The organism is Rathayibacter sp. AY2B9 (genome assembly GCF_002931595.1).
Lineage (GTDB): Bacteria > Actinomycetota > Actinomycetes > Actinomycetales > Microbacteriaceae > Rathayibacter.
The window spans coordinates 56,619-166,821 of record NZ_PSUB01000005.1; the positions used below are offsets into that span (position 1 = coordinate 56,619).

A 110,203-nucleotide genomic window follows, 5' to 3' on the forward strand; every position below is an offset into this window, starting at 1 on the left:
CCGCGCCGTCGACCGCAGCGCTGAAGCGGCGGACCGACTCCGGGACCGCGACGCCCTCCTCCGCCGGCACCGGCGCGAGCGTGCGGGTGACCAGCGGCACGACGCCCGCCCAGACCCCGGCCTCCGGCTCGTCGCCGGCTCCGTGCGCGCGCACCTTCAGGCTCGCCTCGGCCAGGGGGAGGCGCAGCACCAGCGTGGCCGCGATCTCGCGGGCGGTGCTCGCTCGCACCTCCTCGTCGCGCCCCGGGAGGAGGCGTGCCACCAGCAGATCGAGGGCCCGCGCCTTCTCCTCGCCCTCCAGCGCCTCGGCCCGGCCGATCACCATCGCCGAGCGGTAGTTCATCGAGCTGTCGAAGGTGGAGCGGGCGACGACCAGTCCGTCGACCAGCGTGACCGAGGCGGTGAGGAGCGAGTGCCGCGCCGCCTCCCGCAGCAGTCCTCCGCCGCTCGACCCGTGCAGCAGGAGGGAGTCGCCGTCGCGGGCGAAGAGGATCGGCAGCACGATCGCGGCGCCGTCCCGCACGACGGCGACGTGGGCGACGAGCGCCTCGTCGAGCAGGGCGTGCAGCTCGGCGGGATCGGTGCGCTGGCGGTCGCGGAGACGGGAGACGCGGGTGCGGTCGGTGACGGGGAGGCTGTCCATGTCGGAATCGTCCCGCGCCGACTGGATCTGCCAGGATGCCACTGGGCCGCGATCGGAGTGGTCCAGAGCGGAGCGGTCGATGGCGTCGGGCGATCTGGAGATCCCGCTCCTCCTCGGGCCGTCGCCGCGCGGCTCGGTCCGCGCCGGGCTCGCCGAGGCGCTGCGCCAGGCGGTGCTGGACGGGCGCTACCGGGCGGGCGATCCGATCCCGTCGAGCCGCGTGCTCGCCGAGCGGCTCGGCGTCTCGCGGGGCTCCGTCGTCGCCGCGGTGGATCAGCTGGTGGGGGAGGGCTACCTCGTCGCCCACCCGCGCGCAGCGGTGACGGTCGCCTCCGACGGACTGCTGGCGCCGGCGCCGCAGGAGCCGCGGCCGGAGTCCCGGGAGACCGTCGTCCCGCCCGCCGCGGCGGACCTGAGGCCGGGCCGGCCGGACACCCGCGCCCTCGACACCCCGGAGTGGCGGGCCGCCTGGCGCCTGGCGCTCGCCTCGCCGCCCTCGGCGCCTCCTCGGGGTTCCGGGGACCCGGCCCTGCGGGAGCGGATCGCCGAGCAGCTGAGCCGGTCCCGCGGAGTCGACGTGCAGGCGTCGGACGTGGTGGTGACCAGCGGTACCGCGGGCGCCGTCGCGCTCCTGGTCCGCGCCGCCTCGGCCTCGCTCGGACGCGAGGTGCGCGTCGCCGTCGAGGACCCCGGCTACCCGGCCGTCCGGCGCCGCCTGCGCGCCGACGGGCACGAGGTCGTCGGCGTCCCGGTGCGCGGCGACGGCATCGACCTCGACGCTCTCGCGAGCTCCGGCGCGGACGTGGTCGTCGTGACTCCGTCGCACCAGTACCCGACCGGCGGCAGGCTCGCCCTCGCCGAGCGCCTGGAGCTGGTGCGCCGCGCGTCGGCCGGCCCCCTGCTCGTGGTGGAGGACGACTACGACAGCGAGTTCCGCTACGTCGGCGCCCCGCTGCCCGCGCTCGCCTCGCTCGACTCCGGCGGCGGAGTCGCCCATGTCGGGTCGTTCTCGAAGACCGTCTCGCCGTGGCTCCGCATCGCCTACCTGGCCGTTCCGCGGGCGTCCTGGCTGCGCGCGGCGCTGGCGGGCCTCGACGACGAGAAGGACGCCTCCGCCTCGGGTCCGACGCAGGCGGCGCTCGCGCAGTTCATGGCGAGCGGGGCGTTCCGGAGGCATCTCACGCGCTCGAGACGGCGCTACGCCCACCGCCGTGAGCTGGTCCACGCATTCGGGGAGTCGGTGCCGTGGGGGCGCGCGAGCGGACTCGACGGGGGTCTGCACGTCGTCCTCTCCCTGCCCGCGCCTCTGGACGCGCACGCCGTCGCGGCCGCGCTGCTTCGGGAGGGACTGCTCGTCGCCACTCTGCACGAGTACGCCCTGTCGGGACGGGCTGCGACCGAGGCGCTGGTCCTCGGCTACGGCCATGTCGGCGACCTCGAGCTCGCTGCGGCGCTGGACCTCGTCGACCGGACCGTCCGCGCGCTCGCCGCCGGGGCCGTCCGTGGTATCCCTGGAGGATGACCCGCGACTCCGCCCTGCACATCACCGACGATCCCGATGCCGACGCGCTGCTCAGCCGCGACCCGCTGGCGCTGCTGATCGGGATGCTCCTCGACCAGCAGGTCGCGATGGAGACGGCCTTCTCCGGGCCCCGCAAGATCGAGGAGCGCCTCGAGGCGGAGGGCGCCTCCTTCGACGCCGCGTCGATCGCGGGCTTCGACGAGGACGCGTTCTCGGAGCTCTGCCGGACTCCGCCCGCGATCCACCGCTACCCGGCGAGCATGGCGGGGCGCGTGCAGGTCCTCTGCCGCGCTCTGGTCGACGACTGGGACGGCGACGCCGCGGCGGTCTGGACGCGCGACGAGCCCGACGGCCGCACGGTCCTCGCGCGTCTGAAGGCGCTGCCCGGCTTCGGCGAGCAGAAGGCGCGGATCTTCCTCGCCCTGCTCGGCAAGCAGCGCGGATTCTCGGGGGAGGGCTGGCGCTCGGCCGCGGGCGCCTACGGAGAGGAGGGCGCCTTCCGCTCGGTCGCCGACATCGTCTCTCCGGAGTCGCTGACGAAGGTCCGCGCCACCAAGCAGGCCGCGAAGGCCGCCGCCAAGGCGGAGAAGTAGGGCCGGGGGCGGCGGCCGGATGGATCGAGCGCTCGACGACGGTCCCGGTCGCCGTCTCCGCAGTCGCAGGCCGAGCAGCCCGACCCGATGATCCCCGCCGCCACCGCCCGGCTGCGCTTCCGCGAGATGACCGCCGAGGACCTCCCCGACATGGCGGACCTGCTCGGCGACCCGGTCGTGATGCGGTACTACCCCGCGCCGAAGGACCGCGAGCAGGCAGCCGCCTGGATCGAGTGGAACCGGCGCAACTACCGCGAGCACGGCTTCGGGCTGTGGATCGTCGAGACCCTCGACGGCGAGTTCGTCGGCGACTGCGGGTTGACCTGGCAGCGCGTCGACGGCGGGATCGAGCTCGAGGTCGGCTACCACGTGCGGGCCGGGCTGCACGGCCGCGGCTACGCCACCGAGGCGGCTGCGGCCTGCCGCGACCTCGCGCTCGCCCACCGCCTCGCGGGACGACTCGTGGCGCTCGTGCACCCGGACAACGCCGCCTCGAGGCGCGTCGCCGAGAAGACCGGCCTCCGCGTGATCGCCGAGGACCGCGACGGCGGCGGACTCGTCCGCACCGTGCTCGGGATGCCGCTCGTCGGGCCCGGGCGCCGGCCTCGGGAACGCTGACCGAACGCCTCCGACGGCTCCGGACCACAGCGCGCGGCCCGCGCCGAGCAGGATGGTCTGAGCTAGATCCGGTCCTCCAGCGCCGCGATCAGCGCCGCGCGGTCCTCACGGAGGATCGAGGCCCCGCCCCCCGGCACGGTCCGCACCTCGACGCCGCGGCCGGCGAGGACGCCGCTCAGCGAGCCGTGGCCCAGCGGGTCCTCCGGCATCACGGCGAGCGTCGGCACGGGGAACGTCTCGGGGGCCTCGGCCGCACCCCGTGCCGTGAGCCCGCCGGCGGAGTCCTGCTCCCAGAGCGCGTGGGCCGACACGTCGAGCTCGATCTGCTCGTCCGTCCAGATCGGGTGGTGGTGGCGGAGGGAGCCGGCGTCGCCCTTCTCGACGTGCGCGACCGAGCCGCCGCGGTGGAGCGCGCTCGTCAGTCCGCGGGCGTCCGAGAACGCGGGGTCGAGCAGGACGAGCCGGTCGGCGCCGTACTCCGGGGCGAGCCGGGCGGCGACGACGGCGCCGAGGCCGTGGCCGATGACGAGATCGGGGGTCTGCAGCACCGAGGCGCGGACGTCCGACGCCCAGCGCTCCGGCGAGTACACGGGCGACGCCGGCGAGCCGCCGTGACCGGCGAGATCGGGGGCCACCACGCGGTAGCCGTGCTCGTGCAGCGTCGGGACCAGGGCGTACCAGATCCGGGAGTCGGAGCCGAGGCCGTGGAGGAGGAGCGCCGTCCGCTCGCCCGTCCCGCCGTAGTCGCGGACGAACAGCGCAAGCGGCTCGGCCGGCGCGGCGGCCAGCGCCTTCCGCTCGGCGCGGGTCGGCTCGAGCACGAGGGTGTTGCCGAACGCCTGCGGTGCCGGCCCGAACGCGTCGCGCGCGCTCTGGATCACCTTGCGGCCCAGCATCGCGTTGCCGACGCCGCCCAGTGCCGCTCCGATCCCGAACGGCATCGCCCGGCCGACCAGGCCCGCGCCCTGCTGGGCGAGGAAGTGCTTGGCGAAGGACTTCTTCGCGCGGTCCGCCAGCTCGCCCACGAGGAAGGACGGCAGGCCCTTCGTGACCACCGAGCCCCAGTACTGGTTGAGGCCGCTGCCCCCGCCGACGGCCTGCCCGGCCACCTGGCGCACCATCTCGCTGCCGGAGGAGCCCATCATCAGCGTGAGCACGAGGGCCCGCGCGCGGTCCGGGTCCTCGAGCGGGATCCCGTGCACCTCCGTCACCGACTGCGCGAAGAGCGCGCTCGCCTCCAGGAACCCTGCGGCTCCCGCGCCGGAGAGAGCCACCGAGGCGGCCGTGCCGATGCCGGGAACGACGGCGGTCGCCCCGATCGCCGCGCCTCCCGCGGCCACGCTCGAGAGGTACTGCCGCTCGAGCGACGTGATGATCTGCTCCGGAGTCGCCCCGGGACGGCGGCGCCGCAGCAGGCGGATGTTCGCCAGCACGGCCGGGCGCTGCACCGCGAGGAGCCGGTCGAGCAGCTTCGCCAGCTGCGCGTTCTCGGAGCCGTCGGCCTGCTCCACCTCGCCGGCCCTCTCCACGGCGCGCTCGCGCTTGCGGTCCTTCTGGGCCATGTCGTGCACTCCTGCGTCCTCGGGCGCCGCGTGCGGGAGGGGTCAGTCGTCGGAGACGGTGCCCTGGACGGGCGGGCCCTCGGCCGGCGCCGTGCTGCTCCGCGGTGTCGGCGCGTAGTCCTCAGCGTAACGCGCGAGCACCTCCTCGATCGGCGCGTCCAGCACCAGGCGGCCCTTGTCCAGGTAGAGGCCGCGCGTGCAGAAGCGGCGGAGGTCGCGCTCGTTGTGCGAGACGAAGAAGAGGGTGCGGCCGGAGGCGAGCAGCTCCTCGATCCGCGCGTAGCACTTCTCGCGGAACGCCCTGTCGCCGACCGCGAGCACCTCGTCCACCAGGATGATCGGCTCCTCGAGCCGCGACACGACGGAGAAGGCGATCCGCACCTTCATCCCGCTCGAGAGGTGTTTGTAGGGGGTGTCGAGGAAGTCGCCGATCTCGGCGAACTCGATGATCGAGTCGAAGCGCGCGTCGACCTCGCGCTTGGACATCCCGTGGAGACCCGCGGTCAGGTAGACGTTCTCGCGGACGCTCAGGTCGGCCACGAAGCCGCCGGTGATCTCGATGAGCGGAGCGACGCCACCGCGCACCTCCACCGCGCCCTCGTCCGGAAGCACCACGCCGGCGACGAGCTTGAGCAGCGTCGACTTGCCCTGACCGTTCCGGCCGACGACGCCGATGGCCTCGCCCGCCCGCACCTGCACGTCGAGCCCGCGCAGCGCCCAGAACTCGCCGGGCCGCGAGCGGCGGGAGCGGCCGGCGAAGAGGTCCTTGAAGGAGCGGCGGCCCCGCCGGTTGCGGCGGAAGCGGATACCGAGGCCGCGGCACTCGATGACCACGGGGGCGTCGGTCATCACAGCTCCTTCAGCACCGCGCGCTCGGAGCGGCGGAAGACGACGAGGCCCAGCACCAGCACGAGCACCGAGAGGCCCGCGGAGGCGAGGATGAGCGGGACGTCGAGCTCGCTCTCGAAGAACGCGGAGCGGTAGAGGGCGAAGATCCCGCTGAGCGGGTTGAGCGCCGCGAGCGGCCGGATCTGCTCCGGCAGGTTGGCCGTGGAGTAGATGATCGGCGACGCGTAGAAGAGGAACCGGAGCACGAGCTTCACGGCCCGCTCCAGATCGCGGAAGAACACCACGAGCGGGGCCACCAGCAGACCCACGCCGAGCGTGAGCACCGCCTGCAGCAGGATCGCCACGGGGAACAGCAGCGCCGCCCAGGTCAGGTGCGCGCCGGCGATCACGGCGAAGAGCACCAGCACCGGCAGGCTCGCCACGAACTCGATGCCCTTCGAGAGCACGATCCGCCCGACCCAGATGGTCCGCGGGATCGACGTCGACCGCACCAGCTTCGCCTCGCGGAGGAACGCGCGGGTCGCGTCGGAGGTCGCCTGGTTGAACCACATCCACGGCAGCAGGCCCGCGAGCAGGAAGACGATGTACGGGTCCTCGCCCACGGTCCGCCGGAAGACGACGGTGAAGACGAAGAAGTAGATGCCCGACATGACGAGCGGGTCGAGCACCGACCAGACGTAGCCGAGCGCGCTCGTGGCGTACCGGACGGTGAGGTCGCGCCTGGTGAGCAGCCAGAGGGAGTGGCGGTAGCGCCAGGCCCGGGAGCGCCGGTGGCGCAGGGCCGTCTCGGTCGCGAGGGTGTCGGCCGTGCTCACTGCGCGACTCCTCCCGTCGGCTCCGCTCGAGCCGGGGGAGGAGCCGGGAGCGTCAGACGAAGAGGTTCGCGCGCTCGAGGTCCTCGGCGAAGTCCACCTCGACGGCGTAGAGGTCGGAGATGTCCATCGGCTCGACGAGCAGGCGGTCCTGCTCGATCGCCAACTCTATGCCACGCTCGAAGTAGTCCTGGGCGTCGACCCGGGCGAGCTGGCGCACCAGCGCGGCCTTGTCGGAGGCGGACACGTAGTTGATCCCGACCGCCTCGCCGAGGCCGCCGCGCACCGTCTTGGAGAGCTCCTGGATGAAGCCCTCGGCGCTCGTCGTGTACTTGACCTCCTCGTCCGACACCTTCGAGGTGTTGACGGTGACGAAGGAGACGTCCTTCGCGATCAGCGCGGCCGCGCGGTCGAGGATGCGCGGGTCGAAGACGACGTCGCCGTTCATCCACAGCACGCCGCCCTGCCCGCTCGCCTGCAGCGCGCGGAGGAGGCTCTTGGAGGTGTTGGTCTGGTCGTACTGCTCGTTGTAGACGAACGTCGCCGAGGGGAAGGCCTCGATGATGTGCTCGAGCTTGTAGCCGACGACGATGCTCACCGGGACCTTCGTGCCGAAGGCGTGGTGGATGTTGTCGAACTGCTGCTGCATGATCGTGCGCCCGTCGCTGAGCGGCGTGAGCGGCTTGGGGAGGGAGCGGCCGAGCCGGCTGCCCATCCCTGCGGCGAGGATGACGACGGTGGCGGGGCTGCTGCTCGTCGAACCTGTGTGCATCATCGTGTGTTCTCCTCGAATTAACCGCTGCGTCTCGATCTGGTCGACTCCTCGGGTAGAGACCTAGTGTACAGTTCACGCCCCCCGGGGCCAGGGTGGTTGACCTCTCGCCGTGTCGCCGGGTGTCGGCGCGGGCGCCGGGGGCCCGCGGGCGAGTTGGTACCGTAGCCGGATGACGTCCGTGACGAACGCCGAGCCCGCTGAGGGTGCCGCGGATCCGGACGGCGCCTCGCCCGTCGTCTTCGAGCTGCACCAGCTGACCCGGACCTTCGGGAGGACGGTGGCGGTCGACCGCATCGACCTGGCCGTCCGCGCGGGGACCTTCTACGGGATCATCGGCCCGAACGGCGCGGGCAAGACCACCACGCTCTCGATGATGACGGGCCTCCTGCGACCCGACACCGGCCGCGTCCTCGTGCACGGCGTCGACGTCTGGAAGGACCCGTCGGCCGCGAAGCCGCTGATCGGGGTCCTGCCCGACCGCCTCCGGCTGTTCGACCGGCTCACCGGCGCCCAGTTCCTCGCCTACTCCGCCGCGCTGCGCGGCATCGACCTCGCCACGGCGAAGCAGCGCACGGTCGAGCTGGCCGAGGCGCTCGGCCTCTCCGACGCGCTGGAGCGCCTGATCTCGGACTACTCCGCGGGGATGGCGAAGAAGGTCGCCCTCGCGGCGGCGATGATCCACGCCCCGCGCGTGCTGGTCCTCGACGAGCCGTTCGAGTCGGTGGACCCGGTCTCCTCGGCCGCCGTGATCACCGTGCTGCGCCGCTTCGTCGAGGGCGGCGGCACCGTCGTCCTCTCCAGCCACGGGCTCGACTTCATCGAGCGCGTCTGCGACGACGTGGCCGTGATCGTCGGCGGGCGCGTGCTCGCCTCCGGGACGGTCGCGGAGGTCGCCGGCACCGCGACGCTGGAGGAGCGCTTCCTCGAGCTCGCGGGCGGCAAGCAGATCGCCGAGGGGCTGCAGTGGCTGCACGACTTCTCCGGCTGAGGATCGACGTCCTCCTGGGCGCGTTCCGCTCCGGGCCCGCGCGCTCGGCCGGCGCCGTCCTGGGCGTGCTCGTGGTCGTCGCGGTGACGGCACTGCTGATCGCGGCGATCGGTGCTCTGCGCTCCTCGGACGCGGCGGCGGGCGCTCTCGTGACCGCCGGCGGACTCGTCTCCGTCGGCTTCCTGGTACTGCCCTTCCTGCTCGGCCCGCTCGACCCGATGGATCCGCGCGCGTTCCGCCTCTTCGGCCTTCCGCCGCTCCGCCTCGCCGGGGCGCTCGCCCTGGCCGGCCTCGTCTCGGTCCCCACGCTCGCTCTGCTGGTGGTCGGGCTCGCGAGCGCGCCGCTCGTCCCGGGCGCAGGCGCCTTCGCCGTGGTCGGCCCGCTCCTCGCGGTGGCGACGGCCTCGCTGTTCGCGCGGATCGGCCTCGCCGCCTCCGCCGCACTCGTCCCCTCCCGGACCGCCCGCGAGCTGCTGGCCGTCCTCGGCCTGCTGCTGATGCTCGGCGGTCCCGCCGCCCTCGGTGCCGCCGCGCTGGTCGACACGGGGGACACCCGGGTGCTCGAGCGCTGGGGTGCGGCGATGGGGGCCACTCCGTTCGGTGCGGCGTGGATGATCGCCCCGGCCGCCCGGACCGGCGACGCGCTCGGCCCGCTCCTGCTGGCCCTGGCGACGCTCGTCGCGGCGGGCGCGCTCTGGTGGCTCGTCGTCCGCCTGCTGACGGAGCGGCCCGAGCGCATGCACCGGCCGCCGCGCGGCCTCCGGCTGGGCTGGTTCGACGTCCTCGGCTCGACCCGGACCGGCGCGATCGCGGCGCGCAGCATCACCTACTGGCTCCGGGATCCGCGCTACCAGGCGTCGCTCGTCGCCGTGCCGGTGCTGCCGGTCGCGGCCCTGCTGCTGCTCGCGGTCGTCGGCGTCCCCTTCCCGCTGCTCTCGCTGCTCCCGGTCCCGCTGATCGCGCTGTTCCTCGGCTGGTTCCTGCACAACGACGTCGCCTACGACGGATCGGCGTTCTGGCTCCACGTGGCCGCGGGCGTCCGCGGCTGGTCGGACCGGCTCGGCCGCGCCTTCCCGACACTCCTGCTCGGCGTGCCGGTCGTCGTGCTCGGCTCGCTGATCAGCAGCGCGACCTCGGGGCTCCCCGATGCGCTGCCCGTCGTGCTCGCGGTGAACACCTGCCTCCTGCTCGTCCCCGCCGGCGTCGCCAGCGCCGTCTCGGCACGGCTCGCCTATCCGGCTCCGCGCCCGGGCGACAGCGCGTTCACGCAGCCCCAGGCCCCCGGAGCCAGTGGCGCCGGTCCGCAGTCCCTCGCGTTCGGCCTGGGGCTGCTCCTCTCGGCTCCGGCCGTGGTGCTCGGCGTCCGGGCACTGTTCGTCGACCCGGAGGCGGCGGGCGACGCCGTGCTCGTCGGCTTCGGCAGCGCCGTGGTCGTCTTCGCCCTCGGCGTGCTCCTCGGCGGCCGGCTGTTCGAGCGCCGCGCGACCGAGCTGGTCGCGTTCACCAGCCGCTACTAGCGCCGCCCGATCCGGAGCGCACGGCCGCGGGCCCGGGCTCCGCGCGTAGGATCGTCGGCATGATTCCGCGCGTCCAGAACAGCAGCACCGACCCCCTCGAGGGAGGCGGAGGAACCGCCACGCTCGACCGCGAGCTCGAGGAGCTCCTCAACCAGGAGTCCATCGAGCCGGGCGACCACGAGCGCTTCTCCCACTACGTGCCGAAGGACAAGATCCTCGAGAGCGCCATCACCGGCAAGCCGGTCCGCGCGCTCTGCGGCAAGAAGTGGCTCCCGGGCCGCGACCCGGAGAAGTTCCCGGTGTGCCCGGCCTGCAAGGAGATCTACGCGAAGATGAAGTGATTCCCGCCCCGCTCACTCGTAGCGGGTCGGGATGACGGGCTCGCCGCGGCCGAGCCGGAGCGCGTCGATCGGCAGCTCGAGGACCGCGTTCGCGTGGTGCGCGCGGGCTGCCGCCACTCCCTCGATGCCGAGGTGCTCGGGACGGATCGTCCCGTCCTCGATCAGGGGGACGAGCAGCGCCCGCTCGCCCTCGCCGACGGCGCCCTCGGGGCCGGCGCCCACGTGCACGACCTCGGCCTCGGCGACCCCGTCGTCCGAGAGCAGACGGCCGGCGGCCTTCCGCCCGCCGATCGACGCCTTCGAGACCGACTTCTTCGCCACCGCGACCCACTCGCCCGCGTCGTCCTCGTGCGCGACCAGCTTGTAGACCATGCCCGCCGTCGGGTGGCCCGAGCCCGTCGCCACCGAGGTGCCGACGCCGTAGGAGTCGACCGGTGAGGCCGCGAGCGCGGCGATCCCGTACTCGTCGAGGTCGTTGGTGACGGTGATGCGCGTGCCGGTCGCGCCGAGCGCGTCCAGCTGCTGCCGGACGGCGGCCACCTGCTGGGGGAGGTCGCCGGAGTCGATGCGCACGGCGCCGAGGCCGGTGCCGGCGACGCGGACCGCCAGGTCGACGGCGGCTGTCACGTCGTAGGTGTCTACCAGGAGGGTCGTGCCGGGGCCGAGCGCGGCGACCTGCGCGCGGAACGCCTCCTCCTCCGAGTCGTGGAGGAGGGTGAAGGAGTGCGCGGAGGTGCCCATCGTGGGCACGCCGAAGCTGCGGCCCGCCTCCAGGTTCGAGGAGGCGCCGAATCCGGCGATGTACGCGGCGCGAGCCGCGGCGACGGCGGACCGCTCTCCGGCGCGGCGCGAGCCCATCTCGGCGAGCGGTCGCCCGTCGGCGGCCGAGACCATCCGCGCGGCAGCGCTCGCCACGGCGCTGTCGTGGTTGAGGACGCTGAGCACCAGGGTCTCCAGCAGCACGCCGTCGGCGAAGGGCGCCTCGACGATGAGCACGGGGGAGCCCGGGAGGTAGACCTCGCCCTCGCGGTAGCCCCAGACGTCGCCCCGGAAGCGGTAGTCGGCGAGCCAGTCCAGCGTGCGGGAGTCGACGATGCGGTTCTCGCGGAGCCAGGACAGCTCGTCGTCGCCGAAGCGGAAGCGCGAGATCAGCTCGAGGAGCCGGCCGGTGCCCGCGAGCACGCCGTAGCGGCGTCCGGGCGGGAGGCTCCGGGCGAACACCTCGAACATGCAGCGGCGGTCGGCGGTGCCGCTGCCGAGGGCGCCCTCGACCATCGTGAGCTCGTACCGGTCGGTGAGGAAGGCCGTGGAGTCCATCCGCTCAGTGTTCCACGGCCGCCCCCGCGCGGCCCAGGCGCGGGTGCCGGGGCTTGCGCACGCCGCCGGGCCCGGGAACGGCGTGCGGCCGGAACCGGGCCGCAGGGCGCGGGTAGGCTGTTCCTCCGTGACGGACGCACCGCTGGGCATCTTCGACTCCGGAGTCGGCGGGCTCACCGTCGCCCGCTCCGTGATCGACCAGCTGCAGAACGAGTCGATCGTCTACCTCGGCGACACCGCGCACTCGCCCTACGGGCCCAAGCCGCTCGCCGACGTCCGCGCCTACGCCCTCGACACCCTCGACACCCTGGTCGACCAGGGCGCCAAGCTGCTCGTCATCGCCTGCAACACCGCCTCGGCCGCGATGATGCGCGACGCCCGCGAGCGCTACACGCTCGGCCGCGGCATCCCGGTGATCGAGGTCATCCAGCCCGCCGTCCGCAGCGCTGTCCGCGACACCCGCAACCGCCGCGTCGGGGTGATCGGCACGGTCGGGACGATCCGCTCCCGCGCCTACGACGACGCCTTCGTCGCCGCGCCCGACCTGCAGCTGTTCACCGCCGCCTGCCCGCGCTTCGTCGAGTTCGTCGAGGCGGGCGTCACCTGGAGCGACGAGCTGCTCGCGGTGGCGGAGGAGTACCTCGCGCCGCTCAAGGCCGCGGGGGTCGACACGCTCGTCCTCGGCTGCACCCACTACCCGCTGCTGCGCGGTGCCATCGCGTACGTGATGGGGCCGGACGTCCGCCTCGTCTCGAGCGCCGAGGAGACCGCGCTCGACGTCTACCGGACCCTCGTGGCGCACGGCCTGCAGCGCACCTCCGCCGCGCCTCCGACCTACCGGTGGGAGGAGACGGGCTCGAGCGACTTCGTCCGCCTCGCCCGCCGCTTCCTCGGTCCGGAGGTCTCGAGCGTCGACCTCGTCGAGACCGGCACCATCAACCTGCGCGAGCTCGATCGGGCCGCGCTCCCGCACGATCGAGGGAGACCCGAGTGACCGACAGCACCGCATCGAAGGCCGCGCGCAAGGACGGGCGGGCGCCCGACGAGCTGCGCACCGTGACGATCGAGCGCGGCTGGAGCACCCAGGCGGAGGGCTCCGCGCTCGTCTCGTTCGGGAACACCAGGGTGCTCTGCACCGCCTCCTTCACGAACGGCGTGCCGCGCTGGCTGCAGGGCAAGGGCAAGGGCTGGGTCACCGCCGAGTACGCGATGCTGCCCCGCTCCACCAACTCCCGCATGGACCGCGAGTCGGTCAAGGGGAAGGTCGGCGGGCGCACGCACGAGATCTCGCGGCTGATCGGCCGGAGCCTCCGCGCGGTGGTCGACACGAAGGCGCTCGGCGAGAACACCCTCGTGATCGACTGCGACGTCCTCCAGGCCGACGGCGGCACCCGCACCGCGGCGATCACCGGCGCCTACGTGGCGATGGCCGACGCGATCGAGTGGGCGCGCGGCAAGAAGTACGTGGGGCAGAAGGCGCAGCCGCTGATCGACAGCCTCTCGGCCGTGTCCGTCGGCATCATCGACGGCGTGCCGATGCTCGACCTGGCCTACGTCGAGGACGTGCGCGCCGAGACCGACATGAACGTCGTCGTCACCGGACGCGGCCTGTTCGTCGAGGTGCAGGGCACCGCCGAGGGGGCCCCGTTCGACCGCCGCGAGCTCGACGCCCTGCTCGACCTCGCGGTCGCCGGTGCCTCCGACCTCGCCCGCATCCAGGCCGAAGCGCTCGCCGCGGAGCCCGGAGCGTGAGCCTGGACCTCGTCCTCGCCACGCACAACGCGGGCAAGGTGGAGGAGTTCCGCGCCATGCTGGCCGGCGCGCTCCCCGGAGTCGGCGTCCGCGCCTACGACGGACCCGAGCCCGTCGAGGACGGCGTGAGCTTCGCCGAGAACGCGCTGATCAAAGCGCGCGCGGCGGCGGCGCACACCGGCCTCGTGGCGCTCGCGGACGACTCCGGGATCTGCGTCGACGTCCTCGGCGGCGCGCCGGGCATCTTCTCGGCCCGCTGGTCGGGACGCGCGCACGACGCGACGGCCAACCTCGAGCTCCTCCTGGCGCAGCTGCACGACGTGAAGGCGGAGCACCGCGGTGCGCACTTCAGCTGCACCATCGCCCTCGTGGTGCCGGACTCCGTGCTCCCCGGCGGTCAGGAGACGGTGGTCGAGGGCCGCTGGGACGGCGCGATCGCGACCGCGCCGCGCGGTGCGAACGGCCACGGCTACGACCCGGTGTTCGTCCCCGAGGCCGGGGCGCTCACGGCGGCCGAGCTCGCTCCCGAGCAGAAGAACGCCCGGAGCCACCGCGCCCGCGCCTTCACCGCGCTGCGCGCCGAGCTCGCCGCCCTGTCCGCCCGGCTCTGACCCCGGCGGGATGCCACTCCGGTGCACGCCTGTCGGCGTGCCGCGTGCCGGAGTGGCGTCCCCCGGAGGCGGAGGTCAGGACTTCGGGTGCTTGTCGTCCAGGGTGTCGGCGTCGAGCACGTAGGCGGCCGACTCGGTCGAGTCGGTCTCGGGGTCGGCGGCGAGCTTCGCCTTGCGCTGCTGCTGGAAGAAGTGGAACAGCGTCGGCACCAGCGCGAGCACGACCGCGCCGATCAGGATCACGTCGATGTAGTGCGAGACGAAGTCGGCGACCGGCGGGATGAAGGCGAGCAGCCACCCGATCAGGGTGACCCCGCTGCCCCAGATCAGGGCGCCGATGAGGTTGTAGAGGCTGTACTTGCGGTAGTTCATGTGAGCCACGCCGGCCGCGATCGGCGCGAAGGTGCGGACGATCGGCACGAAGCGCGCGAGGATCACGGCGAGGCCGCCGAAGCGCTCGAAGAACGCGTTGGTCCGCTTCACGTTCTCGATGCTGAAGAAGCCGGACTCCTTGCGCTCGAAGATGCGCGGGCCGGCCTTGTGCCCGATCAGGTAGCCGACCTCGCCGCCGACGAAGGCCGAGAACCCGACGGCCAGGCAGATGAGCCAGATCGGGACGCCGAGGCCGCCGTTCGACGCGTTCTCGTGCGCCAGCAGGCCCGTGATGATCAGCAGCGTGTCGCCCGGGAAGAGGAAGCCGATCAGCAGTCCGGTCTCGGCGAACACGATGAGGCAGACCACGAGCACGCCCCAGGGGCCGAACGAGGTCAGGATCGTCTCCGGATCGAGCCAGGGGACGAGGGCGGCGTGGTTCAACGGATCTCCAGTCGACGGGGGCCGGTGGCCGGTCGGCGGTCACGCGAGCGCGCTCAGCGTACCGGCCGATCCCGTGCGGAAGGAGGGACTCGAACCCTCACGCCTCTCGGCACAGGAACCTAAATCCTGCGTGTCTGCCATTCCACCACTCCCGCGTGCGGGCTCCAGTGTAGGAGGAGGGCTCCGCGCCTCAGCCGCGGGGAGCCGCCCGGGGGAGGTACCGCGGGATCCAGCGGGCGAGCGCCCCCGCTCCGCCCAGACCGAGCACCCCCATCACGACGGCGGCGAAGGGGAGGGAGATCAGGGCGGTGAGCGCCGACACGACGATCGGGGCGGCGGCGTTGCCCGCGTCGCCGGTGAAGCGGAACGCGCCGAGGAACGGGGCCGGATCGGCCGGGGGCGCGAGATCGGCGCCGATGGTCATCAGGATCCCGGAGCCGATGCCGTTCGCGGCCGCGAGCACGCAGGCCACGGCGACGAACCAGGGCACCGGATCGAGGGCGAGCACCGAGGCGGCGAGGGCGAGGTGGCCGAGCCCGAGGCCGATCATCGAGGGGATCGCGGTGGCGCCCCGGCCGAAGCGGTCCATCAGCTGGCCGCCGGCGTAGAAGAGGGCGAAGTCGAGCGCGCCGGCGATGCCGATGATGATCGCGGTGTCGGTCTCGGCGAGCCCGATGCTCACCGCCCAGAGGGGGAGGATCAGCGTCCGGCTCGCCCGCAGCGCCCCGATCACGGCGGCGCCGGTCCCCATCCGAGCGAGGACCCCGCGGTGCTCGCGCAGCGTCCCGAGCAGCGACTGCGGCGACTCCGGGACGGTCGCCGACGCCTCCGCGGCGACCACGTCCTCCGGAGCGGCGCGGTCGGCCGCGGCCTGCGCCCGCCGCAGCACCGTCGCGGGGTCGGGCACGAGCAGCAGGACCACGACCGCCGCCACGCAGCAGACGATGTGCACCCAGAAGACGGACTCGACGGAGCCGGTGAGGTGCACCACCCCGGCCGCCAGGAACGGGCCGATCAGCCAGCCGGCGCGGAACGCCCCGGCGAGGGCGCTGAGCGCGCGGGCGCGGTGCGTGATCGGGACGAACGACGTCATGAACGCGTGCCGCGCCAGCGCGAAGACCGCGGTCGCGAGGCCGATCACGAAGACGCCGATCGTCAGCCCGACCCATGACGTCGAGAGCAGGCACACCACGAGCCCGAGGATCGACGCGGCCGAGGCTCCGAGCATCGCGCCGCGCTCGCCGATCCGGGAGACGATCCAGCCGCTGGGGATGTCGCCCGCCAGCTCGCCGATCATGATCATCCCCGCCACGAGGCCCGCCAGGGCCAGCGTCGCGCCGAGGTCGCCGGCCGCGGCCGGCAGGAGGGGGATGATCGCCCCCTCGCCGATGGAGAAGAGGAGGGTGGGGAGGAAGGTCGACAGCAGCAGCGGCCCGACGGGGAAGGGGCGCGGAGCGGTGCTGGTCACCGTCCCCAGGGTACGCCCGGGCCGGAGGGCGGCCCCCGGCCCCCGGTAGTCTGGACGCACCATGCTGGACAACGACTTCACCGAGCAGATCACTGCTCTCCGCTCCACCTTCGCCGACATCCGCGCCGTCATCGACGTGGACGGCCTTCGCTCGAAGATCGCCGAGCTCAGCGAGCAGGCCGGCGCCCCCGACCTGTGGGACGACACGGCCAACGCTCAGAAGGTGACCAGCGCCCTCAGCCACCGCCAGTCCGAGCTCGCGCGGATCACCGCGATCGACCGGCGGCTGGACGACCTCGAGGTGCTCGTCGAGATGGCGAACGAGGCCGAGGACGCCGAGTCCGAGCAGGAGGCGATCGCCGAGCTCTCCTCCCTCCAGAAGGTCATGGGCGAGCTCGAGGTGCAGACCCTGCTCGACGGCGAGTACGACGACCGCCCCGCGGTGGTCACCATCCGCGCGGGCGCGGGCGGCGTCGACGCCTCCGACTTCGCCGAGATGCTGATGCGGATGTACCTCCGCTGGGCCGAGAAGCACAAGTACGCGGCGACCGTCATGGACGCCAGCTACGCGGAGGAGGCGGGCATCAAGTCGGCCACCTTCCAGATCGACGCCCCCTACGCCTTCGGCACGCTCTCGGTCGAGGCCGGCACCCACCGCCTCGTGCGGATGAGCCCCTTCGGCGCCGCGGGCAAGCGCCAGACCTCCTTCGCCGCCGTCGAGGTCATCCCGCTGATGGAGGAGGCCGGGGCGATCGAGATCCCGGACAACGACATCCGCGTGGACGTCTTCCGCTCCTCCGGTCCCGGCGGCCAGTCGGTGAACACCACCGACTCCGCGGTGCGCCTCACCCACCTGCCCACCGGCACCGTCGTGTCGATGCAGAACGAGAAGAGCCAGATCCAGAACCGGGCCGCGGCGATGCGCGTGCTCCAGTCGCGGCTCCTGCTGCTGCAGAAGGAGCAGGAGGCGGCCACCAAGAAGGAGCTCGCCGGCACCATCACCGCGAGCTGGGGCGACCAGATGCGCAGCTACGTCCTCGCTCCGTACCAGATGGTGAAGGACCTGCGCACCGACCACGAGGTCGGCAACCCCTCGCACGTGTTCGACGGCGATCTGGACGGCTTCATCGCCGCCGGGATCCGCTGGCGGAAGTCCTCCTAGCGCGGCTCGGGCGCGTCCCCACCGACGCGCCGCGCGCCCCCTCGGCGGACTCTTCGGGATCGTCGCTTACCCTCGTACCGACATGATTCGCTTCGACAACGTCTCCAAGCAGTATCGGGGCGGCACGAGACCCGCCCTCAACGCCATCGATCTCGAGATCCTCCGGGGCGAGTTCGTCTTCCTCGTCGGCGCCTCCGGCTCCGGCAAGTCGAGCTGCCTCCGCCTGATCCTCAAGGAGGAGCGCCCCTCCTCCGGGTCGATCCACGTGCTCGGGCAGAACCTCGGCAAGATCTCGAGCCGCAAGGTCCCGTACTTCCGCCGCAACATGGGCGTCGTGTTCCAGGACTTCCGGCTGCTGCCGAACAAGTCGGTCTTCGACAACGTCGCGTTCAGCCTCCAGGTGATCGGCAAGTCGAAGGGCTACATCCAGGAGGCCGTCCCGGACACGCTCAAGATGGTGGGCCTCGCGGGCAAGGCGTCGCGCCTGCCCCACGAGCTCTCCGGCGGCGAGCAGCAGCGCGTGGCGATCGCCCGCGCCGTCGTCAACAAGCCGGCCGTCCTGCTGGCCGACGAGCCCACGGGCAACCTCGACCCGACCACGAGCGCCGGCATCATGGCGCTGCTCGAGCGGATCAACGCGGGCGGCACGACCGTGATCATGGCGACCCACGAGGCCGGCATCGTCGACCAGATGAAGCGCCGCGTCATCGAGCTCTCGGCAGGCAGCATCGTCCGCGACGAGAGCCAGGGCGGCTACGGCCAGACCGAGAGCATCACCGTCGTCCACGACGGCGTCGTGGTCGTGGCGGCCGACGACCACGCGGTCGCCGAGCAGCCCGCGCCCCCGGCGATCATCGACAGCGAGCTCGCGCCCGCCGAGGTCCCCGAGATCGACCTGCGCCAGGAGGCCCCGGCCCCGCCGCCCGAGCCGGCCCGCCTCTCGCAGACCGCCGCCCAGCCCCGCGTCCCCGAGGGCCGCCGCTCCGCCGCCGTCGAGCCGGAGCCGGCCGCCGAGCCCGCCGCCGCCCCGCGCGTCGTCGAGCTGCAGAGCCAGACCGGTCCGATCTTCCTCCCCGCCGACACCGGCGCCCTGCCCGAGGAGTCGCTCGCCGCGCGCCTCGGCCTCCGCGCCCACACGGGCGAGGGCGACGAGACCGGCGACGACCAGCAGAACGTAGGACCCGTCAAGTGAGATTCGCACTGATCTGGTCGGAGGTCGCCAGCGGCCTCCGGCGCAACGTCTCCATGGTCGTCTCGGTGATCCTGGTGACCTTCATCTCCCTCACCTTCGTCGGCACGGCGATCCTGCTCCAGATGCAGATCGGCCAGATGAAGAACTTCTGGTACGACAAGGCGCAGGTCGCGGTGTACATGTGCACCGCCACCTCCGGCGGCTCGAACTGCAGCGGCTCCGACGCCACCGCCGAGCAGATCGACGCGGTGCAGGGCCAGCTCGAGGGCGCCACGCTCGCGCCGTACATCGACCGCTCCTACTTCGAGGACCACGACCAGGCCTACGCGAACTTCCAGGAGCAGTTCGCGGGCAACCCGGTCGCCGAGTACGTCACTCCCGACCTGCTCAACCAGACCTTCTGGATCAACCTGAAGGACCCGACCCAGTCGGACGTCATCGTGGAGAGCCTGTCGAGCGTCTCGGGAGTCGAGAGCGTCACCGACCAGCGGCAGTACCTCGACCAGATCTTCTCGATCCTCAACGCGGCGAGCTACACGGCGATCGGCATCGCCGTCCTGATGCTCGTCGCGGCCGTGCTGCTCATCGCCACCACGATCCGCCTCTCGGCGTTCTCGCGGAGACGGGAGCTGGGCATCATGCGGCTCGTGGGGGCCTCGAACCGGTTCATCCAGACCCCGTTCATCCTCGAGGGGGTCTTCGCCGCGCTGGTCGGCTCGATCCTCGCGGGAGTCGCGGTGGTCGCCATCGTGCAGGTCTTCGTGCAGGGGTTCCTGGCGTACCGGATCCCGCTGACCTCCTTCGTGGGACTCGACGACGCTCTGATCGTCGTGCCGATCCTGATCGTGGTCGGCATCGTCCTGGCCGCCGTCTCGGCGAACGTCGCGATCGCGCGGTACCTGCGGGTCTGATCCCGGACCGGACGTATACTGGTGGGCTGTCCCGTTCGGGGCGGCCCACCGGTGCATCGCCCCGACGATGCCCGCCCCCTTCATCCGCTCGCGACCCGAGGAGCAGCCGTGCCCAGAGAACAGGGACAGAAGGTCGTCGCGACCAACCGCAAGGCGCGCCACGACTACCTCATCGAGGACACCTACGAGGCGGGCCTCGTGCTCACCGGCACCGAGGTGAAGTCCCTCCGGGCCGGCCGAGCCTCGCTGGTCGACGGCTACGCGTTCGTCGACGGGGGAGAGGCGTGGCTCGACGCCGTCCACATCAACGAGTGGGCCCAGGGCACCTGGACGAACCACCCGCCGCGCCGCAAGCGCAAGCTGCTGCTGCACAAGGCGCAGATCCTCAAGATCCACAACAAGGTGAAGGAGGGCGGGTACACGCTGATCCCGCTCTCGCTGTACTTCAGCGACGGCAAGGCCAAGGTCGAGCTTGCCGTGGCCAAGGGCAAGAAGGACTACGACAAGCGCCAGGTCCTCCGAGAGCGCCAGGACCGCCGCGAGGCGGACCGTGCGATGTCGACCCGCCGCCGCCTCGGCGAGTAGGCCCCGGCGGGCACTGTCCGACGGGTGCCGCGCAAGCCTCTTCTTCGCGCCCCGTGCTTTGGGAGACTGGGGCGCGTGACCTCCCCCGAGAACAGCGCCCCCGCCGCCCTGAGCGCCGCCGACGAGAAGACGCGGTGGCGCGCCTTCGCGGTGAGCGTCGGAGTCGCGGCCATCACGATCCTCGACCTCTCGAAGGTCAACGTCGGCCTGCCGTCGATCGAGCGCTCGCTCGGAGCGGACGCGAGCCAGCTGCAGCTGATCGTCGCGGGCTACGCGCTCGCCTTCGGACTGGCGCTCGTGCCGGCCGGTCGGCTGGGCGACATCCGCTCGCGCCGCCTGCTGTTCCTCATCGGGCTGACCGCGTTCACGGTGACGAGCCTGCTCTGCGCGCTCGCGCCGTCGATCGAGCTGCTCGTCGTCGCGCGCTTCCTGCAGGGCGTCGCCGCGGGAATCCAGATGCCCCAGGTCCTCGGGCTGGTGCAGCAGATGTTCACCGGCGCCGAGCGGGCCCGGGCCTTCGGGGTCTTCGGCGCGACCATCGGCCTGTCGACCGCCTTCGGCCCGACCCTCGGCGGCCTCCTGATCGCGATCGGCGGCGAGCAGGACGGCTGGCGCCTGCTGTTCTGGATGAACATCCCGCTGGGCGTCGCCGCGCTGGTCTTCGCCTGGAAGCTCATCCCGAAGAAGCGCTCGCGGCCCGAGGGAGACCGGTCCCTCGACCCGGTCGGCCTGCTCCTGCTGGCGGTCGCGATCTTCGCGTTCATGCTGCCGTTCCTGCTGACCACGGGCTCCTCCTCGGACTCGCCCTACCGCTGGTTCTGGCTGGTCCTCGCCGCGGCCGCCGCCGCCGTCTTCGTGCGCTGGGAGGCGCACTACGCCGCGTCGGGGCGGACGCCCGTCATCGACTTCCGCATCTTCCGGACGAGCTCCTACCGCAACGGCATCCTGGTCGCGACCTCCTACTTCGCCGCGATCCCGGCGACCTTCCTCCTCACCACGCTCTTCCTCCAGCAGGGGCTCGGCCTCGAGCCGGTGTTCGCCGGCATGGTGAGCATCCCGTTCGCGCTGACCTCGGCGGTGACCGCCTGGTACGGCGGCAAGCTCGTGCAGCGCTACGGCCGCGCACTGGTGGTGCTCGGCATCGTGCTCGTGGTCATCGGCTTCACGCTCGTGCTGCTCGCCGCCGAGCTCCTCCCGGCCGAGACCGCGGCCTACGGCATGGGTGCCGCGATGCTCGTCGCCGGGGCCGGCGGCGGCTTCGTCGTGTCGCCGAATCAGACGCTCACCCTCGCCGAGATCCCGCCGACGCAGGGCGGCGTGGCGGGCTCCGTGGGCCAGCTCGGCCAGCGCGTGGGCACCGCGGTCGGCACCGCCTGCGCCTCCGCCGTCTTCTTCGCGACGCTGGCGAGCGAGCAGGGGATGGCGGAGGGGCTGGACCGCTACCACGACGCCTTCCGCAACGGCTACTTCGTCACCCTCGGGCTGATCGCGCTCGCGCTCGTGCTGGGTCTGCTCGATCTGCGCCGCCGCCGGGTGACCGCCCGCGGAGCTGAGGTAGACTAGGTCGCGTAACTCCACAGTGTGCGACGAACGACCCACTCCAGCGGCCTCCGGGCCGTAGAGTGCTCGCGGGGATGATCGGTTTCGACATTGCCTGCGAAACTGCGAGAAGCGGGTCGAGGATCCAGGGTCATCTCGTCAACGATCCCTGGAAAACACAGGTGCCGAACAGAAGCGCACCGACTTCGCTCTCGCTGCCTAAGCCAGAGTAGATAGTCCGTCAGCCCGTGGGTGCGTCCTCGCCCCGGATCCTGGCGTCATCTAGAGGACTTGCTGCGTCGTTACGCCTGAGGGCGACGCGGGACTCGCACTCGGGCTGGGCCCGTCGACCGATGCGCCGATGGTAACGGTCGGGGCCGAGCAGAACGCTCTCATCGGCTACACCCGTAGAAGGCGCAGAATCACAGCGATGGACGGGGGTTCGATTCCCCCCATCTCCACCACCGGTCGTCGTCGCACACTGGGAGCTCCGCTCCGCCGCCCTCACGACGGTCGCACGTCGAGCTGTCTGATCCGGCCGTAGAGGGTGAGCATCGCCAGCCGGTCGTCGTCGTCGTGCGCCGGGCCGGCGAGAGCCTGCGGCGGAGCCCAGTCCCGGTAGAGCACGCCCGGCGCCAGCACGGCGACGGCGGTGCCGGCCGGGTAGTGGGCGCTGCGGTCCACCGGCAGCTCGGCGAACGCGTCGGGCAGGAGCCGGTGCAGCACCTCCAGCAGAGGACGGAGGCGTACTGCTCGCGCCTCGTGCACGGAGAGGGTCACGGCGTTCATCGCGGCGAGCGCGGCCACCAGGTGCTCGGCGGCGGCGTCGTCGTCGCACCGCTCGGTGACCAGCAGCGAGACCACACCGCGCGGCTTCAGCCAGCCGAGCGTGGCGGCCTCGGCGTCGCCGTCCACCGAGACGACGCGGTCGGAGGCGTGGGCGTAGTCGTGCAGGAGCCGCGACCAGACGTCGCCCGGGCCGGGCCCGTCGACCTGCGCGACCGCCTCCGCCGCGGCGAGCAGGGAGCTCTGCCGGTGGAGCCTCGGGAACAGGCTGTCCGCCGGTCCCCAGTGCTGCTCGGCCGTGCGCGAGCGCTCGGGGGGTTCCTGGTCGTGCCGGTCCTGCATGTCGACTCCTGAGCCGCCGGTCTCCGCGCCCCCTCGCGCCTGCCGGTCGTCCCTTCACCCTGCGCTCCGACGGAGCACGTGTCAATGAGCCGAACGGGGGTCGATCGGAGCCGTGGTCAGCGAGCGGAGCCGAAGAGGCTGCCGGTGGTGGAGTCGTCGGCCGGATCGAGGACCGCGCAGACGATCGTGCGGTCCCCGTGGCGCCAGCCGACCTCGGAGGGGACGAGCGAGCGGTACTCGAGGGCGGAGTCGCCGTAGGCGATCCCCATCACGGCGCCGAACTCCGGCTCGCAGCCCGCCTCGGCCTGGGCGAGCAGCGTGTTGCGGCTGGTGTAGCGGTCTCCGGGCTGCGCGAACGTGTGGAAGACCTCCAGTGCGTGCTCCTCGGCGCACGGGACGACGTCCACGTCGGCGATGCGGTCGTCGCCCGGGTCGGCCAGGCAGTCGCCGCGCCGCAGCGAGAACACGTCGGTGACGCCGGCGGTCGCCACCGTGCCGCCCTCGTCACGCACGGCCTCCGGGCCGTCCGGCCCGACGACGGAGGAGCAGCCCGAGAGGAGCAGGAGGAGCGCCGCCGAGGCGAGCGCGGCCGTCCGGCTCCTCATCGCGGCGCCACGATCGCGAGCACCTCGTCGTGCAGCAGGCCGTTGGTGGCGACGGCGCTGCCGTGCCACGGCCCGTCCTCCCCGTCGGCGGAGGTGAAGCGGCCGCCCGCCTCCTGCACGATCGGCACCAGGGCCGCCAGGTCGTAGGGCTTCACGTCGAACTCGCCCGCACCGTCGAGGAGACCCTCGGCGACGAGCATGTAGGGCCACGCGTCCCCGTACGCCCGGTCGCGCCAGACGGCGCCGGCGAGCTCGAGCAGCTGCGGGAGACGGCCCGCGCCCTCCCACTGCTGGATGCTGTTGTAGCTGAAGGTCGCCGAGGCGAGCGTGTCGATCCCCGAGACGCGCAGCGGTCGCGGCTCGGCCCCGGCCTCCAGCTCGACGGCCCAGGCGCCGGAGCCCTCGGCCGCCCACCAGCGCGTGCCGAGAGCGGGAGCGGAGACGACTCCGACGACGGGGACGCCGTCGACCGCGAGCGCGATCAGGGTCGCCCAGATCGGGACGCCGCGGAGGAAGTGGGCGGTGCCGTCGATCGGGTCGAGGATCCACTGCCGCGAGGCCTCGCCCGAGGTGCCGAACTCCTCGCCGAGGATCGCGTCGTCCGGACGCTCGGCGGCGAGCAGCGCGCGGATCGCCTCCTCGACGGCGCGGTCGGCGTCGGTGACCGGGGTGCGGTCGAGCTTCGTGTCCACGACGAGGTCGAGCGCGCCGAACCGCTCCCGCGAGATCGCATCGGCCGCGTCCGCCAGGCGGAGGGCGAGTCGGAGGTCGTCGTCGAAGCTCTGGTCACTGCTCTGCGGGGTCACGCGACCACGATACCGGTGGGTCCCGCGGAGCCTCCGATCGCTGCCGCGGGCGTTCCGTCGCACTCGATTTGACGAGACGGGGGGAGACGCTGGTAATGTGATCCCTCGGTTCGGCACGCACGATCAGCCGGCCGGAACGCACCTCTAGCTCAATCGGCAGAGCAACTGACTCTTAATCAGTGGGTTCTCGGTTCAAGTCCGAGGGGGTGCACCACCAACCCCGCACCTCCTCGTGAGGTGCGGGGTTTCGTCGTTCCCGGTCCGAGTCCGTTCCCGACCTCCTCGGAGCGCCCGCGGGGGGAGCGCCGGCCCGTGCTCACTCGCTGGAGGGTGCGGCGGTCGACGGGTCGAGCAGCGGCAGGACTCCGCGGAAGCCGGCGCTCGTGGAGCCGATCCCGACGTCGAGCGCGTCTAAGGCCCGGGCCTGGTCGTCTGCGGCGGCGGTCAGGCTCAGGGTGATGCCCGTCCGCATGAAGGTCCGGGCGACGGTGCTCCAGGCGAGGTCGACGTCTCCGTCCGCCGACGCTAACAGGCGCCTGAGCATCCGCACGGTGTCCGGCGCAGAATGCGGACCGACCCCCGTTCGCGTGGCAGGATCTCCGTTCGCTTCCGTTTCCCCTCCAGAAAGGACCGATGTGCCCGAAGACGTCCTCCCCGTGATCGGCTCGATCGCGCTCGCCGTGGTGATCGCGGTCGTGATCGCCGTGGTCGCGACCGCCGTCGTCGCCCTCGTGCTGCGCTCGGTCGGCAAGCGCAAGACCTGGGCGCGCCTGCTGATCCGGCGTCTGCGCATCCCGTTCCGCGTGCTGCTGATGACCATCGCGGTCTGGGCCGCGCTCGCCGCCACCGTGTCGGGCGACCCCTGGCCGGGTCTCGTGCAGCGGGTGTTCCAGATCGCCACGATCGGCGCGGCGGCGTGGGTGATCGGCTCCCTGTTCGTGTTCCTCGAGGACCTGGGCGCCGAGCGCTACCGGACCGACACGGCCGACAACCGCCGGGCACGCCGCCTCCGCACGCAGATGACGATCATCCGGAGGGTCGCCGTGGCGGCCGTCGTGGTCGTCGCGATCGGCGCCTCGCTGCTGACCTTCCCCGAGGCCCGCACGGCCGGTGCGAGCCTCCTGGCCTCGGCCGGCGTGCTCTCGATCGTGGCGGGCCTGGCCGCGCAGTCGAGCCTCACGAACATCTTCGCCGGGATGCAGCTCGCCTTCAGCGACGCCATCCGCCTGGACGACGTGGTGATCGTCGAGACCGAGTGGGGGCGGATCGAGGAGATCACGCTGACCTACGTCGTCGTCCACCTCTGGGACGACCGCCGCCTGGTGCTGCCCACGAACTACTTCACGACCCAGCCGTTCCAGAACTGGACCCGCACCGGGTCCGAGCTGCTCGGCGCCGTCGAGCTCGACCTGGACTGGCGGGTCAGCCCCGAGCAGATGCGCGAGGAGCTGCACCGCATGCTCGAGGAGACCGACCTCTGGGACCGGCGCACCAGCGTGCTGCAGGTGACGGACGCGACGGGCGGCTTCGTCCGGATCCGGGTGCTCGTCACCGCGAAGGACGCGCCGACGCTCTTCGACCTGCGCTGCTACGTGCGCGAGCGGCTCGTCTCGTGGCTGCACGAGAACGACCCCGTCGCCCTGCCGCGTCAGCGCGTCGAGATGGAGCGGGAGCCCGCTCCCGCCGCGACCCCGCGCCGGCACGGGTCCTCCGCCCCGGACAACCTGTTCTCGGGCGACGAGCGCTCGAACGAGCGGGGGGCGATGTTCACGGGTCTCATCGACCTGCGGGACACCCCGAAGCGGGACACCCCGAAGCGGGACACCCCGAAGCGGGACACCGCGAAGCGGGAGCTGCCGCCGAGGGACTGACTCCTGCGAGGACGCCGCTCCCACGGCCGCACCCGGGGTGCGCGCGGCGAGCGGCGTCCCGCAGGGCGGTCAGCGGTTCACGGAGCTCATGTCGGCGTAGCGGTCGCCGACGGGGGCCTCGAGCGCGCCGAGGACGTCGAGCTGCTCCGCGGTCAGCACGAGGGCGTCCGCGGCGGCGTTCTCCTCGATGCGCGAGACGCGCTTGGTGCCCGGGATCGGAGCGATGTCCTCGCCCTGGGCGAGCAGCCAGGCGAGCGCCACCTGCGCGGCGGTCGCGTCCGCCTCTGCCGCCACCCGGTCGACGGCCTCCACGATGCGGAGGTTCGCCTCCAGCGCTCCGTCGGCGAAGCGGGGGTTGTCGCGGCGGAAGTCGTCGCTGCCCAGCTCGGCGACCGAGCGGATGCTGCCCGTGAGGAAGCCGCGGCCCAGCGGCGAGTACGGGACGAAGCCGATGCCGAGCTCGCGGAGGACCGGCAGCACCTCCGCCTCGGGGTCGCGGGTCCAGAGCGAGTACTCGGACTGCACAGCGGTGACCGGGTGCACGGCGTGAGCGCGCCGGATCGTCGCTGGCGCCGCCTCCGAGAGGCCGTAGCCGCGGAGCTTGCCCTCCTGGATCAGCTCCGCGAAGGCCCCGGCGGTCTCCTCGACCGGGACGCCCGGGTCCATGCGGTGCTGGTAGTAGAGGTCGATGCGGTCGGTGCCGAGGCGCGCGAGCGAGCCCTCGACGGCGAGCCGCAGGTTCTCCGGGGAGCCGTCGAGTCCGCGGCCCCCGTCGCCGCGGTGGCGGATCATGCCGAACTTGCTCGCCAGCACCACCTCGTCGCGGCGGCCTGCCAGCGCGCGGCCGAGCAGCTCCTCGTTGGTGTACGGGCCGTAGATCTCGGCGGTGTCGAGGAACGTGACGCCGAGCTCGAGGGCGCGGTGCACGGTGCGGATCGACTCCGCGTCGTCGGTGCCGGCGCCGGTGTAGAACGCCGACATGCCCATCGCGCCGAGCCCGAGGCGCGAGACCTCGAGGGCGGCGACGTCGGATCCGAGGGTGATCGTCTTCATCAGTGGGTGGTCCTCTCCTGGTACGCCGCGATCTTGATGTCGATCGCGGCGAGGCTGGCGTGTGTCCGGGCGAGCTGCGCCTCGACCTCCTCGCGGTGCGTCCGGAGCAGCGCGAGGCGCTCCGGCTCCGTGGCGGGCCCGATCCGGAGGAGCCGGGCGTACTCGCGGATCCGCGCGATCGGCATCCCGGTCGCGCGGAGCTTGGTGAGGAAGTCGACCCAGCCGACGTCGGCCGGCCGGTAGCGGCGGTGCTGCGACGAGGCGCGCTCGACCGGGTCGAGCATGAGCCCGGCGCGCTCGTAGTAGCGCAGGGTGTGCACGGTGAGACCGGTGACGGCGGCGACCTGCGAGATCGACAGCACCTCCGGCTCGGCCGGGGCGGCGGTGGCGGTGGACATGGCGTCAACCTACGACTTCGAGTGCGCTCGAGGTCAAGCGGGAGCGGGCGACTCAGCCGACCTCGCGGCTGAAGCCCAGGAGGGCCTCGGCGATGCGGGCGTCCGCCTCCTCGTGGCTGATGGTCGCCTCGCCGTCGCCCGCCTGCGGCCCGTACCAGCCGAAGTCGGCGTGGTTGGCGCCGTCGATCTCGACGAGGTCGGCGGAGGAGGGCAGCCGGACGCTCGCGTCGGCGACCTTCTCCGGCGTGCTGAGCCCGTCCTCCGATCCGCTGACGCTGAGGACGGGGAGCCCGGAGCCCGAGAGGTCGTTCGCGCAGTAGCTGCCGAGCAGCACCAGACCCGCCACCGCCGGGTCCTCGGCCCACTGGCAGGCCTTCACGCCGCCGAGGGAGTGGCCGCCGACGAGCCAGCGGTCGACGCCCTCGGCCTGGCTGGTGAAGGTCTCGAGGGAGCGGAGGTCGAAGAAGGCCAGGTGCAGGATCGGCCGCGTGATCACGACGGTCGCCCCGGCGTCGACCAGCGGAGCCAGGGTCGCCTCGTAGGAGGAGGCGTCGACCTTCGCTCCGGGGATGAAGACCAGGCCCGTGCCGGCCAGCTCGCCGGTCGAGGTCGGCGTCATCACGAGCGCGTCGTCCGTGCGCTCGACCGCGATCGCCGGATCGGCGCGCACACGGGCGAGGGCGTTCTCGTCGGGGCCGCTGACGATCGAGCTCCAGGTGAGGAAGCCGAGGACCGCGACTCCGAGGACTCCGCCGATGCTCGCGAGAACGACGCGGCGGCGCCTCATCGGGCTGCCGCGATCGCGTCGGCCGCCTGCACCAGGGCGAGGTGGGAGAGGGCCTGGGGAGTGTTCCCCGCGTGCCGGCGGCCCTCGACGTCGTACTCCTCCGAGAGGAGGCCCACGTCGTTGCAGAGCCCGACGAGCCGGTCCATCAGGGTCCGCGCGTCGTCGATCCGGCCGGAGTCGGCGTACTGCCGGACGAGCCAGAAGGAGCAGGCGAGGAACGGGTGCTCACCGCCGGCGAGGCCGTCGACCGAGGACTCGGTCCGGTAGCGGTGCAGCAGGCCGTCCTGCAGGAGCACGCGCTCCAGCTCGGCGACGGTGCCCAGCATCCGCGGGTCGTCGGCGGGGACGAAGCCGACCATCGGCAGCACGAGGAGCGACGCGTCGACCTCGGGCGAGCCGTAGGACTGCACGAAGTGGCCGCGCTCGGCGTCGAAGCCCTGGGCCTCGATCTCGGCGCGCACCTCGTCGCGGAGGCGCTCCCAGGTTTCGACCGGACCGGGCAGGCCGTTCTCGCGCACGGCGCGGACGCCCCGATCGAGCGCGGCCCAGATCATGACCCGCGAGTGCGTGAAGTGCCGCGGCTCGCCCCGGATCTCCCAGATGCCGTTGTCCGGCCGCTGCCAGTTGGTCTCGACGAAGCCCAGGAGCGCGCGCTGGAGCGGCCAGGAGAACTCCGTCTCGTCCACTCCGGCCACGCGGGCCTCGTGCAGAGCGACCATCACCTCGCCGATCACGTCCGCCTGGTACTGGTCGACGGCGGCGTTCCCGATCCGCACGGGGGAGGCGCCGTCGTAGCCGGGCAGGCTCGGCATCTCCCGCTCCGGCAGGTCGCGCTCGCCGGCGAGGCCGTACATGATCTGCACGTCCTCCGGCGCGCCCGCGACCGCGCGGAGCAGCCAGGCCCGCCACTTCTGCGCCTCCTGCTCGAACCCGTGCGCGAGCAGGGCCTGCAGGGTGAGCGAGGCGTCGCGGAGCCAGACGTAGCGGTAGTCCCAGTTGCGGGCGCCGCCGAACTGCTCCGGGAGCGAGGTGGTCGCCGCCGCGACGATGCCGCCGGTCTCGTCGTCGGTGAGGGCGCGGAGGGTCAGCAGCGAGCGGACGACGGCGTCGCGGTGCGGCCCGTCGTAGTCGATCGCCGACGCCCACTCGGACCACCAGGAGAGCGTGCGCTCCAGCGCGCGGTCGACGTCGAGGCGCTTCGGCGCCCGCTGGTGCGAGGGGAACCACGCCATCGAGAGGTCGACGACCGCGTCCGCGTCGACGTCGAACTCCGCCGCGTGGGCGTGGTCGACGGCCTTCAACCGCACTCCGCGCACCACGACCGCGTCGGGCCCGGCGACGGCGACGAGCAGCGGATCCTCGTCCGTCCCCTCCTGCCGCACCCACGGCATGGTGCGGGCGTAGTCGAAGCGGATGCGCAGCTCCTGCCGCATCCGGACGGTCCCCGACACTCCGCGCACCCGGCGCACCAGCTCGGCGCGCTCGTCGCGCAGCGGCATCACGTCGACCACCTCGACGACGCCGGTGGGAGTCGTCCACCGGGTGACCAGCGCGAGCGTGTCGCCGAGGTAGTGGCGCTCGCTCGTCGCCTCCCCGTCGACCGGCCGGAGCGACCAGCGCCCCTGGTCGTCGCCGCCGAGGAGGGCGCCGAAGACGGAGGCGGAGTCGAAGCGCGGCAGGCACAGCCAGTCGATCCCCCCGTCGCGGGAGACGAGAGCGGCCGTGCGGCAGTCGGAGAGGACGGCGTAGTCCTCGATCGGGGAGACCATGCGGCGATCCTCTCAGGTGCGGCTGTGGCCTCCCAGTCAAGGCGGAGCGGGGCTCTTCAGCGCCGCCGTAGGGTGAGCCGCATGGCACAGACCGTCTCGACCCTGCTCATCCTCGGAGCGACGGGGGACCTGTCCTCGCGGCTCCTCCTCCCCGCCGTCGGCCAGCTGCTGACCCGCGAGACCGACCGGCGGGTCCACCTCGTCGGCGCGGGACGCGAGGACTGGACCCAGGAGCACTGGCACGAGGTGCTGACCGCCTCCTTCGCCACCGTCGAGGCGCAGGGCGAGGGCGTGGACGCGCTCACCTCCGGCACGCGCTACCAGCAGGTCGACGTCACCGATCCGGAGGCGCTCGCCGCACTGCTCGCGAGCTGCGCCGGTCCGGTGGCGGTCTACTTCGCCCTCCCGCCGGCGATCGCGGCGAAGGCCTGCGAGGCGCTCGCCGCCCACGACCTGCCGGAGGGCACCGTGCTGGCGCTGGAGAAGCCGTTCGGGACCGACGAGGCGAGCGCGCACGCCCTCAACCAGCGCCTCGCCGCGCTGGTCCCCGAGGACCGCATCCACCGCGTCGACCACTTCCTCGGCCGCGCGACCGTGATGAACGTGCTCGGCCTGCGCTTCGCCAACCGGATCCTCGAGCCGCTGTGGTCGGCCGAGCACATCGAGAGCGTCGAGATCGTCTACGACGAGCAGCTGGCCCTCGAGGGGCGGGCGAGCTACTACGACGGCGCGGGCGCGCTGACCGACATGATCCAGAGCCACCTGCTGCAGGTCCTCGCGGTGATCGCGATGGAGCCGCCGTCCTCGCTCGACGCGGCCGACCTCCGGGACGCGAAGTCGATCGTCCTGCGCGCCACCCGCCTGCACGGCGACGACCCCGCGGCGAGCTCGCGCCGCGCCCGCTACACAGCGGGGACGATCGACGGACGCGAGCTGCCCGCCTACGCGGACGAGAAGGGCGTGGACCCCGCTCGCCGGACCGAGACGCTGGCCGAGCTGGTCGTCGAGATCGACACCTGGCGCTGGGCCGGCGTGCCGTTCACCCTCCGCTCCGGCAAGGCGCTCGGGGAGCGGCGGCGCGAAGTGGTCATCCGCTTCAAGCCGGTCCCGCACCTGCCCCGCGGCTTCGTGGGCACCGAGGCGCCGTCCGTGCTGCGGCTGTTCCTCGCGCCCGACCAGATGTCGCTCGAGCTGAACATCAACGGCCCCGGCGACCCGTACACGCTCGAGCGCGCCTCGCTGGAGGCGACCTTCGGCGCGGGCGAGCTGCTGGCGTACGGCGAGGTCATCTCGGGGATCCTCGACGACGACCCGTCGCTCTCGGTCCGCGGGGACGCCGCCGAGGAGTGCTGGCGCATCGTGCAGCCCGCGATCGACGCGTGGCACGCGGATCGGGTGCCGCTCGACGAGTACCCGGCGGGCAGCGAGGGCCCCGGGAGCTGGCCGACGCTCTGACGGGCGGCCGGGGGAGGGCGGCCGCGGGGGATCTCGAGACGGCGGCTGCGCCGCCTCCTCGATCAGCGGGAAGGGCGACGTCGCTCGTCGGGTCGGCCGGAGGGCGAGCCCGCCGGCCGACCGCTCGGGTCAGGAGCGGGTCGCGACGGGGGTGTCGGCGGGGGCCGGCTCCGCCCAGACGGCGATCGGCTTCGGCTCCCAGGTGAGGGCGGCCGGCTCCACCGGGGGAGTCGAGGCGCGCATCACGGGGATCGCCTCGGTGACCGGGGACGACGTCCGCTCGGCGCCGGCGCGGAGCTGCTCCTCCTGGATGGCGGCGGAGAGCTCGTGGGCGAGGGAGCGCGCGAGCATCCCGTGGAAGATCGGGTCGCGGTCGTCGTGGCTGCGGCGCGTGACGACCCAGGCGCCCTCGGATCCGACGAAGGCCGCGAGGCGCTCGTGGACGACGGCGAAGAGCTCGTCCTGCGTGAGGACGGGGGCCGCCTCGACGACCTCGGGGGCCGCCTTGCGACGCCTCAGACGAAACCTCATGACGAACCCCGTTTCCCGTGCCGGCAGCGACTGGGAACAGTGTCGCCGCCACCGGGTCGGGAGACCGGCTGACACGCCGCCCCGCGGGGAGGCGGCGCGTCAGGAGGGCCTAGCGGTCGCGCTTCTTGCCGCGCTCCTCCTTGACGATCTCCTTCGAGTCGTAGGACACGGAGCCCAGGGCGACGGTGACCGAGATGGCCCAGCTGACCCACTGGAGGGCCAGGCGCCAGTCGCGCGGGCCCTTGCGCGTGGTCTGCAGGATCGACCAGCCGCCGACGATCGCGCTGATGACGCTGGAGTTGAGGATGAACTTGCGCATGCGTGTGCCTCCCGTGTTCACCCCGACGCTAGCGGGTGCGAAAGCTCTCAGAGGAACGCTTGACAGCACCGAGGGGTTGTCCCGCTACGGTGGACCGCCGCCGGGACCCGAATCCTCGAGCCGGGGCACGCCGAGGAGAACGGGAACGACATGCGCACGGCTGTGATCGGGGCGGTGCTGCTCGTCGTCGGGGCGGTGGCCGTCGTCACGGGGGTCCTCCCGATGGACGCGCTGGGCGAGCTGGTCGAGCGGACGGCGCCGATCCTCGGCTTCGTGGTCGCGGTGACCGTGGTCGCCGAGCTGGCCTCCGAGGCCGGCGTCTTCACCGTGGTCGCCGAGCGCTCCGCCGAGTGGGGCCGCGGGCGGACCGCGGTGCTCTGGCTGCTGGTGGTGGCGATGGCCGTCGTCAGCACGGTGTTCCTCTCGCTCGACACGACCGCCGTGCTCCTGACCCCGGTCGTGGTCCTGCTCGCGGCGCACGTGCGCGTCCCGCCCCTGCCGTTCGCGATGGCCACGGTCTGGCTGGCGAACTGCGCCTCCCTCCTCCTCCCCGTCTCGAACCTCACCAACCTGCTCGCGCAGCGGCGCCTGGGGGTCGAGGGCCCCTTCGCCTTCGCCGCGCTGACCGCGGTGCCCGCGCTCGTCGCGGCCGTCGTGCCCGTGCTGATCCTCGCGATCCGCTACCGGCGCGAGCTGGCCGGGCGCTACACCCCGGGGGAGCGGACGCCGGTGGAGGACCGGGTGCTGCTCGTCGGCGCGGGGATCGTCGTGGCGCTGCTCCTGCCGGCGCTCGTCTCGGGCCTCGAGGTGTGGATCCCGGCAACGGTCGCCGCGGTCGCGCTGATCGTCCTCTTCGCGGTGCGCCGTCCCGCGGCGCTCACGCCCGCCCTCCTGCCGTGGCAGCTCGTCGTGTTCGCGTCGGGCCTCTTCGTGGCGATGGAGGCGGCGCACCAGCTCGGGCTGGGCGCGGCGCTCGCCGTGGTCGCGGGGGAGGGGAGCGGGACGCTCGACCTGCTGCGCCTCGCCGGCTCCGGCGCGGTCGCCTCCAACCTGGTCGACAACCTGCCCGCCTACCTCGCCCTCGAGCCCGTCGCGGCGGATCCGCTCCGCCTGGTCGCCCTGCTGATCGGCGTGAACGCCGGACCGCTGATCACCCCGTGGGCCTCGCTCGCCACCCTGCTCTGGCACCAAAGGCTGACCGCGCTGGGCGTGCACGTCTCGTGGCGCCAGTACGCGCTCCTCGGGCTCGTCGCGATCGTCCCGACGGTGGGCGGAGCGACGCTCGCCCTCGCCCTCGTGCAGGGCTGACCCCCCCGTCCCCCGTGCGGGGCCGGCTGATAGCCTCGACGGGCACGACGACGGCTCGACCGACGAAAAGGGACCACCATTCCTCCGCACTCCGCCTCCGCCTCCTCCGCCGCTGACAGGACCGACGCCGGGACCTCGGGAGGGACAGAGCGCAACGCGTTCGTGGTCGTCTCGAACCGCCTCCCGGTGGATCGCGTCGTGGCCGAGGACGGCACCGCGTCCTGGAAGACCTCACCCGGCGGGCTGGTCACCGCGCTCGAGCCCGTGATGCGCGCGAACGAGGGCGCCTGGGTCGGCTGGCCCGGCGTGGCCGACGAGGAGGTCGCCCCGTTCGTCGACAACGGCGTGCAGATCGTCCCCGTCGCCCTCAGCGCGCAGGAGCTCGAGGACTACTACGAGGGCTTCTCGAACGACACGCTGTGGCCGCTCTACCACGACGTGATCGCGCCCCCGACCTACCACCGCGACTGGTGGGACGCCTACGTGCGGGTCAACCAGCGCTTCGCCGAGGCGGCCGCGGCCGTGACGGAGGAGGACGGCGTGGTCTGGGTGCAGGACTACCAGCTCCAGCTCGTGCCCAAGATGCTGCGGGAGCTCCGGCCCGACGTCACGATCGGCTTCTTCAACCACATCCCGTTCCCGCCCTACGGGATCTTCGCGCAGCTCCCGTGGCGCCGGCAGATCGTCGAGGGCCTGCTCGGCGCCGACGTGATCGGCTTCCAGCGCCAGGGAGACGCGGGCAGCTTCCTCCGCGCGGTCCGGCGCCTGCTCGGCTACGACACCCGCAGCACGGTCGTCGAGGTCCCGGTCGAGGAGGAGGCCGTCGGCGGCACCCGCCGCGTCAACCGCTCGCGGCGCGGGGCGAGCGTGCGCCCGGTCGTCGCCCGGCACTTCCCGATCTCGATCGACTCCGCGTCGTTCGAGGCGATGGCGCGCACCCCCGAGATCCAGGCCCGCGCCGCCGAGATCCGCGCCGAGCTGGGCAACCCCGCGACGATCATGCTCGGCGTCGACCGGCTCGACTACACCAAGGGGATCGGCCACCGCCTGAAGGCCTTCGGCGAGCTCCTGGCGGACGGCCGCCTCACCTCCGAGGACGCGGTGCTGGTCCAGGTCGCGAGCCCGAGCCGCGAGCGCGTGGACACCTACCGGCAGCTGCGCGACGACATCGAGCTGCAGGTCGGCCGGATCAACGGCGACTACAGCACGCTCGGGCACCCGGCGATCAGCTACCTCCACCACGGCTACCCGCGCGAGGAGATGGTGGCGCTCTACCTCGCCGCCGACGTCATGCTCGTCACGGCGCTGCGCGACGGGATGAACCTCGTCGCGAAGGAGTACGTCGCGTCCCGCTTCGACAACGACGGCGTGCTCGTGCTGAGCGAGTTCGCCGGAGCGGCCGACGAGCTCAAGCAGGCCGTGCAGGTGAACCCGCACGACATCTCGGGGCTGAAGGACGCGATGGAGGCCTCGGCGCGGATGCCGCGCGTCGAGCGCACCCGGCGCATGCGCGCGCTCCGTCGCCGCGTGCTCGAGAACGACGTGGCGCGCTGGTCCGAGTCGTTCCTCTCCGCTCTCGCGGAGCACGCGGCCGGCCAGCAGCTCGACGTGCGGCCCGCCGCCCGCGGGCAGGAGGCGCCGCACGGCCAGGAGGCCGAGCACCGCGACGACGCGGCCCACGGACAGGCGGCCGAGCTCGAGCGGGAGGCCGCCGACGACCGCGAGCTCGACGGCGGCGCGCGATGAGCGAGGGAGTGCCCGAGCGGCTCGCGGCGGCGCTGCGGGAGCTCGCCGCGACCGACCGGCTCCTGGTGGCCCTCGACTTCGACGGCACCCTCGCGCCCGAGGTCGACGACCCCGCCCGCGCGCGGGCGCTCCCCGAGGCGCGCGAGGCCGTGCTGCGGCTCCTCGCCCTCCCCGGCACCCGGGTCGCGCTGGTCTCCGGCCGGGCGCTCGGGAGCCTGGAGGAGGTCTCGCAGCTGCCGGACGAGGCGCTGCTGGTCGGCTCCCACGGCATCGAGATCCGCCTCGACCCCGAGGAGGACGCGGTCCGGCTCGACGACGACGAGCTCGAGAAGGTGGGAGTGCTCGAGGACGTCCTGAAGGGGATCGCCCGCGGGATCGACAACGTCTGGATCGAGGACAAGCCCGCCGGCTTCGCCCTGCACACCCGCCTCGCGACCGAGCGCCACAGCCGCGTCGCCCACGTCGTCGCCCTCTCCGAGGCGCGCGCCGAGGTGCAGGGGGTCACCGTCCGCGAGGGCAAGAACGTCCTGGAGTTCTCGGTCCGCTCGACCACCAAGGGCGAGGCCGTGCAGCACCTCCGCCGCTACACCGGCGCGACCGCCGTGCTCTACGCGGGCGACGACGTGACGGACGAGGACGCCTTCGCGGTCCTCGGCTCCGGCGACGTCGGCATCAAGAGCGGCGAGGGCACCACCGCGGCCTCCTACCGGGTCCGCGGCCCCGAGCAGGTCGCGCACGCGCTCCGGCTGCTGGCCGACCTGCGCGCGGAGTAGCAGCCCCCTTCCGGCGGTCAGCGCAGGCGGGTCCCGGATCGCCGACTCGCCGACTCGCCGAGGACGGCCGTCCGCCGACGCGGGGAGCGGCCGTTCGCGACGAGTCGGAGATCCGCGGGGACGTCCGCATCCGGTGGCGCTGCCGGAGGCCGGGGCAGGAACGGGTGCGCGGGCCGGTCCGGGTCCGCCCGGCGAGCAGGGGCACTGCGCGCGAGGCGGTAGCCTCATCGCATGCCGGAAATCGATTGGAAGCCCCGCTCGCGCACCGTCACGGACGGCATCGAGGCCACGACGTCGCGCGGGATGCTGCGGGCGGTCGGGATGGGCGATGACGACTGGGAGAAGCCCCAGATCGGCATCGCGTCCTCGTGGAACGAGATCACCCCCTGCAACCTCTCGCTCGAGCGCCTCGCGCGCTCCGCGAAGGAGGGCGTGCACTCCGGCGGCGGCTACCCGCTCCAGTTCGGCACCATCTCCGTCTCGGACGGCATCTCGATGGGCCACGAGGGCATGCACTTCTCGCTCGTCTCCCGCGAGGTCATCGCCGACTCCGTCGAGACCGTGATGATGGCCGAGCGCCTGGACGGCACCGTCATGCTGGCCGGCTGCGACAAGTCGCTGCCCGGCATGCTGATGGCCGCGGCCCGCCTCGACCTCGCCGCGGTGTTCGTCTACGCCGGCTCGATCGCCCCGGGCTGGGTCAAGCTCTCGGACGGCACGGAGAAGGACATCACGATCATCGACTCCTTCGAGGCCGTCGGCGGCGTCAAGGCCGGGATCATGTCCGAGGAGGACGCCAAGCGCATCGAGTGCGCCTTCGCCCCGGGCGAGGGCTCCTGCGGCGGCATGTACACCGCCAACACCATGGCCAGCGTCGCCGAGGCGCTCGGCATGAGCCTGCCCGGCTCCGCCTCGCCCGCCGCCGCCGACCGCCGCCGCGACTACTTCGCCCGCAAGTCCGGCGAGGCCGTCGTCGAGCTGCTGCGCAACGGCACCACGGCCCGCGACATCCTCACCAAGAAGGCGTTCGAGAACGCGATCGCGGTGGCGATGGCCTTCGGCGGGTCGACCAACGTCATCCTGCACCTGCTCGCGATCGCCAACGAGGCCGAGGTCGACCTCACGATCGACGACTTCAACCGCATCGGCGACACGATCCCGCACATCGGCGACCTCAAGCCCTTCGGCAAGTACGTCATGAACGACGTCGACCGCCACGGCGGCGTCCCGGCCGTGATGAAGGCGCTCCTGGACGCCGGGCTGCTCCACGGCGACTGCCTGACGGTCACCGGGAGGACGGTCGCCGAGAACCTCGCCGCGATGGACATCGCGCCGCTGGACGGCGAGGTCATCCGCACCCTCGACAACCCGATCCACGCGACCGGCGGGCTCACCATCCTCAAGGGCTCGCTCGCCCCCGAGGGCGCGGTCGTCAAGACCGCGGGCTTCGACGCCTCCGTCTTCGAGGGTCCGGCCCGCGTGTTCGAGCGCGAGCGCGCCGCGATGGACGCTCTGACCGAGGGCCGGATCGAGAAGGGCGACGTGGTGGTCATCCGCTACGAGGGCCCCAAGGGCGGTCCCGGCATGCGCGAGATGCTCGCCATCACCGCCGCCATCAAGGGGGCCGGGCTCGGAAAAGATGTACTACTGTTGACGGACGGACGATTCTCAGGCGGCACAACCGGCCTGTGCATCGGCCACATAGCTCCCGAATCGGTGGACGCAGGTCCCATCGCATTCGTTCGCGACGGAGACCCGATTCGGGTCGACATCGCCGCTCGCTCGATCGACCTACTCGTCGACGAGTCCGAGCTCGCCGCCCGCCGAGAAGGCTGGGCCCCTCTCCCTCCGCGCTACACCCGCGGTGTCCTCGCCAAGTACGCCAAGCTCGTCCGCTCGGCAGCCGAGGGTGCCGTCACCGGGTGACCCGGCCCGCTCCGGCCGGCCGCGCACTCGCGTTCCCGGGCACTCGCCTCCGGCTCTGCCCGCCGCCGCACCACCTCCTGAAGGAATCGACACCCGCATGACTCCGGATCCGTCCGCCGTGCAGCCCGCACCGACGCCCCAGCCACCCCGACCCGCCCACGCTCCCGGGGCCGCCCCCGCGGCCGAGGTCCTCACCGGAGCGCAGGCGGTCGTCCGCTCGCTCGAGATGCTCGGGATCGAGGACGTCTTCGGCCTGCCCGGCGGCGCGATCCTCCCGGTCTACGACCCGCTGATGGACTCCTCGAAGATCCGGCACATCCTGGTCCGCCACGAGCAGGGCGCCGGCCACGCCGCCGAGGGCTACGCCTCGGCGACCGGCAGGCTCGGCGTCTGCATCGCGACCTCGGGCCCCGGAGCGACCAACCTGGTCACCGCGATCGCGGACGCCTACATGGACTCCGTCCCGATGCTCGCGATCACCGGCCAGGTGTTCTCGACGCTCATGGGGACCGACGCGTTCCAGGAGGCGGACATCGTCGGCATCACGATGCCGATCACGAAGCACTCCATCCTCGTGACGCGCCCCGAGGACATCCCCTCGGCCCTCGCCTCCGCCGCGCTGATCGCCACCACCGGCCGCCCCGGCCCCGTGCTGGTCGACATCACGAAGGACGCGCAGCAGGACCAGGCGCCGTTCCTCTGGCCGCCGAAGATCGACCTGCCCGGCTACCGTCCGGTCACGAAGGCCCACGGCAAGCAGATCCAGGCCGCGGCCCAGCTGCTGGTCGAGTCGCGGAAGCCGGTGCTCTACGTGGGCGGCGGCATCATCCGCGCCCGCGCGGCCGCCGAGCTGAAGGCGTTCGCCGAGGCCTGCGGCGCCCCCGTGGTGACCACGCTGATGGCTCGCGGAGCGTTCCCGGACTCGCACGAGCAGCACCTGGGCATGCCCGGCATGCACGGCACCGTCCCCGCGGTGCTCGCGCTGCAGGAGGCGGACCTGATCCTCGCGCTGGGCTCGCGCTTCGACGACCGCGTGACCGGCAAGGCGGCGCTCTTCGCGCCTCACGCCAAGGTCGTGCACGTCGACATCGACCCGGCCGAGATCTCCAAGATCCGCACCGCCGACGTGCCGATCGTGGGCGACCTGAAGGACGTCCTCCCGGACCTCACCGACGCGTTCGCCAAGGCCTCCGCCGACGGCCGCGCCGACACCTCCGAGTGGTGGAGCTACCTCAAGGGCCTGCAGACGGAGTTCCCGCTCGGCTACACCGAGCCGAACGACGGCCTGCTCTCGCCGCAGTACGTCATCAAGCGCATCGGCGAGATCACCGGCCCCGAGGGCGTCTTCGCCTCCGGCGTCGGCCAGCACCAGATGTGGGCGGCGCAGTTCATCAAGTACGAGCGCCCCAACTCGTGGCTGAACTCCGGTGGCGCCGGCACCATGGGCTACTCCGTGCCCGCGGCGATGGGCGCCAAGGTCGGCGAGCCCGAGCGCACCGTGTGGGCGATCGACGGCGACGGCTGCTTCCAGATGACCAATCAGGAGCTCGCCACCTGCACGATCAACGACATCCCGATCAAGGTCGCGGTGATCAACAACTCCTCGCTCGGCATGGTGCGCCAGTGGCAGACACTGTTCTACGAGGGCCGCTACTCCAACACCGACCTCAACACGGGGCACGACACCGTCCGGGTGCCCGACTTCGTGAAGCTCGCCGACGCCTACGGCGCGCTCGGCATCCGCGTCACGAAGCCGGAGGAGATCGACGACGCCATCCGCCTCGCCATCGCCACCAACGACCGGCCCGTGGTGATCGACTTCGTCGTCAGCCGCGACTCCATGGTCTGGCCGATGGTCCCGCAGGGCGTCTCCAACAGCTACGTCCAGTACGCCCGAGACCACAGCCCGACCTGGGACGACGAGGAGTAGACCCGCATGACGCACCACGTTCTCTCCCTGCTCGTCGAGGACAAGCCGGGACTGCTCACCCGTGTCGCCGGGCTGTTCGCCCGCCGCGGCTTCAACATCGAGTCGCTGGCGGTCGGTCCGACCGAGCTGGCCGGGCTCTCGCGCATCACGGTCGCCGTGGACGTCGAGGACCTGCCGCTCGAGCAGGTCACGAAGCAGCTCAACAAGCTCGTCAACGTGATCAAGATCGTCGAGCTCGACACCGACCAGTCGGTCCAGCGCGAGCACCTGCTCGTCAAGGTCCGCGTCGACAACGTCACGCGATCGCAGGTGCTCGAGGCCGTCACGCTCTTCCGCGCCCGCGTGGTCGACGTCGCGACGGACGCCCTGGTGATCGAGGTCACCGGCGACACCGGCAAGACCAACGCGTTCCTGCGGGTGATCGAGCCCTACGGCATCAAGGAGATCGCGCAGTCGGGCCTGCTCGCCATCGGGCGCGGCTCCAAGTCGATCACCGAGCGCGTCTTCAAGAACTGACCGCGAACTCTCCACTACAGAAAAGGACTCACCACGTGACCGAGCTCATCTACGACGCCGACGCCGACCTCTCCATCATCCAGTCCAAGAAGGTCGCGATCGTCGGCTACGGCTCGCAGGGCCACGCGCACGCGCAGAACCTCCGCGACTCCGGCGTCCAGGTCGTCATCGCGCTGAAGGAGGGGTCGAAGTCGACCGCCAAGGCCGAGGACGACGGCTTCGAGGTCAAGAGCGTCGCCGACGCCGCGGCCTGGGCCGACCTGATCATGATCCTCGCGCCGGACCAGCACCAGCGCGCGATCTACAGCGAGCAGATCGCGTCCGCGCTGACCGAGGGCAAGACCCTCGCCTTCGCGCACGGCTTCAACATCCGCTTCGGCTACATCGAGGCGCCCGCGGGCGTCGACGTCATCCTCATCGCGCCGAAGGCCCCCGGCCACACCGTGCGCCGCGAGTTCGTCGCCGGCCGCGGCATCCCGGACATCATCGCTGTCGAGAACGACGCGACCGGCACCGCCTGGGAGACCGCGAAGTCCTACGCGAAGGCCATCGGCGGCACCCGCGCCGGCGTCATCAAGACCACCTTCACCGAGGAGACCGAGACCGACCTGTTCGGCGAGCAGGCCGTGCTCTGCGGCGGCACCTCGCAGCTCGTCCAGTACGGCTTCGAGACCCTCGTCGAGGCCGGCTACCAGCCCGAGATCGCCTACTTCGAGGTGCTGCACGAGCTCAAGCTCATCGTCGACCTCATGTGGGAGGGCGGCATCGCCAAGCAGCGCTGGAGCGTCTCCGACACCGCCGAGTACGGCGACTACGTCTCCGGCCCGCGCGTCATCGACCCGCGCGTGAAGGAGAACATGAAGGCCGTCCTCGGCGACATCCAGAGCGGCGCCTTCGCGAAGCGCTTCATCGGCGACCAGGACGCGGGCGGACCCGAGTTCCAGGAGCTGCGCGCCAAGGGCGAGAAGCACCCGATCGAGGAGACCGGCCGCGAGCTGCGCAAGCTCTTCGCCTGGAAGCAGACCGACGAGGACTACACCGACGGCAGCGTCGCGCGCTAGTCGCACCGCGTCGACCGGGGGAGCCCCGGTCCGACGAGGGACCCGTCCACCGGGATCCCCTCGCCGGGCCGGGGCTCCTCCGCGTCCGGGGCGCGACTACTGCTCGAGCTCGCGGACGAGACGGCGGAGACCGCCCTTCGGCGGGACGAGGACGGGGTCCGGCCACCGGGGCGAGAGGTGGTCGCCGAGCGTGACCCGGCGCAGCTTGCGGCCGACGAGGGGGAGTACCCAGTCGGCGGCCCAGCGGCGCTGCTCGCGCAGCCGCGCGCGGAGGCGGAGCGGCTCGGGGGTGTCCCAGGGCCCGGTCGAGATCGTGTGCGGCACGCCGAGCGTGTCGAGCACGCGACCGGCCAGGACGCGGTGGCCGCGCTTGGAGAGGTGCATCCGGTCGGGCGACCAGAGCACGGGGGAGTGGAACTCCCGCATCGCCCAGTAGTCGACGAGGATCGCGCCCCGCTCGCGGGCGATCCGGCGGACGGCGCTGTTGTAGAGGTGGTTGCGGCGCAGGAACATCCGCGGGGCGGGCAGTCCCGGGATGTCGACGCCGGTGAAGAGCACGAGGGAGGCGCCGGTGGTCGCGAGCGCGTCGACGAGCGCCTCGTAGCGGGTGATCAGATCGACGGTGTCGGTGCCGAGGTCGAGGATGTCGTTGCCGCCGGCGTACAGCGTGATCAGGGTGGGGCGGAGCGCGAGGGCGGGCGCGAGCTGGTCCTCGGTGATCTGGGCGAGGCGCTTCGAGCGGACGGCGAGATTCGCGTACTCCCAGCCCGGCTCGGCCTTCGCCAGGCGGTCGGCGACGCGGTCGGCCCAGCCGCGCACCCCGTTCGGCAGGCGCGGGTGCGGGTCGCCGACCCCCTCCGTGAAGGAGTCGCCGAGGGCGACGAAGCGGCGGCGGCGGTCGTCCATCCGCTCAGCCTCGCCCCCGGGGGAGGACGCAGGGTGTCCGCCGGGTGTCGGGGAGGCGGCGGCGGGCTCCGAGCCTCCTGCGAGGTGCGCGCGGCTAGGGTGTTGCGGTGATCGATGGTGGACCGGGCCGCTCCCCGGAGGACGACGACGCGGCGACCCCGCCGGCGGACCGCGGGCCGGACGCCGGCCCGGAGGACGACGCCGACGACGAGGCCCTGGAGTGGGCGGGCGAGGGCGCGGACCCGACGCTCGCCGCGGGGACGGCGCGCGTGCGCCGGACGCCCCGCGCGGTCGCGGGGGCGGGCCCGGCGGACGACGGCTCGGACGACGACGACTCCGGGGACGAGGATCCCGACGACGAGGCCGCGTCCTCGTCCGCTCTGCTGATCGCCGCGGGCATCGCGGCCGGCCTCTACCTCCTGTACGCCATCGCCTGGGCGATCACGGCGACGCGGCAGTCGCCGGTCGCCGCGGCCGGCTTCGCGGGCGATGCGCTCGGCGGCGCCCTCTACTCGCTCGGGCTCTGGCTGGCGGTCCTGGCGCCGCCGGTGTGGTTCGCTGTGGCGCTCCTCGCCACCCGCGACGCCCGGGTGCGCATCCGCGTGCTCTGGCTGGTCGCCGGACTCGTCCTCCTCGCTCCGCTGCCGTTCCTGAAGGGGGCCTGATGACCGACTCGACCCGGGCCACCCTCGGCGGGACCGGCCGGCGCGACCGGCCCGGCCGGCGCCTGGCCGCCTCCGTCCTCGTCGCCGTGGTGTTCGCGCTCTTCTTCGCCTGGGACGTCTGGGAGGCGGTCGGCAACCTGATCGGCCTGCGCAGCTACGCGGCCTCCCTCGGCACCGACCTGAATCCGACGGGCTGGGCGGTGCTCCTGCTCGGCCTGGTTCTGCCGGTCGCCTGCTTCGTCGCCGCCGTCCTGCTCGGGCGCCGCCGGGGACTCCCGGCGCGCGTCGGACTGCTCGCGGCGGCCCTCTGCCTCTCGGCGGCGCTCTCGCTCGACGTGCAGCTCGTCCTCGGCGTCGAGAGCCTGGTCTCGCTGAGCTGACCGGCGGCGTCACACGGCGCGGGGCGCGCGCACCCCTCCGCTACAGTGACGGGGGGCTGCCGACGCCCCCGCCTCGGTGCCCGCTCCGTCCCCTCTCCGAAGGAAGCGCCTCTCGTGACAAAGCCGGTCGTCCTGATCGCCGAAGAACTCTCGCCCGCCACCGTGGACGCGCTCGGTCCCGACTTCGAGATCCGCTCCGTGGACGGCACCGACCGCCCGGCGCTGCTCGAGGCCCTCGCCACGGCGCACGCGATCCTCGTGCGCTCCGCGACGCAGGTCGACGCGGAGGCGATCGCCGCGGCCCCCTCGCTCCAGGTGATCGCCCGCGCCGGTGTGGGCCTGGACAACGTCGACATCACCGCCGCGACCGCCGCGGGCGTCATGGTCGTGAACGCGCCGACCTCGAACATCATCTCGGCCGCCGAGCTCACCGTCGGCCACATCCTGAGCCTCGCCCGCCACATCCCCGCCGCGCACAGCGCGCTCGCGCAGGGCCTCTGGAAGCGCTCGAAGTACACGGGCGTCGAGCTCTACGAGAAGACCGTCGGCATCATCGGCCTCGGCCGCATCGGCGCGCTGATCACCGCGCGCCTGCAGGCCTTCGGTGTGAACGTCGTCGCCTACGACCCCTACGTGACCAGCGCCCGCGCGCAGCAGCTCGGCGTCACGCTCCTCTCCCTGGAGGAGCTGCTGGCCGAGAGCGACTTCATCACGATCCACATGCCGAGGACCCCCGAGACGACGGGCATGATCTCGGACGATCAGCTGGCGCTGATGAAGCCGTCGGCGTTCATCGTGAACGTGGCCCGCGGCGGCCTCATCGACGAGGACGCGCTGCACCGCGCGCTCGTCGCGAAGACCATCGCCGGCGCCGGACTCGACGTGTTCGTGAAGGAGCCGCCGACCGGATCGCCGCTGCTCGCCCTCGAGAACGTGGTCGTCACTCCGCACCTCGGGGCCTCGACCGACGAGGCGCAGGAGAAGGCCGGCGTCTCGGTCGCCCGCTCGGTGCGCCTCGCGCTCTCGGGCGAGCTCGTGCCGGACGCCGTGAACGTCGCCGGCGGCGTGATCGACGAGTACGTGCGCCCCGGCATCCCGCTGGTCGAGAAGCTCGGCCAGGTCTTCTCGGGCCTCGCGGACTCGCCGGTCACCTCCATCGACGTCGAGGTGCGCGGCGAGCTCGCCGGCTACGACGTGAAGGTCCTCAAGCTGGCAGCTCTCAAGGGCGTGTTCACCAACGTGGTCTCGGAGACGGTGTCCTACGTCAACGCGCCGGTGCTCGCGGAGCAGCGCGGCATCGAGGTGCGCCTGATCACGGAGCCGGTCTCGGACGAGTACCGCAACGTGATCACGCTGCGCGGCGCGCTCTCGGACGGCTCGCAGATCTCGGTCTCGGGCACGCTGACCGGCACCAAGCAGGTCGAGAAGATCGTGGCGATCAACGGCTACGACGTCGAGGTCCCCCTCGCGAAGCACCTCGTCGTCATGAGCTACGTCGACCGCCCCGGGATCGTCGCGGTCTACGGCCGCGAGTTCGGCGACGCCGCGGTCAACATCGCGGGCATGCAGATCGCGCGCACCGAGGCGGGCGGCAAGGCGCTCTCGGTGATCACCATCGACTCTCCCGCCCCCGACGGCCTGCTCGAGAAGGTCCGCGTCGCGATCGACGCCGACCTCATGCAGGAGATCGACATCACCGAGCAGTGAGCACGCGGCGGTTCGCTCAGGTCGACGTCTTCGGCGCCGCGCCGTTCCGGGGCAACCCGGTGGCGGTCGTCGTCGACGGCGACGGCGTGGGCGACGCCGCGATGGCGGAGTTCGCGCGCTGGACGAACCTCTCCGAGACGACCTTCCTCCTCCGCCCGAGCGACCCCGCGGCCGACTACCGGCTGCGGATCTTCACGCCGGGCGGGGAGCTGCCCTTCGCCGGGCACCCGACCCTCGGGAGCGCGCACGCCTGGCTCGCGGCCGGGGGGACGGCCCGCGCGGCGGGGGAGCTCGTGCAGGAGTGCGCCGCGGGTCTCGTCCGGCTGAGGGTGACGGAGGAGGGCATCGCCTTCGCCGCCCCGCCCCGCCGGCGGACCGGGCCGGTCGACGAGGCGACGCTCGAGCGGGTGGCTGCGGCTCTGCGGATCCCGCGCGCGGAGATCCTCGACCACGAGTGGGTCGACAACGGTCCCGGCTGGCTGGCCGTGCGGCTCGCGTCGGCGGAGCAGGTCCTCGCGCTGCGGCCGGACCAGGCTCTCCTCGCCGGGCTCCCCGTCGGCGTCGTAGGCGAGCATCCGGCGGGAGGCGAGTGCGCGGTCGAGGTGCGGGCGTTCATCCCCGACGCCGGTGTGTCCGAGGACCCGGTGACGGGGAGCCTCAATGCGGGGATCGCCCAGTGGCTGATCGGCAGCGGCGTGCTGCCCGAGCGCTACACCGCGGCCCAGGGTGCGGAGCTGGGCCGAGCCGGGCGCGTGCGCGTCGAGAGCACGGACGGCGCGATCTGGATCGGCGGCGCGACGGTGACCCTGATCGACGGGGTCGTCGAGCTGTAGCGGGTCCGCCGGGGCGGCGCGGCTCAGCTCCCGAGGAGGCGCTGGACGACCGCGAGGACGTCCTCGGCCTCGCCGCGCGACGGCGAGCCCGTGGGGAGCAGGGCGGAGTTGTAGTAGAGCCCGTCGCTCATCAGGACGATCGCCCGGGCGACGAGCGGGTCGCCCACGGCGTCGGCGACCACCTCGTTCCAGCTGTCGTGGATCCGCGCGAGGCCCCCGCTGGCGCGCTCGTCGTGCCCCTGCGCGATGCGCGACACGGCGAGGATCGTGCGGTCGAAGGCCGAGTCGGCGGCGAAGGAGGTGCGCAGCAGGTAGGCGACCACGCCCTCGGGAGCGGCGAGGCTCTGCGCGACGTCCGCCTCCCGCCGCGCGTCGAGGCGCTGCAGGAGCCCGTCGACGAGAGCGTCCTTCGAGGGGAAGTGGTAGAGCAGCCCGCCCTTGGAGACTCCGGCCTCGCGGGCGACGGCGTCGAGGGTCGCGGCGCGCTCGCCCTGCTCGATGAGGAGCTGCTCGAACGCGTCGAGGACGCGGTCGCGGGCGGGGGCAGGAGGCACGGCGACCATCCTACGGCGGATCAGTGGCGACTGTACCGGCTGGACGGTATACTCTCTCCGTTCTCCTCTGAAAGGTCGTCCCCGTGTCCGCGCGCACCGCTCCCGTCTCCACCCACGACACCGCCGGCGCCGCCGACCGGGTCGGGCGACGCGCCTGGGTGGCGCTCGCGGTGCTGATGCTCCCGGTGCTGCTGGTCTCGGTCGACAACACGGTGCTGAACTTCGCGCTCCCCTCGATCGCCGAGGATCTGGGCCCCTCCGGCACCGAGCTCCTGTGGATCGTCGACGCCTACCCGCTGGTGCTCGCGGGCCTGCTGGTGGCGATGGGGAGTCTCGGCGACCGCGTCGGGCGGCGGCGCCTCCTGCTGGTCGGCGCGGTCGGCTTCGCCGCCGTCTCGGTCGTGGCCGCGTTCGCTCCCACCGCCGCGGCGCTCATCGGCGCCCGCGCGGCACTGGGCTTCTTCGGCGCGATGCTGATGCCCTCGACGCTCTCGCTCCTGCGCAGCGTCTTCCCCGACCGCGACCAGCGCCGCCTCGCGATCGCGATCTGGGCGACCGGCTTCGCCGTGGGCTCGGGCATCGGCCCGCTGGTCGGCGGCGTGCTGCTCGAGCACTTCCCCTGGGGGTCGGTGTTCCTGCTCGCGGTGCCCGTGCTGCTCCCGCTGGTCGTCCTGGTGCCGATCCTGGTGCCGGAGTCGCGCGACCCGCAGCCCGGCCCGGTCGACGTGGTCAGCATCCTGCTGTCGCTGGCGACCATGGCGCCGGTCGTCTACGCGGTGAAGTCCTTCGCCGAGCACGGGATCGACGCGGTCGGCGTCGCGGCGCTCGTCGTGGGCGTCGTCTCGGGAGCTCTGTTCGTCCGCCGCCAGCAGCGCCGGGCCTCGCCGATGCTCGATCTCTCGCTCTTCCGCCGCGGCTCGTTCAGTGCGGCGATCGTGGTCAACCTCCTCAGTGTCACCGCGCTGGTCGGCGGGCTCTTCTTCCTCTCGCAGCACCTGCAGCTCGTGGTCGGGCTCTCGCCCCTGGAGGCGGGCCTCGTGCTCGTGCCGGGCCTCGCCGTGATGATCCTGGCCGGGCTCGGCGTGGTGCCGATCGCGCGCCGCGTCGCTCCGCGCCTCGTCGTCCCGGCCGGACTGCTGGTCTCGGCCGTCGGGTACATCCTGCTGGCCCTCGGCAGCGGGGCGCCCGGAGGAGCGTCCGCGCTCACCGTCGCCGTCGCCTTCGCGTTCCTCGGCCTGGGCATCGGTGCGGCCGAGACGGTGTCGAACGAGCTGATCCTGGCCAACGCGCCCGCCGACAAGGCCGGTGCGGCCTCCGCCGTCTCCGAGACCGCCTACGAGCTCGGTGCCGTCCTCGGCACCGCGACGCTCGGCACGGTCCTCACCGCCGTGTACCGCGGGGGAGTCGTGCTGCCCGAGGGCCTCGACGCCGCGCAGGCGCAGCGGGCCGGGGAGACCCTCGGCGGCGCCGTCTCGGTCGCCGGCGAGCTGCCCGCCGACTCCGCCGCGAGCCTCGTCGCGTCGGCGAGCGCGGCGTTCGACTCGGGCGTCGGCTGGTCGGCCTGGCTCGGTGTCGTCCTCGTGCTGGCCGCCGCCGCGGTCGGCGCCTGGCGCCTCCGCCGGAGCTGACGCTCCTCCTCTCCTCCCGAGGGAGGCCGCCCGGGACGCGCAGCGACTCCCGGGCGGCCCCTCGCCCGCCCGGCGGGGCGCGTGCCCCGGACCGCGGCGCGGGCGGGCCGCGAGTACGCTGGGGGGACTCCGACCCCGTACGCCTGAGGACCGCCATGCCCCGCACCGTGAAGCTCGCCGTCATCCCCGGAGACGGGATCGGGCCCGAGGTGACCGCCGAGGCCGTCAAGGTCCTCGACGCCGTCACCGCCGACTCCGACCTGGTGCTCGAGACGACCACCTTCTCGCTCGGCGCCGCCCGCTACCTCGAGACCGGCGACGTCCTCACCGACGAGGACCTCGCGGCGATCGCGGGGCACGACGCGATCCTCCTGGGCGCCGTCGGCGGAGCACCGGGCGACCCGCGCCTCCGGGACGCGAACATCGAGCGCGGGCTGCTCCTGCGGCTGCGCTTCGAGCTCGACCACTACGTCAACCTGCGGCCCACCCGTCTCTACGCGGGCGTCCCCTCGCCGCTCGCGGCTCCCGGCGAGGTCGACTTTGTGGTCGTCCGCGAGGGCACGGAGGGGCCCTACGTCGGCACCGGCGGCTCGATCCGGCAGGGCACCCCGCACGAGGTCGCCAACGAGGTGTCGGTCAACACCGCCTATGGCGTCGAGCGCGTCGTCCGCCACGCGTTCGAGCTCGCCCGCACGCGCCGCTCCCGGCTGACGCTCGTGCACAAGACGAACGTCCTCGTCTTCTCCGGCTCGCTCTGGAAGCGGATCGTCGACGAGGTGGGGGCCGCCTTCGAGGACGTGGCCGTCGACTACCTCCACGTGGACGCCGCAACGATCTTCCTCGTGACCGACCCTGCTAGGTTCGACGTCATCGTCACCGACAACCTCTTCGGCGACATCCTGACCGATCTGGCCGGCGCGATCAGCGGCGGCATCGGACTCGCGGCCTCGGGCAACATCAACCCCGACGGCGCGTTCCCCAGCATGTTCGAGCCGGTCCACGGATCCGCGCCCGACATCGCCGGACGGCAGCTCGCCGACCCGACCGCCGCGATCCTCTCGGCCGCGATGCTGCTGGACCACCTCGGCCGGAGCGACGAGGCCGCCCGCGTCACCGCGGCCGTGACCGCCGACATCGAGTCGCGCGACGGCACCCCGCGCTCCACGGCCGCGATCGGCGACTCCGTCGTCGCCCGCCTCCGCTGATCCCCCGCAGAAGGACACCACCACGATGAGCACCGACTCCGCCCCCGCCGACCTCGCCTTCGAGGTGACCGCCGCCCCCGCGCCCCGCTCCGCCGAGGAGCGCGCCCGGATCCTCGCGAACCCCGGCTTCGGCATGCACTTCACCGACCACATGGTCGGCCTCCGCTGGACCCGCGCGGACGGCTGGCACAGCGCCCGCGTCGAGCCCTACGGTCCGCTCGCGCTCGACCCCGCCGCCGCCGTCCTGCACTACGCGCAGGAGATCTTCGAGGGGATGAAGGCCTACCGCCACGAGGACGGCTCCGTCTGGACCTTCCGCCCGGAGGCGAACGCGCGCCGCCTGCAGCGCTCGGCCCGCCGTCTCGCGCTGCCGGAGCTCCCGACGGACCTCTTCGTCGAGTCGCTGCGGCAGCTGATCGCGGTCGACGGCGACTGGGTCCCCTCGGAACCGGAGACCAGCCTCTACCTGCGCCCGTTCATGTTCGCGCAGGAGGCGTTCCTCGGCGTGCGCGCGGCCGAGGACGTCGGCTACTACGTGATCGCCAGCCCCGCCGGCGCCTACTTCTCGGGCGGGGTCGCCCCCGTGTCGATCTGGCTCTCCACCTCCTACGCCCGGGCGGGCAAGGGCGGCACGGGAGCGGCGAAGACGGGCGGCAACTACGCCTCCTCCCTCCTTCCGCAGCAGGAGGCCTACAGCCACGGCTGCGCGCAGGTCCTCTTCCTCGACTCGCAGGAGTCGCAGTGGATCGAGGAGCTCGGCGGCATGAACGTGGTGCTGGTGAAGAAGGACGGCACGCTGGTCACCCCGGAATCGGACTCGATCCTCGAGGGCATCACGCGCGACAGCGTCCTGCAGCTCGCCGAGGACCGCGGCCACCGCGTCGAGCGGCGCCGCGTGAGCATCGACGAGTGGCGCGACGGAGTGGCCTCCGGCGACGTGGTCGAGGTGTTCGCCTGCGGGACCGCCGCCGTGATCACCCCGATCGCCGAGCTCAAGGGCGAGGGCTTCTCCGTCGGCCGCGAGGGCGCGCCCGCCGGGGAGCTCACGATGTCGCTCCGCGAGGAGCTGACCGGCATCCAGTACGGACGCCGCGAGGACACGCACGGATGGATGACGAGGCTGGACGCATGAAGATCGCACGATTCGCCACGCAGCGCGACGGGGACAACGGGGGAGCGATCCACTTCGGGATCGTGGACGAGGACGACCTGGTCGTGCTCGCCGGCGACCCGATGTTCGCCGGGTTCGACACCACGGGGGAGCGCATCCCGATCGCGGAGGCGAAGCTCCTCGCGCCGGTGATCCCGCGCTCCAAGATCGTCGGCATCGGGAAGAACTACGCCGACCACGCGGCCGAGATGGGCGGCGACGCCCCGGCGGAGCCGCTGGTGTTCCTCAAGCCGAACACGTCGGTCATCGGCCCGGACGAGGCGATCGTCCTCCCCGAGGACAGCCAGCAGGTGGAGTTCGAGGGCGAGCTGGCGATCGTGATCGGCGCCGTGGCCCGCAACGTCCGCGCGGAGGACTACGAGGACGTGGTCTTCGGGTACACGATCGCCAACGACGTCACCGCACGCGACCTCCAGCGCTCCGACGGCCAGTGGGCGCGGGCGAAGGGCTACGACACCTTCTGCCCGCTCGGACCGGTCATCGAGACCGAGTTCGTCTGGAACGAGAGCGCGATCGAGACCCGCGTCAACGGGCGCGTGCAGCAGTCGGGCAGCACCGGCGACATGATCCACGGGGTGCCCGAGCTCGTGGCCTACGTCTCGCGCATCTTCACGCTGCTCCCCGGGGACGTGATCCTCACCGGGACGCCCGCCGGCGTCGGGCCGATCGCGAACGGGGACACCGTCGCGGTGGACGTCGAGGGCATCGGCACGCTGTTCAACCCGGTGGTCGTCCGGCGCTGAGCCCGGGCCCTCCTCCGCGGAGGGACGAGCGCCTCCGGCCCGCGCGGATCCTCGGATCCGGCGGGCCGGACACGTCCGAGCGGGACGTCAGTCGGCGCTCGCCGGGTCGCTGCCGACCGCGCCCTCGGTCTCGTCCGGCAGGTCGGCGTCGCCGGAGACGGTGTCTCCTCCGCTGTCACCGTCGGTCACGGCGTCCGTGACACCGCGGTCGATCGCGGTGCCCCCGGGAGCGGCCCCCGCGGCGGAGGCGTCGGCCGCGTCCTCGCCGGGCAGCACCGTCTGCGCGCCGCCGGTGTTCGGAACGGCGTCGCCGCCGGATCCGGGAAGGTCCTCGTTCACGTTCTGGTCGGCCATGTCGGCTCCTCTCGTCGGGGCTCCAGCCCAGCACGCGACGGGCCCCTCCGCAGGACGTTGACAGCGCGGGGACGAGGGGGCAGAGGCGGGCCGTGAGGCCGGGCGACGCGCCTTCACCGTGCTCCCCGGCGCTGTCAAGCGGACTGCCTCCGGGGCCGTCTGGTCGTAGCGTCGAGCTATGAACTCCTCCCGCACCGACTCCGTCAGCCGCATCGCCCGGGAGGACTTCGGCTGGTCGTCGCTGCTCCCCGGTCAGCGCGAGGCGATCGAGTCGGCCGCCTCCGGGCGCGACACGCTGCTGGTGCTGGCGACGGGCGGCGGCAAGTCCGCGGTCTACCAGATCGCCGGAGCCGAGCGCGGCGGCGTCGTCCTGGTCGTCTCCCCGCTCGTCGCCCTGCAGGCCGACCAGCTCGCCGCGATCGAGGCGGCTCCGGCGGCCCCGCCCGCCGTCGCGATCAACTCCTCCCAGGGCGCCGCGGCCGTCGCCCGCGCCTGGGACCGGATCGACGAGGGCGGCCCGCTCTACGTGCTCCTGGCGCCCGAGCAGCTCGCCAAGCCCGAGAACGTGGCGCGTCTGGCGGCCGCGGGAGTGTCACTCCTGGTCGTCGACGAGGCGCACTGCGTCTCCTCCTGGGGCCACGACTTCCGCCCCGACTACCTCCGCCTGGCCGATGTGCGCGGCGAGCTCGGGGACCCGCCGGTGCTCGCGATGACCGCCACCGCCTCCGGGCCGGTGCGCGACGAGATCATCGAGCGCCTCCGGATGACCGACCCCGAGATCCAGGTGCACGGCGTCGACCGTCCGGAGATCCGGCTGGTGGTGCACCGCCACGAGAGCGAGAACGAGAAGCGCGCCGCCGTGGTCGAGGAGGCGCGCAGCTGGACGGCTCCGGGCCTGGTCTACGTCGCCACCCGCAAGGAGACGGAGGCCTACGCGGCCGACATCGCGGCGGAGGGGCGCCGGGTCGCGGCGTACCACGCCGGACTCAAGGTGTCCGAGCGCAAGGTCGTGCACGAGCAGTGGCGTGCCGGCGAGCTCGACGTCGTCGTCGCGACCTCGGCCTTCGGGATGGGCATCGACCGGGCCGACGTCCGCTTCGTGCTGCACGCGACGACCACCGAGTCGCTCGACGCGTACTACCAGGAGATCGGCCGCGCGGGCCGCGACGGCGAGCCGGCCACGGGCGCGCTGCACTACCGCGCCGAGGATCTGGGTCTCCGCCGCTTCTTCGCCAAGCGCTCGGTCGACAAGGCCGCGCTGCGCGTGATCTGGGCGGCCGTCTCGGAGCAGCCGGGGCTCGACACCGCGGCTCTCGCGAAGGAGCTGGGGAAGCCGGCCCGCACGATCGCCCGGATCGTCAACGATCTCGCGGACGCGGGGCTGGTGGAGACCGGGTCCGGTCTGCGCGCGACGCGCGAGGCCTCGGGCGACGAGGCCGTGCACGCGGTGAAGGAGGCTCTGGCCTCCCGCGAGCGGATCGCGGAGTCGCGCCTGTCGATGATGCGCGCCTACGCGGAGACCAGCCAGTGCCGCCGCCGGGTCCTGCTGGACTACTTCGGCGTGGAGTCGGCCGAATGGTGCGGCAACTGCGACGGCTGCGAGCGGCACGAGGCGAGCGGCGAGACCGTCGAGGCGCCCGTGGACGCCCCTCTGAGCGTCGACGAGTCGGTGGAGCACCGCGAGTGGGGCGCCGGCACCGTGATGAGCGTGGAGGCCGACCGGGCGACGATCTTCTTCGAGTCCGAGGGCTACAAGGTGCTGTCGTTCCAGGCGCTCGAGTCCGGCGTCCTGCGCGAGCGCGAGCACGCCTCCGCCTGACCCCGGCTCTCCGCGCCGGCCGATCGCCGGTCGCGGGACGCCGCTCCGGTACGGCAGGCACGGCGTGCCGTGCACCGGAGCGGCGTCCCGCTGAGGGTGGTCAGACCTTCGAGACGGCCGAGCTCACGTCGGTGGGCTTCTCGTAGTCGCCGTCCGGGATCGCACGGAGGGCCTCGAGGACGTCGCCGTCCGCGCCCTCCTTCTCGGCGGTCTCGACGATCGTGTCCTTCGAGGCGGGGTAGTCGATGCCCGAGAGGTACTTCTGGATCTGGATCGGGTTGGGTGCGTCCATCGTGCTGTCCTTTCGTCGCCTTGCTGAGTGTTACGAGTGCTCTTCGGCGAAGAGCCGGTCGAAGGCGTCGACGCGCCGGTCGGTGACCGTCGTGGGCGTCTCGAGGTGCACGGCGCCGCTGGGCACGAGGCCCGCGCCGCCGAAGCGCTCCATGACGCGCCACTGCGCGGCGACGTCCTCACCGCTGTGCTCCGGGGGCAGCTGCTCCCAGAAGTCGAAGCCGCCGACGGCCAGGAGGGCGTCGCGGCGGTAGAGGACGCACGCGCCCAGCCAGGCGACCCGGTACGCGCGCCAGGCGCCCTCCGGGACGTCGAGGCGGGCGGCGACGTGCGTGAGATTCGCCGCGTTGTGCAGCGGCCAGCGCTCGAACTCAGGGGTTCCGCGCCGCACCCGCTCGGGCTCCACGCGCTCCTCCCAGGTCTCGAACGACTCGGTCTCGTGAGGGCGCACGTCCTCGAGGTAGGACAGGCCCTGCACCGCGGAGCCGACGAAGCCGCAGTCGAGGCGCTCGAGGGCCTCGTGCAGCCGCGAGAGCGTGCCCGGCTCGAGCCACACGTCGTCGTCGAGGAAGAGGACGGCCGGGGCGGTGGCGAGGGAGAGGAGGTAGTGCCTCTGCTCCGCGAGCCCGCGCCGGGGCAGGTGCCGGCGGACCACCGGAGCCCGGCCCTGCGCCTCCAGCACGCGCAGCATCGCGAGGATCGTCGGGTCGCTCTCGGCGACCGCGTCGTCGGACTGGTCGCTCACGATCACGCGGAAGGGCGGGTCGTCCTGGGCGGCGAGTCCGGCGAGCGTGGCGGCGAGCTCGGCACGGCGGCCGACCGTCGGCACCAGCACGTCGATCAGCGGCTGCCGGGGAGCCTCCGGGACCCCCCAGCGCCCCGACCACCGGCGGCTGGTCACGGCGCGGCCGATCGGATGCGCTGGACCATCTCGGTCGTGGAGTGCTCCGAGACGTAGCCGACCGTGGTGACGACACCCCCGTAGGAGCGCACGACGGCCGCCTCCGCGAGCATGTCGGGGTTGTAGTCCCCGCCCTTCACGTAGACGTCGGGCTGCACGCGCTCGAGCAGCGGGATGGGGGTGTCTCCGCCGAAGAGCGTCACGTAGTCGACGCAGCCCAGCTCGGCGATCACGCCCGCGCGGTCGCCCTCCGGGTTGATCGGCCGTCCCTCGCCCTTCAGCCGCCGGACGGAGTCGTCGTCGTTCACCGCGACCACGAGCACGTCGCCGAGCTCGCGGGCCTGGCGGAGATACGCCGTGTGGCCGCGGTGCAGGACGTCGAAGCAGCCGTTGGTGAAGACCACGCGGCGACCGCGGCGCGCCTGCTCCGCGAGGACCTCGACGAGGGCGTCCTCGCCGAGCACGACGGCGCCGGGAGCGGCGAGGGAGGCGAGCAGGTCGTCGCCCGAGCAGACGGAGGTGCCGGGGCGCTGCACGACCACGTCGGCGGCGGCCTGCGCCAGATCGACGGCGGTGGCCAGGGAGCGGCCGGCGGCGAGGGCGAGGGTGGCGGTCGCGGCGAAGGTGTCGCCGGCGCCGGACGCCTGCTTCTCCTCCGCGGGCTGAGCGAAGGTGCGGCTGACCGTGCCGTCGGCGTCGAGGGCGGTGGAGCCGTCCCGGTCGAGGGTGACCACGACGTGCCGGGCGCCGGAGCGGGCGCGCAGGTCGTCCGCCGCGTCGCGCACGGCGGCGGCCCGCTCCGTCCCGCGGCCGAGGGAGCCGCCGAGCAGCCGCTCCGCCTCCTTGGCGTTCGGGGTGACGAGGTCCGGCCGGGCGAAGGCCCAGTCGGCGAGCTCGTGCGCGTCGATCACGAGGAGGCCGGGGCGCCCGACGGCGAGCAGGCGCTCGACGGCCTCGTGGAGGATCCCCGAGCCGTAGTCGCAGACCAGGACGGCGTCGGCGCCCGCGGCGGCCTCGGCGGCGGCACCGGCGAGCAGGGCCAGCTCGTCGTCGGCCGGGCGGTGCGGGCCGGAGTCGACGCGCAGCATCACGCTGTCGCCGCCGACCACGCGGGTCTTGATCGTCGTCGCGGCGCCGGTGCGGACGACCCGGGAGGTGTCCAGGCCGGCCCGCTCGAGGGCGCGCACGAGCCGGTCGCCCTCGGAGTCGCGTCCGGCCACGCCGACCGTGCGGACGACGGCGCCCAGCGCGTGCAGGTTGGCGGCGGTGTTGGCGGCCCCGCCCGCGACGTCGACGACGTCTTCGAGCCGCAGGACCGGCGCGGGCGCCTCCCGCGTGACGCGCTCCGCCTCGCCGAGCCACCAGGAGTCGAGGATGAGGTCCCCGATCACGGCGACGACGGGCGGGCGCTCGTGGACGTGCGCCAGGAGGGCGCTCGCCCGCTGGAGCGCCGAGCCCTCGAGGCTCATCGCGCGCCTCCCGGCAGAACGGGCAGGCCGAAGTGCACGACCGTGGTGGTGGTCATCTCGTCGAGCAGCTCCGGGCCGTAGCCGAAGCCGGAGCCGGATGCTCCGCGGGGCTGGGCGCTGCCGCCCGGCGCTCCTCCGAAGACGCCGTTGACCTTGACGGTGCCGACCGGCAGCGTCGCCGCGGCCCGATGGGCGTGCTCCATGTCGGCGGTGAGGATCGAGGCGGCCAGGCCGTAGGGGCTCGCGGCGGCCAGGTCCAGGCCCTCGTCGAAGGAGTCGACGACGCGGATCGGCGCGACGGGCCCGAAGGTCTCCTCCGTCATCACCAGCATCGACTCGGTGCAGTCGGCCAGGACGGTCGCGGGGTAGAAGGTGCCGTCCCCGGGAGTGCCGCCGGTGAGGGCGCGCGCGCCGCTGCCGAGCGCCTCCGTGACGTGCTCGTGGACGGCGTCGCGCATGCGGGCGTCGACGAGGCGGGGGAGCGGGCCCGCGCTCCAGCGGTCGGCCTCGGCGACCAGCGCCGCCGTGAACGCCTCGGCGATGTCGCGGTGCACGTAGATCCGCTCGACGGAGGTGCAGATCTGGCCGGCGTTGGCGAAGGCGCCCAGCGCGGCCTGCTCGGCGGCCCAGACCGGGTCGACGTCGCGGTCGACGACGAGCGCGTCGTTGCCGCCGTTCTCGAGGATCACGTGCGCGCCGGTGACGGCGGCGACCCGGGCGAGCGCGCGGCCGGTGGCGGTCGAGCCGACGTGGGCGAGGACGTCGACGCCCTCGGTGCGCGCCAGCTCGTCGCCGACCGCCCCGTCACCCTCGACCAGGGTCAGCACGCCCTCGGGCAGCGCCTCGGCGAGGATGCTCGTGAAGAGGGCGCCCGTGCCCGGGCTGCGCTCGCTCGGCTTGTGCACGACGACATCCCCGGAGACGATCGCGGCGCCCAGGAGGCCCGCGGCGACGGCGACCGGGTCGTTCCACGGAGTGAGGGCGAGCACGACACCGCGCGGGTGCGGCAGGGCCAGATCGACGTTGAGAGCCCCTCCGCGCAGGCTCCTCCCGCGGTGAAGCGGGCCGAGCTCGGCGTACTGGAGCAGCGTGTCGACACCGGCGCGCACGCCGCCCAGCGCGTCGCCGGCGGGCTTGCCCGTCTCCTGCGTGTTGAGGTCGGCGAGCTCCTGCTCGTGCTCGGCCACGCGGTGGGCGGCGGCACGGAGCAGGGCGCCGCGCTCGGCGGGCGCGGTGGCGGCCCACGCGGGGAACGCGGTCCGCGCGCGGCGGACGGCGTCGGCGGCGGTCGTGGCGGGGGTCGTGATGTCGATGGTCACGGTCACCTCTCGGTCGGGGGCGCCCGCGGAGTGGCGGACGCATCCGTCCGGTACCCGGGTGGTGCGCGCCTAGACACGCCGCCTCCGGAATCCGCCCCCGGATCGGCGACGGGCTCGCCCCCGATCCGGTTTCGGATCGGCCCCGGCGGGGAAGTGGAGGAGTGCACCGTCCCCGGAGCGGCGCCCGCGCGCCCTCCGCACCTGAGAGGAACCCGTCGTGGTCGCCATCGCCCCCCTCCGAGAGCCCTTCGCCGGAGTCGAGAGGATCGCCGTCCTGCGCGGCGGCGGACTCGGCGACCTGCTGTTCGCGCTGCCCGCCGTCGACGCCCTCGCGGCCGCCTACCCGGGAGCCGAGATCACCCTGCTCGGGACGCCCGCGCACCGGGTCCTGCTGACGGGCGTCGAGTCGCCGATCGCCGACGTCGAGATCCTGCCGGTGGCGCAGGGCGTCCGCGACGGAGAGGGGGAGGACCCCCGGGTCGTCGAGGACTTCACCGAGCGGATGCGCGCACGCCGCTTCGACCTGGCCGTGCAGCTGCACGGCGGCGGGCGCTACTCCAACCCGTTCCTCCAGCGCCTCGGCGCGCGCCACACGATCGGGTCGCGCACCGACGACGCCGCGGAGCTCGAGCGCACGATCCCCTACGTCTACTACCAGCACGAGATGCTGCGGGCGCTCGAGATCGTCGGGCTGGCCGGAGCGCCCGCGACCCGCCTCGAGCCGGCGCTCGCCGTGGATCCGGAGCGGCGGGACCGCCTCGCCGCGGCGCTGCCCGCGGGCGGCCCGCTGGTGCTGATCCACCCCGGCGCGACCGATCCCCGCCGGCGTTGGCCCGCCGCCTCCTTCGCCGCCGTGGCGACGGAGCTGCTGGCGGACGGCGCGCGCGTGCTGATGGTGGGCGACGCCTCGGACGTGCCCGCCGCCGACGAGATCGTCGCCGGAGCGCCGGGAGCGGTCTCCTGGGCGGGCGTCGTGGACCTCCCGGACCTCGCTCCGCTGCTCTCGCTCGCCGACCTCGTGCTCGGCAACGACTCAGGACCACGCCATCTCGCCGCCGCGGTCGGCGCTCCGACGGTCGGGGTCTTCTGGGTGGGCAACGCGATCAACGCCGCGGCCCTCGGGCGGCAGCGCCACCGGGTGCAGCTGAGCTGGACCACGCACTGCCCGGTCTGCGGGCGCGACGCCACGCAGGTCGGCTGGACCGCTCCGCGCTGCGAGCACGACGTCACGTTCGTCGGCGATGTGCGCGTCGAGGCGGTGCTCGAGGACGTCCGCGGGGTGCTCGCCTCCACCCGCTGAACCGCGAGACGCCGCCTCGGTACGCGACGCGCCGGGGCGTGCGGACCGAGGCGGCGTCTCGCGGAGGGGGATCCGGGGCGCGCCCGGATCAGCGGATCACGGCCAGGACGGCTCCTCCTCGTGCGTGATGACGAGCTCGCGGACCTCGCAGCCGCGCGGCTGGCCGAGGACGAACATGACGGCGTTCGCCACGTTCTCCGGGTCGTTCAGCAGCGCGTCCGGGCCCGGCTTGTACTGCTCGTCGCGGTCGTCGAAGAAGCGCGTCTTCATGCCCGACGGGATCAGCGTGGTCACTCCGATCTCGCCCTTGGTCTCGGCCGCGAGCGCGCGGGTGAAGCCGAGCACGCCGAACTTCGAGGCGCAGTACGCGGTCGCGTCCGAGACGGCCTTGATCGCGAGCGAGGAGGCGACGGTGACGACGCGGCCGTGGGTCTCGGTGAGGAAGGGCAGCGCCGCCCGGACGACGGCCGCGGTGCCGAGGAGGTTGACGGAGATGACGCGCTCCCACTCCTCCGGCTCCACGTCGACGAGGCGGCCGCAGCGGTCGATGCCGGCCGCGGTCACGACGGCGTCGAGCCCGCCGTGCTCGCGGGCGATCTCGACGACCGCCTTCTCGGCCTCGCGGGTCTTCGCGACGTCGACCTGGTAGGCGGCGACGCCCTCCTTAACCGACGAGACGTCGCGGTCGAGCACGATCGGCGTGCCGCCGGCGGCGGTGACCGCGGCGGCGACGGCCGCACCGAGCCCGGAGGCTCCTCCGGTGATCAGGACGCGGCCGATGGGGGTGGGAGTGGTGCTCATGGTTTCCTTCCGGGGGTGGTCTGCAGGCCTCGTGGGCCGCGGGTCAGCCGACGCGCGCGAGCGCGGCGGCGAGATGGGTGGTCGAGCGGCCCGGGTGGTACGGCACGGTCAGGACCCGGCCGCCCCACTCCGCCACCGTCGCCGTCTCGGGGAGGGACTCGGCGGAGTAGTCGCCGCCCTTCACCCAGACGTCGGGGCGGATGCGGCGCAGCGCCTCGTCCGGCGTGTCCTCGCCGAAGACCAGCACGGCGTCGACGCACTCGAGCGCGAGCAGCAGGTCGACGCGGTCGTCCTCGGGGATGATCGGCCGCGCCGCGCCCTTGAGGCGCCGGACGGAGTCGTCCGAGTTGAGGCAGACGATCAGGCAGTCGCCGAGAGCGCGTGCGGCGGAGAGGGTGCGGGCGTGGCCGGCGTGGAGCAGGTCGAAGCAGCCGCCCGTCGCGACCACCGTTCCTCCTGCCGCGCGGACGGACTCGGCGACGCGCAGGGCGTCCACCCCGCCGCCGTGGAGGGGTGCGGCGTCGGCGGGAGCGGACAGTGAGGCGACCCCTCCCGCGAGGAGGTAGGCGCCGGCCGCGGCGACCGCCGCCTGCACCGCCTCCGAGGTGCTCGCGCCCTCGGCGAGGGCGACGGCGGCGGAGGCGGCGAACCGGTCGCCCGCGCCGCACGGGTCGGTGGGCGGCACGGCGACGGCCGGTGCGACGACCGGGACGCCGGCGCCGCGGGAGCGCAGCAGTGCGCCGGAGGATCCCATCGTCACGGTGACCGCACCGCAGCCCCAGCGCTCGAGGAGGGTGGTCGCGGCGGACTCGGCGCGCGTCACTCCGCGGCCGACGGCTCCCGAGAAGGCGGTGGCCTCGGCCAGGTTCGGGGTGGCGAGGGAGGTGGCGGCGACCGGCTGCGAGCCCCGCGGGTGCGGATCCCACACCAGCGGCACGGTGAGCGCGTCGAGCGCCGTGCGGAGCGACGGCTCCTCGGTCAGGCGGCGGCCGTAGTCGGCGACGATCACGGCGTCGGCGTCGGCGAGCGCGGCGAGCATGGCGTCGGTGACGCCGGGGACGGGCGGCGTCTCGCAGCCGCGGTCGATCCGCACGACGGCCTGGCCGGAGGCGGCGACGCGGGTCTTCACCGGCGTCGGCGCTCCCGAGGGCCCGGCGACCAGGCGGACGCCGGACAGCTCGGCGCGCAGCTCCGCCACGTCCGGATCCGAGTCCTCGGCGAGCGCGGTCACCAGCGTCACCTCGTGCCCGTCGCGGGCGAGCATCCGGGCGACGAGCCCGGCACCGCCGGCGCGGGCGCTGCGGGCCGACACGTCGACCACGGGGACGGGGGCGTCCGGGCTCAGCCGCTCGGCGGGTCCGGAGAGGTCGACGTCGAGCATCACGTCGCCGACGACGACGAGGCGCAGGCGGCTCACGCGGCGGCCGCCGTCCGCGCGCGGATCCGGTGCTCGAAGGCCCGGCAGAGCGCGTGCACGAGCACCAGCTGCGCCTCCTGCACGTTGGAGCCGTGGCCCTCGAGGGCGATCGCCTCGTCGCAGAGCTCGGTGAGCGGGTTCGGCCCCTCGCCGGTCAGCGCCCACGACCGGGCGCCCGCCGCGCGGGCGGCCTCCGCGGCGTGGAGGAGGTTCGCGCTGCGTCCGCTGGTGGAGAGCAGCACCACGACGTCCCCCGCCCGGGCGTGCGCGGTGACCTGGCGCGAGAACACGTGGTCGAAGCCGTAGTCGTTGCCGATCGCGGTCAGGCTCGACGTCTCGGCGTGCAGCGAGATGGCGGAGAAGGGGACGCGGTCGCCGTCGAAGCGGCCGACGAGCTCGGCGGTGAGGTGCTGCGCCTCCGCCGCGGAGCCGCCGTTGCCCGCGGCGAGCAGGCGCGCGCCGGAGTGCAGGCGGTCGGCGAGCTCGACGCCCCAGGCGGCGATCCTGTCGGAGTGGCGCTCCAGCTGCGCGACCGCGTCGAGCGCGCGCGCCACGTGGTCGTCGACGAGGCGCCGGGCGGCGTCGGCCGGGGTGTCCAGAACGGTGTCGATGGTCGCGGTGTCGATGGTCATCGTCGCGGAGCCGCCTTCCGGGTGGTGGGGGATGAGGGTGCGCTCGTGGCGCCGGTGAGGAGCGACTCGTCGCCGAGGCCGGCGAGGGTCGTGACGTAGGCGCGCTCGGTGTCGGCGGCGACGCGGTCCCAGGAGTAGCGGGACTCGACGCGCTCGCGGCCGGCGGCCCCGTAGGCGCGGGCGCGGTCGGGGTCCTCCAGCAGCGAGCCGAGGGCGGCGGCCAGGGCGACCGGGTCGCGCGGAGGCACGTGGACCCCGGTGACGTCCTCGACCACGGTGTCGATCAGGCCGCCCACGGAGGAGGCGACGACCGGCACGCCGCAGGCCATCGCCTCGAGCGGAGTGATGCCGAACGGCTCGTACCAGGGCGCGCAGACCACGACGTCGGCCGAGCGGAGCATCGCGGGCATCTCGGTCTGCGAGAGCTGGCCGACGAAGTCGACGCGGTCCGCGACGCCGAGGCTCTCGGCCACGCCGTGCAGCCGCTGGTACTCGGGGTCCGCCGTCAGCGCGTCGCCGGAGCCGGATCCCCCGACGACGACGAGCTCGGCGTCGTGGCCGGCCGCGACCAGGTGCGCGAGCGCCTCGATCGCGATGCCCATGCCCTTGCGCGGCACCAGGCGTCCGATGGTCATCAGCCGCGAGCGCTCGCCGCGGGGCGCGACCGGGCCCTCGACCGAGAACCGGTCGATGTCGACACCGCAGGGCACCACCGAGATGCGCGAGGTCGGCACGCCGAGCCCCTTGAGCTCGAAGGCCTCGTCCGAGCAGGTGGCGACGACGCCGTCGGCCTTCTGGCCCACTCCGGGCTCGAGCCAGGCGCGCTCCTCGGGGCTGGTGTCGAGCGCGCCCTGCTGGCGGCGCTTGACCACGCCCAGCGCGTGGAAGGTCTGGAGGACGGGCACGCGCCGACCCGTGGCTCGCTCCACCCGCTCGGAGGCGTCGAGCGCGGCGACCCCGGACATCCAGAAGTGGCTGTGCACGAGGTCCGGCCGCTCCTGCAGCCACTCCTCGGCGAGGTCGACGGCGAAGTCGCCCATGAAGGGCAGCAGCTCGTCCTTGGACACCCGGCGCTGCGGCCCGGCGTCGATGTGCACGACCTCGACTCCCGAGGTGAAGGGCACGCGCCGGGGGAGGGAGGGGTCGTCGCGGCGGGTGTAGACGACGACGCGGTGGCCTCGGCGGGCGAGCGCGTCGGCGAGCGCCGCCACGTGGACGTTCTGGCCGCCGGCGTCGACGCCGCCGAGGGTCGCCAGCGGGCTCGCGTGCTCCGAGACCATGGCGATCGTCAGCGCGGGCGCGGCGGAGAGGTGCTGCTTCATCGGGTGCTCCCTTCCAGAGCGGGCTCCGGCGACCGGCGTCCGGGGAGGTCGGCGAGGACTTCGTCCCAGTCGCGGTGGAACCGGGCGAGGCCGTAGCGCGCGAGCGCGGCCTCGCGGGCGACGGCGCCGGCGCGGGCGGCGCGGTCCGGGTCCTCGACGAGCGCCCGGGCCGAGGCGACGAGGGCGTCGAGGTCGTTCGAGACCGCTCCGGCCTCGGGCGGGACGGCGCGCCCCGCCTCCGTCACGTCGAGCGCGACGACGGGCATCCCGAGGTGCATCGCCTCCAGCAGCGCGAGGCCGAGGGAGGTCCAGCGGAACGGGTGCAGGTAGACCCGGCGGCGGGCCAGGGCCGCGTGCATCGCCTGCGTGCGGACGTCGCCGAGGACCGTCACGTCCTCCAGGCCCGGCAGCTCGGCGAGCCGGTCGGTCTTCATCCCGAAGACGTCCAGCGGAGCGACGGCGCCGAAGCGGGGGAGCAGGTCGGTCCCGGCGACCCGGCCCCGGCGGACGGGCTCGTTGACGACCACGCCGAAGTGCGGCAGCTCGCCGGTGTAGAGGGGACCCGGGTCGTGGATCCCGTGCTCGATCACCGTCGTCCGCGTCGATCCGGTGTCCCACATCAGGGCGTTGAAGTGGGTGACGTGGACGATCAGCAGGTCGTCGCGGTCGGCGAACGGGTGGCGGTTGTCCGGCACGTCCCCGCGGGGGGTGTTGTGCTCCACGTAGACGGCGGGCACGTCGCGGCCGAGGCGTCGCCCGAGCAGGCGCTCGGCCTCGGCGAGCTCCTCGGGCCTCTGGAGGAGGACCGCGTCGACGTCGGCGTCGTGCAGCTCCTCGGGCGCGATCTCGACGGCGCTCGGCCAGTCGCGGCCGCCGGTGCCCAGGCCCCAGCCGTCGCGGGCCGGAGTCGTGGGGAGCAGGTAGGTGTGGGCGCCGCGGACGAAGGCGTCCGCCCAGCCGCCGTGCACGTGCCAGAGCAGGATCCTCATGCGATGGCCTCTCTCGGGGAAGTCGTGGGTCGGAGTCGGAGGGCGGCGGCGACCGCCTCCTCGGCGCTCACCCCCGCGAGGCAGGGATGGCCGGGGACGGGGCACACGCGGGCGCGCGAGCCGGCGCAGGGCGCCTCCTGGTCGCCGAGCAGCGCGACCGGGACGCCGTAGGGCGCCCAGCGCACGGCCGGGACGACCGGCGCGAAGAGGCTGACCACGGGGGTGCCGACCGCGGCGGCGAGGTGCGCGGGGCCGGTGTTGCCGCAGATCACGACCTCGGCGCCGGCCAGCACCTCGGCGGCGCCGGGGAAGTCCGTCGCCCCGCCGAGGTCGATGCCGCGGGAGCCCGCGACCTCGGCTGTGAGGGAGCGCTCGCCCGGGCCGCCGGTGACGACGACGGCGAGGCCCGCGTCCGCCAGCAGCTCGACGGCGCGGGCCGCGTTCGCCGCGGGCCAGGCGCGGGCGGGGACGGCTGCCCCGGGGTGCACGACCGCGTAGGGGCCGATCCCCTCGAGAGCGGCGGGCAGCACGCCCTCGCGGCGCACGCGGAGCCGTCCGTCGTCGCCGGCGGGCAGCGCGAAGCCGGCCGCCGCCGCGATCGCGAGCGCGCGCTCCGGCTCCGGCTGGTCCTCCTCGAGGGTCTCGCCCGGGACGAGGCGCACATCGAGCAGGGCGCCCGCGAAGTCGACCGAGGCGCCCGTGATGCGGGCGACACCGGCGAGGCGGAGCAGCAGGGCCAGCGGAAGCGGCGACTGGTGGAAGGAGGTGAGGATCACGGCCTCGTCCGGCGCGAACTCCTCGACGATCGCGCGCAGCTCGTCGACGAGCTCGGAGTCGACGGGGCGGGAGGCGTCGCCGATCCACGGGCACCACCAGGTGCGGACGGAGGAGGGACCCGGCAGCAGCGCGGCCGCGGGCGCCCCCTGCGGACCGCTCAGCAGCAGCACCTCGGCGTCGGCCGCGATCGCGCGGACGGCGGGTCCGCACAGCAGGACGTCTCCCGCGCTGTCCAGGCGGGCGACGAGCACGCGGCGGCTCACTCGACGTCCTCGTCGGGCTGCATCGCGAGCAGCAGCTCGACCGCCTCGAGGAGCGTCGCCGCCTGCAGCGGAGCGGCGTCCACCTCCTCGGCGCGGGTGATCGGAGTCGGCACCAGCACTCCACGGGCGCCGGCCGCGGCGGCGGCGCCGACGTCGGCCCCGATGTCGCCGATCACGGCGAGGGACCGTGCCGGCAGTCCCAGCTGCTCGGCGGCGCCGAGCACCATGCCGGGCCGGGGCTTCCGGCAGGAGCAGCCGTCCTCCGGGCCGTGGGGGCAGAGCATCCACACGTCGAAGCCGCCGAAGAGCTCGTCCACGCGCCGGTTCACCGCGTCGGCCTGGCCGCGGTCGATGATCCCGCGGGCGATCCCGGACTGGTTGGTGACCACGCCCACGGCCAGCCCCGCCTCGCGCGCCCGCTCGACCGCCGCGAGGGCGGTGGGCATCGGGGAGACCTGCGCCGGGTCGCCGTTGTAGGGCACGTCGACCACGAGCGTCGCATCGCGGTCGAAGAGGATCCCCCGCAGGCGCGGGGCCCTCGCGCGCTCGTCGGCGCTCCAGGAGGAGGAGTCGTTCACCTTCTCCTCGTACCCCTCGACCGGGGATGTAAACCCCCTTCCGGAGAAGTCGGTCCCTCCGGGCGCGTCGCTCGCATCTGCGGGCGGCGCGTCTGAGGTGCGCGCAGCGGGGTACGGGGACTCCGACAGGAAGGAGGCGCCGTGCGCGCTCTCACCGCCCCGGACGGGACTCCGGAGATCCTCGCGCTGCGCGCCCTCAAGCTCGGCGACCTGCTCGTCGCCGTCCCGGCGCTCAAGGCCCTGCGCCGCGGCTTCCCGGACCACCGGCTGATCATGGCGACCACGCCCTGGCTCGAGCCGATCGTCGACCTGGTCGAGGGCCTGGACGCGCTCGTGCCCACCCTCCGCGGACTCGACGACCCGCTGCCGATGGCCGCCGGCCGGGTCGAGCTCGGCGTGAACCTCCACGGCAACGGCCCGGAGTCGCGGCTGCGGCTGCGCGAGATCGCGCCCGAGCGCACTCTCGAGTTCCGCGTCCCGGCGCTGGACCCGGGCACGGGCCCGGAGGACCCGCGGCCGCTCTGGATCGACGGCGAGCTCGAGCGCGCCCGCTGGGCCCGCCTGGTGAACTCGATCGGTCTCGACGCCGACCCCGAGGACGTCGCGATCGCCGTCCCGGAGGAGCCCGCCTCGGCCCCCGGAGCCGCCGTCGTGCACATCGGGGCCTTCTACGGCTCGCGCGAGTGGCCGGAGGAGCGCTTCGCCGCGGTGGCCCGCTCCCTCACCGCCGAGGGGCACCGCGTCGTCTACACCGGGGGCGCGAACGAGGCCGACCGCGCCCGCCGCGTCGCCGAGCTCGCCGGCACGGGCGAGGTACTGGCGGGGGAGCTCGCGCTCAGCGGGTTCGCCGCGGTCGTCGCGGCCGCCGAGGTCGTGGTGACCGTCGACACCGGGGCCGCGCACCTCGCGTCCGCCTACGGCGTCCCCTCGGTCGTGATCTTCGGTCCGGCACCTCCCGAGGCCTGGGGTCCTCCGGCCTCGGGTCCGCACGTCGTGCTGACCGACGCCTCCCTCCGCCGCGGCGATGTCTTCTCCGCCGAGCCGGACCCGGCGCTGCTCGCGGTCCAGGTCGACGACGTCCTCGCCGCCCTCTCGTCGCTCCCGTCGCGTGCCGAGGCCCACCTCAGGCGGACTTCAGCCGCGTCGCCGGTCGGACCGGAGTGACCGTGGCCACGCGGGCCCGGGGAGCGCGCGGCTGATGGCTGCGCGAGGGGGCGCCTAGCCGGTCGGCGAGCTGCGCGAGGATCCGCCGCTGCAGGCGCGAGACCTGCATCTGCGTCGTCCCCAGGGCGTCGGCTATCTGCTGCTGGGTCCGCTCCTCGACGAAGCGCATGCGCAGGAGCTCGCGCTGGCCCTCCTCGAGCTCGGCGAGGGCCTCGGCGAGCCCGTGCCGCCGGTCGATCTCGAGCAGCCGCTCGTCCTCGCCGCCGAGGGTGTCGCCCAGGCCGACGCCGCCCTCGCCCACGGTCTCGTCGAGGGAGAGCGGATGCCCCGCGAGGCGCGCGTCGGCCACCTCCGCCGCGTCCACTCCGAGGCGGCGGGCGATCTCCTGGTCGGTGGGGTGACGGCCGAGCTCCTGCGCGAGCTCGTCGGCGACGACGGCGGAGCGGCGGTGCAGCTCCTGCACGCCGCGCGGCGGCCGGATCATCCAGCCGAGGTCGCGGAGGTGGCGCTTGAGCTCGCCGGTGATCGTGGGGACGGCGAACGCGGCGAAGCTGTCGCCGCGCTCGGGAGTGAAGCGGCGGGCGGCCTTCACGAGGCCCACGTAGGCGACCTGGCGCAGATCCGCCCAGTCGCCTCCGCTCCTGGAGACCCGGCGGGCCATGGCCTCGGCCAGGCCCAGGTGGTCGAGCACGATGCGCTCGCGGATGCGCGCGCCCTCGGCGGCCTCCGCGCTCACCGCGGCCTGGAAGAGCGAGAGCGTGCGGGCGTCCTTCTCCTCCCGTGCCGCCTCGGTGAGGGCGCTCGGGCGGTCGGTGCGGGGGTCGAGATCGATCGTGCTCATCAGTGCTCCTTCCGGGCACGCTCGCGCGGAGGCCCGGCGCGGCCTGCGGTGCGGCGCTCGGGCCCTCTCGACGAGAGGCCCGGGGTCAGCGCACCACTGCTCCTGCTCGCTCGGGGAGTCCGTTGACTCGGAGCAGTGCTGTCCGGTAGAAGCAGTCGCCGCGAGGCGCGCACCGTGCCCGGGGCGGAGGCGCCACGGCCCCCGCGATCCCGGGCGCCGCACCGGCTCCCGCCGGTAGGATCGGCCTCGTATGTCTGAGCTCACCCCGCCCCTGGAAAGCGCGCCGGACGCGCACCCGTTCACGACCGCGACCGGGAGCGACGTCCGCGTCCGCTTCTGCCCCTCGCCGACCGGGACCCCGCACGTCGGCCTCATCCGCACCGCCCTGTTCAACTGGGCGTACGCGCGCCACACCGGCGGCACGTTCGTCTTCCGCATCGAGGACACGGACGCCGCCCGCGACAGCGAGGAGAGCGTGGAGCAGATCCTCGACGCGCTGCGCTGGCTGAAGCTCGACTGGGACGAGGGCGTCGGAGTCGGCGGCCCGCACGGCCCGTACCGGCAGTCCGAGCGCACCGATGTCTACCTCGACGTGATCGCGCGCCTGACGGCCTCGGGGCACCTCTACGAGAGCTACTCCACGGCCGAGGAGATCGACGCGCGCAACGAGGCGGCCGGCCGCGCGAAGCAGCACGGGTACGACAACCACGACCGCGATCTCACCGAGGAGGAGCGCGCCGCCTTCCGCGCCGAGGGCCGCGCCCCGGCGCTGCGCCTGCGCGTGCCGGACGCCGACCTGTCCTTCGACGACCTGGTCCGCGGCCCGATCACGTTCCCCGCCGGCTCCTTCAGCGACTTCGTCGTGGTGCGCCCCAACGGCCAGCCGCTCTACACGCTGGTGAACCCGGTCGACGACGCGATCATGCAGATCACCCACGTGCTGCGCGGCGAGGACATCCTCCCCTCGACCGCCCGGCAGATCGCGCTGTACCACGCGCTGATCGACATCGGAGTGACGACCTTCGTCCCGCGCTTCGGGCACCTCCCCTACGTGATGGGCGACGGCAGCAAGAAGCTCTCCAAGCGCGATCCGTCCTCGAACCTCTTCCACCACCGCGACCGCGGCTTCATCCCGGAGGGCCTGGTCAACTACCTCGCCCTGCTCGGCTGGTCGCTCACGCACGACCGCGACGTCTTCTCGATCGACGAGATGGTCGCCGCCTTCGACGTCGCCGACGTGAACCCCAATCCGGCCCGCTTCGACCTCAAGAAGGCCGAGTCGATCAACGGCGACCACATCCGCCTCCTGGCCGTCGACGACTTCACCGAGCGGACGATCCCGTACCTCGTGGCGGCCGGAGTGCTCGCGGGCGAGCCGACCGCCGAGCAGCGCGCGGTGCTCGACGCCGCCGCGCCCCTCGTGCAGGAGCGGATCGGCCTGCTGGGGGAGGCCCCCGGGATGCTCGGGTTCCTCTTCACCTCCTCCGACGCGCTCGAGTACGACGAGGACGCGCTGAAGGGCCTGCCCGCGAACGCCGGCGAGGTGCTCGCCGCCTCGATCGGCGCTCTCGAGCTCGTCCCCGCGTCCGAGTGGCTGACGGCCTCGATCCAGGAGGCGCTCGCCTCCGCGCTGATCGAGGGCCTCGGCCTCAAGCCCCGCATCGCCTACGGGCCGCTGCGCACCGCGGTCTCCGGGCGCCGCGTCTCGCCGCCGCTGTTCGAGTCGATGGAGATCCTCGGCAAGCAGGAGTCGATCGCCCGCCTCGACCGCCTGGGCGCTCACCTCGGCGCCTCCCGGCAGGCCTGACCGTGGCGGAGACGGTCGGCGGACGCTACGACGTCGTCGTGATCGGCGGGGGCCCCGCCGGGCTCTCGACCGCGCTCAACCTCGTCCGGGCGCGCCGCAGCGTGCTGCTGCTCGACAGCAACCGCCCGCGGAACGCCGCGACCCTGCACTCGCACGGGTTCCTCACCCGCGACGGCATCTCGCCGCTCGAGCTGCGCCGCCTCGGCCGCGAGGAGTTCGAGCGCTACGAGGCCGCCGAGGTGCACAACGCCCTCGTCACGTCGGTCGAGCGCTCCGGCGGCGAGTTCGTGGTCGGCGCGCGCGGCGTGCGCGGCAGCGCGGACCGCTCCGTCGTCGCCACCGCCGTCGTGGTCGCCGCGGGACTGCTCGAGACGCCGCCCGCGCTCCCGAGCCTGCGCGCCTACTACGGCACCGCCGTGCACAGCTGCATGGAGTGCGACGGCTACGAGAAGGCGGGGGAGGCGCTCGCCCTGATCGGCGAGACCGACGACCTCGCGGAGCGGGCCATGCTCCTCTCGCAGTGGTCGACCGACCTGATCGTCTTCACCAACGGCGTCGGGACGGTGAGCGACGCCGACGAGTCGCTGCTGGCCTCCATCGGCATCCGGGTCGACCGGCGCCCGGTCGCCGACCTCGCCGGGGAGCGCGCCGAGATGACCGGCGTCCGCCTCGTCGACGGCGACGTCGTCCCGCGCACCGGGGCGTTCGTCCGACCCGTCTGGACGCCCGCGCTGGACTACCTGGACGCGGCCGGCCCCGACCGCGACGTCGACGGCTTCCTCCGCGTCGACGCCGGTGGCCGCACGTCCGTCCCCGGCCTCTACGCCGCCGGCGAGGTCACCCCTCCCGGCCCGCAGCAGCTGATCGTCGCCGCCGGATCGGGCGCCCAGGTCGCCTCCGCGATCAACCGCGACCTCGTCCGCGCCCGCCTCGGCGAGGCCGCCCCGGAGTCCGAGGGCAGCGTCGTCCGCGGCTCGATTTGAGCGGGATGCTCGCGTAGGGTACTGTCGTCTCTCGGCGCTCGGGTCTCGATCCGGTCGCCGCCTGGTCCCGGGATCACCTCCGGATGACCATTGGGGTATGGTGTAATTGGCAACACGGCTGATTCTGGTTCAGTTGTTCTTGGTTCGAGTCCAGGTACCCCAGCACTGATCTCCTCCGCGGAACTCCGCGCGACGCCCTCGTTCGTGGCGTCCTCCTCCGGGCCCGCCTCATGGTGAACCGCTCTCGGCGGCCTCCGCAGTATCCCCCCTCCGGCCGACGCGGCCGTCCGAGGCGCTGTGACACGATGGAACCTGTACGTCTCTCAGGTACCCGCGTCGCGCGGGTCGGACGAAAGGTCGCCCGCCCATGGAACCGGATCTCCTCTGGATCGTCCTCGCCGGAGTCGCCGTCGGCGCACTCCTGCTGATCGCCCTCATCGGCTTCTTCCTCTTCCGCGCCTGGTACCAGGTGCCGCAGGCCGACGAGGCGATCGTGATCGTCGGGAAGAAGCAGAAGGGCGAGGACGGCCTCACCTCGAACATGACCGTCATCACCGGCGGCGGCGCGTTCGTGAACAAGCTGACCCAGCGGTCCGACCGCATCTCGCTGCGCTCCCGCCAGATCAAGATGGAGCCGGTCGCGCAGACCAAGAACGGCGTGACCATCCACCTCGCGGGCGTCGCCCTGGTCAAGATCGGGTCCACGGCCGACCAGGTCCGCGCCGCCGCCGAGCGCTTCGCGTCGCAGGACCAGTCCATCGACGTCTTCACGACCGAGCAGCTCGAGGGCGCCCTCCGCGGCGTCGTCGCGAAGCTCAGCGTCGAGGAGGTCATGCAGGACCGGCAGAAGCTGGGAGACGAGATCGCCGAGGGCATCAAGGGCGACCTGCTCGCCCAGGGCCTCGTCCTCGACTCCTTCGCCATCCAGGGCGTCACCGACCGCAACGGCTACATCGAGGCGCTCGGTGCGCAGGAGATCGAGCGCGTCCGCCGCGAGGCCGACGTCGCGCGGATCAACGCGGCCCGCGAGGTCAAGGCTCGCCAGCTGGCCACGGACGAGGCGAACCTGATCGAGCAGACCGCCTACGACAAGAACACCGCCGCCGCGAAGTCCGAGGTCGGCCGCGCCAACGCCGAGGCCGAGCAGGCCGAGAACCTGGCCCGCGCCGAGCGCGAGCAGGCCGTCCTCGTGCAGCGCGCCGAGAACCGGCAGGCCGAGCTCGACGCCGACGTCAAGCGCGTCGCGGACGCCGAGAAGTACCGCCGTCAGACCGAGGCCGACGCCGACGCCTACGGACGCGAGAAGAAGGCCGAGACGGACCGCCAGGTCGCGCAGCAGGTCTCGGACGCCGAGGCGTACGCCGTCCAGCGCCAGGCGGAGGCGCGCCAGGCGTCCGCCGCCGCCGAGGCCGCCGCCGTGAGCGCCCGCGCCGAGGCCGAGGCCCACGCACTGCGGGCCAAGGCGGGCGCCGAGGCCGAGGCGCTGCGCGCGAACGCGACCGCCGAGGCGGAGGCCATCCGTGCGAAGGGCGAGGCGAGCGCGGCGGCCATCGCGGCCGAGGCGGAGGCGCTCCGCGAGAATCAGGAGGCGATCCTGGGTCGCGAGCTCATCGGGCAGCTGCCCTCGCTCATGGCCGAGTTCGCGAAGGGCTACCAGAACGTCGGCTCGGTGACGCTGATCGGCGGCGACACCGCCGGCACCCACATCGCGCGCGAGCAGGCGGCGGGTCTCGCCGCGACGTTCGACAGCGTCAGGTCGGCGACCGGCGTCGACCTCGGCGCGATCCTCCAGGGCCAGGCCTTCGGCCGGGGGATGGCGACCGGCGGCACCGTCGTTCCGACCGGCGCGTCGGTGGCGACGGGTTCGGGTGACGCCCCGCGTCCGTCCGGCACCGGCGACCCGACCGCCGTCGCCTCCACGAGCTGACCGCAGGGTCCCGCCGATCCCCGGCGGTTCCACCATCGCCGCCGTGCTCGTCGGTGGGCGCCCGTCGGCGTCCGCCCTCGAGCACGGCGTGCGGCGTTCTGCGCGACCGGGTCGTGCCCCTGCCCGGCGTCGAGCGGCCCCGCTCAGGCCAGCGGCTTGCGCATCTGCAGGGACGTCGTCTCGTAGCCGAGCGACTCGTACAGAGCCCGCGCGGCGGTGTTGAAGCCGAACACGTTCAGCGCGAGGGCGGAGCCGCCCTGGGAGCGGACGTGCGACTCCGCGAGCAGCATCGCCGCCCGGCCGAGGCCGCGGCCGCGCTCGGCGGCGTCGATCTGCACGTCCCAGACGTACCCGACGCCCTCGAGTCCGCTCGGGTGCGGGCCGAGCCAGAGCGACCCGACCGCGCGGCCGTCCTCGGAGACGAGGAGCACGTCGTGCCCGGCGGCGGGGGAGCCGCCCGGGAAGTACTTCTCGTACGAGGCGTCGGCGTTGCGGGTCGCGGCCGCCTCGTCGTCGCCCGCCCGCATCCGGTCCTCGATGTACGCCGAGCGCTGGACCCGCATCCAGGCGGCGAGAGCGGCGGCGGGCATCGGCTCGAGCGTGACGGTCATAGCCTCACGATCCCACTCCTCACCGCCCCCCGCGATCGATCCGCCGCGGACGGCCCGCAGGGGATCCGCGGACGGGCCGCTCGCGACGGATCGCCGCCGGCCCGGATCAGTCCGGGGTCCGCTCCGCGTGCTTCCGCTTCCCCAGGCGGGTGGCGAGGAACAGCAGCGTCCCCACGACCACGTAGCCCGCTGTCGCCAGCCAGACCACGCCCGTCTGCTGCGTCAGCAGCACCACGCTCGCGATGGTCGCGAGCACCGGCACCACCCGCGGCACGGAGTAGTGGGCGTGGTCGACGCGGTCCTTCTTCAGCACCAGCACCGACACGTTCGCCGCGATGAACACCAGCAGGAGCAGCAGCACCGTCGTCTCGGCGAGCGTGCCGACGTCGCCGATCAGGCTGAGCAGCATCGTCACTCCGCCGACGACCACGATCGACACCCACGGCGTGCGGCGGCCCGGCAGCACCTTCCCGAAGGCGCTCGGCAGCAGCCCGGAGGTGGCGAGCCCGAAGCCGACCCGCGACGCCATCACCATGAACAGCAGAGCGCCGTTCGCTATGGCGACGAGCGCGATCAGGCCGAACAGCCACGGCGGCACCGCCACTCCGCTCGCCGCGACCACGTCCAGCAGGGGGCCGCTGGAGGCCGCGAGCTCGTCGTTCGGCAGCACGATCACGGCGCCGAGCGCGATCAGGAGGTAGACCACGGCGGCGGTGATCAGCGCACCGAAGAGGGCCCGCGGGTAGACCTTCGAGGGGTTCCGCACCTCCTCGGCCATGTTCGCCGCGGCCTCGAAGCCGAGGAACGAGAAGAAGGCGACGATCGAGGCGGCGAACGCCCCCTGCAGCGGAGCGACGTCGGGGTTGAACTCGAGCACGCGGGAGGCGTCGCCGTCGCCGGAGCCGAAGAAGACCGCGGCGCAGACGATGACGATGACCAGTCCGCTCACCTCGATCACCGAGGCGACCAGGTTCGCGGTCAGCGACTCCTTCACCCCGCGCAGGTTCACCAGGGTGAGGATCGCGATGAAGACGATCGCGGTCGGGATCGGCGGCACGTTCAGCAGAGCCCCGAGGTAGTCGCCCGCGAACGCGTTCGCCAGGGAGGCCGCCGTCGTGATGCCGGACGCCATCATCAGGAAGCCGATCAGGAACGAGAGGTACGGCTTCCCGAACGCGCGGTCCACGTAGCGCGCCGCCCCTCCGGCGTGCGGGTACTTGGTGATCAGCTCGGCGTACGTGCCCGCGGTGAGCAGGGCGACGACCAGCGCGATCAGCAGCGGCAGCCAGATCACGCCGCCCACGTCCTCCGCCATCGTGCCGACCAGGGTGTAGATGCCGGCTCCGAGCGTGTCGCCCACGATGAAGGCGAACAGCAGCGGTCCGGTGATCACCCGCTTGAGCGACACCTTCCCGGGAGCGGTCTCGGCGGTGTCCGTCGTGTCGGTCATCCGGACACTCCACCGAAGCGAGGGGGCCGAGCGCAAGCCTCGCCGCCCGATCGCTGCGAGATTTCTCATCATCGCGGCCCGTGTGGCAGGGGCCCGGGCGGCGAGGCCTCCCACAGCGCGCTGATCCCGGGACTCGGGCGATCGGCCGCACCAGAGGGAGCGGACCCGGTGCGCACAGGGTGAACAGGGGGCGACCGCGCGTGCCGCCGCGCGCCCGCACTGGGTAGGCTGGAGCGCTTCGTCGTGAGTGGAGCGGTCGCGGAGGAATCATGGGCAAGAAGCGCAACCAGGGACGATCCGGAGGCGGTCAGGGCGGGTCCGGCGGTCAGGGCGGCGGCCGCACGGCCGAGACCGCGCTGATGGTGCGGTTCCGCAGCTGGTACCGCTCGCACCTCGCCGAGGTGGGCATGCAGCACGAGCACCTCGAGGCCGACGAGGCCGTCGAGGTGCTGACCGACCTCTTCGCGATGACCCGCGACCTGCGCCCGCGCGGCTCCTTCGCCCAGCCCGACGCCGAGCTGCTCGAGGCCGTCTTCGACCAGATCGAGGCCGACCTGTCGGGGGAGGAGAGCGAGGCCGACCTCGACGACACCCTCTTCACCGTCGCCGAGGTCGTCGAGCACTTCCTCGACTTCCTCACCGACGAGGACCTCTGGACCGGCACCGACGAGGAGCTGGACGAGTGCCAGGCCGTCCTCGACGAGGTCCTCGACCTCGCCGGCTCCTTCGTGGAGGCCGTCCTCGACGACCTCGACGAGCTCGACGAGGTCCCGGCCGAGGAGCAGCTCTCCGCCGTCCGCGCCACCGCTCTGGTGCACGCCGCCGACGTCGTGGTAGAGCACCTCGCCGCCGACGACGGCGCGACCCTCACCGAGCGCGCCGCCCGCGAGATCGCGGTCGAGGCGGGCATCTCCTCCGCGGGATCCACCCCGAGCGACGACTCCGTCCGCATCCCGGTCTCGGCCTGGTGGGACGCGCTGATCGGCTCCGCCGTGCTCGAGCAGGAGGGATCCGCCGCAGGTCTCGGCGAGGCCGCCGTGCTCTGGCGCAGCTCCGACGCGCACGAGGCCGCCGCCGAGCGCATCGCCTACGTCGCCCGCTTCCTCGAGCAGTGGATCCTCAGCGCCCAGACCGCGCTGGCGGCCGCCGACACCGAGGACGGCGCCTTCTCCCCGGAGGAGCGCGCGGTCACCACCACCGACGCCGTACTGGTCCGCATCGCCGTCGCCTGCCAGGCCGAGATCCACCCGGGCCTGGTCGTCGGCGAGCTGGTCGACGAGCTGGCCGCCGACTCCGGAGTCTCGCTCGACGAGGCCCTCGACGAGCGCGAGCGCATGGTCGGCACAGCGGAGCGGATGCTCGACGACACCGCCGAGCTGGGGCTTCTGCTGCACTCGCCCGAGTTCGGCTACGCGGTGCCGGAGGGCCTGGCGCCCGTCCTCGCCTCCGTCGTCCGCGCGACGGTCGTCCTCCTCGGAGAGCGCGAGGCCACCCGCCTCGAGATCCTCGACGAGGCGACCCAGGACACGGCGACGGCCTACGCGCTCCACGTCGCCCTGCTCGGGACCAAGCCCGTCGTCTGGCGGCGCCTCGAGCTCTCCTCCGAGTCGTCGCTGCGCGATCTGCACCTCGCGCTCCAGCTCTCGCTGGGCTGGACCGACGCGCAGCCGCACTACTTCAGCGTGGGCGTTCCCGACGAGGAGCAGGCTCCGATCGGCTCGCCGTCCGACGCGGAGGAGTTCGGCGCCGACCTCGTGGACGAGGCGGGCGTCGCGCTCGCCGAGGTGCTCGAGCAGGAGCAGGACGAGCTCTTCTACGTCTACGACCTCGAGGACGAGTGGCGCCACGTCATCCGCCTGGAGGCGATCGCGCCGCTGTCGACGGCTCTGCCGCGCTGCACGGGCGCGCGCGGCGCGGCTCCGCTCGACGTGCCGGGAGGCCCCGCGGCCTGGGCCGACACGGTGCGGGCGGCGACCGACCCGTCCTCGGCCGACCACGCGGAGGCGCTCGAGGCTCTCGGCCTCGCCGCCGGAGCCTCGTTCGATCCGGCCGCGGTCGACGTCGACGGCATCAACCGCTCGCTCGGACTCCTGCGCTCCGCGGTCTGACGCCCCGCCGGAGGGCATCACCGGAGGAGGCCCCCGCTCCCGCTCACCGCGGGCGGCGGGGGCCTCCTCCGGTGCGGGGCGTCACGGGGTGAGCAGCAGCTTGCCGATGTGGCCGGAGGAGCGCATCACGTCGTGCGCCCGCTCGGCCTCGGCGAGCGGGACCACCTCGTCCACCACCGGTCGCACCGTCCCGGCGGCGACCAGCGGCCAGACCTCCGCGCGCACCCGCGCGACGATCGCGCGCCGCTCCTCCAGGGGCCGGGCGCGGAGGGTCGTGGCGTGCACCGCCCCGCGCTTGCGCATCAGCACCCCGAGGTCGAGCGAGCCCAGCGCACCGGACTGGTTGCCGATGAACACCACGCGCCCGCCCACGGCCAGCGCCTCCAGGTCTCGGGCCAGGTAGTCGCCGCCGACGGGGTCGAGGATCACGTCGACGCCGCGCCCGCCGGTCGCCTCGCGGATCCGCTCGACGAAGTCCTCCTCGTGGTAGTCGATCAGGACGTCGGCCCCGAGCGCGCGGCACGCCTCGAGCTTGCGGGGGCTGCCGGCCGTGACGGCGACGCGGGCGCCGAGGGCGGCGGCGATCTGGATGCCCGTGGTCCCGATCCCGCTCCCGCCGCCGTGGAGGAGGACGGTGTCGCCGGATCCGAGCCCGGCCACCATCACGAGGTTCGACCAGACGGTGGACGTCGTCTCCGGGAGGGCGGCGGCCGAGACGAGGCCGACGCCGTCCGGCACCGGCAGCACCAGGCCCGCGTCGACCGCGACGTACTCCGCGTAGCCGCCACCGGAGAGCAGCGCGCAGACCTCGTCGCCCTCCGCGAACCCGGTCGCGTCCTCGCCGAGCGCGACGACCGTGCCGGACACCTCCATGCCGAGGATCTCGGAGGCGCCGGGCGGCGGCGGGTAGACCCCGCCGCGCTGGCCGAGGTCGGCGCGGTTGACGCCGGCGGCCGCCACGCGGACGAGGACCTCGCCGGGTCCGGGGGAGGGCGTCGGCACCTCCTCCAGCACGAGTCGGGAATCGGGGCCGGGGTTCTCGATGCGGATCGCCTGCATGAGGGGGATGCTACGCCGCGGGCCTCGGCGCTCGCGGTGCTCCCGTCCGGCGCGGGGCCGGCTCAGCGCTGCTCCGCCAGGAACGCCAGCACCGCGTCCTTGAAGCCCCGCGCGGGCACGGTGCTGGTGTGGTCGCGGCCGGGGACGCTCACGAACCGCGCCCCCGCCTCCGCCGCCAGCAGCTCTCCGCCGGGAGCGATCGGATCCGCGCCGCCGGTCACGAGCAGCGTCGGCAGGCCGGGGTGCCGCCCGTGCTCCGGGTGCGCCCCGCCGCGGACGCCGTCGGCCACCGCCACCAGTGCCGCGAGGTCGTTGCCCTGCACGCCCTCCGCCATGCCGATGAAGGCGCGGGTGAAGCCGTCGTCGATCTCGCCGCCGGAGGCGACGCGGGCCCGGGCCGCCTCCGCGTCGAAGGAGCGGAGGGGCTCGCCCACCGTCAGCCCGCCGAGGCTCAGCGATGCGAGCCGCTCCGGGTGCTCGAGCCCCAGCACCCAGCTCATCCGGGCGCCGAGGGAGTAGCCGAGGACGTGGGGCGCGTCGAGGTCGTAGGAGTCGAGCACCCGCACCAGGTCGGCCACCATGGCGTCCACGCTGTAGGAGTCGGAGTGGTGCGGCTTCTCGCTCGCGCCGTGCCCGCGCTGGTCGAGCGCCACGACGCGGTACCCGGCCCGGTGCAGCGTCCGCAGCCAGCCCGACGTCTCCCAGTTGAGAACGGCGTGGGAGGCGAAGCCGTGCACGGCGAGGACGGTCGGGGCGCTCTCCTCGCCGACGGAGTAGGTGGCCAGCCGCACTCCGTCGTCGGCCACGACGTACACGGGCGGAGGGAAGGCGATCACTCCACCACCCTGCCCGCCGCCGCGACGTGGAGGGGGCACCGGGCCGCGGACACGCCGGGCGGAGTCCCGGGAGCGGGGAGCCGTGCGGACCGGGGTGCTCCGACGGTCAGCGCGGCGGACGGGTGGAGCGGGCGAAGGGTACGGCGATCCAGAGGCGCACGGTGCGTCCCCGGCCGGACCGGATCCCGAGGACGACGCACAGCACGAGGTTGAGCACGGCCAGCGCGAGGATCGCCGAGATCGTCGCGAGCGGCCAGTCGGCGCCGAGCGAGTCGCGCACCGACACCAGCGCGAGGTGCAGCGGGACCAGCATCAGCTGGAGTGCGAGGTAGGTGAGCTGCCAGTTGACGGCGACCAGGCCGTTCCGGTCGCTGAGGGTGCCGATCCGCCGCCGCGACCCCCACACCATCACGGTCGCCGTGAGGGAGATCACGGGGGAGATCACCACGAAGCCGGCGAGCGCCGAGAGCCCGGCGAACCAGACGGCACGGGCGCCCTTGCGGTCCCGGGTGCGGTGCCGCAGCTCGTCGTCGTCCATCGCCGCCTCCTCGCGCCGGGACCAGTCTCGCACTCGCCCCCGCGTCGAGGCGGGGGATCGCCCCCGAGTTCCGGGGGTTCCCCGGATGGGGCGGGTCCGGGCGCGTCCGTAGCGTGGAGGCATCGCCGGAGCACACCGGCAGCACCGCCGGCCCGCCCGGCGGCACCGCATCCCGCCGGGCGACCGGCACCCGAGAAGGAGCACACCGTGACCACCGACGACCGCACCGCCCGCCTCTCCACCCCCGCCGACGAGCAGCCGACCGTGGACCTGGGCGCGACCGCCGTCCTCACCGAGGAGCGGCCGTCCGCCGGGGAGCGCCCCGCCGCCGAGGAGCCCGCCTCCTCGCAGCAGGCCCGCGCCCCCTACGGCACCCCCGCCGTCCCGCCCGCGGCGCTCGCCCCGGCGCCCTCGACCCCGTTCTCGCTCACCAGCCTGATCCTCGGCGTCACCTCCGTCTTCTTCGGACTGACCGTGATCGCTCCGGCCGCGGGCCTCGTCTTCGGCATCCTGGGCCTGCGGAGGGAGCCGACCGGCCGCACGCTCTCGATCTGGGGCATCGTGCTCAACTCCGTCATGCTCGGCCTCGTCCTGCTCTTCGCGATCGCCGTGCTCGTCGTGGTCGTGCTCGTGCCGCTCGCGGCCCTCGCGTCGGGCAGCGACTACCGCTGATCCGCCGCTTCCCGCGTCCCGCGCCTCCTGTCCGCTCCGGCGGCGGGAGGCGCGGTCGTTCCGCGCCCGCCGAGCGGACGCTCCGCGCCCGCGCCCGCCGCCGCCCCGTGCCCCGGCGATAGGCTGGCCGCGCAGTTCGCGAGCCCCCTGCACCCTCCGGGGCCGCACGACGACAGCAACGGAGCTGGACGTGACCCTCGCACCGAGCACCCTCCCCGACCGCGACCCGGAAGGCAGAGCCCTGGACGACACCGAGACCCCCGCCACGCGCACCGAGAGCGACTCCCTCGGCTCGATGGAGATCCCCGCCGAGGCCTACTGGGGCATCCACACGGCGCGGGCCCTCGACAACTTCCCGATCTCGAAGCGCCCCATCTCGATCTACCCCGATCTCGTCCGGTCCCTCGCGACGGTCAAGCTCGCGGCCGCCCGGGCCAACACCGAGCTCGGCACCCTCGCCCCCGCCAAGGCCGAGCTGATCGAGGCCGCGTGCCGCCGCATCATCGACGGCGAGTTCCACGACCAGTTCGTGGTCGGGGTGATCCAGGGCGGCGCCGGCACCTCGACGAACATGAACGCGAACGAGGTCGTCGCCAACGTCGCACTCGAGATCGGCGGCTTCGAGCGGGGCGACTACGCGCACCTGCACCCCCTCGACGACGTCAACCGCAGCCAGTCCACCAACGACGTCTACCCGACCGCGATCAAGATCGCGATGACCTGGTCGCTGCGCCGCCTGCTCGACGAGCTGGCGCTGCTGCGCGAGTCGTTCTCCCGCAAGGCGGTCGAGTTCGGCAGCGTCCTGAAGGTCGGCCGCACGCAGCTGCAGGACGCGGTGCCGATGACGCTCGGCCAGGAGTTCCACGGCTTCGCGACGACCCTCGGCGAGGACCACGCCCGTCTCTCCGAGACCATCTGGCTGCTCGCCGAGGTCAACATCGGAGCCACCGCGATCGGCACCGGCATCACCGCCGATCCGCGCTACGGCGCGGCCGCGGTCCGCCACCTCAACGAGATCACCGACCTCGACCTCGAGATGGCGCAGGACCTCGTCGAGGCGACGAGCGACACCGGCGTCTTCATGTCGTTCTCGAGCGCGCTCAAGCGCTCCGCGATCAAGCTGTCCAAGATCTGCAACGACCTGAGGCTCCTCTCCTCGGGCCCGCAGGCCGGCTTCGGTGAGATCAACCTGCCTCCGCGCCAGGCGGGATCCAGCATCATGCCCGGCAAGGTGAACCCGGTCATCCCCGAGGTGGTCAACCAGGTCGCCTACTCGGTGGCCGGGGCCGACGTCACGGTCACGATGGCGGCCGAGGCGGGTCAGCTCCAGCTCAACGCCTTCGAGCCGGTGATCGCGCACTCGCTGCTGCAGAGCATCACCTGGATGACGCAGGCCTGCAGGACGCTCCGCGAGAACTGCATCGACGGCATCACCGCGAACGTCGACCGGCTCGAGGCCATGGTCGCCTCCTCGGTCGGGGTCGTGACGGCGCTCACGCCGAGCATCGGCTACACCGCGTCCGCCGCCCTCGCGAAGGCCGCCCTCGCGACCGGCCGCAACATCGCCGACCTGGTGGTCGAGGCGGGGTTGATGTCGCGCGAAGAGGTCATGAGGCTCATCTCGCCGGCCCGACTCTCGGGCATCGAGGCGATGACCGCGGCGCTCCCGATCATCGACCCCGCGCCGGAGGCGTGACCGCGGCCGCGAGGCGCGCCCCGGCGTAGCTGCGCCAGGGCGCCCAGCGGCGCCCGGCCTCGGCCAGCCCGCGCTCGCCGGCGGGCAGGCCGCGCGCCGCCGCGCCCCGCCGGAGCACGGGATCCCCGGTGAGCAGGACGTCGGGATCTCCGGTCGCCCGCTGTGCCACCTCGGCCGCCGTGGCCGCGTCGATCCCGGGGACCGCCAGCAGCTGCTCGGCGAGCTCCTCCCGGTCGGCGTCGAGCCGCAGGGCTCCCTCGGCGAGCAGCGTGCAGGTCCGCACCAGCACGTCGGCGGATCCGCGGAGCACGTCTGCGGCGTGCTCGGCGATCACCGCGGGGGAGGGGAAGGCGCGTGCGATCGATCCGCTCGCCACGGACTCCGGGAGCGTCGCGCCGAGCGCCGCGACCAGCCGTGCGGCCTCCCGCCGGCCGAGCAGCGCGCGCACCAGCGTCTCGGCCGGGTCGACGGAGCCGGGCACGCGGACACCGGGGCGGGCGGCGACGCTCGGAGCGAGTGCGGGATCGGCCGCGAGGGCCTCGTCCACGGCGCGGGCGTCCGCGTCCAGGTCGAGCAGCCGCCTCACCCGGGCGACCAGCGGCCCGACGTCGGCGACGGAGACGAGCGTCGCGCTGCAGCGGACGCTCTCCCCGTCCGCCGCCAGCCGGATCAGCGCCGCGCCCCCGGGCAGGACGAGCGAGCGCGCGTAGCCGCCGGGGGACGCCTCCTCGATGCCCGGGAGCGCGGTGCCGCCGAGCACGTCGAGCACCCCGGGATCGAACGGAGCCCGCACTGCCAGCCGGAGCTCCAGCGTGGTCGCGCCGTCGTGGACGCTCGCCTCGGAGCGCGTGCCGCGGGCCGAGGCGCGCAGGGCCGTCGGGGTCCGCTCGTACACCTCCGCCAGGGTCGCGTTGAACTGCCGGATGCTCGTGAAGCCGGCGGCGAAGGCGACGTCGGACACGGGCAGGTCGGTGCTCGTGAGCAGGAGCCGGGCGGTCTGGGCGCGCTGGGCGCGAGCGAGGGCCAGCGGAGGCGCGCCCAGCTCCTCGCGCAGGATGCGGCCGAGGTGGCGCGCGCCGTAGCCGAGCCGGGCGGCCAGCCCCTCGACCCCCTCGCGGTCGACCACTCCGTCGGCGATCAAACGCATGGCGCGCGCCGCCGTGTCGTCGCGCAGGTTCCACTCGGGGGAGCCGGGGACGGCGTCCGGCAGGCAGCGCTTGCAGGCGCGGAGCCCCGCCTCGTGCGCGGCGGCGGCCGTCGGGTAGAAGCGCACGTTCGCGCGCCGCGGCGTGATGGCGGGGCAGCTCGGACGGCAGTAGATGCCGGTGGAGTGCACGCCGGTCAGGAACCGCCCGTCGAACCGGGAGTCGCGGGAGGCGACGGCGCGGTAGCGCTCCTCGAAGAGCGGATCGGAGTCGGGCACGCCTCGAGCCTCGCACGCGGCGACGTCGAGCAGGAGCGGGAATCGGACACGGGCGTCCGCACCCCGGCCCTCCTCCACGCGCCCGGCGCGTGTCAACCGCCGACAGCGCACCCCGCCCGTGCCCTACTGTCGGCCCCATGAGCGCCTATCCGCCGCCCGCACCGCCCGCCACCGCCCGCCCCTCCGTCGTGCCGACCGTGCTCGGCTCGATCGGCGTGGCGCTCCTCGGGATCCTGCTGCTGCTCGTGCTCGCCTACGTGGTCCTCGGACTCGGCGTCAGCGCCGCGGGGATCTGCGCGGTCATCGCCCTCGTCCCGCTGACCGTGGTCCTGCTGGGCGTCCGCTGGGTCGACCGGTGGGAGCCGGAGCCAGCGCTGGGCCTGTGGTTCGCGTTCCTCTGGGGCGCGGCCGGGTCCGTCGCGATCGCGCTCCTGGTCGACCTCGGCGTGCAGATCGCCGTCTACGCGTCCGGGCAGCAGCCGAGCGGATCCGACTTCGTCGGCGCCGTGATCCAGGCGCCGCTGGTCGAGGAGACGGCCAAGGGGATCGGCGTCCTCCTCGTCCTGCTGATCTGGCGCCGGACCTTCGACGGACCCGTCGACGGCATCGTCTACGCGGCCGTCGTCGCCTCCGGGTTCGCCTTCGTCGAGAACATCCTCTACTTCGGCAGCGCGCTGGTGGAGGGCGGTCTCGGCTCGCTCGCCGTGACCTTCTTCCTCCGCGGGGTGCTCTCGCCCTTCGCGCACGTGCTCTTCACCGCCTGCACGGGCGCGGCCCTCGGCTTCGCCTCGAACCGGCCCGCCGTCGCGCGGCTGCCCATCGCCCTGCTCGGGCTGGCGCTCGCCGCGTTCCTGCACGCGCTCTGGAACGGCTCGTCGTTCCTGGTGTCCGACTGGTTCGGCTTCTACGGCGTGGTCCAGGTGCCGCTGTTCGCGGTCGCCGTGGTCGTGGTGGTGCTGCTGCGCCGGCAGGAGCGGCGCGTGACGCTCCAGCGGCTCGACGACTACGCCGTCGCCGGCTGGCTCTCGCCGGCCGAGGTGCGGATGATCGGCACCGCGGAGGGGCGCCGCACCGCCGCTCGCTGGGCCCGGAGCGCGGGAGGGGACCGGCCGCGGGCGATGCGGGACTTCCTCCGCTCGGCGACGCGGCTCGCGCACCACCGGCAGCACCTCCTGCTCGGCCGCGGCGGACGCACCGGAGCGGTCGACGAGCAGGTCCTGCTCGACGAGCTCGTCGCCCGCCGGGCGGTGCTCACCCGCTGAGCCGGGGCCGCCCCCGCTCAGCCCCGGCGCGCTAGGCGGAGGCGCTGCGCACGCGGCGCTCGCCGGCCGTCACGGGCACGCCGAGCCGGTTCTGCGCGGGCGGCAGCGGGCAGTTGTAGTGGGGCGAGAAGCCGCACGGCGGGATGTAGGCCCGGTTGAAGTCCAGGAGCACCGGACCGGGGGTGCCCGCGTCGGCCGCGCCGCCGATCCGCTGCACGACGAGGAAGCGGCCGACGGGATAGCTCGCGAGCTCCGGGTCGTCGCTGCGGTTGGTCGGGTCGCCGAACGGGACGAGGAGCGTGCCGCCGTCGTCGAACGCCGCGACCGTGTGCTCGCGGGCGCGCCCGTCGTCCACGAGCGAGAAGGTGATGTCGCCGGGCACGACGAGCTCGCGGGTGGCGCCGTTGTCGCGCAGGTGCTCGAACGGGACGGTGCGGTCCTCGGCGACCGGCTCGAACCACGCCTCGAGCACCCAGGCGGCGTCGAACGGGAAGGTCTCGATGGCGTCGAAGGAGCGGATGCCGTCGGAGGCCGCGTCCCAGACGCGGTAGCCGTACTCCGGCTCGCCGGTGTCGAGGTTCTCGCGGCGCATCCGCGTCAGGGTCGCCGAGGGGCCGTAGCCGGCCAGCGCCTGCTCGTCGTCGACGCTCTCGCCGGGCTCGAGCCAGCGCGTCTCGACGAGGGCGAGATCGCCCCGGGGTCCGGTGACGCGCTCGACGCGTCGGGCGAGCCACGACTCCCAGCCGGCGCGCGCCGACTCCGTGAGGTCGATCGAGGCGCGGGAGGGGGCGGTGACGCTGCTGCTCGGAGTGGCCATGGGGCGTGCAACGCGGGGCCGTCCGGTTCTCTTCCCGGTCGATGACCGGACGGAGGACGGACACCCGCGAGAAAGAGCTCGACGCCCTGCGGCAGCGGCAGGGCCGGCTGCTCGGACGGGGCGTCGAGCTCTTCGTGAGAGAGAGGATGCTCCTCCGCGGCGCCGAGCGCAAGAGGCATCCGGATCCCGCTGTCGGGACGGGCCGCTTCGGATCGCTCGGTAGACTGGACCGCCTGTTTTCCCGCGGCCCCCGGAGCGCATCCCGCGCCTCCCGGCCCGCGGCGGCGGACCCTCGGAAGGCGGACGATGACGGACGGCAGCACTGTGCAGGCCACCGAGCTCTCTCGGGAGCGCGACTACGTGGCGGCGCTCTACGCCCGCCTCGACGAGCTGATCGCCCAGGCCCGCGAGGCTCTGGACACCGTTCGCATCGAGAGCGTCGGCGGCAACCACCAGAGCCGCTCCGAGCGCGACGCGTACGCGCGGCTCTACGAGGACCGCATCCGCTCGCTCACCGGCGCCGACGACCGGCTCGCCTTCGGCCGGCTGACGCTCGCGGACGCCGACGCCGAGCACCGCTACATCGGCCGGATCGGCCTGCGCGACGAGGAGCAGGACACGCTGCTGCTCGACTGGCGCGCCCCGCAGTCGGCCGCGTTCTACCAGGCCACCGCCGCCCGGCCGATGGGGACGCGCGCCCGGCGCCACCTCACCACTCGGGGCCGCGAGGTCCTCCGCTTCGAGGACGAGGTCTTCGACGAGGAGCTGCTGCGCGAGGGCACCGTGCTGCAGGGCGAGGGCGCGCTCATGGCGGCCCTCGGCGCGCAGCGCACCGGCCGGATGCACGACATCGTCGCGACCATCCAGAGCGAGCAGGACCGCATCATCCGGTCCGAGCTGCGCGGCGTGCTCGTCGTGCAGGGCGGGCCGGGCACCGGCAAGACCGCGGTCGCCCTGCACCGGGCCGCCTACCTCCTCTACTCCTACCGCGACCGCATCGCCTCCTCCGGCGTGCTCGTGGTCGGCCCCTCGCGGTCCTTCCTCCGCTACATCGAGGCGGTGCTGCCCTCGCTCGGCGAGACGGGCGTCGTCCTCTCGACGCTCGGCCAGCTCTACCCGGGCCTCGACCTCGTCGAGGAGGACGTGCCCGCGGTCGCCCGCGTGAAGGGCTCGGCGCGCATGGCGGAGCTGCTCAAGCGCGCGGTCCGCTCCCGCCAGACCGTCCCGGCCGAGACCCAGGTGCTCGACGTCAACGGCGAGAAGCTCCGTCTGGAGCCGCAGGACGTGGAGCGCGCGATCACCCGCGCGCGCGACACCCGCAAGCCGCACAACGAGGCGCGCGTCTCCTTCGTCAAGACGCTGCTCTCGCAGCTCACCCGCCAGCTCGCCGATCAGCTGCGGAGCCACGGCAGCACGGTCGACGAGGCCGACGAGGCGGTGCTGCGCGAGGACGTGCGGACCGCCCACGACGTCCGCGTCGCTCTCAACACCGCGTGGATCCCGCTGACCCCCGAGAAGCTGCTGCAGGACCTCTACGCCCGTCCGAACTGGTTCGCGACCCTCACGCCGCGCTGGACCGCCGCGCAGCGCTCCCTCCTCCGCCGAGACCGTGACGCTCCGTTCACGGTCTCCGACGTACCGCTGCTCGACGAGGCCGCGGAGCTGCTCGGCGCCTACGACGATCACGCCGACGCCTCGAAGAAGGCCGAGAAGGAGCAGCGCAAGCGCGACGTCGAGAACGCGGAGGCCGCCATCCGCAACATGGGCGTCGACGGCCTCGTCAACGCCAAGGACCTCGCGGCCGGCTTCGCCGAGCGCTCGGTGCTCGGCACCACCGCCGAGCGGGCCGCGGCCGACCGCACCTGGACCTACGGGCACGTCGTGGTCGACGAGGCGCAGGAGCTCTCGCCGATGCAGTGGCGGGTGCTGCTGCGCCGCTGCCCGATGCGCTCGTTCACGATCGTGGGCGACGTCGCGCAGGCGTCCGGCGCCTCCGCCGCCTCGAGCTGGGACGCCGCGCTCCGCGACACCTTCGGCCGCCAGGGCCGGGGAGTGGAGGCCGCGCCGTGGCGCCTGGAGGAGCTGACGGTCAACTACCGCACGCCCGCGCAGATCGTCGCCTTCGCCGAGCGGACGGCGCGCGAGAACGGGCTGGAGATCACGCCGGGGGAGGCCGTGCGCTCCACCGAGTGGCCGGTGCGGACGATCCGCGACCGCGGTGACGCGAGCCTCGCCGAGCGCGTGCTGGCGGCCGTCGTCGAGGACCGGGCGATCGAGGCGGAGGGGACGCTGGCGGTCATCGCGCCCGACGACGACCTCGCCGCGATCGCCGAGCGCCTCGAGGAGCGGTTCGGCCGGGAGGTGGGCCGCGGAGCGACCGGGCTCGACCGCGCGATCGCCGTGCTGTCGACGAACGACGCCAAGGGGCTCGAGTTCGACTCCGTGATCATCGCCCGCCCTCGCCTCATCGCGCAGACCGGCGAGCGCGGCGCCGCATCGCTCTACGTCGCGATGACCCGGCCGACGCAGCGCCTCACGCTCGTGGAGTGAGTGCTCGCAGCCCGCTCCCAGACTCCGCTCCCGAGCGTCGTAGGATCGAGGCATGAGCAGCGAGAACCTGACCAAGCCCGAGGTCGACGCCCCTGAGGGCCCGGCCCCCGACACCCTCGTCGTCGAGGACATCGTCGTCGGCGACGGCGCCGAGGCGCAGCCCGGCTCGACCGTCGAGGTCCACTACCTCGGCGTCGAGTACGACACCGGCGAGGAGTTCGACTCCTCCTGGAGCCGCGACCAGTCGATCAACTTCCCCCTCAACAACCTCATCCGCGCCTGGCAGCAGGGCATCCCGGGGATGAAGGTCGGCGGCCGCCGCAAGCTGATCTGCCCGCCCGCGCTGGCGTACGGCCCGGCCGGTGGAGGGCACCCGCTCTCCGGCAAGACCCTGATCTTCGTGATCGACCTGCTCGGCACCGAGTAGCTCCGAGCACACGACGAAGGCGCAGCTCCTAGCGGGGCTGCGCCTTCTTCACGCGGTCGACCAGCTCGCGCCAGGCTCCGTCGAGCTCGGTCTCGCCGAGGCGGACGTGGTGCGTCTGCACGCGGATCTCGTAGACGAAGCGGTCGGCCCGGCCGGGGGACTCGCCGTCGGCGGCGTCCCAGGGGAGCGAGCCGAGCAGGTCGCGCCAAGCGCGCTCGTCGGGCTGCTGCTCGACGTCGACCCGCCACACCCGGCGGAGGCCGGCGAATCCGCCGCTGCGCGACACGATGACGTCCATGCGCGCGATGCTACCCGCCTCCGGCCTCGAGCGGACAGGCTCAGGCGGACAGCGTCACGCCGACCGTCGTCCAGCCGGTGCGCACGGCGGCCTCGACCTCGGAGCCGGATCCGTAGCGCTCGGCGGCGGCCTGCACGGTGAGCGCCGCGAACGCCTCGAAGTCGGCCGTCGCGGTGAGGACGCCCCCGGTCAGCACGTCGTACCAGACCTGCCCAGCGCGCTCCCACGCCTTCCCGCCGAGGGTCGTCGCCGCCACGGCGAACGCGCGGTTGGGGATCCCCGAGTTGATGTGCACTCCGCCGTTGTCGTCGTCGGTCTCGACGTAGTCGGCCATCGAGCCCGGCTGCGGGTCGGAGCCGAGGACGTCGTCGTCGTACGCGGTGCCGGGGGCGATCATCGACCGCAGGGCCGTGCCCTGCACCTCGTCGGTGAAGAGCCCCTCGCCGATCAGCCAGCTCGCCTCGTCGGCGCTCTGGCCGGCGCCGTACTGCTCCAGCAGGGCTCCGAACACGTCCGAGACCGACTCGTTGAGCGCTCCGGACTGGCCGCGGTAGACGAGGTTCGCCGTGTACTCGGTGATGCCGTGGGCGAGCTCGTGGCCGATCACGCTCTGCGAGACGGTGAAGCGGCGGAACACCTGGCCGTCCCCGTCGCCGAAGACCATCCGCGAGCCGTCCCAGAAGGCGTTGTCGTAGTCGTCGCCGAAGTGCACGGTCGCGTCGAGCGGCAGCCAGGCGTCGTCGATCGAGTCGCGGCCGTACGCACCCTGCAGGAAGGCCGACATCGCGCCGAGGCCGTCGTACGCCTCGTCGACGGCCGCGTCCCCCGTGGCCGCCTCGCCCTCGCGGCGGACGACCGTGCCGGGCAGGGTCTCGTCGGTCCGCGCGTCCGCGATGGTGCGCTGGAGCGACTGCACGCGGGTGCGCGGCGAGGACGTCGCGGTGGCGGTCGGCGCCCCGCGGTCGGGCGCGGGCTCTCCGGGCCGGACGCGCCGGAACGGCACGTCCTGCTCGAGCGAGCGGCTCGCGGCCCGCGCGGCCCGGGCGAAGGCCGGATCGTCGAGGCGGGCGATGCGGACGAGGAGGTACGGCGGCACGACGGTTCGTCTCATGCCCCGATCCTGGCACCGACGTCCGACACGGTCCCGGGCTCGCCCGGCGGGCCCGCATGCGGTAGCACCGAGCGGTAGCGTGAGCGCGACGAGCGGTTTCCAGCGATCCGGGGCCAGGCCCCGAGGACGACGAGGGCGGACATGGGCATCATCACGCGGGGCTTCTTCGGCAAGAGGGAGGCGGACCCGGACCTCCCGCCGGGCCAGCACCCCGAGAACGGCTTCCCCGTCCTCTCGATCGGGCCCACCCCGAACATCCACGAGTGGGCCTTCTCGATCGACGGCGGCCCCGCGGGCGTCCGCCGCTGGAACCGGGAGGAGTTCGACGCGCTCCCGCACGAGGACGTGCACACCGACATCCACTGCGTGACCCGGTGGTCGAAGCTCGGCACCAGCTGGCGCGGCGTCTCGGTCGACACGCTGCTGGAGGGCCTGGAGACGGACGCCGGCTTCGTCATGGCGCAGAGCTTCGGCGGCTACACGACGAACCTCCCGCTCGCCGAGATCCGAGGCGGGAGGGCCTGGGTCGTCACCGAGTTCGAGGGGAAGCCCCTCGCGGCCGAGCACGGCGGCCCCGCCCGGCTCCTGGTGCCGCACCTCTACTTCTGGAAGAGCGCGAAGTGGGTCCGGACGCTCCGCCTGATGCCCGGCGACGAGCCCGGCTTCTGGGAGCAGAACGGCTACCACATGCACGGGGACCCCTGGAAAGAGGAGCGCTACTGGTGATGTGGACGGAGGCGGTGGCCGAGTCGGTCGCGCCGCTCACGCCCACGTCGCGCCTCCTGGTGCTCCGCGTGCCCGGGTGGCCGGGCCACCTGGCGGGGCAGCACCTCGACGTGCGCCTCACCGCGCCCGACGGCTACCAGGCGAGCCGCTCCTACTCGATCGGCGCCCCGGCCGACGGGGAGCGGGTCGAGCTCGCGGTCGAGCGGCTGGACGACGGGGAGGTCTCCCCGTACCTGGTCGACGGCCTCGAAGCGGGCGACCGGCTCGAGATCCGCGGTCCGATCGGCGGCTGGTTCGTCTGGCGCCCCGAGCAGGCGGAGCCGGTGCAGCTGATCGCGGGCGGGAGCGGCGTGGTGCCGCTGATGGCGATGGCGCGCGAGCACGCCCGGTCCGGGAGCGCGGCGCGGATGCAGCTGCTCTACTCGGTCCGCTCGCCCGTCTTCGCCTACTACCGCGAGGAGCTGGCGGCGCTCGCCGAGCGGCCGGCCGCGACGGGCGGAGTCGCGGTGGACCACGTCTTCACCCGGGTGGCGCCGGCGGGAGCGGCACGTCCGGCCGGCCGCGTCACTCCGGAGCTGCTCGCCGAGGCGGCTCTGCCGGCCTCGCTCGAGCCGACCGTCTACGTGTGCGGCCCGACCTCGTTCGTCGAGGCCGTCGCCACCGCCCTGGTCGAGCAGGGCCACGCGCCCGAGCGCGTCCGCACCGAGCGCTTCGGCGGCGCCTGACGCCTGTCCCCGCGAGGCGCCGGGCCCGGCGGCGCCCCGGGGGGAGGGATCACTCGAAGGAGACGGTGCGGTTCTCGCCGATGTCGGGCTGTCCGCCGGTGACGGCGGCCTTGAGGACCTTGAACAGCACGACCGGACGGGGCTCGTCGGTCGCCCACAGCTCGACGGTCTCGGCCTCGACGCGGATCAGCGCGACGGTCGGGTCGTCCTTGCCGTCGGGGAACCAGCCGGCGACGGCCGGGGACCACAGCTCGTCCACCTTCGCCGGGTCGTGCACGACGGTCGCCGAGCCGGCCACCGACAGGTAGCCCTTCTTCGACTCGAACGCGACGTTGACGCTCGGGTTCGCGCGGATGTCGTCGACCTTGGGCGACGGGTCCTGCGTGAAGAACCACAGCTCGCCGTCGAAGTCGATGTCCTGGGCCTTGAGCGGACGGCTGACGAGCTGCCCGGTGGCGTTGACGGTGGTGAGGAGCCCGATCCCGGCGCTCTTCACCATCTCGGTGATCTGCTCGCGGTCGTCGGAGTCGGCGGGAGTGATGTCGGTGTCTGTCATGGTGCCGACGCTACGCGGACCGCGCGCCGCCGCAAGGGGTGGCGACGCCTCACCGCGCGTGTCTAGCGTCGAGGCATGGACACCGAATCGACGTACACCGCCATCCTCGACAGCGGAGCGGAGCAGGAGAGCATCCGCCTCGAGATGATCGACGGCTCCCCGCAGCGCTCCTTCACCCGCCTGGCCGACATCGACGGCGAGGAGGTCGAGGTGGTCTGGGAGCTGGAGCCCGACGACGACGGCTTCCACGTCTACCGCCCGGTGCGGGTCGAGGGCCGCGACGACGACAGCGGACTGGTCTCGGACGACCGGCTGACCGACGGCGGCGGCGCCGACGCGGCCTCCGGCGACTGATCCCCGGCGCGCCCGTCCGCCGGCCTGAGCCGAGCGGGCGGGCGCGCTGTCCCGTCCGGCTCGAGGGAGACGCCCCTCCGCTCAGGCCGTCGGGTGCAGGGCGTCGTACCCACGGAACCCCGGTCGGAGTCGCAGCACCGCGGCGAGGATCGCGATGATCGCGAGCCCGCCCGCGAGCGGCGGCAGCCAGAGCAGCGCGAGCGAGGCGAGCAGTCCCGTGTAGAGGTCGCCGACCCGCGGGCCGCCCGTCACCACGACGATGAACACGCCCTGGAGCCGACCCCTCATGTTGTCCGGGACCGCGGTCTGCAGCATCGTCTGCCGGAAGATCGAGCTGACGTTGTCCGAGGCGCCCGCGCCGGCCAGGGCGACCGCCGCCAGCGCGATGAGCCCCGCGTTCGGCGCCGACGCGTCGTGCTGCACGAGCGCGGCACCGAGCAGGACCGCGCCGAACGCGACGACGAACGCTCCGTACACCTGGATCGAGCGGCCGATCGCGAGGCCCTGCCGGCGGACCCCGGTGAGCCGGCCGGAGAAGACGCCGCTGATCAGCGCCCCGATCGCGAACGCGGCCGTGAGGGCGCCCACCGTCACCGCGCCTCCGCCGAGCAGCACGGCGGCGGCCGCCGGGAAGACCACGCGCGGCTGTCCGAAGGTCATGGCCACGATGTCGACCAGGAAGGACATCCGGATGTTCGGGGCGCCCTTCAGGAAGCCCAGGCCGTAGCGGAGGGACTCCAGCCCCGGCCGCTGCCGCTCGCCCTCGGGCACGAGCGCCGGCAGCCCCGCGATGCCGAGGAACGCGGCGAGGAACAGCACGACGTCGATCGTGTACGTGATCGCGAAGCCGGAGGAGGCGACCAGCACGCCGGCGAGGGCGGGCCCCACGGTCACCTCGACTCCGCTCGCGATGCCGCCCAGCGCGGCGGCGGCGGGGACCAGCTCGGTGCGGAGCAGCCGCGGAGCCAGCGTCATCCGGGTGGTCACGATCACCGTCGTCGCCACCGCGTTCACGGCGGTGAGCGCGTAGAGGGAGAGCGGGGTCTCGGCGCCGAGCCAGGCGAGGGCCGCGATCCCCGCGGTCGAGCCCCAGGCCACGACCGCGGCGAGCAGGAGCACCAGGCGGCGGTCGAACGCGTCGGCGAGCATCCCGCCGTAGAGGCCGGCGATCACGGTCGGGACCAGCGCCACCACGCCGACCAGCGCGACCGCGAGGGTCGATCCGGTGAGCTCGTAGATGTGCAGGCCGACCGCGACGATCGTCATCTGGCCGCCGATGCCCGAGATCACGTTGCCGGCCCAGAGCCGGGCGAAGGCCGGGGACTCGCGGAGGGGGGAGACGTCGAGGACGTGGCTGCGCCGGGGGGCGCGGGGGGTCTGGCTCACTTGCTCCATTCTGCTGACTCCGCCGCCCCGGCGGGCCGCGTCGCGCCGATCCGGGGGCTCAGGGGTCATCCCCTAGGGTGAGAGGCATGAGCACGTCATCCGACGGCGCGCCCGGGCGTCAGGGTCCTCCTGCCCCGCGAGCAGCCGGAGCCGCCCCCTCGCGACGCTCGATCCGCACCGCCGCCGAGGCGGGCGCGCGTCGCGCGGCGGCCGCCTCGGGCGGTCGGCGCAGCTCCACGGGCGGCGTCCGCGCCGGAGCCGCTCGGACCGGTGCCACGGCCTCGGGAGCCCGCGGGTTCCTCCGCCGCTACGGAGCCGGGATCGTCTCGGTCCTCCTGGCCGTCCTCGCCGTCCCGCTGTCGTTCTTCGTCTGGTACGCCCTGATCTCGCTCGGCGCCTACCCGGGCGACCAGGCCGTCAGCGACCTGCTGGTCGGCGTGCTCTACACCGCGCTCGTGCACGCGGTCCTGCTCGCCGGGATCCTGCTCGCCGTCTCCACCCTCCGCGCCCGGCGTCGCGAGAAGCGTCCGCCGATCGCCGGCTGGATCGGCGTGGTCCTCAACGTCCTCGTGCTCGTCTACTGGCAGCTGCTGGTCTCGCCGTGGCTCGTCGTGCTCTGGAACCGGGCCACCGGCTCCTGATACCGCCCTCCCTCTGGTAGAGTCGTCCGGTTGCCGTTCGACGGCCGCGGATCAAGAGAGCCCACGCATCAGGCGCCGGGCACCGCGCAACGAGAGAGAGAGGGGATCCCATATATGGCACTCGAAGCAGATGTCAAGAAGGCGATCATCGAAGAGTACGCGACCCACCCCGGTGACACCGGATCCCCCGAGGTGCAGGTGGCCGTCCTGACCAAGCGGATCAAGGACCTCACCGAGCACCTCAAGGAGCACAAGCACGACCACCACTCGCGTCGTGGTCTGCTGCTGCTCGTGGGTCAGCGTCGTCGACTCCTCGGCTACCTGTCGGATGTGGACATCAACCGCTACCGCTCGCTGATCGAGCGTCTCGGTCTGCGCCGCTAGCTCCTCCCGGAGCAGGGCGCGGTCTCGATGACACCGCGAACTTCTTGCCGAACGGGCCGTCCTCCTCGCGGAGGGCGGCCCGTTCGCGTTCCCGGGCGGACGAGGCGCGCGGCGCCGGTCAGGGCAGGGGAGCGGGGCGGTCGACTCCGCCCCACGAGTAGCCGCTCGAGGCCGAGAACCAGTCGGCCGCGGCCCGCTGGAGCGCCGTGTCCTCCTCGGGGCGGCCGGGAGCCTCCACGGCGTCGACGAGCCCGGGCAGGGCGATCCGCCAGGCCGCCGCGCTGCGCTGGGCGCGGCCCCAGTCGCGCGCGCACACCGGGTCCTCGGCCGCCGCGGCGAGAGCCCGCGGCGAGGTCACCCGCCAGCCGGTGTCCGACTCCGCGACCACGACCGCGCAGGTGAGCGCGGCGCCGCGGATGATGCTGTCGGGACCGGCGGAGGGGCCGATCGCCTGATCCTGAGCCGCGACCACCGCGGTGAGCGCGAGCTGCAGCCGGGTCGAGGGCTCGTCGGGCCGCGGTCGGATCCTCCCGTCGCCGGCCGAGACCGAGGCCGCCGATCCGGGTGCGAGGAGAAGCCCGGAGGAGGACTGCGACGCGTGCAGGCTCAGCAGACCCGTCACTCCGTCCGTCTCGCTCGTCACGCCCCGCACCGAGGAGTCGCCGAGACTCCAGACGACGGGGGTGCGGTTGTGGATCGTGAGGCGCCGGTGGTCCTCGTCGAGGCAGGCCACGAGGTGGCCGGCCGGCACGCCCGCTCCGCCCTCGAAGGCGGACGAGGCGGCCAGCAGCTCCCGGGCGTCGTCGCACTGGGCGGGGGCGTCGGAGGCGGCGGCGGCCTGGTCGGCGACCGGCGCCCGGGGGGCGAGGGAGCCCTGCACGCCCGCGACCGCCGCCGTGGTGAGCGCCGCGGCGGCGAGGAGGAGGACCACGCCGCGCCTGCCCATCCTCCGCACCTCCTGGTCGGAGGCTAGCCCGGCGCGGGCGCTCGGGCCAGCGCTGCGAGGGGCCCTCGAAGCGTCCGGCAGGAATTCTTTCGAGGAATCTCAGACCGGGTGCATCCGAGGAGGCGCTTCGGGCGGAAGTAGTGGTGAAGGCCCTTCTCGACCACCCCCCGACCCCTCGCGGGTCCCATCGTGAAAGAGGAACACCGTGACCACCTCCCGCTTCTCCCGCAGCCTGCTCGCCGGTGCCTGCATCGGAACCCTGGCCGTCGTCGGCATCGCCGCCACGCCCGCCGCCGCCGCCGACGCCGACTCGGCCGACCTCTCGGTCCTGCACGCCGTCCCCGACACCCCGGTCGACGTCTACGTCGACGGCAAGCTGACACTCGACGACTTCACCCCCGGCTCGCTCGCCGGCCCGCTCGACCTCCCCACCGGCACCTACAAGGTCGCCATCACGGCCTCCACCGCCGCGGACGCCAGTGCCCCCGTGATCGGCCCGATCGACATCAGCCTCGAGGCGGGGAAGAGCTACACCGTCGCGGCGCACCTCAAGCCGGACAACACCCCCACCGCGACCCTCTTCACCAACGACATCTCGAAGACCGCCGCGGGCGAGGGCCGGCTCACGGTCCGCCACATCGCCGCCGCTCCGGCCGTGGACATCCTCGCCGGAGGGTCGCCCGTCCTGACGAACGTGACGAACCCGAACGAGGGCGTGCTGAACCTCGCCCCGGCCACGATCTCGACCGTGGTCGCCGCGACCGGGACCACCGCGCCGGTCATCGGCCCGGCCGACGTGCAGGTCCAGGAGGGCGTGAACACGATCGTCTACGCCTGGGGCAGCCTGGAGAAGGGCAACCTCGCTCTCGCGACGCAGACCATCGACGGACTGCACTCCTCGCCGTCGGGCGTCCCCGCCGGTGAGGCCGGCCTCGCGGCGGACAACCGCCCCGACGCCGCCGCGGGCTGGTGGGGCGGAGCACTGCTCGCCGCCCTCGTCGCCGCCGGCGCCGTGCTGATCGGCCGCCGCACCGCCGCCTCGCGTCGCTGACCCGAGGATCCGACCGCCGGGTCGGCCGTGCTGGAGCGCGGCCGTCCCGGCACCCCCGACCACGACCCAGGAGGACGCCATGAGCCGGAGCCCCTTCCCTCTGCGCGTCCTCGCCGTGGTCGGGCTGATCGTGGCCGGTGCCGGTCTCGCCGGATGCGCGGCGCAGGAGTCCCGGGTGGAGCCCGCTCCCGCCGCCGTCTCCTCGGCGCCCCAGCAGCCGGTGCCGGCCACGGTCCCCTCCTCGCCCGCGGCGGCCCTGCCGGAAGCGGTACCGTCCGTCCCGGTGGCGGACGCCCGGCTCGGCGCGACCCCCGCCCCCACCGCGCTCGCTCCCGAGCGGCTCGTCGTCGACGGGCTCCCCGTCGACATGGCCGTCGAGCCGGTCGGAGTCGCGGACGACGGCACGATGGAGCTCGTGCCCGACACGCAGGTCGCCGGCTGGTACCGCTTCGGCGCCGGCCTCGACGAGCCGGAGGGCACGGTCGTGATAGCCGCGCACGTCGACTCCCTCGCCTACGGCCTCGGGCCGTTCGTCGAGCTGAAGGAGGCGGTCCCGGGCCAGACCGTGACCCTCACCGGCGCGGACGGCGCGGAGCGCGCGTACACCGTCTCGACGGTGGAGACCACGGAGAAGACCACGGTCGACCTCTCGGCCGTGTTCGCCGCCGACGGACCGCCGCGGCTGGTCCTGATCACCTGCGGCGGCGACTTCGACTACGACACCCGCCACTACCTCAGCAACGTGGTGGTCACGGCCGTCCCGGCCGGCTGATCCGCCCGCCCGAGCCTCAGCGACGTACGATGAGCCTCGCAGCGCCGCACGCCCCCGGGCGGCAGCGCTCCCCGCAGCCCTGGAGGGATCCCCTGATCGAGACCATCGAGCCCGCCGACGGCGCCGAGGCCGACAGCGCTCTCGTGGCCCGGCTCGGCCGCCGCTTCGCCGCAGGGGAGGAGGCGGCGCTCGCCGAGGCGTACTCGCGCTGGTCGCCGCTGGTCTTCACGCTGGCGCTGCGCTCGCTGGGCGACCGCGGCGACGCGGAGGACGTGGTGCAGCGCGTCTTCGTCTCGGCCTGGACCTCGCGCTCGGGCTTCGACCCCGGACGGGCGGCTCTCGGAGCCTGGCTGGTGGGGATCTCCCGGAGGAGGATCGCGGACGCGCACGAGGCGCGGGCGCGCGAGCGGAGGCTCACCGAGGCCCTCGTCGCCGTCACGCCGGTCGAGGAGGGGGAGGCCCCCGTCGACCTCGAGGCGCGGATCCTGATCGCCGACGAGCTGGCCCGCCTGGATCCCGTCCCCCGGCGGGTGATCGGCCTCGCCTTCTACGAGGACCTCACCCACACCGAGATCGCCGAGCGCACCGGCCTGCCGCTCGGTACCGTCAAGAGCCACATCCGCCGCAGCCTCGACCGGCTCCGCTCCCGCCTGGAGGTGAGCAGCACATGACCCACCTCGATCCCGACGAGCTCGCCCTGCTCGCCCTCGGCGAGCACTCGAGCGACGCCGAGCAGGCCCACCTGCGCGACTGCCCCGACTGCGCCCGGCAGCTGGTCGAGCTCGGCCACGCCGCGGGCCTGGGCCGTGCGAGCCGTGCTGTCGAGCTGGAGGCGCCGCCCGCGATCGTCTGGGACCGCATCCGCGAGGAGCTCGCCCTCGGCGACCTCGGGCCCGGCGCCCTGCCGTCGTCGGCCGCTGCCGTGCCGCCTCCGCTCGCCCTTCCCCCGGGACGGCACCGCCCCGCCCGCCGTCGCCGGCCCCGCGCTCTGAGCGCCGTGCTGGCCGCTCTCGGCGCGCTCGTCATCGGGGTCGCGGGCGGAGCCTGGTGGCAGGCCTCGCGGAGCGACGACACCGCCGCCGTCGTGGCGCGCGCTGATCTCGCCGCTCTCCCCGACTGGCAGGGAGCGAGCGGAACCGCCGAGCTGGAGGACGCCGACGGCACCCGCCGCCTGCACGTGCACCTCGATGCGCAGAGCGCGGACGACTCGTACCGGGAGGTCTGGCTCCTCGCCGCCGACGCCTCCGGGCTGGTCGGGCTCGGCGTGCTCGACGGGACCGACGGCGTCTTCGCCGTGCCCGACGACGTCGACCTCGCCGAGTACCCGCTCGTGGACGTCTCCCAGGAGCCGTTCGACGACGACCCGGAGCACTCCGGCGACTCGATCGTCCGCGGCCCCCTGCGCGAGGGCTGAGGCCTAGGCCGACCGCTCCGCCAGCACGGCCGTGAGCGCCTGCACCGCGGCGGAGGGGCGCGGCGCCGTGCAGACCGAGAGCTCCCAGACCAGCCCCGGCCAGTCGAGCGCGAGGGCCGTGACGCCCTCCAGCGGCTCGACGCCCGCGCGCGGCACGATCGCCGGCCCCAGCCCCGCCTGCACGAAGCGGGGGATCCCCGGCAGATCGGCGACCTCGGTGGCCACCCGGCGCGACGCCCCGGCTTCGCGGAAGGCGAGGTCGACGGCGACCCTGTTGCCGAAGCCGGCGGGCGTGTCCACGAAGGTGAGCCCGTCGAGGTCCTGCGGGGAGGGCGGTCCCGCCGCGGCGAGCGGATGCGCGCTCTCCACCAGCAGGACGTAGTCGCTGCGCACCAGCCGCGTCACCGCCAGGCCCCGCAGCTGCGTCGCCGGCAGTGCCAGCAGAGCGGCGTCGAGCAGGCCGCGGCGCAGGTCCTCGGCGAGACCGGTGGAGCCGGTGGTCGAGGTGCGCAGGAGCAGGTCCACCAGCGGGTGTCGAGTGCGGAAGACGCCGAGCGCGCCGGGCAGGTCGACGAGGTCGAGGGCGGAGAAGGTGCCCACCCGCACCCGCCCGCGGAGCCCCGCCGCGTCGTCGGCCGCGAGCGAGCGCATCCGGTCGAGGCTGTCGATCGCCGATCGGGCCGAGGGCAGGAGCGCCTCGCCGACCGCGGTGAGCGCCACCCGCCGGGTCGAGCGGGCGAACAGCGGCGAGCCGAGCTCCTGCTCGAGCGAGCGGATGCTCGCCGAGAGTGTCGACTGCACGACGAACAGGCGCGCGGCCGCCCGGGTGAAGCTGAGCTCCTCGGCGACGGCGACGAAGGCGGCGAGCTGGCGGTCGTCCATCCGCCCATTATCCAGCAGGGACGATCAATCCAACCGAGATCCTCCGTTGGACACGGATGATGGGGCGGAGCACTGTGGACACCGTGACCACCACCGAGCGCTCCCTCCCGTCCGTCCACCGCCGCGAGCTCCCGCACCGCCACGGCTTCCGGGTGATCGCCGTCGCCTTCCTCACGGTGATGGCGTTCTCGACCGTGCCGACACCGCTCTACGCGATCTACCAGCAGCGCGACGGGTTCCCGGCCTTCGTCGTCACCGTGGTCTTCGCCGCGTACGCGGTCGGAGTCGTGGCGAGCCTCTTCCTCGCCGGGCACGTCAGCGACTGGCTCGGCCGCCGCCGGATCCTGCTCGCGTCGATCCTCGTCGAGGTCCTGGCGGCCGCCGTGTTCCTGCTCTGGCCGGACGTGCCCGGGCTGATCCTCGCCCGCCTGCTGACCGGGCTCGGCGTCGGCGCGCTCACCGCGACGGCCACCGCCCACCTCTCGGAGCTGCGCGCCGTCGCCCGCCCGGAGGAGGGCCCCGGCACCTCCCGCGCCGTCTCCGCCCTCGTCAACATGGGCGGGCTGGCGCTCGGCCCGCTCGTCGGCGGGGTGTTCGCCGTGACGGTGCGCGAGCCCCTGGTCGTCCCGTACGCCGTGTTCCTCGTCCTCCTGGTCGTCCTCGGGATCGGCGTCGCGCTCGTCCCCGAGACGGTCGAGCGGCGCGAGGTCCTCCCGGCCTACCGTCCGCAGCGCCTGGCCGTGCCGGCCGCCTCCCGCGGCGTCTTCCTCTCGGCCGCGGTCGGCGCGTTCGCCGGGTTCGCCGTGTTCGGCCTCTTCACCTCGCTGGCGCCGACCTTCCTCGCCGGGCGCTTCGGCGAGACCTCCCACCTCGAGGCGGGCGCGGTCTCCTTCGGGGTCTTCGCCGCCGGAGCCGTCGCGCAGCTGGTCTCGATCCGGCTGTCCTCGCGGACGGCGCTCCGCCTCGCGGCCGTGGCGCTGACGGCCGGGCTGCTGCTGGTCGCGTCCGGCGCCGTGATCGTCTCGGTGTCCGCCTTCATCATCGGCGGGGTGCTCGCGGGAGCGGGCGTGGGCCTGCTCTTCCGCCTGGCGCTCGGAGTCGCCGGCTCGCTCGCCACCGACGAGACCCGCGGCGAGGTGCTCGCGGCCGTGTTCCTCGCCGCCTACCTCGGCCTCGCGGTGCCGGTCCTGGCGATCGGTGCCGCGCTCGCGCTCCTGCCGGCCGTCCCGGTCCTGCTCGGCTTCGTCGCCGTCGTGCTCGTCCTGGTGCTCGCGGCGATCGCCCGGATGCGGCGCACCGCCTGACGCGAGCGGGGGAGGGGCCGCGAGCTGGACAATGGAGGCATGAAGCTCTTCCCGTTCGGACGCGGCGACGCGAACCCCCTCCCCTCCGACGACCGCGGCTCGGGCAAGCTCGACGACTACGACTACGAGCTGCGCCCGAAGTCGCGGCGCGGTGACACCCTCCTCCGCCTCGCCGACTCCCGGCCGCACCAGGACGAGATCGCGCGGGTGCTCGCCCTCGGCGAGGACGAGGTCACGGCCGTGATCCCGCGCCGCACCGCGGAGGAGGAGCGCGTGGACGCTCCGATGCCGGTCCGCCTGTTCGCGGCCCAGCGCCCCTCGGGGCTCGTCGGCCAGGTGCCGCGCGGTCTCGAGAACGTGGTCGAGGCCGCCCTCGCCCGGCTCTCGGAGGCGGGGAGGTCGCCCCGCGTGCCGGCCCGCATCGTGACGGTGAGGGGCGGGCTGCGCGTCGAGCTGCTGATGCACGAGACGCGGGGCTGACGGGCGGAGGGCCCGCCGGGTCGGCGCGGTCCATGGAGGAACCGCACCGCGGCTGATAGCATGAACCGGTTCCGAATCCGAAAGCGACCGCCGGTCGACCCAGGATTCGAGCCACGGAGCAGGCCGGCAGGAAGCTGGTCCTCGGTGGTGGAGTCCCGGACGGCGGCAGCGTGCGACAGAGCACGGGCCGCCGCGGCACGAGTCGCAGGCGGCACGTCCCGCTCGCGGCACAGGTCGCGACAGCCCGGAGCTCTTCTACTGGTGGCCAGCACGAACGCCCTCCACACGACGGCACGGCGCGAAGCCCTGCCGTGGGATCGTCTCGATTCCTGACCGGACCGCTGCTCCGACGAACGCCGGCGCCCAGAAGGGGCGCCGCTGCAGACGTTAAGGAGACAGACCTCTTGGAAGGTCCTGAAATCACATTCGCCGAAGCCGTTCTCGACAACGGCTCGTACGGCACCCGCACCGTCCGCTTCGAGACCGGCCGCCTCGCGCAGCAGGCTCAGGGCGCCGTCGCCGCCTACCTCGACGAGGACACCATGCTCCTCTCGGCCACGTCGGCCTCGAAGAACCCGAAGGACAACTTCGACTTCTTCCCGCTGACCGTCGACGTCGAGGAGCGCTCCTACGCCGCCGGCAAGATCCCCGGCTCGTTCTTCCGCCGCGAGGGCCGCCCCTCCACCGAGGCGATCCTGGTCTGCCGTCTGATCGACCGGCCGCTGCGCCCCTCGTTCGTCGAGGGCCTGCGCAACGAGGTCCAGATCGTCATCACGGTCCTCAGCATCGCGCCGGACGAGTTCTACGACGCCCTCGCGATCAACGCCGCGAGCGCGTCCACGCAGATCTCCGGCCTGCCGTTCTCCGGCCCGGTCGCCGGCGTCCGCCTGGCGCTCATGTCCGACGGCTCCGGCAACGACCAGTGGGTCGCCTTCCCCAAGGCCTCCCAGCTGGAGAACGCCGTCTTCGACCTCACCGTCGCGGGCCGCGTCGTCACCAACGAGGACGGCTCCTCGGACGTCGCCATCATGATGGTCGAGGCCGAGGCCACGGAGTCCTCCTGGAACCTCATCAAGGCGGGTGCGACCAAGCCCAGCGAGGACGTCGTCGCCGAGGGCCTCGAGGCCGCCAAGCCCTTCCTCCGCGCACTCGTCGAGGCGCAGGCGAAGCTCGCCGCCGAGACCGCGAAGCCGGTCAAGGACTACCCGGTTTTCCTGCCCTACGCGCAGGAGACCTACGACAACGTCGCCGAGCTCAGCTACGACGAGCTCGTCCGCGTGTACCAGATCGCCGACAAGGTCGAGCGGCAGGACGCCGACGACGCCCTCAAGGCGCGCGTCAAGGAGCAGATCGCCGAGCGCATCGCCTCGGGTCAGCTGTCGGCCGAGGCCTACAACCAGGTCGGAGCGGCGTACAAGTCCGTCACGAAGGTGGTCGTCCGCGGCCGCATCCTCCGCGACGGCGTGCGCATCGACGGACGCGGCCTGGCCGACATCCGCCCGCTCGACGCCGAGGTGCAGGTCATCCCGCGCGTCCACGGCTCGGCCATCTTCCAGCGCGGCGAGACCCAGATCCTGGGCGTCACCACGCTGAACATGCTCAAGATGGAGCAGCAGATCGACTCGCTGTCGCCCGTCACCAAGAAGCGGTACCTGCACCACTACAACTTCCCGCCCTACTCGACCGGTGAGACCGGCCGCGTCGGATCGCCGAAGCGTCGCGAGATCGGGCACGGCTTCCTCGCCGAGCGCGCCCTCGTGCCGGTGCTGCCGAGCCGCGAGGAGTTCCCCTACGCGATCCGCCAGGTCTCCGAGGCGCTGAGCTCCAACGGCTCGACCTCGATGGGCTCGGTCTGCGCGTCGACCCTGTCGCTCCTCAACGCCGGAGTGCCGCTGCGCGCCCCGGTCGCGGGCATCGCGATGGGCCTCGTGTCCGACGTCGTCGACGGCCAGACCCGCTACGCGGCGCTGACCGACATCCTGGGCGCCGAGGACGCGCTCGGCGACATGGACTTCAAGGTCGCCGGAACCGCCGAGTTCGTCACGGCCATCCAGCTCGACACGAAGCTCGACGGCATCCCGTCGTCGGTGCTCGACGCCGCGCTCAAGCAGGCCAAGGACGCCCGCACCACGATCCTCGCGGTGCTCACGGCGGCCATCGACCAGCCCGACGAGATGGCCCCGACCGCGCCCCGCGTGATCTCGGTGCAGATCCCCGTCGACAAGATCGGCGAGCTGATCGGCCCCAAGGGCAAGACGATCAACGCGATCCAGGACGAGACCGGCGCCGACATCTCCATCGAGGAGGACGGCACCGTCTACATCGGAGCCGTCGACGGTCCGTCGGCCGAGGCCGCGCGTGCGCAGGTCAACGCCATCGCGAACCCGACCAACCCCGAGGTCGGCGAGCAGTTCCTCGGAACCGTCGTCAAGCTCGCGACCTTCGGCGCGTTCGTCTCGCTCCTCCCCGGCAAGGACGGACTGCTGCACATCAGCGAGGTCCGCAAGCTCGCCGGCGGCAAGCGCGTCGAGAACGTCGAGGACGTCCTCGGAGTCGGCCAGAAGCTGCTCGTCCAGATCACCAAGATCGACGACCGCGGCAAGCTGTCCCTCGCGCCCGTCGTGGCCGAGGAGGCCGAGGTCGAGGCTCCCGCCGAGAGCTGATCCCTCCTGCACGACCGTGACGCCCGTCCCACTCCGGTGGGGCGGGCGTCCGTCGTCGGCGGGGGCATGGGGTACGGTGGCGGGACCGCGCCGCACCGCCCCGACCGGAGGACTCCGTGACCGACCCGACGCCCCTGGCCACCGAGCCGGAGACGCTGCTCCTCTCACGCACCCTGGGTCGGACCGGCCTCCCCGTGCATCCGATCGCCCTCGACGGCTCCGTCTTCGGCTGGGCCGCCGGGATCGACGACACCACCGAGGTGCTCGACGCGTTCGGCCGTCTCGGCGGCACCCTGATCTCGACCGCGGACCACTACGCGACCGGTCGGAGCGAGTACATGATCGGCCGCTGGCTCGAGCAGAGCGGGCTGCGCGAGCGGATGCTGGTCGCGACGAAGGTCGGCCGGCACCCGGACGCGCCGGGCCTCGCCCCGGAGGACGTCCGCATCGCGATCGAGGGGAGCCTCGAGCGGCTCGGCACCCGGATCGACCTGCTCTCGTTCGACAGCGAGGACCCCGGGATCCCCATCGCCGACAGCCTGGCGGCGGTCGCGCCGTTCCTGGCGGACGGATCGGTCGGCGCCCTGGGCGCCGCGCACTTCAGCGGAGCCGCGATCACGGCGCTGCACGAGACGGCGACCGCGTTCGCGCTGCCGTCGCTCTCGGCCGTCGTGTCGGAGTACAGCCTGATGGAGCGCCGGACCTACGAGACCGACGTCGCCCCCGAGGTGGTGCGGCTCGAGCTCGGTACCCTCGCGCGGCTGCCCCTGGCGAGCGGCTACCTCACCGGCGCCCTGCGCAGCCGCACGGACGAGCCGGAGTCGGCCCTGTTCGAGGCGGGCCTGGACTACGTCGGCCGCCACGGCTCCCGCGTGCTCGCTGCCCTCGACGAGATCGCCGGGGCCCACGGCACGGAGCCCGGCGTGGTCGCGCTCGCCTGGGTGCTCTCGCACCAGGAGGTCTCGGCGGCGATCGTCCGGGCGCGGAACGCCGCGGAGCTCGAGTCGCTGTTCGCGGCGGCCGCGCTCCCGCTGACCCGGAGCGACATCGCTCAGCTGGACCGCGTCTCCGCCTGAGGCTCTCGCCCGCTGGTCCGCCGCCGTCGAGCGCCGCGCCCCGCGCCGGGCTCGGAGCGGGGCGCGGCGAGGTTCAGCGGCGCAGGATGCGCGCCTCCCACGGGCCGAGCGTCGACCCGGTCGCACCGGCGACGTTGCCGAGGACCGTCTCGGCAGCCGCCCACTCCTCGAGCAGCGGCACCTCGAGCGGCTCACCGGACACGTTCCCGACGACGAGCAGCTCGCCCGGTCCGGTGCGCGTGAAGGCGAAGAGCGCGGGGTGCTCGGGCTCCAGCAGCGCGAAGCGGCCCAGCTGCACCGTCTCGTCGGCGTGCCGCAGCGCGATCAGCGCCCGGTAGTACTCGAAGACCGACCGCTCGGCGGCCCGATCGGCGGCGACGTTCACCTCGGCGGCGTTCGGGTTGACCGCGATCCACGGCTCGCCGGTCGTGAAGCCGGCCTGGAGGCCGTCGTCCCACTGCACCGGCGTGCGGGCGTTGTCGCGGCTCTGCGCGCGCAGCCCGGCGAGCACGGTCGCGGGGTCCTCGCCGCGTTCGTCGACGGCCTCGGCCCAGTAGTTCAGGGACTCGACGTCGCGGAAGTCCTCGATGCCGGCGAACGGGACGTTCGTCATCCCGATCTCGTCGCCCTGGTAGATGTACGGCGTACCGCGCTGGAGGTGGAGGAGCGTCGCCCAGAGGGTCGCGGACTCGTAGCGGTGCGCGCCGTCGTCGCCGAAGCGCGAGACGAGACGCGGCTGGTCGTGGTTGCCGAGGTACAGGCTGTTCCAGCCGCGCTCGGCCAGGCCGTCCTGCCACCGCGCGAGGTTGGCCTTCAAGGCGACCAGGTCCAGCGGCACCGGGTGGAACTTGTCGACTCCGTGGTCGATGCCGACGTGCTCGAACTGGAAGACCATGTCGAGCTCACGCCGCTCGGGATCCGTCACGAGCACCGCCTCCTCGAGGGTGACCCCGGGCATCTCGCCGACGGTGAGGAAGGAGCCCTCGCGGTGCGCGAACACGGCCTCGTGCATCTCGCGGAGGTACTCGTGGAGCCGCGGACCCACCCCTCCGACGATGCCCGCGCCGCCCTGCTCGCCGTCGACGGCTCCGACGTCCTTCGAGACGAGGTTGATCACGTCCATCCGGAAGCCGTCCACTCCGCGGTCGAGCCAGCGGTTCATCATCGCGTGCACCGCGTGCCGCACCTCGGGGTTCTCCCAGTTGAGGTCCGGCTGCTGCACCGCGAAGAGGTGGAGGAAGTACTCGTCCGTCGCCGGGTCGAGCGTCCAGGCCGGGCCGGAGAAGTAGGAGCGCCAGCCGTTCGGCTCGGCGACGTCGAGGCCGGCGCCGGCGGCCGCCTCGAGCTCGCGGCCGGGCTCGGCCGAGCGGCGCGCGCGGCGCCACCAGTACCAGTCGCGCTTCGGGTCCTCCTGCGAGGAGCGGGACTCGACGAACCAGGCGTGCTCGTCGCTCGTGTGGTTGACCACGAGGTCCATCACGATGCGGATGCCGCGCTCGTGGGCCTCAGCGAGGAGCAGGTCGAACTCCTCCAGCGTCCCGAACCGCGGGTCGATGTCCTCGTAGTCCGAGATGTCGTAGCCGTTGTCGTGCTGCGGCGACGGGTAGACCGGCGAGAGCCAGATCACGTCGACCCCCAGGTCGGCGAGGTGGTCGAGCTTCGAGCGGATGCCGCCCAGGTCGCCGATGCCGTCGCCGTTCGAGTCCGCGAACGAGCGCGGGTAGATCTGGTAGACGACGGCGCTCGTCCACCAGGGCGCGGACGTCTCCCGCTCGGGGGAGTCGGAGGTCGGGGCGGCGGTCTCGGAGGGGGTCGGGGCGGCGGAGTCCATGGTCGCGAATCTAGCCCGGACGGCCGACACGGAGGGGCCCGCCGCACCGCTGCCCGGCGCGAGTCGACCCCGCCGGCGGCGCCCGTGTAACGATCTGGTGAACCGTGCGCGACCCGGCGGAGTGGCGGTTCCGGCGCTCGGATACTCTCTCCCCTGGCGGGACCCGAGCCGCCGCAGGGAGAGTGGTGGCGTGCCCAGGGACAGGACCGGCGCCGTCGTGCGGGCTCCCCGTCACAGTGCCGTCCCGCTCCCGCCCGCGGCGTCCCGCGCAGCCTCCTCGAGCGGCGTCCTCGCCGAGACCGGCCCCGTCGAGCCGACCGCCGTCGCACCCTCGCACCGCCGGCCGATGGGCGACTCCGGCCACGACCTCTTCCCCTTCGTGCTCGACGCGGCGGCCCTCGGCCGCGACGACGGTGCCGCGCTGCTCGAGCGCTACGCGGCGTGGGGCGGCAACGGCGTCGTCGTCACCGACTCGAGCCTCGCGGAGGGCGTCGGCGGCTGGCCCGCCGGACACCGCGACCGGGACCGCTTCCTCCTGATCGGCCGCTTCGCCGCTCCGGTCGGCGCGCCCGCGACGCCGCGTGCGCTCGTGGACCGTGTCGAGGGGGCGCTGCGCCGCCTCCGCACCGATCGCCTCGATGTGCTGGCGGTCCGTCCCGACGGGGCCGGACGCCTCGACGAGCTCCTCAGCGCTGTCGACGTGCTGCTGGCGCGTGGGCTGGTGCGGTCGGTGGTCGCCTCCGGATTCTCCCCGGAGGAGCTGTTCGAGGCGCGCGTCCTGGCCGGCCACGGGCTACCCCGCCTCGCCGGCGCGGAGGTCCGCTGGAACCTGCTGGAGCGGCCCGGCTCGGAGGGCGATCTCGGCCTCGTCGCCGCCGGCCAGGGACTCGCCCTGCTCGCGACCGTCCCCCTCGCCCACGGGTTCCTCCGCGGCGCCGAGCGCACCCGCCGCGAGCTCGGCCGCCTGCCCGACGGGGCACTCGCCGCCGCCCACCTCGGGCGCCGCGGACGCCGGGTCCTCGCCGTCCTCGACGCGATCGGCGCCGAGCTCTCGGCCGCTCCCGCCGCCGTCGCCCTGGCCTGGCTGCTCGGCCGGCCGCGGCTGACCGCCGCGACGGTCGCCCCGCGCTCACCCGCCGACGTGGACGCGCTGGTGCGCGCGGTCTCGCTCGAGCTCGACCCCGGACACCTGGCCGCGCTGGAGCGCGCGCGCCGCTGACCGCGCCCGTCCGCGACGCCCCGGGCACCTCTCCCGCCACGGCGCGACAGCCCGGCTCGGGCCGCCGTCGCGGTGGCCTAGGGTGGGCACGATGAACCACGGAGTCGCACTGCCCCTCGACCAGCCGGAGACGTCAGTCCGGGCCGCAGGCGGATCCACGGTCCGCCGCTCCGTCCTCCCGAGCGGTGTCCGCATCCTCAGCGAATCGGTGCCCGGCGCCCGCAGCGCCACGATCGGCTTCTGGGTCGCCGCGGGTTCTCGCGACGAGCGGCCCGGCCGCCCCGCGACCGCGGGCGAGCCCGCCGTGCCCTCCAACGTCGGCTCGACGCACTTCCTCGAGCATCTGCTGTTCAAGGGCACGCAGAAGCGGTCCGCCCTCGACATCGCCGTGTCCTTCGACTCCGTGGGCGGGGAGCACAACGCTCTCACCGCCAAGGAGTACACCTGCTACTACGCCAAGATCCAGGACCGCGACCTCCCGATGGCGGTCGAGGTGATCGCCGACATGGTGACCTCGAGCCTGATCGATCCGGACGAGTTCGAGACCGAGCGCGGGGTCATCCTCGAGGAGCTGGCGATGGCGGACGACGATCCGGCCGACGTGGCGGGCGAGAAGCTGTTCGAGGCCGTGTTCGGCGACCACCCGCTGGGCCGCCCGATCGGGGGCACCGCCGCGACCATCGGCGAGGCCACCCGGGACGCGGTCTGGGCGCACTACCGCGCCGCCTACCGCCCGCGAGACGTGGTGATCACTGTCGCCGGCGCCGTCGACCACGAGGCGCTCGTCGCGCTGCTCCAGCGGGTCCTCGTCGCCGACGGCTGGGACCTCGGCACAACGGCCCCGCCCGTCGAGCGGCGCGTCGGCGGCCGTGCGTCCTACACCCGCGGCAGCGCCCTGTCGGTGGTGCACCGCCCCACCGAGCAGGCGAACCTGCTGGTCGGCTTCCCCGGTCTCGCCGCGGGCGACGAGCGGCGGATGACGATGGGCGTCCTCAACTCGATCCTCGGCGGCGGCATGTCCTCGCGGCTGTTCCAGGAGGTGCGCGAGAAGCGCGGCCTGGCCTACTCCGTCTACTCCTTAGCCCCGTCCTACTCGGACGCGGGCCTCTTCGGGCTCTACGCCGCGTGCACCCCGGCGAAGGCGGGGACGGTCGCCGAGCTCCTGCTCACCGAGTTCCACCGCCTCGCCGAGGACGGCGTCACCGACGACGAGCTCGCCCGCGCCCGCGGCCAGCTCTCGGGAGCGGCGGCGCTCGCGCTGGAGGACTCCGACACCCGGATGTCGCGCCTCGGACGCGCCGAGCTGACCTTCGGCGAGTTCGTCGACCTCGACGAGAGCCTGCGCCGACTCGCCCTCGTCGGCGCGGAGGACGTCCAGGCACTCGCGGCAGACTTGGCCCGGGGGCCGTCGTCGATCTCGGCCGTCGGCGCGGTCGACGAGTCGGCCTTCGCCGGGATCGCCGGGATCGAGAGCGCCTCCGCGATCTGATCCGATCGTCGAACGCCCGCTGACCGCGCACCGCCGCGCCGCACCAGGGAGGACCCCGTGTCCCACTACATCTACCTCGTCCGCCACGGCGAGCAGCAGGACGCCGAGCACGGCATGCCGGACGGCCCGCTCTCGGCCCGTGGTGAGCGCCAGGCGAGGCTCATCGCCGAGCGGCTCGGCGGAGTCCCCTTCACCGGAGCGTGGCACTCGCCGCTGCGCCGGGCCGAGGAGACGGCCGCGCGCTTCCAGACGCTTCTGCCGAGCCTGCCGCTCCAGCCGTCCTCGCTGCTGTTCGACTGCATCCCCTCGGGGCCGACCCCGGACATGCCCAAGGCGTTCGAGCCCTTCTTCGGCAGCGTCACCGCGGCCGAGATCGAGGCGGGGCACGCGCAGATGCAGGACGCGGTGGCCGAGTTCCTGGCGCCGTCGCGCGAGGACCGCCACGACCTCCTCATCACTCACAACTTCGTGATCGGCTGGTTCGTCCGCCACGTGTTCGACGCTCCCGACTGGCGGTGGCTGGGCCTCAACCAGGCCAACTGCGGGCTGACGATCATCCGCGTCCGCTCCCGCAAGCCGCCGGTGCTCGTCGTGCACAACGACCTCTCGCACCTGCCCGTGGAGCTGCGCACCGGCCTGCCCGAGGCCCAGCCGTACTGAGCCGCGGGCTACGCTGAGTCGGTGACTACCTCCGTCGCCGTGGTCGGCGCGTCCGGCCGACTCGGCTCGTTCACCTGCTCGCTCATCGAGGCGTCGAGCGAGTTCTCGCTCGTCGCGCGGCTCGGCTCGCGGAGCGATCCCGCCGAGATGCTCGCGGCCGACGTCGTCGTCGACATGACCGTGCCGGCCGTCAGCCAGCAGATCGTCGACTTCGCCGTGGCCAACGGGAGGAAGGTGCTCGTCGGCACCTCCGGCTGGACCGGCGACCGGATCGCGGCCCTCCGGCGCAGCGTCGCCGAGCAGCCGGAGGCCGGCGTCGTGATCATCCCCAACTTCTCGCTGGGCTCGGTGCTCGCGACCGCGCTGGCCACCGTGGCCGCGCGCTTCTTCGACGCCGCCGAGATCGTCGAGACCCACGGCGCCCGCAAGGTCGACTCGCCCTCCGGGACCGCGGTCCGCACGGCCGAGCTGCTGCTGCGCGCCCG

The 110,203-nt window shown here is 73.6% G+C and carries 107 protein-coding genes, 3 tRNA genes and 1 other RNA gene (2 of these 111 only partly in view); 63 read left to right on the plus strand and 48 right to left on the minus strand.

The genetic code is table 11. The features are described from left to right. A protein-coding gene (locus C5C25_RS06555) for a pyridoxamine 5'-phosphate oxidase family protein (protein WP_104226958.1) crosses the window boundary here: on the minus strand, positions 1 to 643 show its 5' portion. The gene continues 17 nt to the left of window position 1, outside the view; 643 of the gene's 660 nt are visible here — the first part of the coding sequence; it begins with the start codon at positions 641 to 643; its stop codon lies off the left edge, out of view. Between the two features lie 79 nt (positions 644 to 722). Here C5C25_RS06555 and C5C25_RS06560 point away from each other — a divergent pair, with 79 nt between their 5' ends. The 3 genes from C5C25_RS06560 (at position 723) to C5C25_RS06570 (ending at position 3,376) form a co-directional block, all read left to right on the plus strand. Beyond that, positions 723 to 2,165 (plus strand): PLP-dependent aminotransferase family protein, encoded by a 1,443-nt coding sequence (locus tag C5C25_RS06560; RefSeq protein ID WP_181132753.1) that lies wholly within the window; start codon positions 723 to 725, stop codon positions 2,163 to 2,165. Then, complete coding sequence (locus C5C25_RS06565) at positions 2,162 to 2,758, plus strand: HhH-GPD-type base excision DNA repair protein (RefSeq protein ID WP_104223574.1); 597 nt, start codon at positions 2,162 to 2,164, stop codon at positions 2,756 to 2,758. Before C5C25_RS06560 ends, C5C25_RS06565 begins: the two co-directional genes overlap by 4 nt. Positions 2,759 to 2,845: 87 nt before the next feature. After that, a complete protein-coding gene (locus C5C25_RS06570; protein WP_104226961.1) occupies positions 2,846 to 3,376 on the plus strand; it encodes a GNAT family N-acetyltransferase in 531 nt (176 codons plus the stop codon). A 62-nt stretch (positions 3,377 to 3,438) separates the two neighbouring features. On the opposite strand, the gene C5C25_RS06575 is transcribed toward C5C25_RS06570, so the two are convergent. Genes C5C25_RS06575 through C5C25_RS06590 form a run of 4 tightly spaced genes read right to left on the minus strand, consistent with a single transcriptional unit; the run spans position 3,439 to position 7,371 of the window. Next, complete coding sequence (locus C5C25_RS06575) at positions 3,439 to 4,938, minus strand: alpha/beta hydrolase (protein ID WP_104250129.1); 1,500 nt, start codon at positions 4,936 to 4,938, stop codon at positions 3,439 to 3,441. A 42-nt stretch (positions 4,939 to 4,980) separates the two neighbouring features. Continuing rightward, the gene (locus C5C25_RS06580; protein ID WP_104250130.1) at positions 4,981 to 5,787 is read right to left on the minus strand and encodes an ABC transporter ATP-binding protein; all 807 of its coding nucleotides are present in this window, start codon (positions 5,785 to 5,787) and stop codon (positions 4,981 to 4,983) included. Next, positions 5,787 to 6,602, minus strand: coding sequence for an ABC transporter permease (locus tag C5C25_RS06585; protein WP_374953521.1), 816 nt, complete (start codon positions 6,600 to 6,602; stop codon positions 5,787 to 5,789). The genes C5C25_RS06580 and C5C25_RS06585 overlap by 1 nt, the downstream gene beginning before the upstream one ends. Before the next feature lie 52 nt (positions 6,603 to 6,654). Next, a complete protein-coding gene (locus C5C25_RS06590; protein WP_104226983.1) occupies positions 6,655 to 7,371 on the minus strand; it encodes an NTP transferase domain-containing protein in 717 nt (238 codons plus the stop codon). Between the two features lie 172 nt (positions 7,372 to 7,543). On the opposite strand from C5C25_RS06590, the gene C5C25_RS06595 reads away from it, so the two are divergent. From C5C25_RS06595 to C5C25_RS06605, 3 genes are read left to right on the plus strand one after another with little or no spacing between them, the layout of a single operon-like run. Next, entirely contained in the window at positions 7,544 to 8,362 is an 819-nt protein-coding gene (locus C5C25_RS06595; protein ID WP_104223570.1) for an ABC transporter ATP-binding protein, read from the plus strand. Next, on the plus strand, positions 8,338 to 9,879 hold the full coding sequence (locus C5C25_RS06600; protein ID WP_104250131.1) for an ABC transporter permease: 1,542 nt from the start codon (positions 8,338 to 8,340) through the stop codon (positions 9,877 to 9,879). The genes C5C25_RS06595 and C5C25_RS06600 overlap by 25 nt, the downstream gene beginning before the upstream one ends. A 59-nt stretch (positions 9,880 to 9,938) precedes the next feature. Then, entirely contained in the window at positions 9,939 to 10,220 is a 282-nt protein-coding gene (locus C5C25_RS06605; protein WP_104223568.1) for a DUF3039 domain-containing protein, read from the plus strand. A 12-nt stretch (positions 10,221 to 10,232) separates the two neighbouring features. Here C5C25_RS06605 and C5C25_RS06610 read toward each other — a convergent pair whose 3' ends face one another. Then, the gene (locus tag C5C25_RS06610; RefSeq protein ID WP_104250132.1) at positions 10,233 to 11,537 is read right to left on the minus strand and encodes a nicotinate phosphoribosyltransferase; all 1,305 of its coding nucleotides are present in this window, start codon (positions 11,535 to 11,537) and stop codon (positions 10,233 to 10,235) included. A gap of 127 nt (positions 11,538 to 11,664) precedes the next feature. On the opposite strand from C5C25_RS06610, the gene murI reads away from it, so the two are divergent. Genes murI through rdgB form a run of 3 tightly spaced genes read left to right on the plus strand, consistent with a single transcriptional unit; the run spans position 11,665 to position 13,900 of the window. Next, positions 11,665 to 12,531: a glutamate racemase gene (gene murI / locus C5C25_RS06615; RefSeq protein ID WP_104223566.1), complete on the plus strand. Its 867-nt coding sequence runs from the start codon at positions 11,665 to 11,667 to the stop codon at positions 12,529 to 12,531. Further along, positions 12,528 to 13,289 (plus strand): ribonuclease PH, encoded by a 762-nt coding sequence (gene rph, locus C5C25_RS06620; protein WP_104233199.1) that lies wholly within the window; start codon positions 12,528 to 12,530, stop codon positions 13,287 to 13,289. Before murI ends, rph begins: the two co-directional genes overlap by 4 nt. Then, on the plus strand, positions 13,286 to 13,900 hold the full coding sequence (gene rdgB, locus C5C25_RS06625) for an RdgB/HAM1 family non-canonical purine NTP pyrophosphatase (RefSeq protein ID WP_104223564.1): 615 nt from the start codon (positions 13,286 to 13,288) through the stop codon (positions 13,898 to 13,900). Before rph ends, rdgB begins: the two co-directional genes overlap by 4 nt. Positions 13,901 to 13,975: 75 nt before the next feature. On the opposite strand, the gene C5C25_RS06630 is transcribed toward rdgB, so the two are convergent. The 3 genes from C5C25_RS06630 to C5C25_RS06640 form a co-directional block, all read right to left on the minus strand. Then, entirely contained in the window at positions 13,976 to 14,716 is a 741-nt protein-coding gene (locus C5C25_RS06630; protein ID WP_104238166.1) for a DedA family protein, read from the minus strand. 74 nt (positions 14,717 to 14,790) lie between these two features. Then, a tRNA-Leu gene (locus tag C5C25_RS06635) sits at positions 14,791 to 14,871 on the minus strand. A gap of 35 nt (positions 14,872 to 14,906) precedes the next feature. Beyond that, entirely contained in the window at positions 14,907 to 16,184 is a 1,278-nt protein-coding gene (locus C5C25_RS06640; RefSeq protein WP_258069356.1) for an MFS transporter, read from the minus strand. Between the two features lie 61 nt (positions 16,185 to 16,245). Between C5C25_RS06640 and prfB the strand changes: the two genes are divergently transcribed. From prfB to ssrA, 6 genes are all read left to right on the plus strand, one after another. Then, the gene (prfB, locus tag C5C25_RS06645) at positions 16,246 to 17,346 is read left to right on the plus strand and encodes a peptide chain release factor 2 (RefSeq protein ID WP_104226967.1); all 1,101 of its coding nucleotides are present in this window, start codon (positions 16,246 to 16,248) and stop codon (positions 17,344 to 17,346) included. An 82-nt stretch (positions 17,347 to 17,428) separates the two neighbouring features. After that, a complete protein-coding gene (ftsE, locus tag C5C25_RS06650) occupies positions 17,429 to 18,538 on the plus strand; it encodes a cell division ATP-binding protein FtsE (protein ID WP_104250134.1) in 1,110 nt (369 codons plus the stop codon). Further along, a complete protein-coding gene (gene ftsX / locus C5C25_RS06655) occupies positions 18,535 to 19,449 on the plus strand; it encodes a permease-like cell division protein FtsX (protein ID WP_104223559.1) in 915 nt (304 codons plus the stop codon). The genes ftsE and ftsX overlap by 4 nt, the downstream gene beginning before the upstream one ends. Before the next feature lie 108 nt (positions 19,450 to 19,557). After that, entirely contained in the window at positions 19,558 to 20,034 is a 477-nt protein-coding gene (smpB, locus tag C5C25_RS06660) for an SsrA-binding protein SmpB (RefSeq protein ID WP_104223558.1), read from the plus strand. Between the two features lie 75 nt (positions 20,035 to 20,109). Then, positions 20,110 to 21,597 carry an MFS transporter gene (locus tag C5C25_RS06665; protein ID WP_104250135.1) on the plus strand — a complete coding sequence of 496 codons (1,488 nt, stop codon included), beginning with the start codon at positions 20,110 to 20,112 and terminating at the stop codon, positions 21,595 to 21,597. Positions 21,598 to 21,664: 67 nt separating this feature from the next. Next, positions 21,665 to 22,037, plus strand: a transfer-messenger RNA (tmRNA) gene (ssrA, locus tag C5C25_RS06670). Positions 22,038 to 22,077: 40 nt separating this feature from the next. Here ssrA and C5C25_RS06675 read toward each other — a convergent pair. The 3 genes from C5C25_RS06675 to C5C25_RS06685 form a co-directional block, all read right to left on the minus strand. Then, positions 22,078 to 22,701, minus strand: a complete 624-nt coding sequence (locus tag C5C25_RS06675) for a hypothetical protein (protein ID WP_104250136.1) — start codon at positions 22,699 to 22,701, stop codon at positions 22,078 to 22,080. Between the two features lie 116 nt (positions 22,702 to 22,817). After that, positions 22,818 to 23,306 (minus strand): septum formation family protein, encoded by a 489-nt coding sequence (locus C5C25_RS06680; RefSeq protein WP_104238162.1) that lies wholly within the window; start codon positions 23,304 to 23,306, stop codon positions 22,818 to 22,820. Continuing rightward, complete coding sequence (locus tag C5C25_RS06685) at positions 23,303 to 24,112, minus strand: inositol monophosphatase family protein (protein WP_104223554.1); 810 nt, start codon at positions 24,110 to 24,112, stop codon at positions 23,303 to 23,305. Before C5C25_RS06685 ends, C5C25_RS06680 begins: the two co-directional genes overlap by 4 nt. Before the next feature lie 138 nt (positions 24,113 to 24,250). On the opposite strand from C5C25_RS06685, the gene C5C25_RS06690 reads away from it, so the two are divergent. Continuing rightward, positions 24,251 to 24,326 (plus strand) — tRNA-Lys (locus tag C5C25_RS06690). Positions 24,327 to 24,428: 102 nt separating this feature from the next. Here C5C25_RS06690 and C5C25_RS16475 read toward each other — a convergent pair. Continuing rightward, positions 24,429 to 24,656 (minus strand): hypothetical protein, encoded by a 228-nt coding sequence (locus C5C25_RS16475; protein ID WP_181133660.1) that lies wholly within the window; start codon positions 24,654 to 24,656, stop codon positions 24,429 to 24,431. A gap of 91 nt (positions 24,657 to 24,747) precedes the next feature. On the opposite strand from C5C25_RS16475, the gene C5C25_RS06695 reads away from it, so the two are divergent. Continuing rightward, the gene (locus tag C5C25_RS06695) at positions 24,748 to 25,983 is read left to right on the plus strand and encodes a mechanosensitive ion channel family protein (RefSeq protein WP_258069357.1); all 1,236 of its coding nucleotides are present in this window, start codon (positions 24,748 to 24,750) and stop codon (positions 25,981 to 25,983) included. A gap of 69 nt (positions 25,984 to 26,052) precedes the next feature. On the opposite strand, the gene C5C25_RS06700 is transcribed toward C5C25_RS06695, so the two are convergent. From C5C25_RS06700 to C5C25_RS06715, 4 genes are read right to left on the minus strand one after another with little or no spacing between them, the layout of a single operon-like run. Continuing rightward, a complete protein-coding gene (locus tag C5C25_RS06700) occupies positions 26,053 to 27,036 on the minus strand; it encodes an aldo/keto reductase (RefSeq protein WP_104226238.1) in 984 nt (327 codons plus the stop codon). Beyond that, positions 27,036 to 27,434, minus strand: coding sequence for a MerR family transcriptional regulator (locus tag C5C25_RS06705; protein WP_104223551.1), 399 nt, complete (start codon positions 27,432 to 27,434; stop codon positions 27,036 to 27,038). Before C5C25_RS06705 ends, C5C25_RS06700 begins: the two co-directional genes overlap by 1 nt. A 52-nt stretch (positions 27,435 to 27,486) precedes the next feature. Then, positions 27,487 to 28,221: an alpha/beta hydrolase gene (locus C5C25_RS06710; protein ID WP_104250137.1), complete on the minus strand. Its 735-nt coding sequence runs from the start codon at positions 28,219 to 28,221 to the stop codon at positions 27,487 to 27,489. Then, positions 28,218 to 29,990 (minus strand): glycoside hydrolase family 15 protein, encoded by a 1,773-nt coding sequence (locus C5C25_RS06715; RefSeq protein ID WP_104223549.1) that lies wholly within the window; start codon positions 29,988 to 29,990, stop codon positions 28,218 to 28,220. Before C5C25_RS06715 ends, C5C25_RS06710 begins: the two co-directional genes overlap by 4 nt. 81 nt (positions 29,991 to 30,071) lie before the next feature. Between C5C25_RS06715 and C5C25_RS06720 the strand changes: the two genes are divergently transcribed. After that, positions 30,072 to 31,445, plus strand: a complete 1,374-nt coding sequence (locus C5C25_RS06720) for a glucose-6-phosphate dehydrogenase (RefSeq protein WP_181065465.1) — start codon at positions 30,072 to 30,074, stop codon at positions 31,443 to 31,445. A gap of 129 nt (positions 31,446 to 31,574) precedes the next feature. Here C5C25_RS06720 and C5C25_RS06725 read toward each other — a convergent pair whose 3' ends face one another. Beyond that, positions 31,575 to 31,976 (minus strand): hypothetical protein, encoded by a 402-nt coding sequence (locus C5C25_RS06725; RefSeq protein ID WP_104250138.1) that lies wholly within the window; start codon positions 31,974 to 31,976, stop codon positions 31,575 to 31,577. Between the two features lie 109 nt (positions 31,977 to 32,085). Continuing rightward, positions 32,086 to 32,295: a hypothetical protein gene (locus C5C25_RS06730; protein ID WP_104223546.1), complete on the minus strand. Its 210-nt coding sequence runs from the start codon at positions 32,293 to 32,295 to the stop codon at positions 32,086 to 32,088. 150 nt (positions 32,296 to 32,445) lie between these two features. Between C5C25_RS06730 and C5C25_RS06735 the strand changes: the two genes are divergently transcribed. From C5C25_RS06735 to ilvC, 7 genes are all read left to right on the plus strand, one after another. After that, positions 32,446 to 33,603: an SLC13 family permease gene (locus C5C25_RS06735; RefSeq protein WP_104250139.1), complete on the plus strand. Its 1,158-nt coding sequence runs from the start codon at positions 32,446 to 32,448 to the stop codon at positions 33,601 to 33,603. 162 nt (positions 33,604 to 33,765) lie between these two features. Next, complete coding sequence (locus C5C25_RS06740; protein ID WP_104250140.1) at positions 33,766 to 35,349, plus strand: trehalose-6-phosphate synthase; 1,584 nt, start codon at positions 33,766 to 33,768, stop codon at positions 35,347 to 35,349. Then, on the plus strand, positions 35,346 to 36,122 hold the full coding sequence (gene otsB, locus C5C25_RS06745; RefSeq protein ID WP_104250141.1) for a trehalose-phosphatase: 777 nt from the start codon (positions 35,346 to 35,348) through the stop codon (positions 36,120 to 36,122). The genes C5C25_RS06740 and otsB overlap by 4 nt, the downstream gene beginning before the upstream one ends. A gap of 231 nt (positions 36,123 to 36,353) precedes the next feature. Next, the gene (gene ilvD, locus C5C25_RS06750; protein WP_104250142.1) at positions 36,354 to 38,048 is read left to right on the plus strand and encodes a dihydroxy-acid dehydratase; all 1,695 of its coding nucleotides are present in this window, start codon (positions 36,354 to 36,356) and stop codon (positions 38,046 to 38,048) included. A gap of 97 nt (positions 38,049 to 38,145) precedes the next feature. Continuing rightward, positions 38,146 to 39,978, plus strand: coding sequence for an acetolactate synthase large subunit (locus C5C25_RS06755; RefSeq protein ID WP_104226247.1), 1,833 nt, complete (start codon positions 38,146 to 38,148; stop codon positions 39,976 to 39,978). 6 nt (positions 39,979 to 39,984) lie between these two features. Next, positions 39,985 to 40,494 carry an acetolactate synthase small subunit gene (ilvN, locus tag C5C25_RS06760; protein WP_104223540.1) on the plus strand — a complete coding sequence of 170 codons (510 nt, stop codon included), beginning with the start codon at positions 39,985 to 39,987 and terminating at the stop codon, positions 40,492 to 40,494. Positions 40,495 to 40,529: 35 nt separating this feature from the next. Then, positions 40,530 to 41,555, plus strand: a complete 1,026-nt coding sequence (gene ilvC / locus C5C25_RS06765; protein ID WP_104223539.1) for a ketol-acid reductoisomerase — start codon at positions 40,530 to 40,532, stop codon at positions 41,553 to 41,555. 96 nt (positions 41,556 to 41,651) lie between these two features. Here ilvC and C5C25_RS06770 read toward each other — a convergent pair whose 3' ends face one another. Next, positions 41,652 to 42,461: an SGNH/GDSL hydrolase family protein gene (locus tag C5C25_RS06770; protein WP_104250143.1), complete on the minus strand. Its 810-nt coding sequence runs from the start codon at positions 42,459 to 42,461 to the stop codon at positions 41,652 to 41,654. Positions 42,462 to 42,568: 107 nt separating this feature from the next. On the opposite strand from C5C25_RS06770, the gene C5C25_RS06775 reads away from it, so the two are divergent. From C5C25_RS06775 to C5C25_RS06790, 4 genes are all read left to right on the plus strand, one after another. Further along, positions 42,569 to 43,126: a hypothetical protein gene (locus C5C25_RS06775; protein ID WP_104250144.1), complete on the plus strand. Its 558-nt coding sequence runs from the start codon at positions 42,569 to 42,571 to the stop codon at positions 43,124 to 43,126. After that, positions 43,126 to 43,506 (plus strand): hypothetical protein, encoded by a 381-nt coding sequence (locus C5C25_RS06780; RefSeq protein WP_104233218.1) that lies wholly within the window; start codon positions 43,126 to 43,128, stop codon positions 43,504 to 43,506. The genes C5C25_RS06775 and C5C25_RS06780 overlap by 1 nt, the downstream gene beginning before the upstream one ends. A gap of 114 nt (positions 43,507 to 43,620) precedes the next feature. Then, the gene (gene serA / locus C5C25_RS06785) at positions 43,621 to 45,213 is read left to right on the plus strand and encodes a phosphoglycerate dehydrogenase (protein ID WP_104223535.1); all 1,593 of its coding nucleotides are present in this window, start codon (positions 43,621 to 43,623) and stop codon (positions 45,211 to 45,213) included. Further along, positions 45,210 to 46,046: a PhzF family phenazine biosynthesis protein gene (locus C5C25_RS06790; RefSeq protein ID WP_104250145.1), complete on the plus strand. Its 837-nt coding sequence runs from the start codon at positions 45,210 to 45,212 to the stop codon at positions 46,044 to 46,046. The genes serA and C5C25_RS06790 overlap by 4 nt, the downstream gene beginning before the upstream one ends. Positions 46,047 to 46,069: 23 nt before the next feature. On the opposite strand, the gene C5C25_RS06795 is transcribed toward C5C25_RS06790, so the two are convergent. Further along, complete coding sequence (locus tag C5C25_RS06795; protein WP_104239274.1) at positions 46,070 to 46,609, minus strand: TetR/AcrR family transcriptional regulator; 540 nt, start codon at positions 46,607 to 46,609, stop codon at positions 46,070 to 46,072. A 74-nt stretch (positions 46,610 to 46,683) separates the two neighbouring features. Here C5C25_RS06795 and C5C25_RS06800 point away from each other — a divergent pair, with 74 nt between their 5' ends. From C5C25_RS06800 to C5C25_RS06815, 4 genes are all read left to right on the plus strand, one after another. Next, complete coding sequence (locus C5C25_RS06800; RefSeq protein WP_258064161.1) at positions 46,684 to 48,228, plus strand: MFS transporter; 1,545 nt, start codon at positions 46,684 to 46,686, stop codon at positions 48,226 to 48,228. A 155-nt stretch (positions 48,229 to 48,383) separates the two neighbouring features. Further along, positions 48,384 to 49,433, plus strand: a complete 1,050-nt coding sequence (locus C5C25_RS06805; RefSeq protein ID WP_104223533.1) for a 3-isopropylmalate dehydrogenase — start codon at positions 48,384 to 48,386, stop codon at positions 49,431 to 49,433. Positions 49,434 to 49,458: 25 nt separating this feature from the next. Beyond that, on the plus strand, positions 49,459 to 50,565 hold the full coding sequence (locus C5C25_RS06810) for a branched-chain amino acid aminotransferase (RefSeq protein WP_104239273.1): 1,107 nt from the start codon (positions 49,459 to 49,461) through the stop codon (positions 50,563 to 50,565). Further along, positions 50,562 to 51,347, plus strand: a complete 786-nt coding sequence (locus tag C5C25_RS06815; RefSeq protein WP_104247446.1) for a fumarylacetoacetate hydrolase family protein — start codon at positions 50,562 to 50,564, stop codon at positions 51,345 to 51,347. The genes C5C25_RS06810 and C5C25_RS06815 overlap by 4 nt, the downstream gene beginning before the upstream one ends. Before the next feature lie 87 nt (positions 51,348 to 51,434). Here C5C25_RS06815 and C5C25_RS06820 read toward each other — a convergent pair whose 3' ends face one another. Beyond that, positions 51,435 to 51,701, minus strand: a complete 267-nt coding sequence (locus C5C25_RS06820; protein WP_104226254.1) for a hypothetical protein — start codon at positions 51,699 to 51,701, stop codon at positions 51,435 to 51,437. Between the two features lie 178 nt (positions 51,702 to 51,879). On the opposite strand from C5C25_RS06820, the gene C5C25_RS06825 reads away from it, so the two are divergent. Beyond that, complete coding sequence (locus C5C25_RS06825; protein ID WP_104250146.1) at positions 51,880 to 53,520, plus strand: RecQ family ATP-dependent DNA helicase; 1,641 nt, start codon at positions 51,880 to 51,882, stop codon at positions 53,518 to 53,520. 100 nt (positions 53,521 to 53,620) lie between these two features. Here the strand turns inward: C5C25_RS06825 and C5C25_RS06830 are convergent, their stop codons facing one another. The 4 genes from C5C25_RS06830 to C5C25_RS06845 are packed head-to-tail and all read right to left on the minus strand — an operon-like array spanning position 53,621 to position 57,500. Next, complete coding sequence (locus tag C5C25_RS06830; RefSeq protein ID WP_104223528.1) at positions 53,621 to 53,812, minus strand: DUF2795 domain-containing protein; 192 nt, start codon at positions 53,810 to 53,812, stop codon at positions 53,621 to 53,623. Between the two features lie 30 nt (positions 53,813 to 53,842). Further along, the gene (locus tag C5C25_RS06835) at positions 53,843 to 54,712 is read right to left on the minus strand and encodes a glycosyltransferase family A protein (RefSeq protein ID WP_219812158.1); all 870 of its coding nucleotides are present in this window, start codon (positions 54,710 to 54,712) and stop codon (positions 53,843 to 53,845) included. Next, positions 54,709 to 56,181: a D-glycero-beta-D-manno-heptose 1-phosphate adenylyltransferase gene (gene rfaE2, locus C5C25_RS06840; protein ID WP_104250147.1), complete on the minus strand. Its 1,473-nt coding sequence runs from the start codon at positions 56,179 to 56,181 to the stop codon at positions 54,709 to 54,711. The genes C5C25_RS06835 and rfaE2 overlap by 4 nt, the downstream gene beginning before the upstream one ends. Continuing rightward, complete coding sequence (locus C5C25_RS06845) at positions 56,178 to 57,500, minus strand: aldehyde dehydrogenase (RefSeq protein ID WP_258069358.1); 1,323 nt, start codon at positions 57,498 to 57,500, stop codon at positions 56,178 to 56,180. Before C5C25_RS06845 ends, rfaE2 begins: the two co-directional genes overlap by 4 nt. Positions 57,501 to 57,717: 217 nt before the next feature. Between C5C25_RS06845 and C5C25_RS06850 the strand changes: the two genes are divergently transcribed. Beyond that, positions 57,718 to 58,800: a glycosyltransferase family 9 protein gene (locus C5C25_RS06850; RefSeq protein WP_104250149.1), complete on the plus strand. Its 1,083-nt coding sequence runs from the start codon at positions 57,718 to 57,720 to the stop codon at positions 58,798 to 58,800. 96 nt (positions 58,801 to 58,896) lie between these two features. On the opposite strand, the gene C5C25_RS06855 is transcribed toward C5C25_RS06850, so the two are convergent. Genes C5C25_RS06855 through C5C25_RS16480 form a run of 7 tightly spaced genes read right to left on the minus strand, consistent with a single transcriptional unit; the run spans position 58,897 to position 65,579 of the window. Beyond that, positions 58,897 to 59,601: an SDR family oxidoreductase gene (locus C5C25_RS06855; protein WP_104250150.1), complete on the minus strand. Its 705-nt coding sequence runs from the start codon at positions 59,599 to 59,601 to the stop codon at positions 58,897 to 58,899. A gap of 43 nt (positions 59,602 to 59,644) precedes the next feature. Continuing rightward, on the minus strand, positions 59,645 to 61,009 hold the full coding sequence (locus C5C25_RS06860; RefSeq protein WP_104250204.1) for a PfkB family carbohydrate kinase: 1,365 nt from the start codon (positions 61,007 to 61,009) through the stop codon (positions 59,645 to 59,647). 5 nt (positions 61,010 to 61,014) lie between these two features. After that, entirely contained in the window at positions 61,015 to 61,650 is a 636-nt protein-coding gene (locus tag C5C25_RS06865) for an SIS domain-containing protein (RefSeq protein ID WP_104247441.1), read from the minus strand. Further along, entirely contained in the window at positions 61,647 to 62,942 is a 1,296-nt protein-coding gene (locus tag C5C25_RS06870; RefSeq protein ID WP_104250203.1) for a glycosyltransferase, read from the minus strand. Before C5C25_RS06870 ends, C5C25_RS06865 begins: the two co-directional genes overlap by 4 nt. 26 nt (positions 62,943 to 62,968) lie before the next feature. After that, positions 62,969 to 63,961, minus strand: coding sequence for a glycosyltransferase (locus C5C25_RS06875; protein ID WP_104250151.1), 993 nt, complete (start codon positions 63,959 to 63,961; stop codon positions 62,969 to 62,971). Next, complete coding sequence (locus C5C25_RS06880) at positions 63,958 to 65,001, minus strand: glycosyltransferase family 9 protein (RefSeq protein ID WP_219814389.1); 1,044 nt, start codon at positions 64,999 to 65,001, stop codon at positions 63,958 to 63,960. The genes C5C25_RS06875 and C5C25_RS06880 overlap by 4 nt, the downstream gene beginning before the upstream one ends. Further along, positions 64,998 to 65,579 carry an HAD-IIIA family hydrolase gene (locus C5C25_RS16480; RefSeq protein WP_181133654.1) on the minus strand — a complete coding sequence of 194 codons (582 nt, stop codon included), beginning with the start codon at positions 65,577 to 65,579 and terminating at the stop codon, positions 64,998 to 65,000. The genes C5C25_RS06880 and C5C25_RS16480 overlap by 4 nt, the downstream gene beginning before the upstream one ends. 141 nt (positions 65,580 to 65,720) lie before the next feature. Here C5C25_RS16480 and C5C25_RS06885 point away from each other — a divergent pair, with 141 nt between their 5' ends. Then, on the plus strand, positions 65,721 to 66,743 hold the full coding sequence (locus tag C5C25_RS06885) for a glycosyltransferase family 9 protein (protein WP_104250152.1): 1,023 nt from the start codon (positions 65,721 to 65,723) through the stop codon (positions 66,741 to 66,743). Here the strand turns inward: C5C25_RS06885 and C5C25_RS06890 are convergent. Then, positions 66,703 to 67,584 carry a sigma-70 family RNA polymerase sigma factor gene (locus C5C25_RS06890; protein WP_104250153.1) on the minus strand — a complete coding sequence of 294 codons (882 nt, stop codon included), beginning with the start codon at positions 67,582 to 67,584 and terminating at the stop codon, positions 66,703 to 66,705. The two genes, C5C25_RS06885 and C5C25_RS06890, sit on opposite strands and share 41 nt — an antisense overlap. 250 nt (positions 67,585 to 67,834) lie before the next feature. Here C5C25_RS06890 and gltX point away from each other — a divergent pair, with 250 nt between their 5' ends. From gltX to C5C25_RS06910, 4 genes are all read left to right on the plus strand, one after another. After that, positions 67,835 to 69,391 carry a glutamate--tRNA ligase gene (gltX, locus tag C5C25_RS06895; protein WP_104223519.1) on the plus strand — a complete coding sequence of 519 codons (1,557 nt, stop codon included), beginning with the start codon at positions 67,835 to 67,837 and terminating at the stop codon, positions 69,389 to 69,391. Positions 69,392 to 69,393: 2 nt separating this feature from the next. Beyond that, positions 69,394 to 70,374, plus strand: a complete 981-nt coding sequence (locus C5C25_RS06900) for an NAD(P)/FAD-dependent oxidoreductase (RefSeq protein ID WP_181133655.1) — start codon at positions 69,394 to 69,396, stop codon at positions 70,372 to 70,374. Between the two features lie 91 nt (positions 70,375 to 70,465). Further along, positions 70,466 to 70,537 (plus strand) — tRNA-Gln (locus C5C25_RS06905). A gap of 204 nt (positions 70,538 to 70,741) precedes the next feature. Beyond that, the gene (locus C5C25_RS06910; protein WP_104226268.1) at positions 70,742 to 72,301 is read left to right on the plus strand and encodes an SPFH domain-containing protein; all 1,560 of its coding nucleotides are present in this window, start codon (positions 70,742 to 70,744) and stop codon (positions 72,299 to 72,301) included. A gap of 143 nt (positions 72,302 to 72,444) precedes the next feature. On the opposite strand, the gene C5C25_RS06915 is transcribed toward C5C25_RS06910, so the two are convergent. Further along, positions 72,445 to 72,912, minus strand: coding sequence for an N-acetyltransferase (locus C5C25_RS06915; RefSeq protein ID WP_104250154.1), 468 nt, complete (start codon positions 72,910 to 72,912; stop codon positions 72,445 to 72,447). 106 nt (positions 72,913 to 73,018) lie between these two features. Then, positions 73,019 to 74,362: an APC family permease gene (locus tag C5C25_RS06920; protein ID WP_104250155.1), complete on the minus strand. Its 1,344-nt coding sequence runs from the start codon at positions 74,360 to 74,362 to the stop codon at positions 73,019 to 73,021. 269 nt (positions 74,363 to 74,631) lie between these two features. Here C5C25_RS06920 and C5C25_RS06925 point away from each other — a divergent pair, with 269 nt between their 5' ends. Continuing rightward, the gene (locus tag C5C25_RS06925) at positions 74,632 to 76,470 is read left to right on the plus strand and encodes a plasmid pRiA4b ORF-3 family protein (RefSeq protein ID WP_104250156.1); all 1,839 of its coding nucleotides are present in this window, start codon (positions 74,632 to 74,634) and stop codon (positions 76,468 to 76,470) included. Positions 76,471 to 76,551: 81 nt separating this feature from the next. Here C5C25_RS06925 and C5C25_RS06930 read toward each other — a convergent pair whose 3' ends face one another. From C5C25_RS06930 to C5C25_RS06940, 3 genes are all read right to left on the minus strand, one after another. Then, positions 76,552 to 77,529 carry an NAD(P)H-quinone oxidoreductase gene (locus C5C25_RS06930; protein ID WP_104250157.1) on the minus strand — a complete coding sequence of 326 codons (978 nt, stop codon included), beginning with the start codon at positions 77,527 to 77,529 and terminating at the stop codon, positions 76,552 to 76,554. 62 nt (positions 77,530 to 77,591) lie between these two features. After that, the gene (locus tag C5C25_RS06935) at positions 77,592 to 78,365 is read right to left on the minus strand and encodes an alpha/beta fold hydrolase (protein ID WP_181027173.1); all 774 of its coding nucleotides are present in this window, start codon (positions 78,363 to 78,365) and stop codon (positions 77,592 to 77,594) included. A 106-nt stretch (positions 78,366 to 78,471) separates the two neighbouring features. Further along, positions 78,472 to 78,903: a DUF4870 domain-containing protein gene (locus tag C5C25_RS06940; protein ID WP_181065463.1), complete on the minus strand. Its 432-nt coding sequence runs from the start codon at positions 78,901 to 78,903 to the stop codon at positions 78,472 to 78,474. Between the two features lie 207 nt (positions 78,904 to 79,110). Here C5C25_RS06940 and C5C25_RS06945 point away from each other — a divergent pair, with 207 nt between their 5' ends. Further along, a complete protein-coding gene (locus tag C5C25_RS06945) occupies positions 79,111 to 79,575 on the plus strand; it encodes a DUF4190 domain-containing protein (protein ID WP_104250160.1) in 465 nt (154 codons plus the stop codon). Positions 79,576 to 79,816: 241 nt separating this feature from the next. Then, entirely contained in the window at positions 79,817 to 81,271 is a 1,455-nt protein-coding gene (locus C5C25_RS06950; protein ID WP_258064082.1) for an aspartate ammonia-lyase, read from the plus strand. Here the strand turns inward: C5C25_RS06950 and C5C25_RS06955 are convergent. Next, the gene (locus C5C25_RS06955) at positions 81,246 to 82,694 is read right to left on the minus strand and encodes a DNA-3-methyladenine glycosylase 2 family protein (protein ID WP_167299023.1); all 1,449 of its coding nucleotides are present in this window, start codon (positions 82,692 to 82,694) and stop codon (positions 81,246 to 81,248) included. The two genes, C5C25_RS06950 and C5C25_RS06955, sit on opposite strands and share 26 nt — an antisense overlap. Before the next feature lie 137 nt (positions 82,695 to 82,831). On the opposite strand from C5C25_RS06955, the gene C5C25_RS06960 reads away from it, so the two are divergent. Then, positions 82,832 to 83,956 carry a PrsW family intramembrane metalloprotease gene (locus C5C25_RS06960; protein ID WP_104233243.1) on the plus strand — a complete coding sequence of 375 codons (1,125 nt, stop codon included), beginning with the start codon at positions 82,832 to 82,834 and terminating at the stop codon, positions 83,954 to 83,956. A gap of 31 nt (positions 83,957 to 83,987) precedes the next feature. On the opposite strand, the gene C5C25_RS06965 is transcribed toward C5C25_RS06960, so the two are convergent. Then, entirely contained in the window at positions 83,988 to 84,773 is a 786-nt protein-coding gene (locus C5C25_RS06965) for a DUF1684 domain-containing protein (RefSeq protein ID WP_104250161.1), read from the minus strand. 306 nt (positions 84,774 to 85,079) lie between these two features. On the opposite strand from C5C25_RS06965, the gene C5C25_RS06970 reads away from it, so the two are divergent. After that, positions 85,080 to 87,323 carry a UvrD-helicase domain-containing protein gene (locus tag C5C25_RS06970; protein WP_104250162.1) on the plus strand — a complete coding sequence of 748 codons (2,244 nt, stop codon included), beginning with the start codon at positions 85,080 to 85,082 and terminating at the stop codon, positions 87,321 to 87,323. A 52-nt stretch (positions 87,324 to 87,375) separates the two neighbouring features. Then, positions 87,376 to 87,750 carry an FKBP-type peptidyl-prolyl cis-trans isomerase gene (locus C5C25_RS06975; RefSeq protein WP_104224823.1) on the plus strand — a complete coding sequence of 125 codons (375 nt, stop codon included), beginning with the start codon at positions 87,376 to 87,378 and terminating at the stop codon, positions 87,748 to 87,750. 28 nt (positions 87,751 to 87,778) lie between these two features. Here the strand turns inward: C5C25_RS06975 and C5C25_RS06980 are convergent, their stop codons facing one another. Next, complete coding sequence (locus tag C5C25_RS06980; protein ID WP_104239032.1) at positions 87,779 to 88,048, minus strand: protealysin inhibitor emfourin; 270 nt, start codon at positions 88,046 to 88,048, stop codon at positions 87,779 to 87,781. 40 nt (positions 88,049 to 88,088) lie between these two features. Then, entirely contained in the window at positions 88,089 to 89,159 is a 1,071-nt protein-coding gene (locus C5C25_RS06985; RefSeq protein ID WP_104250163.1) for a M4 family metallopeptidase, read from the minus strand. Between the two features lie 141 nt (positions 89,160 to 89,300). Between C5C25_RS06985 and C5C25_RS06990 the strand changes: the two genes are divergently transcribed. After that, a complete protein-coding gene (locus tag C5C25_RS06990) occupies positions 89,301 to 89,885 on the plus strand; it encodes a molybdopterin-dependent oxidoreductase (RefSeq protein ID WP_104250164.1) in 585 nt (194 codons plus the stop codon). Next, complete coding sequence (locus C5C25_RS06995; protein ID WP_104226284.1) at positions 89,885 to 90,610, plus strand: ferredoxin reductase; 726 nt, start codon at positions 89,885 to 89,887, stop codon at positions 90,608 to 90,610. Before C5C25_RS06990 ends, C5C25_RS06995 begins: the two co-directional genes overlap by 1 nt. 49 nt (positions 90,611 to 90,659) lie before the next feature. On the opposite strand, the gene C5C25_RS07000 is transcribed toward C5C25_RS06995, so the two are convergent. After that, on the minus strand, positions 90,660 to 91,166 hold the full coding sequence (locus C5C25_RS07000; RefSeq protein WP_104224818.1) for a pyridoxamine 5'-phosphate oxidase family protein: 507 nt from the start codon (positions 91,164 to 91,166) through the stop codon (positions 90,660 to 90,662). 75 nt (positions 91,167 to 91,241) lie between these two features. On the opposite strand from C5C25_RS07000, the gene C5C25_RS07005 reads away from it, so the two are divergent. Beyond that, positions 91,242 to 91,520 carry a hypothetical protein gene (locus C5C25_RS07005; RefSeq protein ID WP_104224817.1) on the plus strand — a complete coding sequence of 93 codons (279 nt, stop codon included), beginning with the start codon at positions 91,242 to 91,244 and terminating at the stop codon, positions 91,518 to 91,520. Between the two features lie 81 nt (positions 91,521 to 91,601). On the opposite strand, the gene C5C25_RS07010 is transcribed toward C5C25_RS07005, so the two are convergent. Continuing rightward, positions 91,602 to 92,906 carry an MFS transporter gene (locus C5C25_RS07010; protein ID WP_258069359.1) on the minus strand — a complete coding sequence of 435 codons (1,305 nt, stop codon included), beginning with the start codon at positions 92,904 to 92,906 and terminating at the stop codon, positions 91,602 to 91,604. An 86-nt stretch (positions 92,907 to 92,992) separates the two neighbouring features. On the opposite strand from C5C25_RS07010, the gene C5C25_RS07015 reads away from it, so the two are divergent. Next, on the plus strand, positions 92,993 to 93,547 hold the full coding sequence (locus tag C5C25_RS07015; RefSeq protein WP_104250166.1) for a hypothetical protein: 555 nt from the start codon (positions 92,993 to 92,995) through the stop codon (positions 93,545 to 93,547). A 114-nt stretch (positions 93,548 to 93,661) separates the two neighbouring features. Further along, positions 93,662 to 93,931: a 30S ribosomal protein S15 gene (gene rpsO / locus C5C25_RS07020; protein ID WP_068252328.1), complete on the plus strand. Its 270-nt coding sequence runs from the start codon at positions 93,662 to 93,664 to the stop codon at positions 93,929 to 93,931. A 118-nt stretch (positions 93,932 to 94,049) separates the two neighbouring features. Here the strand turns inward: rpsO and C5C25_RS07025 are convergent, their stop codons facing one another. After that, the gene (locus C5C25_RS07025; RefSeq protein WP_104250167.1) at positions 94,050 to 94,877 is read right to left on the minus strand and encodes a hypothetical protein; all 828 of its coding nucleotides are present in this window, start codon (positions 94,875 to 94,877) and stop codon (positions 94,050 to 94,052) included. Positions 94,878 to 95,082: 205 nt separating this feature from the next. On the opposite strand from C5C25_RS07025, the gene C5C25_RS07030 reads away from it, so the two are divergent. The 4 genes from C5C25_RS07030 (at position 95,083) to C5C25_RS07045 (ending at position 98,114) form a co-directional block, all read left to right on the plus strand. Then, positions 95,083 to 95,928, plus strand: coding sequence for a DUF4397 domain-containing protein (locus C5C25_RS07030; protein ID WP_104250168.1), 846 nt, complete (start codon positions 95,083 to 95,085; stop codon positions 95,926 to 95,928). Between the two features lie 79 nt (positions 95,929 to 96,007). Continuing rightward, a complete protein-coding gene (locus C5C25_RS07035; RefSeq protein WP_104250169.1) occupies positions 96,008 to 96,700 on the plus strand; it encodes a class F sortase in 693 nt (230 codons plus the stop codon). 29 nt (positions 96,701 to 96,729) lie between these two features. Beyond that, positions 96,730 to 97,371 carry an RNA polymerase sigma factor gene (locus tag C5C25_RS07040; RefSeq protein ID WP_104226288.1) on the plus strand — a complete coding sequence of 214 codons (642 nt, stop codon included), beginning with the start codon at positions 96,730 to 96,732 and terminating at the stop codon, positions 97,369 to 97,371. Next, positions 97,368 to 98,114, plus strand: coding sequence for an anti-sigma factor (locus C5C25_RS07045; RefSeq protein ID WP_104239041.1), 747 nt, complete (start codon positions 97,368 to 97,370; stop codon positions 98,112 to 98,114). Before C5C25_RS07040 ends, C5C25_RS07045 begins: the two co-directional genes overlap by 4 nt. 3 nt (positions 98,115 to 98,117) lie before the next feature. Here C5C25_RS07045 and C5C25_RS07050 read toward each other — a convergent pair whose 3' ends face one another. Then, positions 98,118 to 98,996, minus strand: coding sequence for a LysR family transcriptional regulator (locus tag C5C25_RS07050; protein WP_104233255.1), 879 nt, complete (start codon positions 98,994 to 98,996; stop codon positions 98,118 to 98,120). Positions 98,997 to 99,079: 83 nt separating this feature from the next. Between C5C25_RS07050 and C5C25_RS07055 the strand changes: the two genes are divergently transcribed. The 4 genes from C5C25_RS07055 (at position 99,080) to C5C25_RS07070 (ending at position 104,519) form a co-directional block, all read left to right on the plus strand. Further along, on the plus strand, positions 99,080 to 100,300 hold the full coding sequence (locus C5C25_RS07055) for an MFS transporter (RefSeq protein ID WP_258069360.1): 1,221 nt from the start codon (positions 99,080 to 99,082) through the stop codon (positions 100,298 to 100,300). Between the two features lie 39 nt (positions 100,301 to 100,339). Continuing rightward, positions 100,340 to 100,780 (plus strand): hypothetical protein, encoded by a 441-nt coding sequence (locus C5C25_RS07060; RefSeq protein WP_104226292.1) that lies wholly within the window; start codon positions 100,340 to 100,342, stop codon positions 100,778 to 100,780. 404 nt (positions 100,781 to 101,184) lie between these two features. Next, positions 101,185 to 103,443, plus strand: coding sequence for a polyribonucleotide nucleotidyltransferase (locus C5C25_RS07065; protein ID WP_104224806.1), 2,259 nt, complete (start codon positions 101,185 to 101,187; stop codon positions 103,441 to 103,443). A gap of 116 nt (positions 103,444 to 103,559) precedes the next feature. Continuing rightward, complete coding sequence (locus tag C5C25_RS07070) at positions 103,560 to 104,519, plus strand: aldo/keto reductase (protein WP_104250171.1); 960 nt, start codon at positions 103,560 to 103,562, stop codon at positions 104,517 to 104,519. Positions 104,520 to 104,592: 73 nt separating this feature from the next. On the opposite strand, the gene C5C25_RS07075 is transcribed toward C5C25_RS07070, so the two are convergent. Then, entirely contained in the window at positions 104,593 to 106,350 is a 1,758-nt protein-coding gene (locus tag C5C25_RS07075; RefSeq protein WP_104250172.1) for an alpha-glucosidase, read from the minus strand. 190 nt (positions 106,351 to 106,540) lie between these two features. On the opposite strand from C5C25_RS07075, the gene C5C25_RS07080 reads away from it, so the two are divergent. The 4 genes from C5C25_RS07080 to dapB all read left to right on the plus strand — a co-directional run. Beyond that, entirely contained in the window at positions 106,541 to 107,569 is a 1,029-nt protein-coding gene (locus C5C25_RS07080) for an aldo/keto reductase (protein ID WP_146079447.1), read from the plus strand. 91 nt (positions 107,570 to 107,660) lie between these two features. Then, a complete protein-coding gene (locus C5C25_RS07085; RefSeq protein WP_104250206.1) occupies positions 107,661 to 109,058 on the plus strand; it encodes a pitrilysin family protein in 1,398 nt (465 codons plus the stop codon). A gap of 57 nt (positions 109,059 to 109,115) precedes the next feature. Beyond that, positions 109,116 to 109,718 (plus strand): histidine phosphatase family protein, encoded by a 603-nt coding sequence (locus C5C25_RS07090; protein WP_104224462.1) that lies wholly within the window; start codon positions 109,116 to 109,118, stop codon positions 109,716 to 109,718. A gap of 21 nt (positions 109,719 to 109,739) precedes the next feature. Further along, positions 109,740 to 110,203 carry the 5' portion of a 4-hydroxy-tetrahydrodipicolinate reductase gene (dapB, locus tag C5C25_RS07095; protein WP_104250174.1) on the plus strand. 370 nt of this gene lie beyond the right edge of the window, so 464 of the gene's 834 nt are visible here — the first part of the coding sequence; it begins with the start codon at positions 109,740 to 109,742; its stop codon lies beyond the right edge, outside the window.

Excerpts from the sequence above, each read along its gene's own strand:
- C5C25_RS06560 (WP_181132753.1), top strand. The coding sequence starts at position 723 with ATGGCGTCGGGCGATCTGGAGATCCCGCTCCTCCTCGGGCCGTCGCCG.
- C5C25_RS06565 (WP_104223574.1), top strand. The coding sequence starts at position 2,162 with ATGACCCGCGACTCCGCCCTGCACATCACCGACGATCCCGATGCCGAC.
- C5C25_RS06570 (WP_104226961.1), top strand. The coding sequence starts at position 2,846 with ATGATCCCCGCCGCCACCGCCCGGCTGCGCTTCCGCGAGATGACCGCC.
- C5C25_RS06575 (WP_104250129.1), bottom strand. The coding sequence starts at position 4,938 with ATGGCCCAGAAGGACCGCAAGCGCGAGCGCGCCGTGGAGAGGGCCGGC.
- C5C25_RS06580 (WP_104250130.1), bottom strand. The coding sequence starts at position 5,787 with ATGACCGACGCCCCCGTGGTCATCGAGTGCCGCGGCCTCGGTATCCGC.
- C5C25_RS06590 (WP_104226983.1), bottom strand. The coding sequence starts at position 7,371 with ATGCACACAGGTTCGACGAGCAGCAGCCCCGCCACCGTCGTCATCCTC.
- C5C25_RS06595 (WP_104223570.1), top strand. The coding sequence starts at position 7,544 with ATGACGTCCGTGACGAACGCCGAGCCCGCTGAGGGTGCCGCGGATCCG.
- C5C25_RS06605 (WP_104223568.1), top strand. The coding sequence starts at position 9,939 with ATGATTCCGCGCGTCCAGAACAGCAGCACCGACCCCCTCGAGGGAGGC.
- C5C25_RS06610 (WP_104250132.1), bottom strand. The coding sequence starts at position 11,537 with ATGGACTCCACGGCCTTCCTCACCGACCGGTACGAGCTCACGATGGTC.
- prfB (WP_104226967.1), top strand. The coding sequence starts at position 16,246 with ATGCTGGACAACGACTTCACCGAGCAGATCACTGCTCTCCGCTCCACC.
- ftsE (WP_104250134.1), top strand. The coding sequence starts at position 17,429 with ATGATTCGCTTCGACAACGTCTCCAAGCAGTATCGGGGCGGCACGAGA.
- C5C25_RS06675 (WP_104250136.1), bottom strand. The coding sequence starts at position 22,701 with ATGCAGGACCGGCACGACCAGGAACCCCCCGAGCGCTCGCGCACGGCC.
- C5C25_RS06680 (WP_104238162.1), bottom strand. The coding sequence starts at position 23,306 with ATGAGGAGCCGGACGGCCGCGCTCGCCTCGGCGGCGCTCCTCCTGCTC.
- C5C25_RS16475 (WP_181133660.1), bottom strand. The coding sequence starts at position 24,656 with ATGCTCAGGCGCCTGTTAGCGTCGGCGGACGGAGACGTCGACCTCGCC.
- C5C25_RS06700 (WP_104226238.1), bottom strand. The coding sequence starts at position 27,036 with ATGAAGACGATCACCCTCGGATCCGACGTCGCCGCCCTCGAGGTCTCG.
- C5C25_RS06705 (WP_104223551.1), bottom strand. The coding sequence starts at position 27,434 with ATGTCCACCGCCACCGCCGCCCCGGCCGAGCCGGAGGTGCTGTCGATC.
- C5C25_RS06710 (WP_104250137.1), bottom strand. The coding sequence starts at position 28,221 with ATGAGGCGCCGCCGCGTCGTTCTCGCGAGCATCGGCGGAGTCCTCGGA.
- C5C25_RS06715 (WP_104223549.1), bottom strand. The coding sequence starts at position 29,990 with ATGGTCTCCCCGATCGAGGACTACGCCGTCCTCTCCGACTGCCGCACG.
- C5C25_RS06720 (WP_181065465.1), top strand. The coding sequence starts at position 30,072 with ATGGCACAGACCGTCTCGACCCTGCTCATCCTCGGAGCGACGGGGGAC.
- C5C25_RS06725 (WP_104250138.1), bottom strand. The coding sequence starts at position 31,976 with ATGAGGTTTCGTCTGAGGCGTCGCAAGGCGGCCCCCGAGGTCGTCGAG.
- C5C25_RS06730 (WP_104223546.1), bottom strand. The coding sequence starts at position 32,295 with ATGCGCAAGTTCATCCTCAACTCCAGCGTCATCAGCGCGATCGTCGGC.
- C5C25_RS06735 (WP_104250139.1), top strand. The coding sequence starts at position 32,446 with ATGCGCACGGCTGTGATCGGGGCGGTGCTGCTCGTCGTCGGGGCGGTG.
- otsB (WP_104250141.1), top strand. The coding sequence starts at position 35,346 with ATGAGCGAGGGAGTGCCCGAGCGGCTCGCGGCGGCGCTGCGGGAGCTC.
- ilvD (WP_104250142.1), top strand. The coding sequence starts at position 36,354 with ATGCCGGAAATCGATTGGAAGCCCCGCTCGCGCACCGTCACGGACGGC.
- C5C25_RS06755 (WP_104226247.1), top strand. The coding sequence starts at position 38,146 with ATGACTCCGGATCCGTCCGCCGTGCAGCCCGCACCGACGCCCCAGCCA.
- ilvN (WP_104223540.1), top strand. The coding sequence starts at position 39,985 with ATGACGCACCACGTTCTCTCCCTGCTCGTCGAGGACAAGCCGGGACTG.
- C5C25_RS06770 (WP_104250143.1), bottom strand. The coding sequence starts at position 42,461 with ATGGACGACCGCCGCCGCCGCTTCGTCGCCCTCGGCGACTCCTTCACG.
- C5C25_RS06780 (WP_104233218.1), top strand. The coding sequence starts at position 43,126 with ATGACCGACTCGACCCGGGCCACCCTCGGCGGGACCGGCCGGCGCGAC.
- C5C25_RS06795 (WP_104239274.1), bottom strand. The coding sequence starts at position 46,609 with ATGGTCGCCGTGCCTCCTGCCCCCGCCCGCGACCGCGTCCTCGACGCG.
- C5C25_RS06805 (WP_104223533.1), top strand. The coding sequence starts at position 48,384 with ATGCCCCGCACCGTGAAGCTCGCCGTCATCCCCGGAGACGGGATCGGG.
- C5C25_RS06810 (WP_104239273.1), top strand. The coding sequence starts at position 49,459 with ATGAGCACCGACTCCGCCCCCGCCGACCTCGCCTTCGAGGTGACCGCC.
- C5C25_RS06815 (WP_104247446.1), top strand. The coding sequence starts at position 50,562 with ATGAAGATCGCACGATTCGCCACGCAGCGCGACGGGGACAACGGGGGA.
- C5C25_RS06820 (WP_104226254.1), bottom strand. The coding sequence starts at position 51,701 with ATGGCCGACCAGAACGTGAACGAGGACCTTCCCGGATCCGGCGGCGAC.
- C5C25_RS06825 (WP_104250146.1), top strand. The coding sequence starts at position 51,880 with ATGAACTCCTCCCGCACCGACTCCGTCAGCCGCATCGCCCGGGAGGAC.
- C5C25_RS06830 (WP_104223528.1), bottom strand. The coding sequence starts at position 53,812 with ATGGACGCACCCAACCCGATCCAGATCCAGAAGTACCTCTCGGGCATC.
- rfaE2 (WP_104250147.1), bottom strand. The coding sequence starts at position 56,181 with ATGAGCCTCGAGGGCTCGGCGCTCCAGCGGGCGAGCGCCCTCCTGGCG.
- C5C25_RS06855 (WP_104250150.1), bottom strand. The coding sequence starts at position 59,601 with ATGAGCACCACTCCCACCCCCATCGGCCGCGTCCTGATCACCGGAGGA.
- C5C25_RS06865 (WP_104247441.1), bottom strand. The coding sequence starts at position 61,650 with ATGACCATCGACACCGCGACCATCGACACCGTTCTGGACACCCCGGCC.
- C5C25_RS06875 (WP_104250151.1), bottom strand. The coding sequence starts at position 63,961 with ATGAGGATCCTGCTCTGGCACGTGCACGGCGGCTGGGCGGACGCCTTC.
- C5C25_RS06890 (WP_104250153.1), bottom strand. The coding sequence starts at position 67,584 with ATGAGCACGATCGATCTCGACCCCCGCACCGACCGCCCGAGCGCCCTC.
- gltX (WP_104223519.1), top strand. The coding sequence starts at position 67,835 with ATGTCTGAGCTCACCCCGCCCCTGGAAAGCGCGCCGGACGCGCACCCG.
- C5C25_RS06910 (WP_104226268.1), top strand. The coding sequence starts at position 70,742 with ATGGAACCGGATCTCCTCTGGATCGTCCTCGCCGGAGTCGCCGTCGGC.
- C5C25_RS06915 (WP_104250154.1), bottom strand. The coding sequence starts at position 72,912 with ATGACCGTCACGCTCGAGCCGATGCCCGCCGCCGCTCTCGCCGCCTGG.
- C5C25_RS06920 (WP_104250155.1), bottom strand. The coding sequence starts at position 74,362 with ATGACCGACACGACGGACACCGCCGAGACCGCTCCCGGGAAGGTGTCG.
- C5C25_RS06925 (WP_104250156.1), top strand. The coding sequence starts at position 74,632 with ATGGGCAAGAAGCGCAACCAGGGACGATCCGGAGGCGGTCAGGGCGGG.
- C5C25_RS06930 (WP_104250157.1), bottom strand. The coding sequence starts at position 77,529 with ATGCAGGCGATCCGCATCGAGAACCCCGGCCCCGATTCCCGACTCGTG.
- C5C25_RS06940 (WP_181065463.1), bottom strand. The coding sequence starts at position 78,903 with ATGGACGACGACGAGCTGCGGCACCGCACCCGGGACCGCAAGGGCGCC.
- C5C25_RS06960 (WP_104233243.1), top strand. The coding sequence starts at position 82,832 with ATGAGCGCCTATCCGCCGCCCGCACCGCCCGCCACCGCCCGCCCCTCC.
- C5C25_RS06965 (WP_104250161.1), bottom strand. The coding sequence starts at position 84,773 with ATGGCCACTCCGAGCAGCAGCGTCACCGCCCCCTCCCGCGCCTCGATC.
- C5C25_RS06970 (WP_104250162.1), top strand. The coding sequence starts at position 85,080 with ATGACGGACGGCAGCACTGTGCAGGCCACCGAGCTCTCTCGGGAGCGC.
- C5C25_RS06975 (WP_104224823.1), top strand. The coding sequence starts at position 87,376 with ATGAGCAGCGAGAACCTGACCAAGCCCGAGGTCGACGCCCCTGAGGGC.
- C5C25_RS06980 (WP_104239032.1), bottom strand. The coding sequence starts at position 88,048 with ATGGACGTCATCGTGTCGCGCAGCGGCGGATTCGCCGGCCTCCGCCGG.
- C5C25_RS06985 (WP_104250163.1), bottom strand. The coding sequence starts at position 89,159 with ATGAGACGAACCGTCGTGCCGCCGTACCTCCTCGTCCGCATCGCCCGC.
- C5C25_RS06990 (WP_104250164.1), top strand. The coding sequence starts at position 89,301 with ATGGGCATCATCACGCGGGGCTTCTTCGGCAAGAGGGAGGCGGACCCG.
- C5C25_RS06995 (WP_104226284.1), top strand. The coding sequence starts at position 89,885 with ATGTGGACGGAGGCGGTGGCCGAGTCGGTCGCGCCGCTCACGCCCACG.
- C5C25_RS07000 (WP_104224818.1), bottom strand. The coding sequence starts at position 91,166 with ATGACAGACACCGACATCACTCCCGCCGACTCCGACGACCGCGAGCAG.
- C5C25_RS07005 (WP_104224817.1), top strand. The coding sequence starts at position 91,242 with ATGGACACCGAATCGACGTACACCGCCATCCTCGACAGCGGAGCGGAG.
- C5C25_RS07015 (WP_104250166.1), top strand. The coding sequence starts at position 92,993 with ATGAGCACGTCATCCGACGGCGCGCCCGGGCGTCAGGGTCCTCCTGCC.
- rpsO (WP_068252328.1), top strand. The coding sequence starts at position 93,662 with ATGGCACTCGAAGCAGATGTCAAGAAGGCGATCATCGAAGAGTACGCG.
- C5C25_RS07025 (WP_104250167.1), bottom strand. The coding sequence starts at position 94,877 with ATGGGCAGGCGCGGCGTGGTCCTCCTCCTCGCCGCCGCGGCGCTCACC.
- C5C25_RS07035 (WP_104250169.1), top strand. The coding sequence starts at position 96,008 with ATGAGCCGGAGCCCCTTCCCTCTGCGCGTCCTCGCCGTGGTCGGGCTG.
- C5C25_RS07040 (WP_104226288.1), top strand. The coding sequence starts at position 96,730 with ATGAGCCTCGCAGCGCCGCACGCCCCCGGGCGGCAGCGCTCCCCGCAG.
- C5C25_RS07045 (WP_104239041.1), top strand. The coding sequence starts at position 97,368 with ATGACCCACCTCGATCCCGACGAGCTCGCCCTGCTCGCCCTCGGCGAG.
- C5C25_RS07050 (WP_104233255.1), bottom strand. The coding sequence starts at position 98,996 with ATGGACGACCGCCAGCTCGCCGCCTTCGTCGCCGTCGCCGAGGAGCTC.
- C5C25_RS07060 (WP_104226292.1), top strand. The coding sequence starts at position 100,340 with ATGAAGCTCTTCCCGTTCGGACGCGGCGACGCGAACCCCCTCCCCTCC.
- C5C25_RS07075 (WP_104250172.1), bottom strand. The coding sequence starts at position 106,350 with ATGGACTCCGCCGCCCCGACCCCCTCCGAGACCGCCGCCCCGACCTCC.
- C5C25_RS07085 (WP_104250206.1), top strand. The coding sequence starts at position 107,661 with ATGAACCACGGAGTCGCACTGCCCCTCGACCAGCCGGAGACGTCAGTC.